The sequence below is a fragment of the Halorubrum sp. B53 genome, from assembly GCF_059752395.1.
This window is the reverse complement of record NZ_MWTH01000014.1, coordinates 57,672-141,764: the sequence shown is the minus strand read 5'-3', so window position 1 is coordinate 141,764 and position 84,093 is coordinate 57,672. Positions and strand designations below refer to the sequence as shown.

At 58.7% G+C, this 84,093-nt stretch carries 78 protein-coding genes and 7 pseudogenes (1 of these 85 cut by a window edge); 25 read left to right on the top strand and 60 right to left on the bottom strand.

Annotated features, from left to right (window positions below; all coding sequences use genetic code 11):
• The coding region (locus B4V06_RS12435) for an FAD-dependent oxidoreductase (RefSeq protein WP_498170077.1) at positions 1–780 on the bottom strand (780 nt) is incomplete at its 3' end.
• Between the two features lie 78 nt (positions 781–858).
• On the opposite strand from B4V06_RS12435, the gene B4V06_RS12430 reads away from it, so the two are divergent.
• Positions 859–1,203 carry a winged helix-turn-helix transcriptional regulator gene (locus B4V06_RS12430; RefSeq protein WP_498170075.1) on the top strand — a complete coding sequence of 115 codons (345 nt, stop codon included), beginning with the start codon at positions 859–861 and terminating at the stop codon, positions 1,201–1,203.
• 18 nt (positions 1,204–1,221) lie between these two features.
• Here the strand turns inward: B4V06_RS12430 and B4V06_RS12425 are convergent, their stop codons facing one another.
• The 6 genes from B4V06_RS12425 to B4V06_RS12400 all read right to left on the bottom strand — a co-directional run bounded on the left by B4V06_RS12425 (position 1,222) and on the right by B4V06_RS12400 (position 4,980).
• Positions 1,222–2,382 (bottom strand): hypothetical protein, encoded by a 1,161-nt coding sequence (locus tag B4V06_RS12425; protein ID WP_498170073.1) that lies wholly within the window; start codon positions 2,380–2,382, stop codon positions 1,222–1,224.
• Between the two features lie 166 nt (positions 2,383–2,548).
• A complete protein-coding gene (locus B4V06_RS12420; RefSeq protein WP_498166401.1) occupies positions 2,549–3,091 on the bottom strand; it encodes a hypothetical protein in 543 nt (180 codons plus the stop codon).
• Complete coding sequence (locus B4V06_RS12415) at positions 3,088–3,753, bottom strand: hypothetical protein (RefSeq protein ID WP_498166403.1); 666 nt, start codon at positions 3,751–3,753, stop codon at positions 3,088–3,090. Before B4V06_RS12415 ends, B4V06_RS12420 begins: the two co-directional genes overlap by 4 nt.
• On the bottom strand, positions 3,750–3,881 hold the full coding sequence (locus tag B4V06_RS12410; protein ID WP_498166406.1) for a hypothetical protein: 132 nt from the start codon (positions 3,879–3,881) through the stop codon (positions 3,750–3,752). The genes B4V06_RS12415 and B4V06_RS12410 overlap by 4 nt, the downstream gene beginning before the upstream one ends.
• Positions 3,881–4,498: a DUF6166 domain-containing protein gene (locus B4V06_RS12405; RefSeq protein ID WP_498166409.1), complete on the bottom strand. Its 618-nt coding sequence runs from the start codon at positions 4,496–4,498 to the stop codon at positions 3,881–3,883. The genes B4V06_RS12410 and B4V06_RS12405 overlap by 1 nt, the downstream gene beginning before the upstream one ends.
• Entirely contained in the window at positions 4,495–4,980 is a 486-nt protein-coding gene (locus tag B4V06_RS12400; RefSeq protein WP_142980876.1) for an HNH endonuclease signature motif containing protein, read from the bottom strand. Before B4V06_RS12400 ends, B4V06_RS12405 begins: the two co-directional genes overlap by 4 nt.
• Positions 4,981–5,267: 287 nt before the next feature.
• Here B4V06_RS12400 and B4V06_RS12395 point away from each other — a divergent pair, with 287 nt between their 5' ends.
• The gene (locus tag B4V06_RS12395) at positions 5,268–5,744 is read left to right on the top strand and encodes a hypothetical protein (protein WP_142980877.1); all 477 of its coding nucleotides are present in this window, start codon (positions 5,268–5,270) and stop codon (positions 5,742–5,744) included.
• 232 nt (positions 5,745–5,976) lie between these two features.
• On the opposite strand, the pseudogene B4V06_RS12390 reads toward B4V06_RS12395, so the two are convergent.
• From B4V06_RS12390 to B4V06_RS12380, 3 genes and pseudogenes are all read right to left on the bottom strand, one after another.
• Positions 5,977–6,165, bottom strand: a pseudogene (locus tag B4V06_RS12390) (DUF6166 domain-containing protein); the annotation flags it as partial.
• A 78-nt stretch (positions 6,166–6,243) separates the two neighbouring features.
• Positions 6,244–6,762 (bottom strand): DUF6166 domain-containing protein, encoded by a 519-nt coding sequence (locus B4V06_RS12385; RefSeq protein WP_498166413.1) that lies wholly within the window; start codon positions 6,760–6,762, stop codon positions 6,244–6,246.
• A 32-nt stretch (positions 6,763–6,794) separates the two neighbouring features.
• On the bottom strand, positions 6,795–7,241 hold the full coding sequence (locus B4V06_RS12380; RefSeq protein WP_498166415.1) for a hypothetical protein: 447 nt from the start codon (positions 7,239–7,241) through the stop codon (positions 6,795–6,797).
• Between the two features lie 137 nt (positions 7,242–7,378).
• Between B4V06_RS12380 and B4V06_RS12375 the strand changes: the two genes are divergently transcribed.
• Positions 7,379–8,743 carry a restriction endonuclease gene (locus B4V06_RS12375; RefSeq protein WP_498166418.1) on the top strand — a complete coding sequence of 455 codons (1,365 nt, stop codon included), beginning with the start codon at positions 7,379–7,381 and terminating at the stop codon, positions 8,741–8,743.
• A gap of 36 nt (positions 8,744–8,779) precedes the next feature.
• Here B4V06_RS12375 and B4V06_RS12370 read toward each other — a convergent pair whose 3' ends face one another.
• The 15 genes and pseudogenes from B4V06_RS12370 to B4V06_RS12300 form a co-directional block, all read right to left on the bottom strand.
• Positions 8,780–9,730, bottom strand: coding sequence for a MarR family transcriptional regulator (locus B4V06_RS12370; RefSeq protein WP_142980773.1), 951 nt, complete (start codon positions 9,728–9,730; stop codon positions 8,780–8,782).
• Between the two features lie 44 nt (positions 9,731–9,774).
• Positions 9,775–10,359: a hypothetical protein gene (locus B4V06_RS12365; protein ID WP_142980774.1), complete on the bottom strand. Its 585-nt coding sequence runs from the start codon at positions 10,357–10,359 to the stop codon at positions 9,775–9,777.
• Positions 10,360–10,441: 82 nt separating this feature from the next.
• A pseudogene (locus B4V06_RS12360) lies at positions 10,442–10,836 on the bottom strand (DUF7567 family protein).
• A 72-nt stretch (positions 10,837–10,908) separates the two neighbouring features.
• Positions 10,909–11,274, bottom strand: a complete 366-nt coding sequence (locus B4V06_RS12355) for a DUF7568 family protein (RefSeq protein WP_142980775.1) — start codon at positions 11,272–11,274, stop codon at positions 10,909–10,911.
• A 6-nt stretch (positions 11,275–11,280) separates the two neighbouring features.
• Complete coding sequence (locus B4V06_RS12350; RefSeq protein ID WP_498166615.1) at positions 11,281–11,781, bottom strand: DUF7995 family protein; 501 nt, start codon at positions 11,779–11,781, stop codon at positions 11,281–11,283.
• Positions 11,782–11,967: 186 nt separating this feature from the next.
• Positions 11,968–13,617 carry an ATP-binding protein gene (locus B4V06_RS12345; protein WP_498166423.1) on the bottom strand — a complete coding sequence of 550 codons (1,650 nt, stop codon included), beginning with the start codon at positions 13,615–13,617 and terminating at the stop codon, positions 11,968–11,970.
• A gap of 193 nt (positions 13,618–13,810) precedes the next feature.
• Entirely contained in the window at positions 13,811–15,364 is a 1,554-nt protein-coding gene (locus B4V06_RS12340) for an ATP-binding protein (protein WP_498166425.1), read from the bottom strand.
• A gap of 359 nt (positions 15,365–15,723) precedes the next feature.
• Complete coding sequence (locus B4V06_RS12335) at positions 15,724–16,986, bottom strand: RNA-guided endonuclease InsQ/TnpB family protein (protein WP_498166427.1); 1,263 nt, start codon at positions 16,984–16,986, stop codon at positions 15,724–15,726.
• Positions 16,983–17,180, bottom strand: coding sequence for a hypothetical protein (locus B4V06_RS12330; protein WP_498166429.1), 198 nt, complete (start codon positions 17,178–17,180; stop codon positions 16,983–16,985). Before B4V06_RS12330 ends, B4V06_RS12335 begins: the two co-directional genes overlap by 4 nt.
• A 79-nt stretch (positions 17,181–17,259) precedes the next feature.
• A pseudogene (locus B4V06_RS12325) lies at positions 17,260–17,379 on the bottom strand (DUF7995 family protein); the annotation flags it as partial.
• A 103-nt stretch (positions 17,380–17,482) separates the two neighbouring features.
• Complete coding sequence (locus tag B4V06_RS12320; RefSeq protein ID WP_498166431.1) at positions 17,483–17,905, bottom strand: DUF8025 family protein; 423 nt, start codon at positions 17,903–17,905, stop codon at positions 17,483–17,485.
• Positions 17,906–17,979: 74 nt separating this feature from the next.
• On the bottom strand, positions 17,980–18,642 hold the full coding sequence (locus tag B4V06_RS12315) for a DUF6735 family protein (RefSeq protein WP_498166433.1): 663 nt from the start codon (positions 18,640–18,642) through the stop codon (positions 17,980–17,982).
• Between the two features lie 69 nt (positions 18,643–18,711).
• Entirely contained in the window at positions 18,712–19,092 is a 381-nt protein-coding gene (locus tag B4V06_RS12310) for a hypothetical protein (RefSeq protein WP_092663175.1), read from the bottom strand.
• An 87-nt stretch (positions 19,093–19,179) separates the two neighbouring features.
• Positions 19,180–19,368, bottom strand: a complete 189-nt coding sequence (locus B4V06_RS12305) for a DUF8012 family protein (RefSeq protein ID WP_430639634.1) — start codon at positions 19,366–19,368, stop codon at positions 19,180–19,182.
• Positions 19,369–19,418: 50 nt separating this feature from the next.
• Positions 19,419–19,569 (bottom strand): annotated as a pseudogene (locus tag B4V06_RS12300) (biosurfactant protein 1); the annotation flags it as partial.
• Positions 19,570–19,705: 136 nt separating this feature from the next.
• On the opposite strand from B4V06_RS12300, the gene B4V06_RS12295 reads away from it, so the two are divergent.
• From B4V06_RS12295 to B4V06_RS12285, 3 genes are all read left to right on the top strand, one after another.
• Entirely contained in the window at positions 19,706–20,257 is a 552-nt protein-coding gene (locus B4V06_RS12295; protein ID WP_142980664.1) for a DUF7342 family protein, read from the top strand.
• A gap of 17 nt (positions 20,258–20,274) precedes the next feature.
• A complete protein-coding gene (locus tag B4V06_RS12290) occupies positions 20,275–20,763 on the top strand; it encodes a hypothetical protein (RefSeq protein WP_092663182.1) in 489 nt (162 codons plus the stop codon).
• Positions 20,764–21,344: 581 nt separating this feature from the next.
• Positions 21,345–22,622 (top strand): RNA-guided endonuclease InsQ/TnpB family protein, encoded by a 1,278-nt coding sequence (locus B4V06_RS12285; protein WP_142980666.1) that lies wholly within the window; start codon positions 21,345–21,347, stop codon positions 22,620–22,622.
• A gap of 66 nt (positions 22,623–22,688) precedes the next feature.
• Here B4V06_RS12285 and B4V06_RS12280 read toward each other — a convergent pair.
• The 18 genes and pseudogenes from B4V06_RS12280 to B4V06_RS12195 all read right to left on the bottom strand — a co-directional run.
• Positions 22,689–23,156, bottom strand: a pseudogene (locus tag B4V06_RS12280) (transcription initiation factor IIB); the annotation flags it as partial.
• Between the two features lie 340 nt (positions 23,157–23,496).
• Positions 23,497–26,847: a KAP family P-loop NTPase fold protein gene (locus B4V06_RS12275; protein WP_498166438.1), complete on the bottom strand. Its 3,351-nt coding sequence runs from the start codon at positions 26,845–26,847 to the stop codon at positions 23,497–23,499.
• Between the two features lie 354 nt (positions 26,848–27,201).
• Positions 27,202–28,557 (bottom strand): AlbA family DNA-binding domain-containing protein, encoded by a 1,356-nt coding sequence (locus tag B4V06_RS12270; RefSeq protein WP_142980668.1) that lies wholly within the window; start codon positions 28,555–28,557, stop codon positions 27,202–27,204.
• A gap of 481 nt (positions 28,558–29,038) precedes the next feature.
• Entirely contained in the window at positions 29,039–30,172 is a 1,134-nt protein-coding gene (locus B4V06_RS12265; RefSeq protein ID WP_142980670.1) for a homing endonuclease associated repeat-containing protein, read from the bottom strand.
• 220 nt (positions 30,173–30,392) lie between these two features.
• The gene (locus B4V06_RS12260; protein WP_498166441.1) at positions 30,393–31,253 is read right to left on the bottom strand and encodes a DNA-binding protein; all 861 of its coding nucleotides are present in this window, start codon (positions 31,251–31,253) and stop codon (positions 30,393–30,395) included.
• 583 nt (positions 31,254–31,836) lie between these two features.
• The gene (locus tag B4V06_RS12255) at positions 31,837–32,097 is read right to left on the bottom strand and encodes a HalOD1 output domain-containing protein (protein WP_498166443.1); all 261 of its coding nucleotides are present in this window, start codon (positions 32,095–32,097) and stop codon (positions 31,837–31,839) included.
• Positions 32,098–32,181: 84 nt separating this feature from the next.
• Positions 32,182–32,511, bottom strand: a complete 330-nt coding sequence (locus B4V06_RS12250; RefSeq protein ID WP_498166446.1) for a DUF8158 family protein — start codon at positions 32,509–32,511, stop codon at positions 32,182–32,184.
• A gap of 6 nt (positions 32,512–32,517) precedes the next feature.
• Entirely contained in the window at positions 32,518–32,868 is a 351-nt protein-coding gene (locus B4V06_RS12245) for a DUF8105 family protein (protein ID WP_498166618.1), read from the bottom strand.
• A 155-nt stretch (positions 32,869–33,023) separates the two neighbouring features.
• On the bottom strand, positions 33,024–33,350 hold the full coding sequence (locus B4V06_RS12240; RefSeq protein WP_498166448.1) for a DUF7558 family protein: 327 nt from the start codon (positions 33,348–33,350) through the stop codon (positions 33,024–33,026).
• Entirely contained in the window at positions 33,350–33,640 is a 291-nt protein-coding gene (locus tag B4V06_RS12235; RefSeq protein ID WP_498166451.1) for a DUF8069 family protein, read from the bottom strand. Before B4V06_RS12235 ends, B4V06_RS12240 begins: the two co-directional genes overlap by 1 nt.
• Before the next feature lie 469 nt (positions 33,641–34,109).
• Positions 34,110–36,143 (bottom strand): hypothetical protein, encoded by a 2,034-nt coding sequence (locus B4V06_RS12230; RefSeq protein ID WP_498166454.1) that lies wholly within the window; start codon positions 36,141–36,143, stop codon positions 34,110–34,112.
• Between the two features lie 39 nt (positions 36,144–36,182).
• Positions 36,183–40,547, bottom strand: coding sequence for a primase-like DNA-binding domain-containing protein (locus tag B4V06_RS12225; RefSeq protein ID WP_498166457.1), 4,365 nt, complete (start codon positions 40,545–40,547; stop codon positions 36,183–36,185).
• Positions 40,540–42,624: a VirB4 family type IV secretion system protein gene (locus B4V06_RS12220; protein ID WP_498166460.1), complete on the bottom strand. Its 2,085-nt coding sequence runs from the start codon at positions 42,622–42,624 to the stop codon at positions 40,540–40,542. The genes B4V06_RS12225 and B4V06_RS12220 overlap by 8 nt, the downstream gene beginning before the upstream one ends.
• Positions 42,621–43,634 (bottom strand): TraC-like domain-containing protein, encoded by a 1,014-nt coding sequence (locus B4V06_RS12215; protein WP_498166463.1) that lies wholly within the window; start codon positions 43,632–43,634, stop codon positions 42,621–42,623. Before B4V06_RS12215 ends, B4V06_RS12220 begins: the two co-directional genes overlap by 4 nt.
• Positions 43,635–43,640: 6 nt before the next feature.
• The gene (locus tag B4V06_RS12210; RefSeq protein WP_498166466.1) at positions 43,641–45,014 is read right to left on the bottom strand and encodes a TrbL/VirB6 family protein; all 1,374 of its coding nucleotides are present in this window, start codon (positions 45,012–45,014) and stop codon (positions 43,641–43,643) included.
• A complete protein-coding gene (locus B4V06_RS12205; protein WP_498166468.1) occupies positions 45,007–45,909 on the bottom strand; it encodes a hypothetical protein in 903 nt (300 codons plus the stop codon). The genes B4V06_RS12210 and B4V06_RS12205 overlap by 8 nt, the downstream gene beginning before the upstream one ends.
• Positions 45,909–47,564: a DUF8186 domain-containing protein gene (locus tag B4V06_RS12200; protein WP_498166470.1), complete on the bottom strand. Its 1,656-nt coding sequence runs from the start codon at positions 47,562–47,564 to the stop codon at positions 45,909–45,911. Before B4V06_RS12200 ends, B4V06_RS12205 begins: the two co-directional genes overlap by 1 nt.
• A 25-nt stretch (positions 47,565–47,589) precedes the next feature.
• The gene (locus B4V06_RS12195) at positions 47,590–48,012 is read right to left on the bottom strand and encodes a hypothetical protein (RefSeq protein WP_004594540.1); all 423 of its coding nucleotides are present in this window, start codon (positions 48,010–48,012) and stop codon (positions 47,590–47,592) included.
• 139 nt (positions 48,013–48,151) lie between these two features.
• On the opposite strand from B4V06_RS12195, the gene B4V06_RS12190 reads away from it, so the two are divergent.
• The gene (locus B4V06_RS12190; protein WP_498166473.1) at positions 48,152–48,355 is read left to right on the top strand and encodes a hypothetical protein; all 204 of its coding nucleotides are present in this window, start codon (positions 48,152–48,154) and stop codon (positions 48,353–48,355) included.
• A 20-nt stretch (positions 48,356–48,375) separates the two neighbouring features.
• Here B4V06_RS12190 and B4V06_RS12185 read toward each other — a convergent pair whose 3' ends face one another.
• From B4V06_RS12185 to B4V06_RS12165, 5 genes are all read right to left on the bottom strand, one after another.
• Positions 48,376–48,600: a hypothetical protein gene (locus B4V06_RS12185; protein WP_498166475.1), complete on the bottom strand. Its 225-nt coding sequence runs from the start codon at positions 48,598–48,600 to the stop codon at positions 48,376–48,378.
• Between the two features lie 183 nt (positions 48,601–48,783).
• A complete protein-coding gene (locus B4V06_RS12180) occupies positions 48,784–49,158 on the bottom strand; it encodes a hypothetical protein (RefSeq protein ID WP_498166478.1) in 375 nt (124 codons plus the stop codon).
• 147 nt (positions 49,159–49,305) lie between these two features.
• The gene (gene xseB / locus B4V06_RS12175) at positions 49,306–49,488 is read right to left on the bottom strand and encodes an exodeoxyribonuclease VII small subunit (protein ID WP_498166481.1); all 183 of its coding nucleotides are present in this window, start codon (positions 49,486–49,488) and stop codon (positions 49,306–49,308) included.
• A 3-nt stretch (positions 49,489–49,491) separates the two neighbouring features.
• Positions 49,492–50,544: an exodeoxyribonuclease VII large subunit gene (xseA, locus tag B4V06_RS12170; protein ID WP_498166484.1), complete on the bottom strand. Its 1,053-nt coding sequence runs from the start codon at positions 50,542–50,544 to the stop codon at positions 49,492–49,494.
• 75 nt (positions 50,545–50,619) lie between these two features.
• Complete coding sequence (locus tag B4V06_RS12165) at positions 50,620–50,787, bottom strand: DUF1931 domain-containing protein (RefSeq protein ID WP_498166487.1); 168 nt, start codon at positions 50,785–50,787, stop codon at positions 50,620–50,622.
• Between the two features lie 218 nt (positions 50,788–51,005).
• Between B4V06_RS12165 and B4V06_RS12160 the strand changes: the two genes are divergently transcribed.
• The 7 genes from B4V06_RS12160 to B4V06_RS12130 all read left to right on the top strand — a co-directional run bounded on the left by B4V06_RS12160 (position 51,006) and on the right by B4V06_RS12130 (position 58,893).
• Positions 51,006–51,683: a metal-dependent transcriptional regulator gene (locus B4V06_RS12160; RefSeq protein WP_498166490.1), complete on the top strand. Its 678-nt coding sequence runs from the start codon at positions 51,006–51,008 to the stop codon at positions 51,681–51,683.
• 128 nt (positions 51,684–51,811) lie between these two features.
• Positions 51,812–53,071 (top strand): multicopper oxidase domain-containing protein, encoded by a 1,260-nt coding sequence (locus tag B4V06_RS12155; RefSeq protein ID WP_498166492.1) that lies wholly within the window; start codon positions 51,812–51,814, stop codon positions 53,069–53,071.
• 1 nt (position 53,072) lies between these two features.
• The gene (locus B4V06_RS12150) at positions 53,073–54,329 is read left to right on the top strand and encodes a ZIP family metal transporter (protein ID WP_498166495.1); all 1,257 of its coding nucleotides are present in this window, start codon (positions 53,073–53,075) and stop codon (positions 54,327–54,329) included.
• Between the two features lie 141 nt (positions 54,330–54,470).
• Entirely contained in the window at positions 54,471–54,776 is a 306-nt protein-coding gene (locus B4V06_RS12145; protein ID WP_321166838.1) for a cupredoxin domain-containing protein, read from the top strand.
• Positions 54,777–54,885: 109 nt separating this feature from the next.
• Complete coding sequence (locus B4V06_RS12140; protein ID WP_498166499.1) at positions 54,886–57,534, top strand: heavy metal translocating P-type ATPase; 2,649 nt, start codon at positions 54,886–54,888, stop codon at positions 57,532–57,534.
• A 22-nt stretch (positions 57,535–57,556) separates the two neighbouring features.
• On the top strand, positions 57,557–58,483 hold the full coding sequence (locus B4V06_RS12135; protein ID WP_498166502.1) for a cation diffusion facilitator family transporter: 927 nt from the start codon (positions 57,557–57,559) through the stop codon (positions 58,481–58,483).
• 26 nt (positions 58,484–58,509) lie between these two features.
• The gene (locus B4V06_RS12130) at positions 58,510–58,893 is read left to right on the top strand and encodes a SpoIIAA family protein (RefSeq protein WP_142987657.1); all 384 of its coding nucleotides are present in this window, start codon (positions 58,510–58,512) and stop codon (positions 58,891–58,893) included.
• 144 nt (positions 58,894–59,037) lie between these two features.
• On the opposite strand, the gene B4V06_RS12125 is transcribed toward B4V06_RS12130, so the two are convergent.
• From B4V06_RS12125 to B4V06_RS12110, 4 genes and pseudogenes are all read right to left on the bottom strand, one after another.
• On the bottom strand, positions 59,038–59,778 hold the full coding sequence (locus B4V06_RS12125; protein WP_498166505.1) for a TMEM165/GDT1 family protein: 741 nt from the start codon (positions 59,776–59,778) through the stop codon (positions 59,038–59,040).
• Positions 59,775–60,479, bottom strand: coding sequence for a metal-dependent transcriptional regulator (locus B4V06_RS12120; protein WP_498166508.1), 705 nt, complete (start codon positions 60,477–60,479; stop codon positions 59,775–59,777). Before B4V06_RS12120 ends, B4V06_RS12125 begins: the two co-directional genes overlap by 4 nt.
• A 178-nt stretch (positions 60,480–60,657) precedes the next feature.
• Positions 60,658–61,647 (bottom strand): annotated as a pseudogene (locus B4V06_RS12115) (IS630 family transposase); the annotation flags it as partial.
• A gap of 59 nt (positions 61,648–61,706) precedes the next feature.
• Positions 61,707–62,492, bottom strand: coding sequence for a sulfite exporter TauE/SafE family protein (locus B4V06_RS12110; protein WP_123115102.1), 786 nt, complete (start codon positions 62,490–62,492; stop codon positions 61,707–61,709).
• 144 nt (positions 62,493–62,636) lie between these two features.
• Here B4V06_RS12110 and B4V06_RS12105 point away from each other — a divergent pair, with 144 nt between their 5' ends.
• From B4V06_RS12105 to B4V06_RS12075, 7 genes are all read left to right on the top strand, one after another.
• A complete protein-coding gene (locus B4V06_RS12105; protein WP_123115103.1) occupies positions 62,637–63,947 on the top strand; it encodes a DUF7405 family protein in 1,311 nt (436 codons plus the stop codon).
• Entirely contained in the window at positions 63,934–64,995 is a 1,062-nt protein-coding gene (locus tag B4V06_RS12100) for a DUF7350 domain-containing protein (protein WP_123115104.1), read from the top strand. The genes B4V06_RS12105 and B4V06_RS12100 overlap by 14 nt, the downstream gene beginning before the upstream one ends.
• Before the next feature lie 250 nt (positions 64,996–65,245).
• Complete coding sequence (locus tag B4V06_RS12095) at positions 65,246–67,909, top strand: heavy metal translocating P-type ATPase (protein ID WP_498166512.1); 2,664 nt, start codon at positions 65,246–65,248, stop codon at positions 67,907–67,909.
• A 128-nt stretch (positions 67,910–68,037) separates the two neighbouring features.
• Positions 68,038–68,961, top strand: coding sequence for a cation diffusion facilitator family transporter (locus B4V06_RS12090; RefSeq protein ID WP_123115106.1), 924 nt, complete (start codon positions 68,038–68,040; stop codon positions 68,959–68,961).
• Between the two features lie 264 nt (positions 68,962–69,225).
• On the top strand, positions 69,226–69,951 hold the full coding sequence (locus B4V06_RS12085; protein WP_080505347.1) for a CPBP family intramembrane glutamic endopeptidase: 726 nt from the start codon (positions 69,226–69,228) through the stop codon (positions 69,949–69,951).
• Positions 69,952–70,115: 164 nt separating this feature from the next.
• Positions 70,116–71,273, top strand: a complete 1,158-nt coding sequence (locus B4V06_RS12080) for a multicopper oxidase domain-containing protein (RefSeq protein ID WP_123115107.1) — start codon at positions 70,116–70,118, stop codon at positions 71,271–71,273.
• A gap of 225 nt (positions 71,274–71,498) precedes the next feature.
• Positions 71,499–72,623, top strand: a complete 1,125-nt coding sequence (locus B4V06_RS12075; RefSeq protein WP_498166516.1) for a hypothetical protein — start codon at positions 71,499–71,501, stop codon at positions 72,621–72,623.
• Positions 72,624–72,770: 147 nt separating this feature from the next.
• Here the strand turns inward: B4V06_RS12075 and B4V06_RS12070 are convergent, their stop codons facing one another.
• From B4V06_RS12070 to B4V06_RS12060, 3 genes and pseudogenes are all read right to left on the bottom strand, one after another.
• On the bottom strand, positions 72,771–72,956 hold the full coding sequence (locus B4V06_RS12070) for a DUF7333 family protein (RefSeq protein WP_123115109.1): 186 nt from the start codon (positions 72,954–72,956) through the stop codon (positions 72,771–72,773).
• A gap of 165 nt (positions 72,957–73,121) precedes the next feature.
• Positions 73,122–75,623: a heavy metal translocating P-type ATPase gene (locus tag B4V06_RS12065; protein ID WP_176329437.1), complete on the bottom strand. Its 2,502-nt coding sequence runs from the start codon at positions 75,621–75,623 to the stop codon at positions 73,122–73,124.
• Positions 75,624–75,877: 254 nt separating this feature from the next.
• Positions 75,878–76,097 (bottom strand): annotated as a pseudogene (locus B4V06_RS12060) (cytochrome ubiquinol oxidase subunit I); the annotation flags it as partial.
• Positions 76,098–76,216: 119 nt separating this feature from the next.
• Here B4V06_RS12060 and B4V06_RS12055 point away from each other — a divergent pair.
• Positions 76,217–76,801 (top strand): plastocyanin/azurin family copper-binding protein, encoded by a 585-nt coding sequence (locus tag B4V06_RS12055; protein WP_123115110.1) that lies wholly within the window; start codon positions 76,217–76,219, stop codon positions 76,799–76,801.
• A 475-nt stretch (positions 76,802–77,276) separates the two neighbouring features.
• Here B4V06_RS12055 and B4V06_RS12050 read toward each other — a convergent pair whose 3' ends face one another.
• From B4V06_RS12050 to B4V06_RS12040, 3 genes are all read right to left on the bottom strand, one after another.
• Positions 77,277–77,720: a disulfide bond formation protein B gene (locus B4V06_RS12050; RefSeq protein ID WP_498166519.1), complete on the bottom strand. Its 444-nt coding sequence runs from the start codon at positions 77,718–77,720 to the stop codon at positions 77,277–77,279.
• A complete protein-coding gene (locus B4V06_RS12045; RefSeq protein ID WP_123115112.1) occupies positions 77,701–78,687 on the bottom strand; it encodes a thioredoxin domain-containing protein in 987 nt (328 codons plus the stop codon). Before B4V06_RS12045 ends, B4V06_RS12050 begins: the two co-directional genes overlap by 20 nt.
• Positions 78,688–78,790: 103 nt before the next feature.
• Complete coding sequence (locus B4V06_RS12040; protein ID WP_123115113.1) at positions 78,791–79,306, bottom strand: COX15/CtaA family protein; 516 nt, start codon at positions 79,304–79,306, stop codon at positions 78,791–78,793.
• Between the two features lie 173 nt (positions 79,307–79,479).
• Between B4V06_RS12040 and B4V06_RS12035 the strand changes: the two genes are divergently transcribed.
• The 3 genes from B4V06_RS12035 (at position 79,480) to B4V06_RS12025 (ending at position 81,271) form a co-directional block, all read left to right on the top strand.
• Positions 79,480–80,439 carry a transcription initiation factor IIB gene (locus tag B4V06_RS12035; RefSeq protein WP_123115114.1) on the top strand — a complete coding sequence of 320 codons (960 nt, stop codon included), beginning with the start codon at positions 79,480–79,482 and terminating at the stop codon, positions 80,437–80,439.
• A gap of 179 nt (positions 80,440–80,618) precedes the next feature.
• Positions 80,619–80,996, top strand: a complete 378-nt coding sequence (locus tag B4V06_RS12030; protein ID WP_080505342.1) for a winged helix-turn-helix domain-containing protein — start codon at positions 80,619–80,621, stop codon at positions 80,994–80,996.
• On the top strand, positions 80,993–81,271 hold the full coding sequence (locus B4V06_RS12025) for a DUF7521 family protein (RefSeq protein ID WP_080505341.1): 279 nt from the start codon (positions 80,993–80,995) through the stop codon (positions 81,269–81,271). The genes B4V06_RS12030 and B4V06_RS12025 overlap by 4 nt, the downstream gene beginning before the upstream one ends.
• Positions 81,272–81,583: 312 nt before the next feature.
• Here B4V06_RS12025 and B4V06_RS12020 read toward each other — a convergent pair whose 3' ends face one another.
• Entirely contained in the window at positions 81,584–84,082 is a 2,499-nt protein-coding gene (locus B4V06_RS12020) for a cbb3-type cytochrome c oxidase subunit I (RefSeq protein WP_066419144.1), read from the bottom strand.
• Positions 84,079–84,093, bottom strand: partial view of a cytochrome c oxidase subunit II gene (coxB, locus tag B4V06_RS12015; RefSeq protein ID WP_123115115.1) — the end only. Its footprint extends 762 nt past the window's final position; 15 of the gene's 777 nt are visible here — the last part of the coding sequence; its start codon lies beyond the right edge, outside the window; the stop codon is at positions 84,079–84,081. Before coxB ends, B4V06_RS12020 begins: the two co-directional genes overlap by 4 nt.

The following is an 84,093-nucleotide window of genomic DNA, read 5'->3' as shown; positions in this document are numbered from 1 at the left end:
GCCCTTCTGACCAGGGTCAGCACCACTGTCGGTAGCCACATCCTGAACCTGCTGGAAGTCGTTACTGGTCACGACGTCGATTCCCTCCTCATTGAAGGCTCGTTGCATCTCCCGGCCGAGCTGACCTTCCATATCTGAGAGCACGTGACCGGAGCGCTGAAGGATGATCACGTCGACGCCGACACGGTGGAGGATTTGGCCCCACTCCAGCGCGATGTATCCGCCACCAAGCATCACGATGCTCTCTGGGAGGTCGAGCTCCTCGAGGATGGTCTCGCTCGTGTAGTAGTCGACGCCGTCGAGGCCGTCGATGGGCGGCGCCCACGGTGAACTGCCGGTCGCGACGAGCGCTTTCTCCCCAGTGATGCGCGCGCCCTCGTCGGCGCCGTCGACGACCTCGATAGTCGTGTCGCCGACCAGCTGGCCGTAGCCCTCGTAAATGTCGGTCTCGAAGTGTTCTGCGACGTCGGCGTAGTTCTCCTGCCGGAACCGTTCGACGAGACCGTTGGTCCCGTCGAGTGCGTCGGCCCAGTCGACAGTCGGTTCCTCAGGGTATCGAACGGCGTCGAAGGGATTCTCCGACGCTGCAGCGCCGCTCTCGGCGACGGCGAGCAGATGCTTACTCGGGACACAGCCGACGTTCACGCACGTCCCGCCGATGGGCAGGCCGGTGTTCACCATCGCCGTCGAGAGGCCCCGCCGGCTTGCTTCAGTGATCGCGGCGAAAGCTGCGGCGCCACCGCCGAGAATCACGAGATCATAGTCGGAGGTGTGGGTCATCAGTTCCTATACTTTACGACGGGAAGTTCTTATACTCCAGAGTCCGAAGCTACAGAGTAGGTTGGAGGCTACGAAGCTATGGCAGATACTACTTCACCGGCGCCAACGTGCGATGTTGAGGGGACGTGCTACTGTCCGCTCACAGGCGTTATCGACACGTTGAGCCGAAAATACGCGATGCAACTCGTTAGCATCATCGGCGCACACGACTCACTGCGGTTCGCGGAGATCGAAGAGCACCTCCCGACAGCGAGCACGTCGACAATCTCGAAACGGCTGAACGAATTCCAGGAGGCAGGGCTCGTCTCACGGACGCAGTATAATGAAATCCCGCCGCGTGTCGAATATGCGTTAACTGATGATGGCGACGAGGTTCGAACACGACTGGAGCCGTTGCTCGAGTGGGCAACTGAAAACAGTTGAGCTGCGACAATTCGAGGTTCAGCTCATCGCGTCCTGGAATCGCTCACGGAGCGCGTCCTCACGCTCCTCGAACTGGTCGACTTTCTCCTGCAGGTCGTCGCTGACGCGCTCGATGCTCGCGAGTGCCCGCTCGCCGGCGAGCGACGCCTGCGACCCGTCGTCGCCGTCCGCCTCTAGCTCCTCCTCGTAGGCTCGCTCGACGCGCTCGATGGTACCCTCCGGGTTGAACAGGATGTCGTTGGCCGTGCGAACGTAGCCGTCCAGCGACGCACCCTCCTTGCCCTGGAAGAAGTGAGTGAGCGCGTACGTCGCCCCAGAATGCAGCGTCCACATATCGATCTCGACGGGGGAGGTCGCATTGGCCTCCGCATCGCTCGCGGCACGCTCGGCCAGATAGTCCGGGAAGCCGAGCAGGCTGTAGAACTCCGTGACGGTGAACGGGAGCTCCGAGAAGTCAAGGTCGATGTCCTGGGCGCCACGGATGAACTCGAAGAGGTCGTCGGCGACGAGTTCGACCTGTGCGAGGATCTCCTCCCACCAGGTCCGGAAGTTCCGCACGTCGCCGACGTGCTTGATGACCTCCTTGTCGGTGAGCGAGCGCATTGTATTCGAACAGTACCCGTCCTGGGCGAATCCCTCCACGTAGACGGCGTGCTCGCCGAAGAAGTCGTAGCCCGACGTGACGCCCATCGTGATCGGGTCCGACCGGCCGGGGAGGCGCACCTCGAGGCCGTCGAACATGATGTCCATATGGACCTCGCCGCCGCCCCGGTAGCGACGAATCTCGCCGAACATCACGTCACCCAGCGGCGTTCCGTCGATAGTCTCCTCCCGAAGGACCTCCTCCAGAGGGCCGTAGACGTCGACCGGGTTGATGATCGAGTACGAGTCGGTCGGAATATGGAACAAGGAATCCGTTTCGGCGTCCTCCTCACGGGCCTGCTCTCGAGCGCGACTTGGCTCGACGAGCGCGTTGAATCGCTCCGTCTCCACCCACTCGTCGGTGTAGGGGTTCTTGTAGGCCACGGTCGACTCGACGGCCTGCGGGAGGTCGCGGATCGCCTCAGCGAAGCTCACGGTGTCTTTGCCGCCGTGACGCTGACGATACCACTCGGGTAGTTCGGTGTCGGTACGTCCATCGACGCCAGCGAAGATGGTTCTCGACTCTGGGTCTTTCATCGTAGTCACCTCGACGCAGGAACGCTCATCGACGGCTGCCTGCATCGTCTCGCGCCCTGCGCCCCTCTGCCGGGCGCAACAACAACACCACGTTAACCAACACTGACCTAGGAAGGGGCTGGCTGTTGGTTAATCGAACCACCGTCGGGAAACTGCCGCACTGTCGTTACTCGGTGCTGGAGCGGCGTAGCCGAACCTGCTCCGGGTTCGGAACCCAGGGATGGTCCTCCCAGCAGTGAAGGGCCTGAGCACGGGGCGACTCGAACTCGGCTCCGCAGGATCCACACTCGTAGACATCGTCGGGCCAGGGCTCACTGACGTACATCGCTGTCACCGTCGTCCCAACCGGCTCGGGAGCTCCGCTTCGCTGGACGTACCGGTAGCCGCGAACCGTCCGTTGACGGATCGCTGTCCGGGCGATCTCGGCGGGTTTGCCGTCGGGGAGATACACCCAGCGAACGAAGCCGTCGACCGACTCCTTGGCCGAGGGCTGGAGGATGAACCACCGCTCATGGGCATCCCGGAACAGGTAACGTTCAGTTCCCCTGTTTTGGAGGTACACCGGGTCACCACGGCCGGGGATAACTCGCAGCCCCATGGCCGGTGATATCGGGTCCAACAGTCGCTCAATTACTGAGCGCTCGCGCTCCGGCTGGTTGTCCGAATCCTCCTCTGCTCCGAACTCATCGAGACGAGCGTTTGTGGTCACTGGGTCCACCGTCCGAGTGAGGTCTGTTCCCGCTCGGACTCGGCAGGAACCTCACAGAGAAACCGCCACTTCGGCCGCTCTCGGATTTGCTTGTCGGGCCGGTTACCTGCCTGTCCGGGCTCCGTTTTCCCCGCGCAGTGCCAGCCCTTGTCTCTGAGCGCTTTGATCATCGAGCCGTCGAAGTCAGCTCGCACGAACGTCAGCAGAAGGCGAACGCCTCGCCGCCGGCCGTGCCGACGCACGAACCGTTCCATCGACCGGGCGAGGGCGGCGGAGGCGAGATTCGGGAAGTCGACGCCGATGCAGATCCGTGCTGCCTCAACGATCTCGTCACCCTCGTATCGCGTCCCGTCGTACTCCAGCGAGCGAATCAGCGGATAGCGCCACGTAATCGCACCCAGTAGCTGGTCCTGGTAACAGAGCCCGTGATGGACGAGGTTCGTCCGCGGGACACTGTCCATATAGGAGTGATGGGCTTCGTAGATCGCGCCGGCGACGTGCCGCGGGATCGATTCGATATGGACGCGCTTTGCGAACCGCAACCCGAGCGGCGCCGTGACCGGCTGGTCGTTGCGATGAATGGGACACGAGCACCCCTCGGGAGTGCGCGTGTATTGGAAGCCGGTACTCCGCCGCTGGCCGGGAGAATGTGTCTGTGTCACGAGTCGGTGCCGTCAGTCTGCTCTTGCCGGTCGTTGTAGCGCTCCAGTTCGCGACCGATTTTCTCGAGTGCCTCGACCCCGCGTTCGATCAGCTGGTGGGTGGTTCGCGAGAGTCGAAGCCTCTCCATCAGCACTCCCCCTCCGGTGGCTCGATGAGGTCGTTGCTCTCGTCGGCGGGGGCGCGGATAGCCCGCTCGACATCGGCGTCGTCCGAAACCGTCCGGCTCGCCAGGGGCGCCGGATAGGCGCGATCGCCCTGACTGCAGAGGACGGCTAGCCAGCCGTCGGTCCCCTCGCCGAGCACGATGTAGTGGTCGCGATCAGCCCGCTGGAAGACTCGCCGGTCGGGGCGTGTGACCGTTCGCCAGTTCTCGGGGAGCGTCGGTGACGGCCCCCCGCCGTCGGGAAGGGCGACGACGTCGTCGGTGATCGTCGCCATCGCCGCGTCGATCTCTTCGCCGGTGAGGTGCCAGCACGCCGCCGGACCATCACACTCGAGCTGGCTGATCACACGATTCCGGAACGCGATGTAGTGTTCTCGGGCGACCTGAGCGTCGTTGTAGTAGTCGAGGAGGAGCCCACAGGCGAGCTGTGCGGGCCCGCTGCCTCGGTACCCGACGTCGAACCCGCTCGGACTGTGGGTGACCAGACCGAGACTACGGTCAGGGGTCAGTTCCGTGTATTCCGGGAGTCGCGTCACGACGAGGTCGCCCTGTCGCCGGCGGCCAAGGTAGGCTGTCGTCATTTGAACCGCCCCCGATCGTCACGGTCGCGGTCCGATCTGTCCCACTCGTCGTCCGATGGCCGAATTTCGGTCCCGAAGTCGTGCCGGTCGGCGTGTTCGGCGCGACTGAGGAGTTCGAGGTTCTCGGGTCGGTTGTCCCACCTGACGCCGTTTTTGTGGTGCACGTGTTTATCGGCGACGGCGTCGAACCCGCGTTCTGCCACCATTACGAGTCGATGGATTCCGACGGAGTCGGTCGTCCCGCGGTAGTTCGAGGCACAGATGACGTAGCCACGGTCAGTGAAGACAGCAGGATGCCGTCGCCGGTTCGGGGCTGCCTCGCGTGGGTCTCGACGTGGAATGTCGAGCCGCTGCATCCACTTTGAGACTGTCTGTTGCGTACAACCCAGTTTGTCAGCGATCTCGGTTGTGCTCAACTCCTGTTCCCAGTAGAGGTCGCGAAGGAGCGATTCGTCTCGCCAGGGGTACTCTGATTCGGTCATGGCTCGGTGACGGAGAGTGAATCCCCCCGCACCCCTCTCGGGGGCAATAAACACTATCGGCCCGAAATCGTACTTGAATTTCAGCCCGATAGATAGCCTACAGGAAGCTGGAAGCAGTCCAATAGCCCTACCAATGTACCACGGCCGTTTCTATCAGGTCGTAGTATTGTTCCGCGAGTCGTGCTGAATAGAGCGCGCGAGTCGGTCACGAGTGGGCGGTGTCGGTCGAGACGGTCGGGCGTCGAAGGTTTATACTCGAGTGACCACAAACGTTCGTCGATTGGAAAATGAATGGCTATCTCGGTCTGTCCCGACGAGATGTTGGAGCGGGGCTCGCTACTGCCGGGGCGGCGTACGTCGCTGCCGCGCTATTTGCCATCTTCAATCTCCTGTCGGGCTCCGGGTCCCGGGCAGGTCCCGTTCCCACCCTCGGGATGATCGTCACGCCCGTCGTCGCGCTGATCGTCGCGACTGTTGTCTGGCGTGTGACGATGCCGGACGAACCGAACCCACGCTACGGTGCCATCGCCGGCGCCGTCTCGGGGGCCGTCTCCGTATTCGTATTCACGACGCTGATAGCCATCACAGCCGCCGTCATCGGGTCTCCCCCTGGCCCGCCCCCGGACAGGACGGTTTCCGAAGCCATCGAGCTGGTCGCCTTCATCGTTGGATTCGGGCTGCTCTTCACGCTCCCGATCATCGCTCCGATAGCGGCGTCCGTGGGGTACGGATACGAACGGAACCTGGCCAGCGGACAGAACTGACCCTCCGTCGACGAGTCCTGTTCGTTCCGTCTCCCTGGGAGCGTCCGTAGCCGAACGACCCGGGCACGTCGTCGAGTGCTGAACACACACTCTATATTCAGCAGCCACCTTCTGACAGATACTGAGCAAATCACGTTCTGGACTGTCCCAGCGGACTTCTATACTGACCGATTCACCTGCTCCAGCGTGAGAACTATTTTAGAGTCCCGTCTCACGTCAGTCGTTTTGTCCGGCCTCTCAGACTGTGGTTGACCAGATCGAGACTTCGATCAGGAGTGAGACGCTGGTGTTCGGAGAGATTCAGAACGACGGCGTGGCCGTCGACGCGAAAGCCGACGTATTCGACGGGGCCGTCGCGACGGTGAGCGAGCGCTTCTGTCTCGATTCCGCTTGACGTGGGACGTCGTGCGTTCCCGTTCATTGGTACGTTGCGGGAGTGGTGACCCCCGCACCCCTCTCGGGGGTTCTACAAACAGAGCCGGAAACGCCCTCACCGTCCCTACTGGCTAGCTGCGGGGAACTCGAAGCCGCCGGTGTCGGGCTGTGACTCCTCCGAGTCGGTAGTTTCTGATTGGACTGCCTGGAGGGAATCTTCTAGTGCCTCGCGGCGGTCGTCGACGCTCTGGTGGATGCTAATGTCGTGCTGCTCGCAGAGCGCTCGCTCGACCGCGAAGGTCATCTCGTCGAAATCGACTGCTGTGATGTCGACGTCTTCCGGTGAGGGCGTCTCATCAGCGACGTCGATGTCTCGCGACCAGGTATCGGCCGAAATGTCGCTGGTCGGGAGCCGCCACTCGTCACTCTCGAGCTCTTCACGCAGGTACTGCGCGAACTCCTTGTAGTGGTCGAGCGCGATGTTCTTCGTCGCTGAATCGGCCAGCAGCGCGATCGCGAGTTGATCGATGCGGGCCTCGTCAGCCTGTGGTCCCCAGTCGAACCCGCCAGGGGCGCGGCGTAGGACGTGGAGGTGCTTGTCCAGCACGTCGCCATCGGGCGTGTACACCAGCTGTCCACCCATACAGCGTTTACCGCGGTACGCTCGGCCGCCGGTCATCGGAACCCACCCTCCCAGTGGCCCATACCTCGTGGTCGTTCCGGGCGCTGGCGGGGGAAGGAATCCGACGGCCGACGGGCGGTATCTGGACCGCGTCCGGCTCCCTGATTGCTCCCACTCGCGGCCTCGGTTGGTCGGGGCCCGACGTACATCGGTTTTCGCGCTTGACTTCGCTCCGTGACGACCTCCCGATGGAGCATCGTACAGAGCTCCATGACGCTCTTGGCGAGGTCGAACGCCGCTGCTCGCGACCGGAGGTCGTGCTGACTGAAGAGGATCGTCCCATCGGCTCGATCGATCCGGACCAGCCAGTCCGAGGGTTGCTGGACGTGGCAGAGGACGGATTTCGAGAACTCGTAGGCGAACACGAAATGGTCGTCGTCTGTTCGGCGTTGCAACCACCAGTTGTCGGGAGCGATCTCGCTGTTGCTCTCAGAACTCATCGGTAATCCGGGACGAATGTGTCGTCCCGCACCCCTTGCGGGACGAACAACAACACCAGCGCTCACGTCGTCGGGACTTCGTCGCCACCGTCGGCAACGTATTTAGTTATAGCAAGATACTGTCCAATTACATTCGGATGGCTGTACTGGACGACCTCTCGGGATTCGAGTTCGAGGACTTGATGGAGGACGTCTTCCGCAACCTCGGCTACGAAAACGTCCGCCAGGCAGAGCGGACGGCCGACGAGGGGCGGGACGTCATTATGGAGGAGGTCGTCGACGGCACGCGACGGGCGATAATCGTCGAGTGTAAGCACACCGGGACGGTCGGCCGGCCGGTCGTCCAGAAGCTGCACTCGGCCATCGCGACGTTCGACTTCGACGGTCCAAAGCGTGGGATGGTCGCCACCACTGGTCGATTTACGAACCCTGCCGAGGAGTACGCTGACCGGCTCCAGCGGAACGACGATCCCTATCCCATCGAGCTGATCGACGGCGAGGACCTCCGGGAGATCGCCGACGAGATCGGTCTCGATCTCTACAACGGGCGCATCGAGATCCTCTGTGACGAGACGCTCCGACCGTACGATCCAGCGGCGGATGTCGACGCACCTGTCCAGGAGGCGTTCCGCGACATCGAGAACATCGACGCCGCGGATCTGCCGGTGCCGCACTCGCAAGTGACGTTCCGACCAGTGGTTGCGATCACCGCCGACACGAACGCTGTCTTCGAGACCTCAGTCGGTGTCATCCACCGGGTCAACGACCGCACACAGTTCGTTGTCCACGCTGAGCGCGGCCATCCGAAGGTGGCCGACGACGAAGTCGCGACGCTGGTCACCGAGAACTTCCACGCGACGGTCCCCCTCGATACCGGGCAGTTTACCGAGGTATTCGACGACGTCGACGAACGACGGTTCGGCCAGACCCAAACGAAGTACAAGGAGTGGGCTGTTGACCGCCTCCAGGATTACCACACGACGACGGTGACCTACACCGGCGACAATAACGTCACGTACAACAAGACGTGTGAGCCGAATCTCTCGGACATCTCAGTGCAATCGATTGAGCCGGTGTATCTACCTGAGGTTCGGCAGACGACAGAGATACTGGAGTACTCGTATCCGTACGAATACTATGCTGCTGGCCCCTCACGGGTCACTCTGGAGGACGGGATTCATCGCTGCGTCCACTGCGAAACGAGCGGCGTCGACGAGACGTACACCTACTGTCCGAACTGCGGGGCGATCGCCTGCGACACCCACATCAAGACCGAACGGCTCGAAGGGGAGCCGGTCTGTACCGGCTGTGCGGTGACCGAACGGTTCGCGCTGAAGAGGAAGTACTTCTACGACGAGGAGAACCTCGGCGCGTTCCGCAAGGAGTACGCCGAGATGCCCCTCCACGAGAAGGCGATGGAGAACAAGCTGCTGGCTGGCGGGAGCGTGGTTGCGACGCTGCTGCTCGTCGTCGGACTACTCGTGATCGGCGGCATCATCTAACCCGTCGCAATTTTCCGCCAGACTGCGGGGTTGGTGTTACGAGACACCGTACTGCTCTTTGAGTGCCATATATTCGACCTTCTTTGGGAGGATGACTGGCAGATCATCTGTTCTGTCGAAGTCGCCCTGAAGTGGCCGATACAACGCCTTCACAGTGGCTTCCAGGTCGTACCACTGTGCGGTCTCGACGAGTGTCTCCTGATCGATATCCTCCGCCTCGATCAGCAGCATCGAATAGCTAACCCGCCGAGATCCGCTATCCAGAAGGAGCGTATGGCATACGACTTCAGCAGCCGTTAGCTCCTCACCTGGAGCATACCAGAACGGAGGCTCGCCGGCGAGGAAAAACTGTAGACCATACGCTGCAAACCGACCCAGTCCGGTCATCTCCCAGTCCGGAGCTGCTTGGAGTGCGTCCGTATCCTCGTCGGTCTGCAGGCGGACGAGTGCTCGCTTCGGATCGCACCACGCGATCGTGGCGCTGGGGGCGATTTCCCGGACTCGGGCTCGATGTTCGTGCTCTACAGTAGCCCGGGCGAACGCCAACAGCGGCGAGACTTCGTCATGAAGGGCGTACTTCGAATCGGATCGGGAGAGTAGTGCTCGGTGCTTGAGCGGCGATAACGCGCTGTGGACACCTTGTCGAGTGATTCCGAGCCGGTCTGCGATATCAGCGATGTGTCGTGGTCTATCGAGATACCAACACACGCGGAGTGTGGCTGGGGAGAGCAGTTCCGTCCAGTCCACGTGGCTGAACTCCGACTGCAGCGTTCGATACGCTTCGGTAACTGGATGTTCCGCGATACGGACACGACGCTGATTGCTGGACCCACGGGTTTCTGTGAGCAATCCCGCTGCGAGCAATTCGTCGAGTACGTCGTACAGATGGTCTCGTGAATATCCGGTTTCGGCCGCGAGTTCCACCGGTGTTGCTTCACGGCCGGTACTCAGCGCGTCAAGCACGGCGAGTCCGGCCTTCGAAATCATCTGGGTCTTTCTAAACCCTAACTGTATAAATACGATTTGGTATTTTACTTGACGACTACTTCGTCCCGGACCAGTTCTGTGAGCGCGTCCTCGAGCGACCCGTGGAACTGCCAGCTCGCCTGCTCGAAGGCCTCGTCGGTCGGGCCGTCCCAGCGGGGGAACGCGGAGTGACCGCTCACTTTGACTGTCCACTCGGTCGGCTCGTCGAACGGGTTCTCCGTCGGGAGTTCCACGACGTAGAGGTATTCCTCGTCGCCGTGGATGCCATCGACCGGATTCTCGACGCCGTGGCCCAGCAGGAACAGCGGCTGGTCGAGATGCTCCATATTGGACGGCTCGAGGAGATCCGCTGGCTGAGCTGCGTCGATCGTTCGCTCTGGGTCGCCATCCAGATAGAGGTCGACCGTCGAGAGCTTGTCGAGGAACACGAAGGTCGCCGCCGTATAGCCCGGTCCCCGCTCTGCGCGGGTCGCATCGAGCAGCTCTTTCAGCTGTGCGAGATCCCGGAGGACGCTCCCGGGGTACCCGTCCGAATGCCGGTACACCTGCGCGACGCGGTCGGCGCTGCCATCTGTCTCATCGGTCTGTTCGACTCGTTGGACGAATCGGAGTTGGCTCCGTGTCGACATCGGTACTCGCCGGCGCGTGTGCGCCGGCACCCATCGCCGGCGCTGAAACAACACCACACAGTCGTAGCGGGATTGCAATCCGCTACGCGAGATGTGACACCTCGTCTGGTTCCTCCACGTCGTCGAATTCACCACGCTCGACCGGCTCCCAATCCTCCCCAGGTGCTGGACTCCACCAGTCGATCTCATAGGCACCCGGTGCACCGAGGATTTTTGCCCGTGCCGAGCCGTCAGGCAGGTCGCGACGGAGCTTCTCGTCGACGTGAAGGTTCCACGTCGAGTCGGTGTCGAAGCACGCGAGCACACCTCCTCGTAGCCACGGTTTTCTCGGGACTCTCGGAGGACGACCTGCGTGTTACAGTTCTTGCAGAACACTCCCTCGAAGGGAATGTGGGTGAACACTTCCTGCCCACAGACGGGGCACCAGAGGAACTCGAACAGTGCCTCGCTGTGTCGGTCGAGTACTTCGAGACTCATTGTTGGACCGACCCGGTTCGACCGGGTCACTCTCTCCGCCCCGGCCGAAAAACACCCTGCGTGTGTACGTTCTCAGCGTTCAGGGCCGTAGACGATGCGCGAGGGGGCTTCGTACCCACAGTCCGGACAGTCGTACCAGCGCTGTACCTTCGCTCCATCAGCTGTCTTCTCACCGACGAAGACGTCGTCGTTTGGACACTCCGGACAGTTCAGTTCGGGCGCTGGCCGCTCCCGAAGCGCATCCCGGAACGTTGTCGCCTCCTTCGTCTCGAAGCCTCGCGACCAGATCGGGTAGCCGTCGACGAGGATCGCCCCGCGCCACTTGTACCGGTATGAATCCGGAGCCCGGTGTAGAACAGCTCGCGCTCCAGTCTCGGTGTTTCGATACGCGAGTGTTGGTGTACGACTCTCCCGGGACCAGTTTGTGATTCTGGGCATTGTCAATCAGAAGTGGACGTCTGCGGGGACAATCCAGAGTGTCTGGCTGTCTTCCTCTTCCTCGAGGACACGATCGAGCTGATCGCGGTGGCGAATCCCCATCGCGTGCTGGTCGTACATCGGGATTGATGGCCCCTCGTAGGCGCCGACCTGATGGAACGCGTGTCGGGCGAGATCCTCGTCGCGCATGATCGCCTCGTCGCTGAGCTCGTCGAGCGACTCTTTCACGCGGTCGAGATTCCGCTGGAACTCTTCCTTTGTGGCGTTCCAGGCTCGGTCAAGCAGTTCACCGCCCTCCTCTGAATTGATGGGTGCTGCCGTCGGTAGGTCTCCCCAGCGATCCTTCCCGGCGACCGTCGTGTCGTCTTCGTCGAAGGTCACAAAATAGTCGAATACTGCGCAGGAATGCGGCTCAGCGCCAACCAATCGATTGAACACCGTTTTCCCCGCAGCCAGTGCTTCGTTTTCTGTCGATGCCTCGACGAGCGCGTAGATGACCATATGCATCTGAACCACTCCGACGCCCGCCGGTACGGTCACCGACGCGCGCCACTCTCTCGCTGGCGCGAATAAACAGCTACCAGAGGAGAGGATGGTTCAGGAGACCCTACGAAACCGGTGTCACTCAGTAGATAGATTCGTTCAGTACAGCGGACACATTTTGCAGAACAGTCAGAGCCTGTCAGTACAGAATCACGCTACGGTTTCAACGCCGAGGATCTCGAAGCGAGCTCCACCGGTCTCACTCTCAGTCACCTGTATCTTCCACCCATGTGCAGCAACTGTCTCGGCGACGATAGCGAGTCCAAACCCGGTCCCTTCCTCGCGGGTCGTATACCCCGGGTCGAACACGGACTCACGGTCACTCTCAGGGATACCGGGCCCATCATCAGCCACGTAAAATCCCGGCCGGTCAGGAAGCACTCCGACGGAGACCGTCACGTCCGGGCCGCCGTGATCGATTGAATTCCGAAACAGGTTCTCGAACAGTCGTTGGAGCCGTGTCGGGTCCGCTTTGAACGTCAGGTCGTCCTCGACGCGTAACTCGGCAGCGTTTGTCTCAACCATCTCCCAACTGTTCTGTGCGACCGACGAGAGCAACACTGCATCCCACTGCTCGACTGGTTGGCCATCACGGGCGAGCGAGAGAATTTGCCTAATTAGGTCCTCCATCCGAGTTAGCGCCCGTTCGATGGCTGCTGCGTGTTCATTCTCTGCAACCTCCTGGACATCCTCGCGGAGTAATTCGAACCGCCCTGTGGCCACGTTGAGAGGATTACGGAGGTCGTGACTCACTAAACTGGCAAACTGTTCGAGACGTTCGTTCTGTCGCACTAATTCCTCACGGTACCGCTCACGGTCAGTCACGTCGGTCAGAAGGATGGTTCGGCCGAGCCCAGCTTTTGCTGTCCCATACGGTGTCTCTGTAACATGGTAATACCGGGGGCGGTCCTCTTGTTGGAGTTTCAAAATAGCGTCGTCGCTGTCAAGACAGTCAGCTACTCGTGGAAGTGTCGTCTTCAGAGGGGTGCCCTCGGCACCGTCAAGGTCAGGGAAGAGGGTCTGCGCAGCGTGGTTCATGTCTCGAATGTGGTTGCTCGCGTCAAGCGCAATAATTGGCTCGTCCCGTTCGCCGGCCAATTGGATGGCATCGAACTGGTCGATATAGACGAACGCGACACCAACGGCGAAGACGGCGACCCCGAGCGGCTCGTAGGTAATATCGATGAGGTAGGGCGTGGTGTACCCGATGATATCGAACACGACAGGCAGGCCGGTGATTCCAACGAGAGCGAGGAGCGCTCGTGTGTCGAGATCGATCTCGGTGAACAGTTCCAACAGCATGAAATAGCCGACAAAGGCGAGTGCATACGAGAGCCCCATTGTAGTCCAATGTAGCGGCCCTGTGTACACGGACAGATGAGGGAACGGGGTGGCGACGGCTGTCGTCGTGAAGTATCCTTGGTGGAGAGGATTGGTGACCTTCACCGCGACAAGTACGATGTAGACGGCGATAGCAAGGCGACGGTATGTCGGATTTCGATGGTAGGTCCGACCAGTATACGCTGAACAGAAGTAGAGCCATGCGCCGACAGCTGCGAGTCCCAGCACGAGCCCGAACGTATACCACGCGAGTTTGAGTGATATCGTTGGAGAGACGAGAAATCCGGCGTGAGCGGTCGCCCACCCGCCGCTCGTCAGGAGGAGTGCCCACAATCCCCGTCGCGTATCAGCATTTGTGATACGTTGAAGGCGTGTGAGACTTATAAAACAGGCCAATGCAGCCACGACGAAGAGACCAACATAGAGCAGAAAGAGAGGAGATGTCGTCGAGACAGCCATATTGGACCGTCCCGGGGGCCAGGGTAATACTTTATGAATCTGTAAGGTGACGATGTCTTGATAGCGCGTGATAGACGCGCAGCTCTCATCGATCGGCTGTTTCAGGTGAGAATTTGTCTGAAGAATAGGATTTCAACAGAGCCAAATTGCTCAATAACGATCTTAAAAATTGTCCAAGCTGTTCTTGTTCTCTCTACTCCCGTGATGGTGTCGGCAGATGAACCTCGATTGTTGTCCCTCGATCGAATTCTGTGACTTCGATCTTCCCATCTAACGTCGTGATGATCCAATAACACAGCCACAGTCCAAGCCCCTGTCCGTGGACGAGTGGTGTCTCTTCGCCTGTCTCTAAGACACCCCGTTCTGTATTCGGAAGTCCCGGTCCGTCATCGCGTATTTGACAGATTACCTGCATATCGGACACATGCACATCGATATCGATAGATACAGGACTCCCCCCATGCTTCGCGGCGTTCTCTACAAGTTCAAACAACGCCACTTCGATGCGTGGAAGCGTCTCCGCTATCGCTTTGTCCGGCGCGTCAACAGTTATTGAGACATCCGAATACCGTGTTTCACACTCAGTGACAATCCGATCGACCAGCGGCATGATGTCCATCGGTTCCAACTCGGGCGAAATATCGCGGTTTTCCTCTATTTGCTGTGCGGATTCTGTCAGGTCAAGCAACCGCGTCGCAGCTGCCCTGATAACCGTCGCTTTGGAAGCCTGCTCGCCGTCCATCTCTTCGGCAAGCATATCGGCCCACCCTCGGATCACAGTCATCTCGTTTCGTACGTTGTGCCGGAGTACTCGGTTGATCACGCTGATGAGTCCTTCGCGCTGACGACGTTCCGTTGCATCACGGATCAGTAGCTGTATCCCGACGATGTCGTCCTCTGAGCGTTCCGACTCGGGCACGCCCCCGTCATAGACAGGGACACCGCGAATATCCGTGTAGACGATGTCACCCGATTTCGTTTGTAGTGGCAGATCTCGGGCTTCGGTCGGCTCCCCGCTCAGTATCTGTGAGCGACCTTTCAGCGCCCGATCGCTGGTCTGTGCGTCCGGATGGGTGATCGTTACCGGTTGACCGATCAGTTCTGCCGGCGAATAGCCCAACAGGTCCTGGACGCCTTCAGAGGCATACGTGAACCTTCCGTCGGTATCGAAGCGAAAGACGGAGTCGAAACTGGCGTCGATGACGGCTCGGTATATCTCTCGCTGTTCGTTCAACCGTTCTTCGCGCTGTGTGAGTTCTCGTTCGTATCGTCGTCGTTCGATGGCTTGCCCACCGAGTCGCGCGACCAGTTCAACGAAGAACCGCTCTGCGTCAACGAAGGGATCGTCGCGTGGCTCCGTATCGGCAAAGCACGCCGTCCCATACACCTCACCATCGACGATGACTTTTGCGCCGATGTACGCGCCTAAATCAAACGTCTCAACAGCGGTGTCGGAGATCTCTGGGGACGCATGAGCGTCTTCGATGGCGAGTTGGCTATCGATTTCGATGGTTCGACGACAGTACGCTTCGTTGAGCGGACAGCTCTCGCCGGGCTGGATCAACGGGTGATCTCCGGTCGCGTGAAGGATTTTCTGCGTACCGTCAATAATACGCGTAAAAAAGCCCACAGAGAGGTCGAGAAATTCAGTACCCGTCGTGAGTGCCTGCTTAATTTGAGTCTCAAATTCGGCGTTCGGATCGGCAAATATCTCGTAGATTTGGTCTCGATACGCAACGGACTCCATATCGGAATGCACCTCGTCAACTCGTATGAAAGTTGTGTGGCCCAATCAGCTCGCACTATCTCCTCGTAAATTCGGGTATACATCACCGAAAGGAGTTCAGGTGCAAGATACCTGCATCTTGCACGGCTATCAGAACATCTCTCTGAGGTGGTAGAAATGTCAACAGCTAATTCGCAAGTACACTGTGTGGCCAGTTCAGCAAAAAACACCTAAATACAACACCGAGTGCCCTCTCTTAATCAAATAGAGCCAATCTCCCTGAATGAGTCGATTTTCTCGTCCTCGTCAAACGTACAATATTGACGTCCACCTCGAATTGAGGCTCCTCCACGCTGGACGCGAAGGTCCACGAGAGTGACTTACGGGTTTGTGCGCTGTTCGTTGGGATTTGGCCCGAGTTCGGGGGCGTCTGTGGTCGAACGCCATTCGTGATTATCCCACTGGAACCGCACGGGCCGCGCCATCGGCCTCACTTGCTGCTCGGTGTTCTGCCGGAGGAACGTCTCTGCGGCTGTGAGATCAGCGTGTCCCTCGAACCCACATGGACAGGTCAGCGTCTCCTGGTGTCGAACTGTTTCAGCTTGCTCCCCGCACTCCGGACACGTCTGGCTCGTCCATGCCTCGCTCTTCTCCGCCACCTCTATCCCATACTCCTCACAGACGGACCGCAGCTGATCGACGAACTGCTTGAACGCCCAGAAGTTCTCTAGCTTCTCGTTGATTTCAGGGGACAGCTGGGTTTCGATGACACCGGTGAGATCACCGATGTACACCGTTGCGATCCCCTTGTCGTGCAACCGTTCGACGAGTTCACGGATCAGGGCCTTCTGGGCGTGGCTCCGCCGGCGGGAGCGTTTGCGGTAGAGCCGGCGGATTCGCCGGCTTGTGTCCTGCTCCGGCGGCAACTTCGATGACAGGCGACCGATCTCTTCGGTCGTCGCTCGGAACTGCTCGAACAGGTCTTCGCCGTCGTAGAGGTACTGCTGTCCGGTGGTGGTCGTACACGCGACGAGGTTGTTGACACCGAGATCGAGGGCGGCTTCCTCCGAAGCCAGCGGTGAATCCAGTTCCGATTCGTCGATCGTCACTGGTTGATATGCCCGATAGGTGTCTTCGACCTCGTCGTACTGAATCTCCAGCTCACCCTGCTCGCCGGACCACTTCGGATCGCCACGGACCTCCAATCGAAGCCGCTCGAAGTACCCCATATCGTACTCGTCTTTGAGGTCCTGGCCGACGGGGACTTCGACCCGCGAACAGTCGCCCCACTGGATTTCGTACGAGTCGTTCCGGACGAACAACCGGAGGTCGCGCCCGTCCTCTGCGTTCCCCCAGTAGCCGGGCGGGGACGCGTCCTCACCGCGTTCCAACAGCGCGAAAAACGACTTCCAAGCGGCGTTATTCTTCCGTGTCACCGTCTGGACCCCGACCGCGCCGAGCTGGCCTTTGTACTGCCCGCGAAACTCATCCGTCTTCCAGATGCTCTCGTCGTCGAAGAACCGCTGCCGGCGGGCATAGGTCAGCTCGTTCCAGAAACTTGCCGTCGCGTCCATGACCTCCCGCAGGAGGGCCTCATCCGACTCCGAGCGGGGACGCACTTCGAAGGTGTTGGTCCGCTTCATCGTTGGCTCGCCTCCTGCTGGTCGGGCTGACCCCACCGACGCGGGATGTAGCCCAGACGCTCGATTGCGGCGGCCTGTTCTCGGAGAAGCCCGACGAGGACTTGCTCCGGGACGCCTGCCTGCGCCTGTTCGGCCAACAGCCTCTGGAGTGTTGCACGAGCGTTCTCGATGGCCACGGGATCGCTATCGTCCATCGATGCGCTCCCGGGTATCCCCGGTTTGGTATTTGAATGTTGGCGGGGTGGCCCCTCTCCGAGAATTACGCTGCTTTTGTTCAAACACGGCGCAGCCGTGGGGATTCGCCCCGACGAGACGGTCGAAGACTGCTTTCCCTTCGACCAGGGCGTCGTGCCGTGTCGGTGCCTCGACTAACGCGTAGATGACCATATGCATCTTTGATCACCTCGGAGCGCCGACTCACCGGGCTCGACTCTGTCTGCTCGGTGCGCCGGCACCCATCGCCGGCGCTCGAAAAACTTGCTTCGCGAGATCGCGTTCAGGAGTCGCGTGTCCGCTCGACAGTGATCGTCAGATTGCCCGACTCGTAGTCGGCCTCGAAATCGACGTTGAACGCGTCGGAGTCGTAGGCGGCGTGGTAGGCACGGTGCAGTTCGAGCGACCCGGTCGCCTTGAAGTGGAAGAACGCAGCCGAGGTGTAGGGTTTGCTCTGGGTTTCGACCTGCGTCTCGACAGAGGCCGGGAGCGCGATTTGTGGTGTGTCCGTGTCGATACTCGCAGTGAACGCCTTCGCTTCCTCGACAGTCGCCTGCGAATGTGCGGGCGTCTCACCGGTTAGCACGTTCACCGGTGTCTCGGTATCGTCGGTGAACAGGACATCGTGGAAGGTGCGGGTCCCGAGGACTGCGTCGGGACCTAACTCGCAATCGTTGAATGGGTCGTTGTCTGGTTTCTTGGGCATCCAATCACGAGCCTATGGTGGGGCTCAGTCCTTTCTGCCCCAGAAAAACCACCATCGCGTCGACGCAGATCGGCCTACGAGCGGCCGAGTGTCGCGTCCGGGGACGGTACTTCACCGCTCGGGATGCGCAACTCCTGCCGCTTCCCGACCCACTCGCCGAGTTTTTGCTTGAGGTACTGGCGAGCAGTCGACTGGGTGAACACACCCTTGTCGACCATATCGCCGACGACGTCCTTCAGCGCCCGGAACTGCCCCTTCAGATGGCCGTCGCCGACCGGCTCGCCGTCGTGCCACCGAACGGTCGCGAGCGCCCCGTTCCCGACCGTCTCACCGTGGTCGATTGTCTCCGAGTCGTACTGCAGCCCGAACCACAGCGTCCGGTAGGCAGTCACCTCGAACGACGTCGACACCACGAAGAACGCCTCGTGGTGGAGATAGTCGAGATGGTCAGCGACGATCTCCTCGAGGGTGAGCCCGGTGGCGCGGGGCTTCGGTTCGACGACCGTCGACGGGCGGTCTTCGCCGGCGAGGTAGCCGTCGACGGCTTCTGCCTCGAGGCCATCGGCCAGTTCCGCCAGTAGCTGTTTCGCCCACTTGGAGTCGGTGTCGTCGCCACCGAACGGCGACTCAGCCGAAATCCGGTGTTTGAGCTTCAGGTTCGCAGCGCCCCAATGAGAGTAGTGAAGCGTATACTGTCCGTCTGTGCGTTCGTACGCAACGAGTGCGCGGTGACCCATTTGAATAATCACCTCGCAGGGCGTCCCACGACTGGATCGCCCCGCACCCCTCCCGGGGGGCGAACAACTCTACTCGTCGATCGGTTCGGGGGAATTGAGGTCTGCGTGGAGGACTTCGCAGTCGCGAACGACGTACCGCTTCGCCAGCACTGGGAAGCGACACTTCGTGAACCCCGCTGTCTGGATGTCGAGTTCCTCGTCGGCTTCGAGGTGGTCGGCGAGTTCTCGCAAGAATTCGTGGGTCACGATGCCGCCCTCGTAGTCCGGGAGGCCGTTCTCCCGCGCCTCGTACACTTCGAAGTCATCGTACCCCCAGATGGTGAGTTCGCCCTTGTCGGTGACCTCCCAGTCGAGCGTCCCGAAGCAGTAGCTCTCACAGAGCTCGCGGACTGCCTGTGGATCCGATACGATTGCGCCGGTTGACGTCGTCGCAGCTTGTAGTGTCGCCATGTCTGGACTCACGGGGAAGTCCCGCACCCCTCTTGGGGGGCGATAAACCGACACTGGAAGTGCCCCTGGCGTCGACGGCGATGGCGATCAGTCATCTGTTGGGGCGTCTGGTCCGCTCCCGTCCTCTGGTCGAGTGAGTAGACTCACTTCTTCCAGGAGGTCTCTTGCAGTCTCGACTCGCTCTCGATCCGCGTCGTCCAACTGGTCGACGTCGAGCCGACTGAGATTGCTGAGCACACGGTGCATCCGGTAGCCCTGTTCGACTTGCTGATTCATCGGAAGCGCCTCACCACTCGCCGGCGCAGAAAGACTCCTTACGAGACTGTCGTCGGCGCATCAGCGTCGCCACCAGTGCTCGTCGCACCGCGTTGGCGCCAGGAGGTCACTCTCACACCCGTCGTCCAGCATCGTGTCCGGGATGTGGGATGTCTCGCCGGTCGGCCGTAGTTCTGCAAAGTCAGAATATCGGTCGTACATCGGTTGGTGCATAACTTCTGTCGGTATCGCATTTCAACGTCCGGACGCCTTCGCTCGCATCCCACTCTTGATTATGCGAGACAGTACAAACATATATGAGAGCAGGGCGCGAACACTGTCCCAAGAGGTGCCAACCATGACCGAATCCTCGCGAGATGGGGTCCAATCGTGGACTGAGTCGATGAGCGCCCGCGACCGCATTCGGGCGGTCGCCGAGTCACTTCGCGAACCCCGCTCAGTTAACTGGATCAGCGAGCAGGCCGACGCCGCTTGGAGTACGACCAACGAGGAACTTCAGGATCTCGTCGACCAGGGCCAGTTGCGTCGCGTCGAGGCCGGCGAGACCACGCGCTACCAGCCGGACTACACGCGCCTGCTCTTCGAGGAGATCCGCACGCTCATCGAGGAAAATACCCGCGAGGAGCTGCGGAGTGAATTGGCCGCGATTACCGAGGAGATCGAGGAGTGGCAGGCGACCTACGACGTCGAGACGTGGGAGGAGCTCGAACAGTCGCTCGCCGACGGCGACCTCGCAAGTGCGGAGCTCCGGGACCGCCGCGACGTCATCGCGTTCTGGCGCGAGAACGAGGAGGATCGCCGCCTCATCAAGCACGCACTGGAACTCTACTCTGACGTTGAAGCCGCCCGCGAGCAGATGACCGACGTGGCTGACCGCGCCACGAGCTAATCCTTCTCTCTCACAGAATGATCTTTCTTGCCGGTCGCGACCGCTATACACAGCGGACCCTCCTCCGCGACGTTCACGACCGATTGACGAATCAAGCTGGGTGTGTGGAGGTACGCTATCGTCCGTCTCGACGTCGACCCCGGTACGTCATCGCGGATGTCGATCCGACAACCTTCCTGAGTGACTCCTACGATGTCGCGACTGCACGACTGGAGATTCGCTTCTGGTACCCCGCTGGCGTCGACCACGAATACTACCGCATCAACTGGGTCGAACCGGACCGGAACCTGATGCTCGGCTTCCACCAGGACGCCGATCATCCGGACCTCGGGCCCTGTCACATCCAACTCAATCACGAAGACACGCCGGTTGATCGCCACGAGGCGACGTTTCTCGATGCGCATCCACTTGCCGTCCTCGATGACCGACTACAGCAATTCCCGCCCGCGCTAGATGCGATTCACTGGAAGAATGGAGCGCCCTCGCTCCCGACCTGGCCCGTCTAGACAGCGAGTTCATCGAGCGTCTGGTGATGCGTCCGTGCCGTGGTCGGCGTGACTTTCCGGACTCGTCGATGTCACGGTGCGTTACCCACTACCCCTGTTCCCGCCGCGATTTGTGGAGGCAAGCCGCTGCGAACTCTGCCTGATGAACGCCCGCGGTGACTGCCGTCGGACTTGAGGGTACTCACCGTATTAACCAACAGAAGCCATCTCTATCGGCGACTGTTGGTTAATCGGCGAGATTCCTCCTGCCCTATTCGGGAGCAGGCCCGTAGCGACCTGTGCCACACACCTGGCACTCCCAGATTGGTTGGCCCGTCCAGGTCTCGTCAGAGAGCGACTCGCGTGTCCTGAACCGATGTTCTGTTTCTCTCGTACAGTGCTGGCACTCGAGGCCTGTCACGGTCGGAATTTCGGCTCCGGCACTGGTGGATTCCGTTTCGTGGGGTACTGTTTCAATTTTGTCGAGTGGAGTCTTTCTCCCCAATGAGCAACGCAACGAGCGGATCGAGTGAGTAGCGCAGTAGGGCGGGGAGGAAACGACAACCCGCTTATTAAGTAACTTTAGTACAACATTGAAGATAGTGTCGGACAACGACTATCACCGTCGAACCGCCATCACACGGCTGGCTGTCTCCCCCACCGACGAGTCACTCCTCCGAGAGACCATTGAGGCGTGGAAACGGGGATGCCAAGTTGCCGTAGACAAGGCGTGGGAGCGGTGTCACTCAAAGTCCGACGTACAACAACTCGCCTACGACGACGTGCGCGAGAACACGCATCTCGGCAGCCAGCACGCCATTCTCGCGTGTCACCAAGCCGCCGAGAACATCAAATCCTGCATCTCCCGTCGCCAAGACGGGAAGAAAGCCAGCAAGCCCACGTACACCAGTCCGACCGTCACCTACGACAGTCGGACGATGACCATCTTCCCCGAGAAAGAGCAGGTTTCCCTTACTATCCACGGCGACCACGCTCGGGTTCGAGCAGACCTCGTGCTTCCCGACGACGAGGACGGCTATCAACACCAGTATCTCGACCGCGACGAGTGGGAACCGACCGAATCCACGCTACACTATCGAGACGGGGAGTGGTACTTGCACCTTGGCTTTCGCAAACCGAAGCCTGACGACGAGGAAGCGACCGAGAACGGAACGGTTCTCGGCGTTGACCTCGGCGTGACCGAGATCGCGGTCACCAGCACGGCCCGCTTCTTTTCTGCTGGTGAGCTCAACCACAAGCGACGAGAGTTCGAGCGGGTGCGTGGGGACCTCCAAGAATGTGGCACGCGGAGCGCCCACCGCACGCTGGAGACCGTGAGCGGACGCGAAGACGAGTACGTGAAACACGTCCTCCACAGCGTTGCGAACGGCATCGTCGAGGAAGCTCTCCGCTACGCCTGTGACGGGATCGTGTTCGAGGAGTTAGCTGGTATCCGTGAGCGACTGCCCGACGCAGCGTGGCACTCCGAGTGGGCGTTTAACCGCTTGTTCGAGTACGTCGAGTACAAGGCCGAAGCCGAAGGGCTGTTCGTGGACACGACGAATCCGAAGAATACCAGCAAGCGGTGCGCTGAGTGTGGGTTCATCCACGATGACAATCGCCCGTCACGCGATACGTTCGAGTGCCAGCAGTGCGGAACTCGGAATCACGCCGACTACAACGCTGCCAAGAACGTGGCAGACGTGTATCTCCGACGCGAGCAACAGTCCTCGCGTGGGAGGGGCATCAGTCAATATGCCCTAAAGTCCGGGACGGTGACGCCGAATCGGGGATACACCCCGTACTCTCACGAGTCAGAGGTAGAGTCCACGGACAAGCCCCATCTTCAACGAGCGAACCCGTCAGGGTCAGCGAAGTAGGGTGGGGTAGTTGACCAGCGATTGCTGGGACGATCCACAGCTGGTCGCCGTCGTCGAGCATGTGCTTGAGCTCATCACGAATTGGCACGCCTGGTCACGAATCGACTCAGAGAGTTCGAGGGCACTCGCCAACCGACGCACCTCGCCCAGCCCGTGTGCGAGATTCCGTTCCGCCTTCGACCGCCAGCGCCCACGGGTCTGTTCGCGCCGCATCCGGGCCAGCCGCCGGCGTTTCCGCCCTGAGAGTTCGTTTCCGTGTACATCAGTTCCGCGGCCGATTTCCGTCGAGAGGCCTCGATCGTGGCGGGCCGCAGTCAGCGGTGCGCCTGTTCGCTCGCGCTCGTCTGCATCGTATGCTCGCCACTCCGGCCCGTGATCGATACGTTGCTCTTCGATGACGAGGCCACAGTCCTCACAGACCGTTTCCTTGACGTTCGTAGTGACGTGTCCGTGGCACTCGGGACACTGGTTTGCGCTTGACTCCGTTTGGACGTCTTCGTCGAAGCCGGTTTCGTAGATGTCTCTCGTTGCCATTGTTCTCACCGTATTCAGGAACTCGCCAGTACAGCGAACCCCTCACCCATTGGGGGAAAATAGACGCTATCGAGTACGGAACTCGTTTCAGCTGGATTAGCGCTCAGATGATGGTGCTTGAGTCCTCCTATTATGGCTTAAGAATTCCCGAAAACAACACTCGAGTATATCCTGAGCGGTTGAATCCGTTATATACGTTGTACCAGCAAAACAGGACGGAGGACCGAGCGGTGTACACGACGGCCGACGGGCAGTTCGTCGACTTGCTTCCCCCCATATTGCAAACATTCGGTACGGTTAGGGGTAAGCGGTAGAAGATTGAGCCGCTATGCCCCACTGACTACGTCTTCAGGTGCTGCTCACGGATTTCTTTGATTCGGGCTTTATCCATTCCATCGTGCTGTTCGAGGATATCTAGTTTCTTTTTGGTTGTCTGGTGGAGCTGGTTCTGTGAGTTCTCCTTCAACATCCCTTCAATGCGAGTTAACACAAGTTCTTCCTGGCCAGCAAGATCGGTGAATGCAGCAAGTTGACCTACGATATTCTGTTTCTGTTGCCATCTGCGATTGCCGTCGGTCAGTTTGTCGCTCAATCGTTGGATAAACTCTTCGTGCGCGTTTGCGGCGAGATCATCAGTCACTGATTGGAGAACTTCGACCAAGTCGTCAGTCGGAACCTGTTGATTCTGGTCACTCACTTCGTCTTCTAGAATGGTGAGCACGTTCTGACCCACCTTGCGACGGTGATTAGAGGTGAGATCTGATTTGACTTCATTCCAAACACGCGAGAACGCTTGCTTGTCCTTGTTGTTGCCACCCGCAAGGTCGGTTAGCCGACTGAGGAACCGTTCTTGGTCACTGTCCTCAAGTTCGGTGAACACCTCGGCAACAGCAGTCAGGTAGATCTGTTTACTGTTCGTGTCGTTTGTCCTCTTTGCCTTGTTCAGGCACGTACTGACCACCTCATCCTGAACACTCTTGAATCGCTTCGGTGCGGTGGAAAACATCTCTGCACCGAGCTGTGCTTTGGAGTCCTCGTTGTTCTCCAAGATCTCGATCAACTTCGGCGATGTCACTTCTTCGTCGAATACCTCAGGTATCAGCGATAGGACCGTGTTGGTGAGCAGCCTCGAATTGGTGTTCTGTTCCGGGAACGGGTCGAGTGTCGCCGTCACTGCGTCTTCTGAATCAAGCAGGGGTACATCGTACTGCTGCGCCCATTTGAGGTACTGCTGACCAGTCCCGCCCCAGTTCTGAATCTGCTTCAAACACTCCTGACGGAATCGGTTCTGGTCACTCGATGAGAGAGTGTCATATTGATAGAAGAGCGTCTCAACCAGATTCTTTTCGTTATTACTCGGGGCATTCACCATCCCGTGGAATTCGTTGTAGAGATGACTCGCAGTCTGACGTGGTAGGTCAGATTCGATATTGAGAAGGATATTCGAGATACTGTCGTTGATGTGATTGATATTGTTATCTTCAACTTCGTTCCGGAGTTCAAGCAATTTTTCGACGAACGTACCTCGGGCCTCAGCGGATGCATCCGCGTCGAACTTCTGGTAGTAGTCCTCGTTCTCAAACTGACGTTCGTTGTTACCCAACTCAATCAACTTGATGGCCTCCTTCAGCAGCTTCGTGGTGGCGAACTTTTGACGTGCGGCTGCCGAATTGTGAATTTTGTCGAGCGCCGTTTTGAACGTGTCTTCCTGCTGATTCTCACGTAGTTGGATGAGATTCTCGGTCAGGGGTCGTTTCGCAGAGCTCGGAATTCCTTCAGCGTGTTTGACGAACGCATCGAGGATATTCTCCTGAAGCGTTTCTGAATCAGCGACCAGTTCACCATAAGCCCCAAAGAGCACACGCGAGTCGCGTGGTTGCATTTTGAGTATCATCGGGAACGAGATATTGGGATCTAAATCCTCCAAGAAGTCCCGCCTGTCGACGGAAACCAGGTACTCACTTACTATTCGGGCTACCTGAGTCTGGGCGTCATCATCCAGAGCATCGAATACCTCCATCAACCCCTCGATGATGTTGAAGAGTTCTGAATCGAGATGACTCCACTCGTCAAGCGTATCGTTGATTGCCTCACGGTACGGACCGAAGTCACCACCGTCCTCAAATAGGGTATCCAGTTCGTCGCGAATCTTATCGACCTGCCGAGCACGTAAATCTTCGACGAAGCGGTCGCCGTCTTCGAGTGTGAGCGTGTACGGGGGCTCGCTCAGATAGATGAACCGCCGTGGGTTATCATCGGTGATGTACCGTGTGGAAGACAGGAATTCTCGAAGCCCCTCCACAGACTTCCCGTTCCCGTCCTCTGACGGTTCGAAGTGTGATGCTAGTTCTTCCTCTCGTTCCGGGTCCATCACACGACCGGCAAAGTAGTCATTGAATTCCTCAAGGAGACGCGGATTTGCCTGTAGAGACCGATAAAACTCTGGGAAGTCTTCCTGCAGTATTGATATCTTCGCCAAGAATGGAAGGTTGCCGGTAATCACTCCTTCACGCATTCGCTGAGTGTCCTCTATTTCCTCGGCCAACATTCGTAGCGTCGTCAGACGGTTGAGAGCCTGTTTGATACGTCGAGGATTCCGGACGTATGCTTTCGTGACGACTGAGAGAACCTCCTCACCATAATCGTTCTTGAGTTGGTCGTTCAATTCAGCAGCATAATCAGAGATGGCGTTGCTCGTGAACGGCGGAATACGGACGTGGGCTTGGAAGAGTTTCCGTAGGAACTCCCGCTCATTTTCGTTCTCTTCGAAGTACTCACCTCTGTCGATAGACTGGATATGGCTGAGAAGCGCCTCGTCGTCGCAGGGAATGATATATAAACAACGGTCGTTGCCCATGAATGTTTTGAGGGATACCAACACATCGTAGACAGTATCACTCTCACACCGGTCCAGATTGTCTACAGAGATGATGACCCGGTCGTAATCCGTCTTTTCGACCAACTCATCAAGCATTTCATCGAATAGTTGTTCGTACGCACCGGACCAATCGTTGCGTGGATATCGTTGGCGGAGGGTCGAAGTCGCGTCCTCGACCTGCTTAGCCATGAAGATGAAGAGACTAAGGAATAGAGGTAGGACAGCTAGTTGGAGAATACTGTTTACGGTACCCATTAGACCTTGTCCCGGGGTAAAAATCCCAAGAGCGTTCAGGATATTAATGAGAACCCCTGCTATCAGAATTAGCGAGGTTATCGCAACGATGACTGTGACGAATTTTGAATGTGTGAGGAGCTGTTGAGCATATTCACGAAGAGAAGGGTTGTCGCTATCTTGATCTTCCGTAATGTCATAGAGTTCTTCGGTGATGTAGTCCTCTCCAAGGATACCGTAATCGTCGTCAACCCTCGTGTTCGTCTTCGCTCCAAGTTCGTGGTCGATGCCGAGAAGTAAATCTGTTCGAATCGACTCTTCGGCGTGGGTCCACGCATCGAATTCTACACAAACCGTTTCCCCAAACTCGGGATTGTTGCTCAGCCGATCGAACAGGAGGTTGATTATCGAGCTCTTTCCTGTCCCCCACTTGCCAAAGACACCGATGTTCCATCGTGGCTCTGCGTTCTCCAGTATCTGCTCAAGGGCGTCGACGTACTCCCGATGCTCGAATCGATCTTGATCTGTAGACTCTATCGGCTCGTCAGAGAGAAAGACACGTCCATCCTCACCGGTCATGAGTACAAATCTGCCAGCACACGGATAAAAGATAACCTTCTGCTGAAAATGGAATCTAAAAATCCGATTACTGCATCTTCCAGTTTACCCCCTATATCGTATCTCGTGCTTTGAGGCCGCTTTCCAGCTGCCGTTGACCGGGATGGAAGGACGACCAACTAGTTCATAGCGAGTAGACCGAACTGCTGGCTGCCTCCCCCCTCTAAGCCGAAACTTAGCTGGTATTGATCGAAGTAGCCATCGAATTCATCCTACAGAAATTTGAGGGTGCTGAACAGCGCTGGAATCTTCCTCAACGAACGGTTCATCTGATCAAGATCGTCCGAAGTGTGTGGTCAGTATCAAATCTCAGGTTCACCAGTTTACTTCAAACCGTATCTCTTTCACATTCGCATAGATCCCCTTTGTGAATTCATTCCAGTCCGTAACTAAGAACCGTTTGCCCTCGTACTCGTTGTCCTCATCAACGTAATCCCAGTCGCGCAGGTACGCAAACAGACATTCGTATTTCGTGACGGGGCTAAGCCCCTCAAGTTCCAACTCCTGCTCTAGGAACTCTAGGTTATCGACGAACGGATTCACACAGACAACTCCATCCACCGTTCGATGATCTTCACTCTGTGGCACATCTGTCCGGACCGATTTATTTATCACTTTCACGGGTATCCGGCTCGGTTCTCTGATGCCGTCGGTGGGGATAGCAACATTATGGGCCTGTGAAAGGGACAGACCAGTCCGTTCAGAAAACTCGATCAACGGCCGGACGTCAGCCGGATGTCCGTCAATGAAGAAGTTGACGGCGATATTCCGATACCCTTCGTGCTGTACGAAGGGGCCGGCGTAAATCATGATGGTCGACTCCGGATACACCATATCGAGGTTAGAAATAAAGACCGCCTGCTCATTTCCATAGAGATCGAGATTGTAGTTATACTCCTGCTCTGCCTCGCTGTATCGCTCTTTTTGATCCCGAAGGTTGTGAACGAAATTAGAGAATCCTCTGCCGATCCAGGCCGCGTTTGACTGGTTGATGGTAAAGGATGATTCACCGTTTGAAAGGCTGAACAGGTCTTCTAGAACGGCGAAGATGTGTTCGACCTCAACCTCGTGTAAGCGTCCGGCTCGAACATCAATCCGAACCGGGTTCCCCGGATAGTAGACGTTCGAAAAGATGCAGATATCGGAGATGTGACCATCCGGGGCTCTAAGAAAATAATTCGATGATTCACCGTCCGGGAGCCTCAGATACTCTTCATCAGACTCATCTCCTTCAATACTCGCCTCATAGTGTTGGGCGACTTCGTGGCCGTGCAGATACCCGACTCGAGTGTTTCTCCGGACCGGGAAGACCGGTTCATCAATCTTCGAATTAAGAAAACTGTGGAGCGTATTGGTCTGGTCGACAGTGAAAACTACTAGAGTATCCCCATCAACTCGGAGCGTATCGCTGTTGAAATCCAGGTTTGGCTCTACACGATCGTAGATTACGTTGGTAACTGCCTCCACCCTCTCGTGCGGATTCGACACATTCTGTATTAGATCTGGTTCGCCGTCGTTGTTTTCGCGAACCCCGAGGATTAGGCTCCCCCCTTGGCTGTTGGCCATAGCAGCGAGTTCAAGGGCGATCTTCTGATTGCCCACCTCTTTGCTCTTGTATTCCAGACGACTATCTTCTGGATCACCACAATCTATTCGTTCGCGAATATTCATCTGAGTTGATAGAGTAGTCTTATGCGGCTCAAATCAATGTTAGCCTCAAATGGTTCTCCATAACCAGAAAACCGTGGCTAACGAACCGAAGGTTCGAATGATCGGAAATATGACGTTCAATTCCACGCTTAGAAATTGGGCTCTTTGAGTTCCAAAAGGTCAAAAAATTTGTTTGATTGACAAAAACCAAAGTGCGCTATGTCTTCGACCCACACCTGTGTTGTTGGATTCGTTCAGGCAGCCCGACCTTCCCACAGACGGGACACTCCCGCAGGGGTGTCGGCCGCAGGTCGTTCCAGGCGTCCAGTGCGGCCTCTAACTGTGCTTCCACGATCGGGGAGTCGGTCGTGCGGCGGGCCTCGTGGAGGTGAACACGAAGCCGTTCACGGGCCGTGAGTGTCGTGTCGTCGGTCATAGTGGGACGGGATTGCTGGTGGCCCCGCCACCCATCGCCGGGGGCGAGCAACACCACCTGGTGCGGTTAGCGAATATCGGGCTGAAGCGGGGCGAACTCCTCCCATATCATATGGTGGCGCTGACAGAGTGTGATTAGGTTCTCAAGCCGGTTCGCCCGCTCGTAGTCCAGAACCCCGTCGGCGTCGATGAACGTACCAAGCGGCGTAATGTGGTGGACGTTCAGGTCGCGGTCCCAGCGCTCGCGATGGATTTCACGGTCGATGGGACAGCCCGGCATCTGGCACTCGAAGCCGTCCCGTTCCAACGCCCGTTTGCGCTGCTTGTACCAGTTCGGGCCGTATGAGATGTCTCCGTAACCGCCCTTCCAGAGCGGATGATCGGGACCGCTTGGCTGGCCACGATACTCCATCCCGGCCGCCTTGATAGCCTGTTTCCACGATCCAAACCGGTCGAGGTAGAGGTTCATCGTAAACTGGCCATGTTCGTGCATCTCCGTGGAAGATGGAACATGACCCAATTCGTCACGAAGCCGCCTCAGTTCCGCTATCAGTTCGTCTTCTGGAACATTCTTTTTTGAGAGTGGTTCGAATCCTGCTTCCCGGAGTGCGGCGTTCCAGCTGTCGAAACGCCGCTGAGCGACTTTTGTTGAATACGCTCCGCGCTTTTCCATCTCGGTGGCGGTCGGAGCCCGTCCAAGTTCATCTGCGAGTGAACGAATTGCTTTGACTACCTCTTGGGGCGACGTTTTGGTGGCTTTCGTAGTAGCCAATCCCGCTGCTTCAAGTCCCTCGTTCCACGATCCGAACCGCTTGGAGATTGTGGCGGATGAGACGGTTCCCTCCGCGTCCATTTCCGCAACTGAGGGTGAGTGGCCGAGCTCATCAGCTACACGTCGGAGTTCGTCGATCAGTTCTTGCTCCGAATGGGAATGGGAGAGTGGCTCAAGGCCTGCGGCTTCCAGACCAGCCTTCCAGCTGCCGAAGTGTGACTGGACCGCGCCGTGGGTACAATCTGCTTCCTCGTTGAATTCGGGTTGTGTCGGGGCCCGACCTTTCTGGTCGGCAACGCGGGTAAGTTCAGCGAGGATGTGGTCCGGATCGATTGATGATTGGTGGCTCTGAACGTGGGTGGCAATATCGACGTTTCGTTCGAACGATTCCCCGCAGATGTCACAGGTATAGTCGCCTTCGACGGTCATACGTACTCCCGAGCACTCGTGCGTCCGCACCCCTCGCGGGGCCGGATAAACGGACTCGGGTCGCACACCCATTCCCCCGGTTTCACTGATAAACGTTGGACCCGTACCCGAGGTTGTGGCTGCGCGCGCAGCGACCGCAGGGAGCGAGCACGGAGCGGTGGGCGGGGCGGCGGGGCTTGGGTCGGTCCGGCACTCACCAGAAAAAGAAGGGGCTACGCCCCTATTCTTCCCACCAGCGGTCGTCGCGCTCTGGGAAAACGATCATACTGTCGTAGGTGACTGCGAGGGAACACCGGCCTTGGTACCAGTTCTTCTTGAGCGCGCGCATCCGCACCCGTTCACCCACTCGGACGAATTTTGGCTCTGAAGCCGTCCAGGACGTGAACTTGATTTTCCCGGTGTCGTCTGCGATGAGACCGACTTGGGCTATGGCTGAATCGCTCGGAGGCCAGAGTTTCACGATCTCGCCTTCGATGCTCACCTCGTCGGTCTGCACGTCCGGGACGTCCTCGATCGGGCAGATGGCGCCGGGAGCCGCCTTGAGCGCGTCCATCGTGTCGAACACTGCTTCGGTGATGTCCTGCCCCTTGGCGACCCGCTTTGCGAGCGCCCGCGAAACGGCCGCCCGACTATGACCGGTGCGAAGCCGCTGTGCCATCCGGTCTGCTTCCTGATTCACCTTCGCCAGTTCCATCCGGGAGAGGCGTTCGCGCGGATCCGTCCGCTCGGGGGTGCGTTCCTCCCGCTTGCGCTGCCGCCGTTTGGTGACGACTTCGCGAGTTCGCTTCGCCCGGCCCTCCTGGGTGCCGAGTTCCGCCTGGGCGCTGATGTGGTCCAGTTCGGCTTCCAGGGCACGAATCTTCTCTTCCTGGGCGAGGGGCAGGTGCGAGAAGTCCTGGACGATGCCGTCTGGGTGGTTGGAATCCACCTTCGCCTGCGTTTCCTGCTGGACCGTCGCCCGGAACTCCGGCTGATCGTCGACGACCTCAAAACCGTCCTCGTCGACGCCGGCGTCTTCGGTTCGTTCGAATGCCTGTTCATCCACCGTAACGACCTTGCGACTCGAGTTGTTACTAGACATTGGGTACTCACCGTACCTGTGAAGGCGCTCGCGCGCCGCCACCGCGATGCCCCTAACATCGCGGTTTTCCGACGATGTCGACGTCCGATAGCACCGACTGCGCGCTCTCGCTCGCGCCTTCGCGAGCGCCCTACCGGGCGCGAGCGAGAGCGCGCCCGAGTGCGGCGACCCCAACCAGCTCCGCGCGCCGACCCGCCCGGAGCGAGCGGCCAGCGGAGAAAGCGTGGGGGGTGAGCAGCTACGCCGCGCAGCCCCCCGCGCTTTCCCGCTGGCGCCGAGGGCACATTCATTTTAGCCCGGCAGCCCGCCCGCTACTGCAGGCAGGCAGCCCGGAATGGTCGGTCGCGAGCGACGCGGAGGGCGGCAGCGGCGAGCGGGGCGGGCCGTGACGTACACACCTGTCCAACCGGCCGCGACACTCGGCGACCCAGCTACCGTCCTGGCGGACTCAGAAAGGGCGAGGCCGCCTCGGCCGTCCCCCGACCCCGTAAGCACCGCAGGGACGAGGAGCGCAGCGGTGGTCGCGGGATGCCGAGCGGCCGAGGGCTTTCAGGGAACGTCGCTGTCGCCGAATTCGATCGCGCTATTGGTCAGGTGCCCCGGCTGGCTCGTCGAGAAGGACATCGACGCCGTCGTGGGTGACAGCGAGCTGAATCCCTTCCACAGTGAACCGGACCTCGACGTCGCCGGTTGAGGATGCGAGAAGCTGTTCGAGTGCCTCGACGTCGACGGCATCGTGGAGCTGATACGAATCACTCGCCAACCCGTGGGCTTCCAGTGTCTCGACGATTTCAACGAGTAGATCGGGGGATGTATCTGAGTCTCTTGGGGTGGAGGGAGCCATTGTGGCCTTGACGGGTAGGTAGGGCGAATAGGAGTTAAAAATGGGGATTCGATGGACTGTCGCTGCGGGCTTTCAACCGGTCCCTCAGTGGTCGTCCTGTGCGTTCAGCTCCTCGAGGAACCAGCTGGCGGCGGTCCCGATCCGAACGCCGTCGACGTTGCGCATCTCGAGGCCGTTCGTGGCGGTCCGAAACGGCTCGTCGTCGACGAGGATGCGGTGGATAACTGTCCGGACCGACTCCGTTCCGTACCTGTTGACGAGAGCCGCGACCGCCGGATCGAAATGCGCATCCTCATGCTCGGCTCGCGGGTTCTGCGCTCGCTGGATCACGAGGTCAACCACATCGTCAACCGATGCGTGCTCGGGATTCCCGGTTTGCTCACAGACGTCATAGTTGGCCTCTGTATCAGGCATTGCGAGTCACTCCGTGGCGTCGTCCGTATCGGTCCTCGCCGGGTCGGTTTCTCGTTGCCGGCGGATCGCAGCCAGCGTCTCCTCAAGCGTACCCACACTCTCGATCGACGCGAGCTCGTCGGTAATCTCGTCGATGAGTGCGGCTCGCTTGACGACGGTCTCGTCGCCGGCGGTCGTGTCGATCGATGCGACGCGAAGCGCCCGCGTTTCGTGCCAGCCACAGTTCCAACAGTCTCGGGTCACCTCGATCTGCTCGTCCTCTTCCGCTGCGAGGACGGCGTCGGACACCGACGTCGAAAGCGGCCGGTCCGGTCCGACCTCAAGGGTGACTGGGGACCTGCACGCGGGGCAGTCCATAGTCATCCCGAGGAGCGCCCGTCTGTTGAAGATAGCGGAGCGACGGGACAGTGACACAACCAACGCTGTAGGGGCGTGGGGTGGGACAGCTACGGACAACTGTGACCCTCCCGCCGTGGGCGCCGTGCCACTCCTGGTGACGACCGCTCGGCGGGTCAGTCCGTGACGATGTGCGGCTCGAGGTCGCGCGTCCAGTACGTTGCCGGCCCGCCTGGACTACATCTCCTACAGACCTGTATCGGGCCTTCGAGATGGCCGAGTTCGATCCGAGACCGTGTGAGCGCTGCGAGCGCGTCGACGACGAGGTCACAGCTGTCACAGGCGTAGTGATCACGCTCATCGGGATCCGGCGTCTCCTGGATCGCACAGTCGACGCAAATCGGGTGGCTGACCCGCTCTTCCTTCCCCCACGTGTAGGCGATCCCGGTTTCTGTCCCGGGTGGCGCCTCGCAGAAGGCACAGCCGGCCAGCGTCTGCTGCATCACTCATCACCCTCGCCGGCATCGTGGGCGGCCGTCCAGCCCGTGTGGAAGACGGCGAGCTGCTGCATCGATTCGAACGCTGTGTTGCTGGGTTCGTGAACGAGGAGCCGCTGGTCGACGACCGGTGTGATCGTTCCGGCATCGAGTAGCTCTCGAACCAGTTGGCGGGCCGTCTCGTCGTCGAGATCAGCCGTCGATGGTGACCGGGCATCCCGATCCTGCGCGAGCAATTCCGCTTCGAACTGTTCGTGATCGTCTGCCGTATCGTCGTATCTATCCGGACCAAACATACGAATCAGGGGCAGCGCACGAACCGCCCCACACCCCATTCCGGGGCAGAAAAATCAGTCACCACAGTCATCCTTCTCAGGCACGATGTCGACCTGCTCCCTCACCCTCCACGCCCCACGCCATCGTCCGGGTGGCAGCCTACTCTCGCTTGGCCTGCGGCCTGGCACCTCGGCCCCGTTGGCCGCGAACGCAATTTTGGGCGGCCACCCCCACCATATATCGGTTGATTTTTCGGCTGTCAAGTACCCTCAAATCGCAAGACGGCGCTACCTGACAGCCGATTTCAGGGCCGACCGAAAAACACAGACTCCCGGAACAGCTGTCTAGTGCTCCCGTCTGGCGATTTTCCCATATTGGGAGGGGTGATGCCTGTCGGCTGTCAGGTAGCGTCGCTGGGGGTGTCAGGTGGATCGGGCAGCGTAGCTGAGTCGCTATGATTACTCCGTCCACCTGAATAACAGATACACTCTACTGATCGAAAGAGACGAGCTGTCTCGCTCGATCCAGCGCGGATCGGTCGTCAGCAGGGTCTTCTTCCGTCTGCTGTTCGGAATCCTGAGTCAATACATCGTCTTTGAGAGCGGATTCCAAGTGGTCACGTTCCGATCGAACCGTTTCGAGTTCTCTCTGTAGACGCTCTAGCTCAGCCTCTAGGGTATCGATCCGGTGGGTCTTTTCGTCTAACTCTGCTTCGAGCTGATCCACTTTCGCCGATAAGAGCCGATTCTTCTCGCGAAGATGAGCTTGATCGAGTTGCGAAGCTGGGCTATCTGCCGAGGCCGTATCAATACTCGCGTCCTCTTCGTTCTGGTCCTCGGTATCGGGCCCTTCTTCCGGTGAGATCGGATCGCGTCCGTGTCTTAATCCGGCGTCCTCGATAGCTTCTAGCGTCTCGTTGTAGGTTTCGTAGCCGGGGAATCCCTCGTAGGTTCCATCCTCTCCCTCGCGATCGACGAATGCGTCCTCGGGACAGACCTCAAGCGCGACAGCCGCTTTCCGAACGGCCCAGAAGGGCATCTGGTCATAGGTTCCGCCGTCGACGCGGTCTGACCCGGCCTCTGGAATCCACACTGGAATGTCGTAGCCTGCGCTCCGCAGTTCGTCGACGGCCGCCCAGTAATCCTCCCCGCCGAGGTCCGCATCGGCGTCGGAGATAATCCCCGTCGCGAGCGCCATAAGCTTCGCCGGCCCGCCGCCGGCGTTCACCTTCGAATCGCCGAAGGTGTTGGCCTGCTCGTCGACGAAACAGGACTGCCCGCTTTCACTGTGCCGCCAGCTCGGGTCGAACTGCGGCCGCGGCTGGTTCGGATCCGTGTCGTAGGCATCGCTCGCGTAGTGGCGGGCAATCTCGGTGATGTCGATGTTCTCCACGGCTTCGTAGACATCCTCTTTGAACGGCGTAATGGGACGGCCTTCGAGGGTGCCATCGAGTTCTGCCAGCCGCTCCTTACGTCGCTGGAGCGCCGCCTCACGCTGACGCTGTCGCTCTTGTTCCCGCTCACGCTCCGCTTCGACCCACGCCTCCAGCGTTGCCCGCCACCCGTCGTGGTCCTCGTAGAGATCCGGCCAGAGTGTCGCGACCAACGAATCGACGCAGTCCGTGTGCTCAACCCGTGTGAGGTCGTCGGCCCAGTTGACCGCCTGCTCGATGAGAGCGTTGTCGACGGTCTCGAACGAACGGAGCTCGTAGCGAACGTGGTCGGTCGCAATGGGCGTGACGACGGCATCGTGGTTGGCGTGAACCGACAGCGGCGGCTTGTACTGCCGGTTCTTGTTGTTCACCCAGTCGGGCTTGATGACGTCACCGGCGCCGTCGATGTGTTCGTTCACGCGGGCCTCTGCCTCCTGGAGCCATGCGTTCGAGCGGTCGAGGAACTCGTCGAACACCCGTTCGAGCGCATCCGGATCGTCCCTGAAGTGGTCCGCAATCGGGAGCGTAGCCTCCGGGGCCCCGAAGACGTACGCGCCCCCGACGGAGTCCAGCGCATACACCGCGTCCCGCGTGCCGTAGAGTGTGGCATACTCCTCGATGTAGGCGTCGAGCGTTCGCTCGACGAGCGCCTGCGTCTCGGCATCGAGGTCACCACGCTGCGGCTTGATATCGTCGGCGAGGTCGATGTCGCCCCAAGTCGGAACCGCCCGGAGGTCGGCATACCCGGGGGTCGGGGGCTCATCCTGCCAGACAGTCGTCTCCTCGGACTCGTCGTAGCGACAGGGTTCCCGCTGCTGGAAGGCGGACGGTGTCTTGTAGGTGGTGACGGCATAGAGCGTCCGTTCGAGGCGGTCGTGGATCTCGTCGTAGTCACGATCGAGGCGGGCAACCCGCCCGCGCTGCGGATACCCGGCCTTGATCGCCTCGACGTCGTCGTGGTCGCGTTTGATGTACCATCCGACGAAGTCGTTCAGCCCGATGGTCGGGTAGTCCTTGACGGTCGCCAGTGCCTCGTAGACGGGTTTGGCACGACGGTAGTGCTCGCGGATAGCTGATTCGGAGAGCGTCATCTCGTGTGCTCCTGCACCTCCTGACCGGGAGCGAAACGACTACGCACTGGCATCGCTTGGTCCCTCCTGGTCGCCGGCGTCGGACAACTCGATTCCGACGTAACACCGCCGCGTCTGGCCGTCCAACCACTTCTTGTCACGCTCGAACTGAGCGTGGTCGCGAAGCGTCTGTGTGAATCGGTTTTTCGGCTTCACCTCGTATCCCCCGGCCGCCGCATACTGCTCGTAGGCATCGTAGACCTCAGCGACCGCGACGACCCCGTCGTCGGATTCAGTGAGCCGGTCCTGGACGAATGCCCGAATGCCGTACGGGTCCACCTCGTTGTCTTCTTGCGCGTCGGAATCGGTCGAGTCACTCGGAGGCTCCCCTGCTGGATGGAGCGTCCTGTCCTGGATCGCGTCCACGAGTGCCGGAACGCCGGTGGCCGTCTCCGTGTCTGGCGTGTAGATGTCGAGCGTCTGGTCGCCCTCGGTGGTCGCAATCGCATACGTGCGCTCCGTGTAGTCCGGAACCGGAAGGTCGGTACTGGGCACGAACGGGCGCTTGACAGGCACCCACTCCGCTTCGAATGCCTCGCGGGACTCGTAGGTCTCGGGGAGTTCTCCCGGCCTGAAGACGGTGTATGTCTCGCTCTCGGCGTCGTAGCTGTATGTCGCCGGGAACTGGTCTTTCGACACGGCGTCGAAGGAGTCGATCCGGGCGTGCTGGTCCCCGGCACTATCCTCGAGGACGAACGCACCGTCCCGCTCGAACCAGCGGGTGTGGCGACTGCCGCCAGTGGCCGGCCGGACAGCCGTCACCCCATCCGCGGCTCGCGCACCGCCGTTGAACGTGACGTTGTGGTTCATCGTATACAAGCGCGTCTCACCGGAGGAGAGCTGATTTCGCGGCTCGCTGAGGATTTTCGCGAGCCGGTCGGCGATCTCGGCGGCTGGTTGATCGTCGTGGTCTGCGACGACGAACAACGGGAGTCGCTCCTGTTCCTGGGCTTTCCGGAGGTTCGAGAGGACCTTCGCCGGGCGGACATGGGTGGTGGTTTCGACTTCGACCTGGAGCTCCCAGTCGAGGTCAGAATGGGTTGCGATGGCATCGGGTCGGGACTCCCCGTTCTGATCGAGGACCTCCACAGAGAACCCCGCAGTTGCGAGCGACTGCTCGACCGTTTCAAGAACTGAATCGTGGTGCTCGCCCCCGCCGGTCGGTGACGTCGACGTGTCGGGCGTGGCTGCCTCCTCACCCTCATCTGTGAGCCGACACTGAACCGACGATCCCCCGTCCGGGAGATCGACCTCGATGAGCGAGGACGCCTCCCGTACCTCCGGAAGCGTCTCGTAGCCCTGCGCCTCAATGGTTCCTTCCTCGATTCGCGAGAGCAGTTCCTCGTCGACTTCCTCGACGGAGACCCAGCCGTTCGTCTCGCGGACGTCGTTCGACAGCTGGACAGCGCGAATCGCCCGGGCCATCGCGACCTCCAACGGCAGGTCGTCGGCGTTCTTCAGAGCGACGTCAGTCGCCGCGTCACGGCTTTCCACGGTCGTGCCGCCGGCGACCCCGTACTCCTCGCGGGTATGCTCGTGAACAGCCTCCAGGGCGTCTTGGAACCGCTCTTCCTGCGCCCCAGTCAGAGGCTGCTCGCTATCAAGATGCCCAGACGGAATCGGGAGGGGTTCGATACTGAACGGGTCGGGGCCGGTTTCGCCGAACTCTGGGCTCGGGAGCTGCGCGATCCACTCGCCACGCGGGAGCGAACTGATCCGATTCTTGAACTCGACGGGATCCATCGCCTCGTGTGAGAGTGCCTCGGCGATGTCGGCGTCGACGGCGATCTTCCCGACGAGCGGACTGCCGATGTTGTTCAGAACGTTCAGATAGACCTCGCGGTTGCCAGCCTCCTTCATCTGCTCGGGGAACTGCGTCACGAGTTCGATGGATAGCCGGAACTCCCGCCCCTTTTCGAGCAGCGTCGTCAGCGTATCCGAGACGACGACCGACGACGCTTCGTCGATGAGCAGGTTCGCTACGTAGTCGTCCGGCTTGCGGGCCAGCTCGTCGCCGTCGCGACGCTTGACGGCGTCGTAGAGCTGTGTCAGAATGACGCCGGTCATCACGCGGGCGGCTTCGTCGCGGAGATCGCCGAGGTCGAAGATGACCACCTTGTCCTCGTCGAGGAGGTCGCGGAAGTCGAACTGTGACTGGGTATTGTTGAAGATTCGCCGGAGGTGGGCGTCCTGCGTGATGTAGTCCATCCGGTTGCTGATGCCGCTCACGACGTTCGAGAACGTCGCCGGGTTCGAGCGCAGGTGTCGCTCCAGTTTCTCCGCGACTTGCGGGTCGCTGGCTCGCGGTGCGTCTTCGGGTGTCGAATCTGGTGGCCCGGCGGCGTGGAACTGGGTCACCGCCTGCTCGAACTGGTCGTGGGTGAAGTAGTTCGTATCCTGCCGGAAATGTCCGTTTTCGAGGCCGTACTCCTCGTCGTACATCGCCTTGATGAGGTACTTGATGAGCGTCGGCGAGGCGATGGCGTCCTCGTACCGCTCCGGCCCCATCACGAGTTTGATGAGCTCCTCGTAGTGGTCGGCCTTGTCCTGGATCGCGTCGACGCGACGAACCCCATCTTCCAGCGCCGGCGTAATGTCGAAGAACGCGAAGCCAGGCAGGATGTCAGGCACCGAGAAGTGGAGGACGTTCTCCTCGAGGTCGTCGGTGCCGAAGCGCTTCCCGTGAGCCCGCATATAGTTCTCGGGGAGGTTCCCGCCCTTGGAGTCGATGAGGAACACTGGGCCCGTGGTATGGTCGTACAGGGAGAGCGCGTCGTTGATCAGCGCGACCGATTTGCCGGCGCCGCTCTTCGCGAACCGGCCGACGTGGAACGGAAGTAGATGCGGGGGAATCCGCATCGGCTCCGACGTGGGCGTACCGTCTTCCCCAAGACCGCGGCCGATCGCCATCCCGGCGTCCGTGAACGCATCCATGTGGTCCTGCGCCGGGAGTGGCAGGGGCGTCCGGCTCTCGGGTTCGGCGTCGGACCCCCGCCCGCCCTCGGTCGTGAGGTCAGTCGCTGGCGGAACGACCACGAAGTTCGCTAACTCAGCCGGCCCGAGGACGAGATCGGGGCGGGTCTTCCGCCAGTTGCTCTTGGTAGCCAACGTAGCGTTGAGTACCCGGTCGGCGTGCTTCTTGGTCCGCCGCCCCTTTCGAAGCCCACGGCGGATGCGCTTCGGTCGGAGCCGATAGTGTGGCCCGTTCAGGTGATCGAATACCGACCCGATATCGTCGAGACGATGGTCAACCCGCTCTCGTTGTCGGTCGGAAGTCACGAGCGAAAGCGCCCGCATATTCACCGTGAACGTGTGCTGTGGCTCCTTCTCGTCGATAGCCTCCACTCGCTCCCGCCCACCGATGTCGAGATACCGACGCTGTCGCCCGGTGTTCGACGGACTCTGTGGTTCGTTCTCCGTGTTTCCAAGGAGTTCTCCGAAGAACCAGTCGACGACTCGGTCTTCGCCTTCACGGAGCTTCCGCTGGCGCTCTCGTGCCTCGTGCGTCCAGTCCGATTTCCGCTGAAAGAGTACCTGGAAGGCGATCGGGTGTTCGGCCCGGGTCAGCTGATCGATGAGTGACGCGAGCGGGGCCCGAGCGTGATCGTCATCGTCGTCTTCCGTATTCGTGAATTGGGGTAGTGTCGTCATCCAGTCTTCCCGCCGGGTAGCCTGCCCGTGCCAACTGATTCCGAGTGGGGTCGTCTCGTCAACGGTCGGTTGCGTATGAGCCGGCTGGTGATCGGCATCGAGTTCGGAGTCGGACGGACCAGCCGCTGTGGATTTGTCACTCGAATCGGCCTCGAACAAGACTTCGTCCTCGTCCTGCGACGTAGAGCTCTCCGACAGCACACTTCCGCCGTCACCGACCGGTTCCTCCCCCGATGAATCGAAGAGAGTCACAGGCTCTGAATCCGAACTTGGGTCTCCGGATGATTCCTCAGCTGTCCTAGAGTTTATTCCGTAGCTCTCGTATCCCCCGGCACTGTGGTCCTGCGTCGGGTCTGCCGTCGATGAGAGTAGCTTCGCTTCCAAGTCAAGGGTGACCCGCTCGAACGTGACGGTCGGTGGATACAGCGTCCGGAGGCGTTCCTCGAAGGCATCCAACCGACGGTCGGCCCCGTAATAGAACTCGACCGGCTCGTCTGCCCCCTCACTCACTGCGAGGAACTCGAACAACGGTGGCGGATCGCCGAAGGGACCGATACTTGCGAGAAATCCGTCGTTGCCGGCGTCAAGGCCGTGGAGGCCGGCCAGCTGGCGGACTACGGTCTCCGGCGCGAGGTCGCTTCGGGAGGGAGTGATCCGGATGTACTCGTCAGCGTTAGCCACTGCCGGGAGTTCTGACGGGGGCTGCTCAGTCATCCTCCTGAGAGGTAGTGCTAGTTGGTTCACCGCCGTCGGCACGCGTGCCGGCGGGTCGGCTATCTGGATTCGTCACGCTCGTCGTCGGTTCGGGCTCGAGCTCGGCCACGTCCGCAGCGCCGCCGTCGATGACGTGGGCCTCATAGTCGCTCGCCCGAATTCGGAGTGGGAACCAGCCCTCCTGGTCGATGCCGACCAGCGCTTCCGAGTAGCCGTCCTCGTCCTCCCCGGCCTTCGCGGAGGTGACCCAGTTCACTTGCCGCTCGCTGAGGTCGAACCACTTGGCGATCTTCTCTTTCTCCTCGTTGACGCGGTGGAGGACAGTCAGCGAACAGAGGTTCGCGATAGTGCGTGCCTCCGGCGTCAGCGCGAATTCGCCCCCCGTTTGCGTAATAAATTCGAGGCTCAGATCGAAGTGGCGGCTGTGTCGGACGGCGGTCTCCAGGAAGTCCAGCGAGACGGCGTCGTTCATCAGGTAGTGCGCCTCGTCGATGCAGAAGACGACGCGCTTGTCGGTCTGCTTGACCCGCTCGTAGACGCTGTTGAACAGCACCTGCATCATCAGGCTGGTTTCCGCTCGGCCACGGGTGCCCTCCTCCTGGTGGAGATCGAGGTAGATGACCTTCGAATCGAGGTCGAACTCTGAGGGGCGGGCCAGATTCTCGAGTTCACCGCCTTCGCGGAACGACGGCCGGAGGTCCTTCAGCAGCGACTGGGCATCGGACTGGACGGCTTCCTGCTCCCCATCCGTGACGTACCCGTACTCTTCGGGATCTTCCACCATCTCTTCGAGGACCGTGATGACGTCGTGAATGGTGGGCGAGTTCCGGGTGTGCGTCTCCGGATCGCGGGTGATTCCGCGCTTCTCGTAGGCTTCCTGGACGGCCCGCCGGAGCGTCTGGTTGCGCTCGCCGAGTGGATGGTCTGCGACGTGCTCGAAGAACGTCGCGAAGAAGGTCATCACCCAGTTGATCTGTTCGCCCCACGGGTCGATGTCGTCGACCTCCTGCAGGACGTGGTCGGGCGTCGGTTTGATTTCCAGTGGGTTCAGCCCTCGCCGGCCACCGACCGTGATACGCTCGCCATCGAGTGCCTCGTTGACGCCGGCGAACCCCCGCATCGGGTCGAGCATAATGACGACCGTATCCTCGTCGAACATCGCCCGCCGCACCAGCCGGAGCTTCGTCGCGAAGGATTTGCCCGCACCGAGCCGGCCGATAACCATCATACAGTAGCCGGTTTGCCGCTTGAATCGGTCGAGGATGAGCGGGCTCGAATTCAGCGCGTACGTCCCGTACTCGATGCCGGGTTCCGCAAACGCACCGGAAACGAAGGGGAACATCGCACCGACTGCCCCACCGAGCATCGGCGTCTTGCTGTCGAGCGTCTCGTTGAACTGATCCAGGGCGATCGGGCTCGCTGAGGTGAACGTCTTCAGTTGTGACCACCGGGGCGTCACCGGCGTCAGATTCGCGGGGGCCTGCCGTGCCGTCGTCGACACCGACTCGGTGTCGATGTTCTCGCGATCGTCGCCCCTGACCGTGAGATACATTGAGACGTCGAACGCCTGCATCGACGTGTTCCGAAGGACGTCGTACATCTCCTGGTGGTCCTCGAGGTCTTTCTCGACGCCCCGGGCGCTCGCACGATGCTTCTCGGTCAGGTACTCGTAGTCGGCTTCGAGGTCCTCGATCTTGTTCTCCAGCGAATCCAACGTCTCTCGCGTATCACGAGGATCGATGTGGATGCTGACATCTGTCTGTTGGGTCTCGGCGGCCGCGTACAGTTTTTCGAGGAAGCCATCCATCGGCGCATCGGGATACTCACCGACCCACAGACTCTGCGCCCACTGGGTGTCAGTCCGGAGGGCGCTGGGCGTTCGCTCGATACTCGACGGCGAGACGACGGTCTGATGGATCTCGGGGATGCCGTCGACTGCCTCACCGTCGGCCTCGTAGTCCACGGTAAATTGTGATTCAGCATCTTCCCCCTCTTCGTCGGGGCCCTCGTCTGCCGTGGCCTCGTCGTCGGTTTCCGAACTATCCGAGCTGGTGAACGGAAGCAGGTTTCCAATCATGACTTGTTGATGACGGGGGACGTTCGAAGCACCTGTTCGGGGTCGCCGTACTCGATTTCCGTGCCGGTCCAGTATTCCGCGACGAGGCGGGTGAGTTCGGCTGCATCAACGGGGCGCGTGTCACACCCCTCGATGCCGCGGAGGCCGCGCTCGACCCGCCGGCGCCGCTCGTCCAGTTCCTCGAGCATCGCGGCTCGCTCTTCCTCCTCCGGCGGCGCCGTGACAATCTGGATGAGGATGCCCAGTACAGGAATCCCAGCGAGCTTTTCGAGGAGGCTGGCCCGTTCGTATCGGACCTCCTCAGGTCGCACCGGAATCAGGACGTAGTGGTCGCGAATGGTCATCTGACGCTGCGCCAGCTCCCGGTCGTACCAGTCGACGTAGTGCTCGATGAGCGCCTGGAGTTTCTCGTTCGATTTGACGTCCGGGTCGCTCAACCGGTCTTCGTACCGCCCGACGTACTCGTCGGCGGGGAACGCCTGCGTCGTCGAGTAAATCTGGATCGGGAACTCGACGGTCGTATTGACGAAGTCCTGGAAGGCCTCCGCCTTCTGGGCCCACTCCTCGTCGGTCGCGAGCGCCATCGTCGGTGGCGACACCTGAACGGCTCCGACAAGGGCCCGATCCGTCCGCTCGATGGCGTTGTGTCGCGGGTAGACGCGCTCGACGTGGGTGTACTCCTTCGCTTCCTCGTGGGCGATCTCCGTCTCGCTGCGATGGAAGTTCACGAACAGGCCGAGCCAGTCGAGACTGTTGGTGTAGCCGGGGGTGAGGTAGACGAACAGCCCACCGAAGGCGATCGCAATCGCTGCGAGTGGGATCGTGAGGGCGGACACCGGAATGCCGCGAACGGTGAGTGACGGTGGGATAGCGACCTGCGTCACCAAGACTACCAGTACGCCGGGAAGGCCCGCAACGGCGAGGTCCGTCAGCGAGTACTTCCCGAGGAACTGGGTGTCGGTACCGAGCGACTTCGGAATGCGTTTTGCGGGGTCAGTTGCGGAGCTCATGGGTTGTTAGTGGATGTAGCGTGGCGGGTCATCTGCTGAGTCTCGATTCCGGTTCCGAGTCTGGGGGTCCCGGAACGCATCGTCTCGATCGAACTCCTCGCTTCCATCGTTCCCACTACTATCCTCGCTGGTGGTGGAATCGGCCGTAGAACCATCATTTCCGCCGTCGAGGTCTCCGCCTCCGCTGTTTCCTCCCCCTCCACCACTGCCGTCGGTGAGCGCTTCACGGAGGCGAGAGCCAGTCGTATTGAGTCGTTGGCCGGTAGAGTGGGCTCTCGAATCACCAGAGTTCAAGACGTATTGGCCACCGCTCTTGACTGCGGGCTCATCGCGCACTCCTCGAACGAAGTTTCTCCCACCCTGTTTGGCCGATTGGACTTGTTCACGCCCTCTAGACAACCGACTACGGGCCTTCTCAGCAGACATATGTCTGGCCGCCCTGTCGGCGATGAAGAACAACGCCCCGGCCTGCCAGAACAAAACAAACGGAGAGGCAACGGCGAGAAGCGGGATAACGAGTGCCGTCAACCAAGCCCCGAACTCACCAGCTGAGGGGCCGAAACTCGTTCCCAAGATGTCCCCGAGACGGAACAGGAGAGCAACCGGGACCGTCATAAACAGGAAAGGGACGTAGAACCCGGCCAACTTCTTCATGAATTTCGAGACTAGGGCGAACGGCCCGACGCCAGGGATCCAGAATACGATGAGTAGTGGCATCAGGAACACGAATAGGTAGAGCGCCAGCTGTCTCGCGAGGTAAATCAGGCCGATCAACACGAATAGGAGCAAATTCGTTGAGAGAGCGACGACCGTGCCGAGCACGCCCATCCCAGTGAACGACAGCGTCTGGAATAGCGAGATCTCTGACACCGAGGGGACGAGGAACCCAGCCAATGCATCCATAAACCGCAACGATAGCGCTGAGATCCACCACCACGACAAGATACCGAGCAGTCCGGCGAAGGCGCGTTTCTTGAGCTTCGAGCGATGGTATCCGTTGAACAAGTGGCTCGTCGATTCAAGGAAAATGACGATCCCAAGCGAGAGACCGTACAGCGATAGCGAAAGCGGGATAATTATCTCCCAGTAGTAGTCGTAAATTCCAGGCCACGCTGCGTTCGTCGGCTGATTGAACACCGAATCTGGATGGGGAGTACCCACCACTGTCCGCAAGACTGCATCACCGTGATTTTCGATGACGGTCTCTATGGGGCTGAAGAGTATCTCAAGGAGTTCTTGGATAGCGTTGATGATAATGTCTCCAAGGGCACCGCCATCGCTGCCCCCGTCACTTTGAGCTAAAACCGGAGCAGTGCCCGTACTCAGTAGCCCGAAGAAGACGACGATAGAGCGAATTAGGAATCGAACGGGACTACGCATTGTCTCCACCCCCGTCCAGTAGTTCAATCTGGACGTCTTTACACGGGTGTTGGATCGCGCCTTGGTCGTCGATATGGTATCCACCGGACAGCTCTGCCCGAATCGGTTGCTCAATATCTCCGTGTGGGGTCTGAACAACGACGGTTAATTCTGTAGTATCACTTTGACATGAGACATCGTCGTTGTCATCGATGACGAGAACACCCCGTTGTTTCAGGAATTCCCGTTCAGTACCGGGGCTGAGGAATTCTTCGCTCGCCTCCGGACGCTCGAACGTTGTATCAGCAACGCCGTCTCCTTCGATGACCTCAGGTGCGTTCCGATACGGCGCATTCCGGAAGCCAATATTATACACCCAAGAGGGGCCAGTACCGACGTTCTCGACCGTCACAAAGAGCCGACCGCTACTGTAGCCATCATCTTCATCGAACTCCGGCTCGACATCGACGATCTGGATATCGGGCCGAAGCTCCAGCGACATCGACTCAGATGACTCCCCGGTAACAGCGACTAACTCGTACTCGCCAGCAGAGTACGTCCCACCAGTCTTGAAGACGATCTGTATTTCGACTCTTGTAGCTCCCTGTGCAACGGTTGACTGTTCGAACGTAGTACCATCTGGGCCAATCAGATTGAGTTGGTCGACGTCGTGATCATCAGCCAGCGTCACCACAAGGTGGGATCCCGCGAAGCTGATTTCCTCAAATACCGAATCTGTAGACGGCGACGTTGAGGACGAATCTGTTGGGGATTCAGTCTGGTTGCCGGGACCATCGGTTCCGGAACACCCTGCTACTCCTACAAGCAGGGCTGTTCCAGACGAAGCCAAAAGACGGCGTCGACTAATCCACCGTTCCGAATTCCGGTCATGGGATTCTGAATGTTCTCTGATCATTATAGTGACCTCCACGGGGGCCAGATACGCCACCCTGTAATCCGATCGATGAAGAACACTGCAAGGAGGAACAGCGAGACGGGAACGCCGATCCGGAACAGCGTCGACACCAGCTGGAGCACCGAGCCTTGCAGCAGGACGGTATCCGAGTCGCCGGTATAGCCGGGAGGATTGAGCCACCAGTGGCCGGGTTCGTATCGTGCCGAAACACCGCCAGGGGAACGTTCAATCGTCATCCTGACGGTTCCGTTCCCGGTCGTGTTCACACGCTGCCCGTTGACGACAACGTAGCCGTCTCGTTCGGCGGTGTTGATTGGTGCGTCGGTATTCGCGTTCAGGAGCGTAACCCGGACGGTGACGGTGTCTTCAGTCTGGTTCATCACCTCCAGGGTGAGGTTGCTCTCGTAGATCTGGATTCGAGCGAACTCATCGGCGGGTCGTTCCGCCTCAACCCCTCTGACGAGTCCCCACGCACGGACGGTCTCAGGCTGTTCGTCGGTCGTGGCTCGCGTCGCGATGCCGTAGCTGGCCGTGTACGGCTCCGTGAGAACGTCCAAGTGGACGCTCGACGGGAGCGTCGGCGGCGACGTCGACGTGCCGTACACATCCAGTATCGTCACGTTCCGGCGGGGCGACGGCGTCGGCCCCGTCTCGATGGGGTACGCGTTCACTTGGAGTGGATGGAGCGGTGAGTGAGCGGTCCGCTGTCCATCGTCCGAGCTGTAGACCAGCGTGTCCCAGTCTTTGTCACGGGCCGAGTAGAACCGCCAGACTCCTCGGACGTCACCGTTGGGCAACTGGTAGCCGAGCCACGGCTGGTTCTTGTAAACGACGAGGCCGAGATCACCGTTCGGATACTCCGCGATGAACCCTGATACCGCGAGGTCGTACTTCGTGACCTCGATAGAATCGGTTACCGTGACGGTCTCGGTCGGGTATGAAACGGAACTCTCCCAGTTGGTACAATCGCCTTCGTCGTTGTGAGCGGTACAAACTTCGACCTCCTTCCGAAGTCGGACCGAGATGTTCGCCTGAAGCGTGAGCTGATGGTCCTCGCCGGCGTATCCATCCAAGGAGTACGACAGTGCCGGCGTGTGGGAACCACCAGCCGTCGTCTCTTCGTCGCCATCGACGAGGAGTCTCGTCTCCTCAACCTGATGGCTCTCCAGACTCCAATAGACGCGTCGATCGCTGGAGGTGTCGTCAGGCGGCACCGCCACCCGGTAATCGACGGTGCCGCGGAGCGTCCCGTCTGGAGCGACGTAAAGCGGCTGTCTGGACGACGAGAGGCGCGCTCGGGTGGACGGCTGGACGGCGAACACCTCAGTATAGGCTTCCTTGATGAACTGGTCGCTGGTGAGGTCCGCATCTGGTGGATGGATCGACACGGAGCTGTTGGTCGCCGGGAACTCCTGGTGGTCGCCCCGGTTCCATCGCTCGACTGCCCGCGGGGGCGAATCGAACGGGACATCGGTCCCCTCGCCAAGCTGCTCGACCGCCGACCCGTTACTCAGATTCGCACCGTCGGTCGCACCGTCTTGATCCCCCGACCACAGTTTGTGAAAGGTCTCCTCCGGGACGCCGTGGTCAGTACTATTCGGGGGATGGGCGCCCACTGGAACGGCGGCTGTCGATGCGACGAGGACGGCGGACATGACGAGTGCGAATCCTGTTGCGTAGTTAGAACCCACAACTCGTGCCACCGACCACGATGTTGTTCAGGATGAACTGGACGATCTCCGTCCCGAGGGGGGCGACGATCACGCCCCAGAGCAGGCCCTGATTCCGGACGGATTTCATCTCCTTCTTCCAGTCCGAGCGACGGGTGAACGGGATCGCCACCGTCGCGCCGAGCGCGAGGACGCCGCCGATGAGCGGTCCACCGAACTGGATGATAGTGAAGATGTTCTGGATGGTATCGGCCATGTTCGAGTCGCAGAATGCGCTCCCTGGATCCGACTGTGCGGCCGCCGTCCCCACGAACAGGATCAGCGGGAGGAGCGCCAGCAGAATCGGGCCGATGGACCTGTGGATGATCCGAATGACGGACGTCGATTCCTCAGTACTGGCCGGCGTCTCGCCGGAGGGGACCTTAGCACACATCGTTTGTGGGAAAGGATAGCACGACCAAAAGAGGTCAGAAAATTTGGATGAATTTGGAGATCTTCAAAGTTCTCCAAGTTCTCTAGAGAAGTTCTCATTCCGCGTGGATATATGCGACCGCATAGCTTGGGTCGAACTAATGTCAGACGCAGACACAGCGACCAGCGCCAGTAACTCCAGCTCGGATGTTAGCGACGATGTGGCCCGAATCAATATGCGAATCCCGCAGGACAAATACGAGTGGTTACAGGATGAACTCGATTCATTCACGAGTGATACAGGCCGATTTCAGTACCTCATCCAGTTTTATTCCGACCACAAAGAAGACGACGCCGACTGCTGATCTACGACCCACAGGGCGACTTAGATCTGCAGCGGAGCAACGATGAGAAGCGGACAATCCTCGCCCTCGAAATAGTACTGCTTTACCGTCGTCGCGTCCTCGAACTCGTCTGCATTCTGGGGAAGGGTGATCGTGCGGGCGCTGCTGTGTTCGTGGATCGAGTAGATGCCGAGTTCGGAGAGGTCCTCGCACTCGGCGGGATCCAGTTCTCTACTGACCGCCTCCAACCACGCTTCAATTGACACGGAGGACCGCCCGTCCGTATCAGGTTCACGGTGGGTACTGCGGGGACTGGCTTGTGCCATGATACATTTGCACATACTTGCGTCTTATCTACTAAATACTGACGGCCAATGACTTTCTTAAAATCTGACTATATAACTAATGAAGTGTTTGTCTGACGCCGACCGAATACACGTTAAGAAACGCTATTCTGAGGCGTTGAGACACGCTTGGATATCAGCACCAGTCGGAAAAGTCAAAATCACGAGGGGAACGGCGACAAGCGACCACCCGACTGGATCCAGCTGTGGAACCGGATTCGACGAGAGATAGGCTCCAATTCCGAGTACGACAATAGGGGTATAGAGGAGAGTCGGCGCGATCGAACCGAGTCGGATAGCGACCGTCGGAGTAGACGGGGCGTAAACGGCGTCGACGTATGGGCCACGTCGATTGACACCGAACGAGACTGATTCCGCATAGAAACTGTGGACGGCGTAGTGTGCGGACTCGTGGAGGAGCCACGCTACACCACACGCGAGTAGGTAGACGCCGAATATCAGAACCGTCTCATGGAACATTGGAATTCTCGCCGAACGGTTCGAGATGGGAGCACATCGCAGTTAAGCCTGAAGGGTAGCCGTGGCCAGCGACCTTAACCAACAATCTCGTGATCAACGGCAGGCTGTTGGTTAACGCGGAGAAACAGTCGATACTGTCCCCGTTCCTCATTCGATCTCGATGACCTCGCCCTGGCCTTCGTGGAGTCGCTCGCGGATTTCAGTCAGCGACTCCTGCCCTTCCTCGTACAGCTCACTCCCTTCATCAAGTGAAACCTCATCCGCGTCGAATTGATCGATAATCTCTTCGATGCGGTTCATCCGACTCCTGATATCCGAGTCTTTCGCCATCGCTTAGATCACCCCCAGCCAGAGTGCAGTAATGAGCAGCAACAGCATTAGGAGCACGACAATTGCAACCTTGTAGTAAACCGGCGACAGACCCTCAGGCGCGGTCGCCTCTTCGACTGCCTCGGCCAGTTCCTGTTCGTGTTCGTGCTCCTGTTCAAAGGTCTCGTACGCGGCCTCAAGCTGTTGCTCAAGCGGGTCAATATCGCTAGCCAGGAAGTCATTCCGAGACTTCACGATGTACTCGCCGGCCGCTGTCGGTGTGATTGCAGCCATATCCGCCACCCGGTCCGCGATCAGTCGGTCGTCAGTATGGCCAATTGCCGTGACGATCGGGGTGTTCGCGGTGAAGATCGCTTCCGCGACCCGCTCGGTGTTGAACGCCTGAAGGTTCGAATCGCTCCCACCGCCGCGGCCGACGATAATCGAATCGACGTCCTCGGAGCGGTCCAGATGGTGAATCCCATTCGCGATAGACGTCGGGGCCTCTGACCCTTGGACGGTCGCATCCTTCACCAGGATGTCGACTGTAGGGTCTTGCTCGTGGATCGCGCTCTGGATGTCGTACCGAGCATCCCCTCGGAGTGAGGTCACGACACCGACCCGCTCCGGGAACGCCGGCGGGCGCTGTTTCTGCTCGTCGTCGAACCAGCCACGCTCTTCGAGTTCGCTTCGCAGCCGCTCGACGGCAGCTGCTTGGTCGCCGTCGCCGACGACGATCACTTCCCACGGTTTGAGGTCGATTTTCCCACCTTCGACCCAGTAGTCGATATCGCCCTCGAGGATGACTTCGGTCCCGTCCTCGAGGTCGGTGTCCATCCCCCGGTAACGGTTCGCCCAGATCATACAGGGGAGTTCGGCGTCGCCGTCGGTCAGCGTGAAGTAGAGCGCCGTACTGTTCTCGTGGAGGTCAGTGACCTCCCCGATACAGCGGACGCCGTTGAGGGCAGGCGTGTCCTGGACGACCGACGCGATCCGGTCGTTCAGTTGTGACACGCTAAGGACCTCTCTCGCATCGGGTTCGACCGCCTGCCGTTCGGTATCCGGTGCGTCCGCCATCTCCGTTTCCTAACTTCTGAACAGGAACCTCAAAAAGCTACGTTCGAGTGGCGGGGTCGGCTACGCAAAGTAGGCCTACAGGTCGCGGGGCTGGACCGTCTTCCGGTCGTTAGCCTCGGCACGCTCTGCGGCGTCGTCAATCAGTTCGGCGACCTCTTCGTTGAGGGCGTCGTAGAAATCTGCCGAGACGTTGTGGTCCGAAAGTGCGTCCTTCACGGCTGCTTTGACGATCAGGTCAGACATTCCATCGCCGACTTCTCCCGTCTATATTATAAAGGTTCGAATTCTCGATGCGCCATTCTGAGCATCAGTGAGTGGCACAGCAGGAAGATACGGAAAATCAATACGCAAGTGTTGACCGTGGCGATAACCGGCCCATCTCAGACTTACGCTCACAGCTGTCGACAAGACAAATCATCTCGCGGCAAATTATAAACTTAGCCCAGTCTAATTTCACTCTAATGCTGAGCGCCATCATGGAGGACTATCTCAAAGCGATCTATTACCTCCAGGACGAAACGGATGAACGGGTGCGGACCTCGACGCTCGCTGAGCATATGGACGTAGCACAACCGTCAGTCACCAGTATGGTAAAAAAATTAGCAGAGCGGGATTTTGTCCATTACGAACCCTACAAGGGCGTTGTACTCACAGACACTGGAATTCCTGTTGCGCTCGAGATCATTCGCCATCATCGGCTCTTAGAACGATACCTAACGGAGCGCCTCGAGTACGATTGGGCTGAGGTACACGACGAAGCAGATCGCCTCGAACACCATATCAGCAATCAATTCGCCGACAGAATTGCAGAGCAGTTAGGGAATCCGGCAGTTGACCCGCATGGCGACCCGATTCCCACAGCGGATCTGGACGTTTCACCGCCACAATCCGGTGAAACCCTCGCTGATCAGCAGGTCGGCGACAAGGTTCGAATCGAACGGGTGCCAGACAATGATCCAGATCTACTCCGGTACCTGTCTGAACACGGGATTACCCCAACAACTGTAGTCGAAATTGTTGAGACCACCTCATTTGGGATGGTGACGCTTGATCCAGATGGCACCGACGAACGAGTTGCACTCCCAGAGGAAGTGGCCCGATCCATAACCGCTCAAACGCTCACTGGAGCCTCAAACTAAACTGATGTGTCTCCAGTAGCGAGTCTATTAGTTTAGCCTCAATCTAAGTTTAGATGGGTCTAATTTATATATTGGGTGGTGCAATGGACGTGTATGGGTATGCGAAGGCTTGACCAGCGGAGGAGATCATGCCATCGATAGATTACAATAGCGCAGCAGACGTCACGAAACGGCTTGAGGAGCGACTGGTCGAATCACTCACTGGTGAAACGAGTGTTAGTCGCCGCACGGTCCTTGGCAGTCTCGGTGTTGCAGGCAGTGCAGCAGTTGGACTCGGGAGTTCCCGAGCAGCTGCCTCATCCGAGCACGACGATGAGGATGGACACGGAAACTTCGGTGCGGTAGGTGAATACCAGGATTTGGATTTCGACCCGCACGAGTTCCTCACTGCGTTCAATACCGGAGAGAGCGGACAGGATAACGTTCCCCAACAGGTCTACGAAGAGGACGGCCAAACCGTACGGGAATTCGAGTTCACTGCTGTCGACACGACGATCACGATTGCGCCGGGCGTCGAGTTTCAAGCGTGGGCGTACAACGGCCAGGTACCGGGCCCGACGATCCGCGCCGTCGAGGGTGACCTGATCCGCGTGAAGTTCACGAATCTGGGACGACACGCACACACGATTCATCCACACCTGAAGAACCTCAACCCGCGAATGGACGGGATTCCCCAGAACGGCCCCGGTGTGCTTGATACGGGTGAATCCTTCACCTACGAGTGGATCGCCCAGCCCGCCGGTACGCACTTCTATCACTGCCACTCGCTCCCGCTGAAAGAGCACATCCACCGCGGACTCTACGGCACGATCATCGTCGATCCGGACCCCGAATGCGTCAGGGAGAATCCACGCGACTACGTCAATTACCCCGGACCGATTACCGACGACATGCGGACGCGGTTCGTCGAAGAGGCGAAGAGCCGGAACCACGAGTACGCCGAAAACGACGCCGTCAACGAGATGGTCATGGTGATGAACTCGTTCGACACTAACTTCGACGGCGGGAACGAGGTCTACGCGGCGAACACACGGGCGTTCGCATACGGGGTCGGTAGTACCGACGGCACCGGCAACTGGACGGCGGGCGAGACGAAGCGTCCCATCCAGATCGACAAGAACGAACGGCAACGCGTGTATCTCTCCAATGCGACTGAGTTCGACCTTATCAACTCGTTCCACACGCACTCGCAGTTCTTCGATTACTATGACCACGGGACTACGCTGACACCGACGCGCAAGACCGTAGACACGATCATGCAGACGCAGGCGCAACGCGGTATCATCGAGCTCGACTACTCGGATCACGAACCCGGGCTGTACATGTTCCACGCCCACCAATCCGAGTTCGCCGAACTCGGCTGGATGAGCTTCTTTGAGGTGGTCTAACATGGCAGATGAGACACAAAAACCAACGCCAGACGGTGGTGTATCTACTGAAAACGAGGTCACACAGCCGCTCGGACTACCGCGATGGGTCAGCGCGATACTCCCGATCGTGTTGCTCGTGCTCGTCTTGGGTGTGTTCGCGTTCACGTCACCACTCGCGAGTATTCAGAGCCAGAGTGGTGAACCGCTTCCCGACGTGACGATCACGCACACGACGCTTCCGAGCGACGAAACGGTCGTGTTACACGTAACGAACAACGGGCCCGATTCCGTGACGATAGCACAGGTCCTCGTCGATGAGGCCTACTGGAATTTTCAGGTCGAAGGAGCTGGTGGCGACCAAACGCTCGCTCCGATGGAAAGCGCACAGATCGTGATCCCGTATCACTGGAATCCGGGATGGGATCTCAACGTCGCCCTCGTACTCTCTGACGGGGCAACATTCGAGAATACGATCATCGCTCCGAGTCAGGCACCTGGATTCAGCCTCAGTCTGCTCTGGACGCTTGCAGTCATCGGGCTGTTTGTCGGTGTGATCCCGGTCGCATTAGGGATGTTGTGGTTCCCCTACATCAAGACGATGAGCGATCGGTGGCTACACGCCGTGCTCTTGTTCGCGGCTGGCGTCCTCGGCTTCTTGGCGTTCGACGCCGGATTCGAGGCGTTCGAACTCGCTCAACGGGTTCCGGGCGCGTACGAGGGCGACCTCTTGGTCGTCTTCGGGATCCTCGGCGCACTCACTCTCGTTCAGGCAATCAGCGCGTGGCGCAAGGGCCGTGTCGCCGCCGGTGACAGTCGGGCGAGTAGCGGTCTCTGGATCGCCTATCTGGTCGCGGTCGGGATCGGCCTGCACAACCTCGCGGAAGGGCTGGCGATCGGGAGTTCGTTCGCACTCGGGCGTGTGTCGCTCGGCGCGTTCCTCGTGATCGGGTTCATGCTCCACAACGTGACGGAAGGCCCGGCCGTCGTTGCACCGGTCGCCCGCGGAGAGCGTCCGTCGTTCAAGCACTTCGCCGCGCTCGGCGTCATCGCCGGTGCCCCCGTCATCCTCGGCGGGTGGATCGGTAGTCTCGCGTACTCGCCGACGATCGGAGCCTTCTTCCTCGCGATCGGGGTTGGTGCGATCCTACAGGTCAACTGGGAGATCGCGGGTATGGTTCGGGATGCAGGCGGTCGCGTGGCCAGCGCCACGAACCTGCTTGCGTTCCTGCTCGGCCTCGGAGTGATGTACGTGACCGACCTCTTCGTGGCGCTCTGATAGGCACCACCCATCTCTGTTCCAATGACACTCAAATTCTACAATCGACGGACGGTATTGCGACTCAGTACTGCCGCCTTGGCGACGCTGAGCACCGCTGGATGTTTGAGCGGGCAGGCATCGTCGAGCCTGGCCGTCACGATGCCCGACGATCACACGTTCGAGCCGAAGACTGCGACGATCGAAACCGAAGGGACAGTGACGTGGACGAACGAGAGCGACATCCAGCACACGGTCACAGCGTACGAAGACGAGATTCCTGCCGAGGCCGTGTACTTCGCAAGTGGTGGCTTCGAGTCAGAGCGTGCTGCGAGGAACCGGGTTACTGAGGGACTCATCGCCCCGGGGGAGAACTACGAGCACACGTTCGATCAACCCGGAACGTATGGGTACTGTTGTATTCCGCATGAGAGTTCTGGAATGGTCGGGACAGTTCGAGTGAGATGATCTGACGGGAATATTAATAGCTCAATACATAGTTTTTATTAATAATTAACATAATAGGGAGCATTTATCGCAGTAGATTTAATAAATCTGTAGCGGCAACCGGCGAGTAATGACCCCACCTGACGATAATTCCCACGACAAACGTGGCGAACCGCCGAATCGAACCCACACGCACGAAGAGGGATCTCAGCATAGTCACGAGTCCACTCAGCATACAAGGGATGTCGATGACACCTCCCCACCACACGGACAAGGGAATGTTGCACAGCTCTCGGTTCCGGAGATGGACTGTCCCTCGTGTGCAGGAAAAGTTGAGAACAGCGTCGAAAAACTGGACGGGATCAACAGTCTCGACCCGCAAGTGACGACGGGAACGTTGACAGTCTCATACGACCGCGATCAAACCAGCGCTACCGAGATAGCTGATCGGGTCGAAAAAGCGGGATACACCGTTGAGGACGTCGACGAAATAACGACGAAATTTACGGTGCCCGAGATGGACTGCCCCTCGTGTGCGGGGAAGATCGAAAAGTCACTCGACAAAGCCGGAGTCACAGCATATGAAACTCAGCCAACGACCGGAACCGTCGTTGTCACGTACGATTCTTCGGAGGCCGGAGAAGCCGAGATAATCAGTGCTATCGAACGTGCTGGATACGAGGTTACAGACAGTTCGAGCGACGAGTCCGAAGGTCAGAACGCGACCGAGGAACGCGAGAGCATCTGGGTGAGTCCGCGGGCACTCAAGACGTGGATCAGCGGTGGGTTCGTCGCTCTCGGTCTGCTCCTCGAATTCTTCCTCACTGGGCAGAACGGAGAGATTGCGAGCCTTCTCGGCACGGAGCTGTTCGTTGCCGACGGACTATTCCTCGTCGCCGTCGCCTTCGGCGGCCAGGAAATCCTTCGCAACGGCTACTACTCGGCGCGAAATCTGAACCTCGATATCGACTTCCTGATGTCGGTGGCTATCCTCGGAGCACTCGTTGCAAGCCTCGCCTTCGGGGAGGCACTCTACTTCGAGGCCGCCACCCTCGCGTTCCTGTTCAGCATCGCCGAACTGCTGGAGCGGTACTCGATGGACCGTGCCCGGAACTCGCTCCGCGAGCTAATGGACCTCTCGCCGGATGAAGCGACCGTCAAGCGTGATGGGAGCACGGAGACGATTCCCGTCGACGAGGTCGCTGTTGGTGACATCGTCGTCGTCAAGCCAGGGGAGAAAATCCCGATGGACGGAAGCGTCGTCGACGGTGAAAGCGCCGTCAACCAGGCGCCTATCACGGGCGAAAGCGTGCCCGTCGACAAGACGACTGGCGACGAGGTGTACGCCGGTACGATCAACGAAGAGGGGTATCTCGAGGTGGAGGTTACCTCCGAGGCCGGCGATAACACGCTCTCGCGTATCGTGGAGATGGTCGAAGACGCTCAGTCAAACAAGACCGAGCGCGAGCAGTTCGTCGAGCGCTTCTCAACGTACTACACGCCAGTGGTCGTCGCCTTCGCCATCCTGACGACACTAGCAAGCCCGTATATCCTCGGCACAACCTGGTCCACGGCCGTCGTCTATGGGCTGACCTTACTGGTCCTGGCCTGCCCGTGTGCGTTCGTCATCTCGACGCCCGTCTCGGTGGTGTCGGGAATTACGAGCGCCGCGAAGAACGGCGTCCTGATCAAGGGCGGCAATCACCTCGAAGCGATGGGGGGCGTCGATGTGGTCGCGTTCGACAAGACGGGGACCCTCACCAAAGGTGAGCTCACCGTCACCGACGTCGTACCCTTGAACGGGAACTCGGAGGAGGACGTACTTCGGTGTGCACGCGGGCTCGAGCAACGGAGTGAACACCCCATCGGCGAGGCAATCGTCGCCGAAGCCGGCAGCGCAGGGGTTGCCGAGCGCGAGGTTGATGACTTCGAGAGCATCACCGGAAAGGGTGTTCGCGCCGATCTCGACGGGACTCCTCACTTCGCAGGCAAGCCGGGTCTGTTTGAGGAGTTAGAGTTCGACCTGTCGCACGTTCACGCGACGACCGAGGGTGGCGTCGTGACGCAGACAGCCCGACAGATGTGTGACCGGAACAACTGTCTCGATCTCCTCGAAGAGACCGTTCCCGAACTCCAAGCAGAAGGCAAGACCGTCGTTCTCGTTGGGACCGAAGACGAACTCGAAGGCGTCATCGCGGTTGCCGACGAGATTCGGCCGGAAGCGAAGCGAACGGTGGCGCGACTGAAGCAGCTCGGTGTTGCCCGAACGGTGATGCTGACGGGTGACAACGAGCGGACTGCCCGCGCGATCGCCGAGCAGGTCGGCGTCGACGAGTACCAGGCCGAATTACTCCCCGAGGACAAGGTGACGGCGATCGAGGAGCTCGTCGACGAGTACGACGGCGTTGCGATGGTCGGTGACGGCATCAACGACGCCCCGGCACTCGCGACGGCGACGGTGGGCGTTGCGATGGGCGCGGCCGGGACGGACACCGCGTTAGAGACGGCCGACATCGCCCTGATGGGCGACGACCTCGCGAAGCTCCCGTACCTCTACGAACTCGCGAACGACGCGAACGGCGTCATCCGACAGAACATCTGGGCGAGTCTCGGAGTGAAGGCTGGACTGGCGCTCGCGGTCCCCTTCGGATACGTTCCGATCTGGCTCGCCGTCCTCGCCGGAGACGCCGGCATGACGACCGCGGTGACCGGAAACGCGATGCGACTCTCGCGGATCCGTCCTGCGACTGACGATAGAGACGCGGTGGCCGACAGCTAACCACTCTTCACTGGTCGAGACGATGTCCCTCCATACGCACGAGCACGACGACGAGGACCGGCGTCAGACGACAGAGCAGAGTACTCGACGGTTGGCGTTCGTGGCCGTTATCAACTTCGTCGGCTTCGCCGTCGAGCTGGCTGGTGGACTCCTGTTCGGTTCGGTGGCGCTCATCAGCGACGCACTCCACATGCTGTTCGACATGCTTGCGTACGCGATGGCGTTCGGGGCGAGCTACACCGCCGAACGATTCCAGGGCGGTGAGGCGTGGTCGTACGGTCTCCACCGACTGGAGCCGGTTGCGGCCTTCCTGAACGGGGTCTTGCTCCTTCCAATGGTCGGATACATCGTCTGGGAGTCCTACCAGCGGTTCCTTGAGCCGGTAGCGATCAATCCGGAGTTGACGCTGATCATCGCGACGGGTGGACTGCTGGTAAACATCGGCTCCGTGTACGTGTTACAAGGTGATGAGATGAGCCTCAACGAACGGGGCGCGTTCTACCACCTGCTCGGAGACGCCGGTGGCTCTGTTGCGGTAATCGTCTCGACTGCCGCTGTCGCAGTGTTCGATCTCCCCATCGCAGACCCTATGGCGGCCGTAGTCATCGGGCTGGTGGTACTCGCGTCGGCCGGGAACGTTCTCCGGGAAAGCACCTCGATCCTGTTGGAACGGAGCCCGGTGTCGTCAGAAGAGCTTCAGGATGAATTGACGACACTCGACGGCGTCGACCAAGTTGAGGACCTCCACGTCTGGCAGATGTGTAGTCAACTCACCGTCGCAACCGTCCGGCTCACCGAGACAGCGACCACTCTCGAAGAACAACGAGAGATCCGGGCGCGAGTTCACGATCATCTCACGGATCGAAGAATCGACCACGCAACCGTCGAGCTCGTCGGGAGTGCCGACCCCGATACCGACCCTGTCGGTACGACGAATCACTCCCACTAACGATGGCTCACGCAGCACCCAATCGAATGTTCGAAGTGTTAGACGAGACGAACGGGAACCTCGTTGCGATTCGCGTCGGGCGAGGGACGAGAGCAGGCTATCGAGAGCTGTACTCGCTACTCGTCGAAAAAAGCGACCAGCAGGGACGCATCCACGTGTACGAGGAAGTTCCGAACTGGACGTTCGGGACGTTTCTCACACATCTCCACGGGGTGGTTCCCGATCTCCGGTACGGTCCTGACTTCGATATCGACCGGTACGCCGCAGTCGGCGATTCGAGGTGGGCGAAGCTGCTCTTTGACTGGTGGCGTGTCATCCGGCCGATCTGGCCGGTCGCGCCCGACGAGATGCGATATTTCGACAGTATCGAGCGCGAGAGAGCGCTCGACTGGCTTTCCGAGAAGGGATGAGTGACAGATTGGCTTCGGTTCCCGTACCGCAAACAGCACGTTCTCGCCCCGGGAGATTGGCATCCCAGCGGATGAGATACGTCTCTGCTGTGAGTTTCGATGAAGAATCAACAGTTCCACCGTAGTACGGCAAGCGAGAAGTGGTCACACGACTGCGAGGAGCGCATCCGAAACGGCGCTGACGATCGCCTCCCAGAGGCTGTTGTGACCGAACACCGCTTCCGGGCCGGTCGCTATCCCTAAGATCGTATCCACCCCAAAGAACGCAAATAGTGCCGCCCCGGCGTAGTGGGCCTTCCGGACGTCGAAGCGGTGTGAGAACGTGTGGAAGAAGTACGCGTTCGCAAGGCTCACCGGGATGATGACCAACATTTCACCCGCCCAGATCGCGGCACTAGCCCCGTACTGTGCCGCCAGCCCGATGGTGACAAGCTGGGTCTTATCACCGAACTCTCCAGCAGCCATCATCGCGAAGATGGTGAGAAATTCGCCCAGCTGCCCGCCGATCGTGTAGCCGAACGCTTCGAACTCCGGGTTGATGTCCGTGATTCGTGTCCCGACGACGCCACCATCCGTCTGTGTGCCGCTCTCAACTGGGACGTTGTGCCCACCAGGGGCTGACCGGACGAGTAACACCGCGAACAGCAGGAAGAGCGCCGCCGTAATCCCGTCGAGGACGACGCCCGGGAGCGCCTGCTGGAGCGCCTGACCGAACAGGATCTCGAGGACGGTCCAGCCCGCGAACGCTGTCCCAGCTGCCGCGACGACCAGCAGTGGTTTGAACCGGGTCGAGAGCCCGGCGATGATGAACTGGACCTTCTCGCCCGGCAGGACGGTGAGCTGCGCGATGGCCGCGATTACGACGATCTCCAGAAACGGCGTCATGCATCACCCCGGTGGTCGACGCTCACCGAGTCGTCGACGTCGTTCAGGGAGGTCACGCGGATCGACGTCGCAACCCCTTCGGGAATAGCTTGCTCAGTGTCGTCGACATCCAGAGTAATCATGCCGAACGGGGCGACATCGACAATACGTACAGCTGTGCCCGGCGTGATCCCGACATCGGCCAAGTACGCAAGATCATCCTCGTTGCGATCGCTAACACGAGTGATGACCACTCGATCGCCGACCTCACAGGCTGACAGGGGTCTCATGGGGTCCTGATTCGGTGGCTCTAGATCTTCACCTGGAATCGGATCGCCGTGGGGGTCTCGCCGGGGATTTTCGAGTGTCTCGGCGAGCCGCCGTTCGAACTCCTCGCTGATGTGGTGTTCGAGTCTGTCGGCTTCTTCGTGGACCTGCTCCCAAGGGTAATCGAGGTGGTCGGCCAGATAGGTTTCGAGGAGCCGGTGATGCCGGAGTACTTCGACTGCAACGGTTTCGCCGTCGTCAGTGAGTTCGCTTCCTTGGTACGGTTCGCGTGCGATCAGTCCCTGCGCTTCAAGTCGGTCGAGCGTACTCGTGACCGTCGCCTGTGCCTTGTCGAGACGGTCGGCGATAGCGGATGTCGCAACCGGTGGATCCTCCTCCTGCTGGAGATGGTAGATCGTTTTGAGGGTATCCTCGACAACTGGACTCGGAGACATATAACTACCATTTAGATTCGTCTAATTTAATATTTGGGAACCATCGTGAAGGATCCCGATTCAGTCGAGTTTCACGAAAAGCCATCGGGAGAATTCATTCCATTAGCAGCAGGTGAAGTGCGTACACTGAGGGAAAGTTGATGAAAAGATGTTGACCGTCTTTTGAGACATTAATTAGGAAGCCTACGAACACAGTTGGGATAGAAATTTGGTCAAGAGCAGTATCGATCGCTGTTGTAAGTTCGTTGAGTGAGTCGAAGAACCGGTTGCTGAGAGCTGCTTGGGGCTGTCTCCAACATTCCTCGACAGGGTTCAACTCCGGCGAATATGACGGGAGCGTCACAAAGGCGAGGTCGTCACGGGCCGCGAGGTCCGTGACAGCCGATGTCTGAAAATACGGTGCGCTATCGAGCACGACGATCAGATCCTCTTCAAATTCGTCACATAGTGCTAAAATGAAATGTTTTGCGTGATCAGCGGTGACGTACTCGGGAAGCCGTGAGAAAAAGCGATCGCCGTCCTCGGTGATCGCGCCGAGCAAGCACGTCCACTTCCGTTGACCGGATAATTCGACAGAAGGCCGCGTGCCGCGCGGAAACCACGCGGCTCGACTTGGACGGATTTCTTGGTTTGATCGATACAGACTACTGTGGCGTCTATCTCTCGCCGCTTTTTTTGATCTCGTCGTGAAACGCTTCTTGATCGTCTTCGTCGGATTCAGTGGCTGAACGGCGTGGCTTTTGATAGCTCAATCCTGCCTCTTTCAACAACCGCCGACAACTCGGAAGTGAATACTCGACGCCGTACGTTTCTTCGAGAAATTCTTTGACAAGCACCGGCGTCCACGCCGGCGCGTCAAAACCGATCTCTTTGGGTGATGCGTGGACAGTGTGTCCAAATTCTTGCTTCTGTTTTTCTGATAATTTTCGCTTTCGACCAGATCGATGAGCATCAGTTACAGCCTGTTCAAGTGGCTCGTCAGTATCGAGTCGGTTGAGCCAGCTGTAGATCGTTCGTCGGCCGGTGTCGTGCCACTCGGCAAGTTCAGTCTGTGTGACGCCGTTTTTGTACGCGATCGCAGCTAACAACGTTGCGTCGGCTTGTTTCCGTCGACGTTGTCAAGCGCGTCTTAGAGTTCTTCGACGGAGATCTCGTCGAGATGATCCATTAGATACTGTACAGCACTCCGTGCGGATAGTTCTAATTTCTACTATAATTAAGCCATGGTCACCCCAGCGGTTGATATCGTGGAAGCATCGGCGTTGGAACAGTGATGCCGATTGCCATCAATCCATGTCCCAACAAAACGTATCCCAGCAGAATGAAGGCGATACCGAGGAGACGATGGAGTCGTCGGCGATGAATGGCATCGACGGACTCAATAAGCGTTCCATAAGCGAAAACGGCTGGTATCGTCCCAATACCAAGCGTCGCTAACGCGAGAAAACCGGATACAGCAGATCCCGTCGCGAATGCGAACAGGTACGCGGGATACAGTATCGGACAGGGGAGCAACCCATGAAGCGCACCGAGGCCAACGATTCCAGGAGTATTTACGTATCGGTCAACGCGAACAGCGATCCAATTGGTTACTCTCTGTACTCCAGGAATTCCGAGACCAGCAGCACCTCCGAGAAGATATTTCACACCGGATACGATGATGAATATCCCGATCAAAATACCGACGCCGCCCCGGACGGAATCGGCGATTGCGGTTATTTGGTCCGCTGAAATAAACACGAAACCACCAAGCGCGCCGAACACCCCACCGATGAGCGCGTAGCTGACCGTCCGCCCCAAATTAAATAGAGCGTGTTGACGAACCTCATATGTGGTAAGATGTCCACGTTGACCCGGGGTACCTGACCTCACCGTCCCGGCGTCTCCACGGGGAGCCATCCGCTCGGCATACATGGTCACCAGCGGCCCACACATACCGATACAGTGTGCCCCACCAAGCACACCAATAGTCAAAAAGAGAAGAAGATCAACACGGAGGACTGCGTCAAACATCGTAGGTCGATCAACCCTTTACTACGCTCTCTATTACTAATTCTGGTTCAATTGCCGAACATAGATTCCGTTGTAAAACCGTTGAAGACGGGTTCGAGAATCATACCAGAACGGGCTTGAGCGTGACTTCCCAACTGTCGAGTGATGACTGACGAGAGGGGAATCCCCCGAAGAGAATTTCTCAAGTCGGCCGTCGCTATCGGCGGAGTAGCAGGATTTAGTGCCTGTTTAGGCCGTGAAGAAGTCGATATCCCGACGGCCCCGGATGATCTCTCATCGTATCCACAGCATCAACACGCTTGGAATGAGGTCCTCTCACGAGACGACCACGGAAACGTCATCGCCCCGAGCCATCGGGTGCTTCTCTATCTGAATTACCGACGAGACGGACAACCGAACGAAGACCACCGCGATCGGGTTGAAACAGCTCTCCGTGGCATCGAACACGCCTACGAGCGAAGCGGAGACGGATTATTGTTCACGGTGAGTTATTCTCCGGCATACTTCGACCGGTTCGACGAATCACTTCCTGATGGCGTTGACCTCCCCGATCCGGAAGCACTTGCTCCGTTCGAGGAGCCCGAATTAGATACACCGGATGCGGTCGTCCATCTCGCGAGTAACACGGCGCAGGCGGTGATCGGTGCCGAAGAAGCTCTCAAAGGGAACAAACCGACCCTCAACGATGTCGATCAGCCTAAGGCTACATTGACCGATGTCTTCTCACTCGCCGACCGGCGGACGGGCTTTATCGGGAACGGGTTACCGGCGGAGAATGTAGGTGACGCTGAGGGTGTTCCAGCCGACAAAGTTCCGGAGGACGCACCTCTGTTTATGGGGTTCAAATCAGGGTTCACAAAGAACCAGGCCAGTGAAGATCGTGTGACGATCCAGTCGGGGCCGTTCGCCGGTGGCACGACTCAGCATATCTCCAAGCTCCGGCTCAACCTCAACCAGTGGTACAATCAGGACGACCGCTGGCAGCGCGAGGCGAAGATGTTCTGCCCATATCACGCCGAGAACGATGTCGTCAAGGGTGCCGGAGACAACCTCGGCGACAGCAACGGAGTCGGTGAGTGTGAGCCGACCGATAAAACCGCCCGCGAGATGGGTGTCGTCGGTCACGCGCAGAAGAACGCCCGTGTTCGCGACGATGACGGCTCGCCGCTGCTGCTTCGTCGTGACTTTGATTCGACTGACGGAGGACGAGCGGGCGTACATTTCCTCTCGCTCCAACGGCGGATCAGCGACTTCGTCGACACGAAAGAGGCGATGAACGGAACCGATATTTCCGAGAAGTCGGCCGTCGGGCAGCGAAACAACAACGGTATCCTCCAGTATATCCGGACGGAGCGTCGCGGCAATTACCTCGTGCCCCCGCGGGGTTTGCGCGCGCTTCCGCCTGTATACCCAACCGGCAGCAACGGGGAGGAGGTGACGTATGCGTCGTCGTGATGTGCTCCGGGTCGCCGGGAGCACTTCGATCGTCGGCCTCGCTGGGTGTGCCAGCGTGTTCGAGACACCTTCTGCTTCTGCCCCACCAATGGCCGGGAATCGGCCGGATACAGTCTACCATCCCACCCACTACGAGGGAATGAAAATGGCTGGAATGAAACAGCAGGATGGGTACAAGTGTGCGCTCACGTACTCGTATCCGCATCGCTTCTGGCTGATGAAGCCAAACGGGACCACGAAGGTTGACATCCAGTCGGCGGATTCCGTTCATATAATGCCGGTCGTCTGGGACGCACAGACAGGGATCATTCCGCCCGATATCAATCCGCAGCTCACGATCACACAGAATGGGGAATCGATTGATCAATTCGCGCCGTGGCCGATGCTCTCTCAGCCGATGGGCTTTCACTTCGGCGATAACGCCCAACTTCAGGGCGACGGCACACACACTGTCGAGGTCAGTATCGGCGGGCCGTCGACGCGGCGGACCGGATCGCTGGCCGAGAACCAGGGGAACGCCTCGTTCGAGTTCGAATTCGAGTTCAGCGAATCGACGCTCGATGAGATCTCGTACACAGACATCTCCGACGACAAGGAAGGCACGAGGGGTGCTGTCGACCTAATGGACATGGTGATGATACCAGACTCGCAGGTGCCGACGCCGGACGCGCTCCCTGGTGACGTGCGTGGCTCGGAGATGACCGGAGACGCGAGGTTCGTGGTTACGGTCCTCGAAGACGCGTCGCGTTTCGGTGGTGACGGGGAACAGAAGTACCTCGCTGTGTCTCCGCGCACGCCGTACAATCGGACGATGCTGCCGATGATGTCATTATCTGTAACATTACGGCGCGATGGTGCGTCAGTATTCGACGGAATTCTACAGTCAACCATCAATCCAGAGCTCCGCTATCACTACGGGACAACAGTTTCGGACGTACAGACGGGAGATGAGCTGACGATCACAGTCGATTCGCCCCCACAAACGGCTCGCCATGAGGGATACGAGACAGCCTTCGTTGATATGCCGGAGATACAGATGACATTGTGACTTTTTTGCTCTGTTGAATCCACAGAAGGCGTCGTTGTCGGTTCACGCTGTACTCGACTCAGGAGCGCTGTCGAGAGATCGGATTCCCGTATCGTCATCGGATTCGACCGAGCAGACCGAACTAAAACCCGAAAAGGAACGGATTAACGGATGAATTAATAATTCAATTTTATTTTTTGTTAGAGATTATTATATTAGGGGGGCTGAATGGCAGCTAATTTAATAAGTTTGTAGTCGTTAGCGGCGTGTAATGACCCAACCTGACGAAAGATCCCACGACGAAACTGGTGAACCACGGGGTCAGACCCACGAGGATGGTCATACGCACGACCACGATTATGGAGATCACGAACACGGTCATCACACCGGACAAGATGACGAAGATGTTGTTTCATCGGTAGATAGTGAGGACGTTGCGCAGTTATCGGTCCCGGAGATGGACTGTCCATCCTGTGCCGGAAAGGTCGAAAGCAGCGTCGGAAAGCTGGACGGCATCGACAGCGTCGATCCGCAGGTGACGACGGGGACGCTGACAGTCTCCTACGATCGCGAGCAAACGAGCGCCACCGCGATAACTGAACGCGTTGAGAAAGCGGGATACGCGGTGGAGAACGCTGGCGAACTGACCTCGAAATTCACCGTCCCGGAGATGGATTGCGCATCGTGCGCGGGCAAGATCGAAAACGCCCTCGACAGGGTCGACGGAGTGACAACGTACGAGACACAGCCGACGACCGGAACCGTCGTTGTCACGTACGATTCGTCGAGGGGCGGGGAAGCGGATGTCATCGACGCGATCGAAAGCGCTGGGTATAAGATCACAGACACAGCAGGCGACGGATCGGAACGTCAAAACGCGGCCGGAGATCGTGAGAGCATTTGGACAAGCTCTCGCGCGCTCAAAACGTGGGTCAGCGGTGGGTTCGTCGCGCTTGGACTCTTCTTCGAGTTCTTCCTCACCGGCCAGAACGCTCTCGTAGCCGAGGTCGTCGGTCGCGAGCTGCTCATCGCGGATCTCTTCTTCCTCGTGGCCGTCGGAACCGCCGGGCAGGTCATCTTCCGTAACGGCTACTACTCCGCGCTCAATCGGAACCTCGACATCGACCTGCTGATGAGCATTGCCATCAGCGGTGCCATCGTCGCGAGCCTCGTCTTCGGCGAATCGCTCTACTTCGAGGCCGCCACGCTCGCGTTCCTGTTCAGTATCGCCGAACTCCTCGAACAGTATTCGATGGATCGCGCGCGCAACTCCCTCAGAGAATTAATGGATCTGTCTCCGGACGAAGCGACGGTGAAACGGGACGGCGAGGAGGTGACGCTTCCCGTTGATGACGTGGCGGTCGGCGACACCGTCGTCGTGCGTCCGGGAGAAAAAATTCCGATGGATGGGAACGTGATCGACGGAGAGAGTGCCGTCAATCAGGCCCCCATTACCGGCGAGAGCGTGCCCGTCGACAAGACGCCGGGGGACGAGGTGTACGCGGGGACGATCAACGAGCAGGGGTATCTCGAGGTCGAGGTCACCTCCGAAGCGGGCGATAACACGCTCTCCCGCATCGTCCAGATGGTCGAGGACGCGCAATCGAACAAGACGGAACGCGAGCAGTTCGTCGAGCGGTTCTCCTCGTACTACACGCCGGTCGTCGTCGGCTTCGCGATCGTGGTAGCGGTTATTCCGCCGCTCCTGTTCAGCGCGTCGTGGCCGACGTTCATCGTCTACGGACTCACGCTGCTCGTGCTGGCGTGTCCGTGCGCGTTCGTCATTTCGACGCCCGTCTCGGTCGTCTCGGGGATCACGAGCGCCGCGAAGAACGGCGTTCTCATCAAGGGCGGCAACCACCTCGAAGCGATGGGCGCGGTCGAAGCGATCGCGATGGACAAGACAGGGACGATCACGAAGGGCGAACTCACGGTCACGGACATCGTCCCGCTCAACGGCAACAGCGAGGGAGACGTCCTCCGGTGTGCCAGCGGGCTGGAGTCGCGGTCGGAACATCCTATCGGCGACGCAATCGTCGAATTTGCCGAGGAGAGCGACGTCGATGCCCCTTCGGTCGACGATTTCGGGAGTATCACCGGCAAGGGGGTCGAGGCTGATCTCGACGGCGAGAAACATTACGCAGGCAAGCCTGGTCTCTTCGAGGAACTCGGATTCGACCTCGAGCACGTCCATGCGACGACCGACGGCGGTGTCGTGACAACGAGGAGCCGTCGGATATGCGAGCGCAACGACTGTCTCGACCTGCTTGAGGAGACGGTTCCCGAGCTACAGTCACAGGGAAAGACCGTCGTGCTCGTTGGTACCGAAGACGAACTCGAGGGCGTCATCGCCGTGGCTGACGAGATCCGGCCCGGAGCGAAGCAGGCGATCCAGCGACTCAACGACCTCGGTGTCGAACACATCGTCATGCTCACGGGGGACAACGAACGGACCGCCCGTGCGATTGCGACCGAGGTCGGCGTCGACGAGTTCCGGGCGGAACTCCTGCCTGATGAGAAGGTCGAGGCGATCACGGAACTCGACGAGAAGTACGACGGAGTCGCGATGATCGGCGACGGCGTCAACGACGCGCCGGCACTCGCAACGGCGACTGTGGGCGTCGCGATGGGCGCGGCCGGAACGGATACCGCGCTCGAAACAGCGGATATCGCGCTCATGAGCGACGACCTATCGAAGCTGCCGTACCTCTACGACCTCTCTCACGACGCGAACAGCGTGATTCGGCAGAACATCTGGACGAGTCTCGGTGCCAAGGGCCTGCTCGCACTGGGCGTCCCGTTCGGCTTGGTTCCGATTTGGGCGGCCGTCCTCATCGGTGACGCCGGGATGACGCTCGGGGTCACTGGCAATGCGATGCGTCTCTCTCGAATCACGCCGACAGCAGACGACGAAACCACCGCTTCGGATGGGTAGTTTGAAACCCCAGATCCTTCGCGTGTCCGGCACAGGGCTCGGTGTCGACAGGTGGAGATCGGTCGAGGAGATCCGTCCGCGAAAGTACAGTGGCTTCCGAGTCGAAACAGCAGCGCAAACGTAGAGTGATGACCGTACACGAGCATACACACGGAGAGTCGTCAGAGCGCGACCCTCCGTCTGACACGAGTAATAGTACCCGCCGACTGGCACTCGTCGCCGTCGTCAACTTTGTGGGGTTTGTCGTAGAGCTTGCTGGCGGACTGTTGTTCGGTTCGGTGGCGCTCATCAGCGACGCGATTCACATGTTGTTCGATATGCTCGCGTACGCGGTGGCGTACGGCGCAAGCTACACCGCCGAGCGGTTCGAGGGCGGCGAGGCGTGGTCGTACGGTCTCCACCGACTGGAGCCGGTTGCGGCCTTCCTGAACGGCGTCTTGCTCCTTCCGATGGTCGGATACATCGTCTGGGAGTCCTACCAGCGGTTCCTCGAGCCGGTGGCGATCGACCCGGAGTTAACGCTGATCATCGCCACAGGCGGCTTGCTGGTGAACATCGGCTCGGTGTACGTGTTACAGGGCGGAGAGATGAGCCTCAACGAGCGCGGGGCGTTCTATCACCTGCTCGGTGACGCCGGTGGTTCCATCGCTGTGATCGTGTCCACGGTCGCTGTCGCCGTCTTCGATCTCCCTATCGCGGATCCTGTGGCTGCCGTACTCATCGGACTGCTAGTGCTCGCGTCGGCCGAGAACGTCCTTCGAGAAAGCACAGCCATCCTGCTGGAGCGGAGCCCCGTGTCGCCAGCGGACCTCCGAGATGAATTGACGACACTCGACGGCGTCGACGGGGTCGAGGACCTCCACGTCTGGCAGGTCTGTAGTCAACTCACCGTCGCGACCGTCCGCCTCACCGATACGGCGACCACGATCGAGGAGCAACAGACGGTCCGGTCGCGGGTCCACGACCATCTCACGGACCAGGGCATCGACCACGCAACCGTCGAGTTCGGCGAGCGGAACGACCAGATCGATACCACGAATCACACCCACTAATGATGGCTACGACCGCATTCAGTCGAATGTTCGAGATACCAGACGAAACTGGCGAGAACCATGTAGTGATTCGCGTCGGTCGAGAGACGCGAAAGAAGACCGGGAGCTATACTCGTTCCTCGTTGAGAGGACCGACCAGCACGGGCGTACCCACCAGGTCAGTCGTAACAAATCACAACTATGAGACGTATGGGGACGGACCGCATCGAAATCGACCAACCAAAGCCGACTTGTGGGATAGAACCCTACGATAACATCTGAATAATGTCATCGATATCTCGTTTCCGATCCGTCGCCTCGGCGATCAGTCTCACGTATGGATCGTACGTCGCGGGGACAGTCATAGTTCTGGCCGTCGTGACAGTCGTCAGGCTGTTCGGAGTCGACCTCGCGTCACGTCCAGCACTCAGGCTGGTTGTGAGTACACTCTTCCTTCAAGGGGTGACGTTCGGGGGCATCACCGTCCTCTATCTCAAAGGCCGTGACCTCGGGTTCGGATTCGTGCCAGTCCGTCTGCCTGACAAACGTGACGGGGCGGTTATCGTCGGGGGGAGTATCGTAATCCTGGGGTTGCTCTTTGCTGCGTCCTCCGTGATCGCGGCCCTCGGTCTGAGCACAGCCCAAAACCAAATCGTCGAGGTCGGGCAACAGAACCCCAGCGTATTCCTCCTACTTATTCCGCTCCAATTCCTGTTGGTCGGCCCAGGGGAAGAACTACTCTTCCGAGGACTCGTACAAGGGACTCTCCGTGAAACTCTCCATCCGGCCCGTGCAATCGTCCTCGCAAGCGCCCTCTTCGCGTCGATCCATCTCTTTTCGTTGTCAGGAGAAGGCAAACTGGTGTACATCGGTATCGCGTTCCTTCTGGCCCTCGTACTCGGAGCAGCGTACGAGTACACGGACAACCTCGCGGTTCCAGCCGTGATACACGGTGCGTACAATGCGATACAGTTCGCAAGCGCATATCTGACCGCCACGGGCGGAATGTAACTGTTCCCCAGACCGTTTACTCCGAATGCCGATTTTCGTGGCGGAAAATACCGGTCTGCTTGTAAGACCTGTTCGGCTAATACCGAACATGTTTGCTCGCTTTTTCAGGTACAGGGATTTCGCGGTCCTCTTTTAGCCGTACAACAGAGTGTTCCAACTGTACTATGACTCGATCCTTCGGTGCTCCTGGAACCGGACTGTCTCGACGAGAATTCCTCACCGCGACCGGCGCGACAGGCCTTTCGGCGTTGGCAGGTTGTTCATCGAAAACGATTAACGCGCCGACGGCGGCCACGAACTCCCCGAACGAGGCACAGACATCGTCGTCAGATCTCCCCTACACCAGCCCTCCGACAGTCGTCAACGTCGACGAGCAGGGCGGGTCGGTGACGATGGGGACGCAGCCGGCGCGACACGCCGTTCACCCGCTCGATTCGATGGGCGGCCCGGTCGAGTTCCCGCGCGTCTGGGCCTGGCAGGCCGACGACCACGACCCGAGCGTCCCGGGTCCGATCCTCCGGACGACCGAGGGGAACGACATGGAAGTGACGCTCGACAACACGAACGGACGCCGGCCGCACACGATCCACTTCCACGGCGTCACCAAGACGTGGAAGAACGACGGCGTCCCGACATCGACCGGAGTACAGGTCCCGGCGGGCGAGAAGCACACCTACGAGATTCCGGCGAACGTTCCGGGGACGCACCTGTACCACTGTCACTTCCAGACACACCGGCATATCGACATGGGGATGTACGGAATCTTCCGAGTCGATCCCGAGGGCTACGAGCCGGCGGACCGGGAGTACTTCATGACGATCAAAGACTGGGACTCGCGGATCCCGAAGACATGGGCCGGCGAGGGGAACTTCACGTACGATACGACCTCGCGGACGCCGGACGTCTTCACCGTCAACGGGAAGAGCGCGCCCCGGACGCTCCATCCCGAACAGGGGTCGCCGATCATCGTCGATCAGGGCGACCAGGTGCGCATTCACCTCGTCAACGGCGGATACATGTCCCACCCGATGCACATCCACAACCACCGATTCCAGCGCGTCGAAAAGGACGGTGGAGTCGTCCCGGAGGCGGCCCGACACGACATGGACGTCACGAACATCGCCCCCGCGGAACGGCACACGATCGAGTTCACGGCCGACGCGGACCCCGGGATCTACCTCATGCACTGCCACAAGGTCAACCACGTGATGAACGGGTCGTTCTACCCCGGCGGCATGCTTACGGGGGTAGTGTACCGCTCCGTCATGGACTCGGACATCTTCAGTCAGCTCATGGAGTACGCCGGCTACGAACCGAACTGACGTGATCTGATACGCATTTTTGAACCGTCCCGAAGGACTCTACAGGACGGTTCCACGCGTATGTAGACCCTCGGGCCGGTCACGAGGTGCATCTCGAGGGGAAACGAGAGAGACAGATAATTGTGTGTGAGTCACTAACCCCTCGCAATGACTCAGAAAGGCCGAAGCGAGAACGCTGATGCCGACAGACCGAAACCTCAACAGAGGTCGATCCGCCTACTCGTCTTGGTTGCTGTCGGGATCAGTCTCCTTTCTCTGGTCCCGACAGTTTCGGCCCACGGTAGTGCTGAGTCGTCGGGACTCTCACAGTCGCACGGGTTGGCGATCGCTGGTATCGGTGCCCTCGTAGTCAGTGCGCTCGTCCTCCTCAAGCGAAGGGAGCGGATCTCGCCGAGAACCGCTCTGTACGGGATTGCGGTCGGTATCGGTATTGCTATCACCGGCGCGATCCTCTTCGAGGGTCTGGCTCCGGATCCGACGTATCAGGCGGGCTCGATGCCGTTCCCGCGGTCGTGGTATCAGCCGCTCGCGATCGGAACCGGCCTGTTGGTCGTGGTCGCGAGTTTCATTACCGGACTCGTTCGATGGACGACACGTCCCCGGTACATGGCTCTCGGCATGCTGCTTGGTGGCTGGATACTGTACCCGTATCTGCTGCCCGGATTCAGCGGCTACACCAACCCGATCGGGTACGGAATTGTCCTCGCGACACCGCTGCTCGTCGGCTACATCCTCTGGAAAGACGTTGGCACGGCACTGTCGACGATCCTTCGGGATCCGGTGGCGCGTCGGTTCGGATTCAGCGTCGGAGCTATGGTAAGCCTCTTTTTTATGGCGACATCGGGATACCTATCTTTCTTTAGTGAGGAGGGCGCTCCGCAAGAGACGACCGTGGCGGTCCTGAACGTACTGTATCAGATCGTGCGGTGGCCCACCCTCGAGGTCCTGCTCCCCGACGTTCCGTTTTTCATCGCGATCTCTCCCGGTGTGGTAATCGTGCTCGGACTCCTCGGCGCCCTCGTGGGGTTGAACGCGGCCGCCGTCGCTCACTCGTGGCGTCTCGATCAGCAGGCGGGAGCGACACAGAGTACGGCCGGGACGGCGACGGTCGTCGGTGCGTGTACGTGCGGGTGTTGTGGCCCCCTCGTCTCCCAAGTCGCTGTCATCGCGGCCGGCCCGACGATCGCGGCGCCGATATACTGGATCTTCGTCGATTCGGCGTCGCCACTCAGTTCGATATTCCTGTTAGGGAGCATCGCACTGTTCACCGGCACGCTCGTGTATTCGATCGACTCCCCGACACCCGTCCGGCAAGATGCGTCTGAGATCAGTGCGGGGGTCACAGAATAGAGGTACCGGCCATGTCGATTCTCGGTTGCTGATCGCTCATGGAGCCTTATTGAACACGAAATACGGACCACTGGACGTAGTAACCCGAATGAGGACGCTTCAGACGGAGTGACACTGTGATTTTGGGGGCGGTGCCGGACAGGGGCGCTACGGACTAGCGCGGAATTCGCCGTGTTTCATCCCGAGGAAGTACGCGACCACCGAGAACGCGATCATCGAGGGGAGAACCATCATGAAGACGGTCGAAGGTGCCATCACGGCGGTTAGCCCGACCGTTGCGACGGCGACGATCACGGCGAGCGGAACCACCGAGCGCACGAAGTCGAACTCCATGGTTGTAGTAGTGTCTAGACAAGGATAGTCCTTTAGAAACAGAAGCGATTCGGATCTTTGGTGACGGCCGTACCGATCGGATCAACGATGCTCGAATGATAGATAGCCACTCTTCTATGTCAGTAGTACAACTCGGCTCCGAGTTCTGTCGGCGGCCGAGCCTCGCTACCCGAGGAGTTTTCGTCGAGTGTTTACCGCGATCAACCCACCGCCAGCGATGACCGCGGCCGCTGCCGTCAGCGGATTGAAGAACCCGACGGCCAACGCCGCGAGGGCGATACCGTTGTAGGAGAACGCGAGGAGGTTGTTCTGTTTCACACGACGGCGAGCCGCTCCCGCGAGGTCGAACGCGGTTTCGACGGAGCGGATGTCGTTATCGACAATCGCAATGTCGGCGGCGTCGGCGGCCAACGCCGTCCCCCCGCCCAGCGAGATGCCAAGATCGGCGGCGGCGAGCGCCGGGGCGTCGTTCGTGCCGTCACCGACCATCGCGACCTGCCCGTCGGATTTGAGTCGCCGGATCGTCGCCGTCTTCCCCTCCGGCGGAACCGTCGCAAAGACGTGCGTCACGGCGTCGTGTCGCTTGAAGAAGTCCGTCGCTTCCTCGTCGTCGCCGGTCAGGACGACGACCTCCGTGCCTCGTTCTCCGAGCCGAGAGACGGTGTCATCCCAGCCGTCCCGCGGCTCGTCGCCGACAACTATCAGCCCCTCTGCTGCCCCGTCACGACCGATCACGACCGGCAGCTGACCGAATCCCTGAGCGTCGGTGACCCGCGACCGGATATCGTCGTCGACGGTCCACCCCTGTTCCGCGAACAGCTCAAGGTTCCCGACGAGATACGACGTGTCGCCGATCACGCCTTCGATACCGGACCGGTGGTTCGTGAACTCCCGTATCCGATTGTCGCCTTCCGTTCCGACCGCATCGTCTGCCGAGTCCGACTGATCCTCCGTGTCGTCGCCTCCATCTCTGCCGGCGAACGCCGTCACAATCGCGTTCGCGGCGGGGTGTGACGCTCGTTGTTCGAGCGCGGCAACAGCGTCGAGCAACTCGGGGGGCGCGTCCGCTTCGATCACCTCCATCTCTCCGGTCGTGAGCGTCCCCGTCTTATCGAAAACGACGATGTCGACGTCGCGGAGCCGTTCGAAGACCGTTTCGTCGAAGATGATGATCCCGCGGCGGAGCGCACTGGAGAGGCTCTTCGCGACCGACAACGGCGTCGCGAGTCCGAGCGCCCACGGCGAGCCGGCGAGGAGGACCAACAGCGCGAGGAGGGCAGCGTCCGGTGGGGCCATCCCGAATGCGAGCGCCCCGACGCTGCCGACCGTGACGGCGGCTCCGACGACGAGGAACACGGCGTACGACGCGAGTTGATCGGCGTGCCGCTGGACCCCGTGCGTCGCGCTCTGTAAGTCCCAGACGGCGGTCGTTATCCGGTCGATGCTACTCGTCACGTCCGGGCCGACACGGACCAACGCGGCGCCGTCCGTGACGATCGACCCCCCGATCACGTCGTCGCCGGCGCGTTTCACCACCGGAAGCGACTCACCGGTCACGATCGCTTCGTCGACGGTACAGCTGTCTTCAACGAGTTCGCCGTCGACCGGCACACGTTCCCCCTGTCGAACAAGGACGACATCACCCGCCTCGAGGTCCTCGACGCGAACGTCCTGAGTGGTTCCGTCTGCGTCGTACGTCCGCGCCTGCTCGACCTGCGATATCGTGAGCTCGGTGAGCCGGTTGAGTGCGCGCTGTTTGATCGACGACTCGTAGAACACCATCGCGGTGACCGCAGCCGTCACGACGATCGCGAGGTCGTAGAAGATATCGTTCTGCCCGAGGATGACGGCGGCCGTACTGTACAGATACGCGCTTACCGCGGTGATCGCGACCAATAGGTCGGTGTTCGGCCGACGCATTTTCAGACTGATGTACGCACCCCGCAACACCGGAAGCCCGGTGAAGACGAGGATGATCCCGGTCATCACGAAGTAGAGTCGGAGGAACACGAACGCGCCCTGACTGTCCAGCCGGAACGCGCCCTCGAATATCGCGAGCGCTTGCCAGTCGAATATTGACGCGAGCTGCGCGGGATACAGAATCGCGACGTACGGGACCAACAGAAACGCACCAAAGAGGAAGCCAACGGAGTACCGCATCCCCAAGAGTTGGTCGTCTCGCCGCTTTCGAATGCCACCCATCTCCCGCGACCGGCGCGTCGTTCCGCCGGCTGTATCCGCCTCTGTCGAGGCGTCGTCACGGAGGTATGCTGTGTACCCGAGCGTACTCAACGCGTCACGCAGTGTATCCTTCGATACGGTTTCTAGGTCGTGGTCGATGCGGATCGTCTCTGTAACGTAGCTCGCTTCAGCGGCGGTCACTCCCGCCTGGCTCTCAGCGACCGATTCGAGATATGCCTCACATGTCGCAGAGTACATCCCATCGATCCGTAGAAACGTCCGAGAACCGTCTCGTTCGGGCGGATCTGCGTCTCCTGTCTGTGTACTTTCGCCCCCAGGTGGGGATTGGGTGTCGTCGAGGGAACCGACAGCTCCGAGTGTCGTGTACACATCGTAGCAGCCACTCGAACAGAACCCGCGGTCACCGGGAGCCTCGAATGTGGAAGGTTGAATCGGTCGGCCGCACAGGGAACACTTTTCAGTCATACTGTGATGGGAATGATACGTTCTATTATTTTGACAGCACTCCATCTCAATTGGGTATTACTATACATATTTCTATGAAACGAGTATCATAATAAGGAGCCAATCAATTGTGTAGCATTACGAAGGTTATGTTTATGTGGCTGTCGCTATCTATTGTATAGAATTTCTCTTTGAGATCAATGTAGAGTCAATCAGGTTCTCAGTACAGTCGCAGTTAAAAATGAAGGCCCAACGCAACATCGTTTCAATTAGACAGGCCAGCATCTCTTCGAGGAAAAACGAGCCGCTGAATAGCTCCTTAGCGGTCATTGAGAACGCAGCGAAGTGTGTTCCGAATTCGAACTCAAAGACTAATTTGGTCGCTGTTCCAACGCCAAAGCTGACCGCAAAGATGTGGGTCCAGAATTAACGTAACTGTTCGTTCACTGGCTGTTCAATACGAATGTCTTTCCACGTGAAACAAATGAGAAACGGTAGGTATCATACTTATCCTGAGAAATAATTTTATGACTTCGACAGGTCAAACGAGGGCGGCGTCCTATGTATTGGGAATCCACCTTTGCCACTTATATTGGGGTGTTTAATCGCTAAGTATGGAGCGGAGACAGATTCTCAAGACCGCTGGGATTCTCGCTACAGGTAGTGTAACTAGTCTTGCCGGATGCAGTGGTTCAGGGAACGGAAACGGTGAGAGTGAGGCGACGACGACAGAGGATACAAATGGAGATTCAGGAGGAGAAACGAATGCTGGATCGGGTGGCTCAAACACGGTAATGATGGTCACCGAAGGGAGCGAGTATTATTTCGATCCCATCGGGTTGTTCATCGAACCCGGGGAAACCGTGACATTCAAAAACCAGAGTGGGAGTCACTCGGCAACTGTCTACAAACAAGGAACGAGTTCAGCAGAGGTGACACGGATTCCCGAGGGAGCAGAAGCGTTCAATAGCGAAATCCTGAGTGAACAGGGGGCAACGTTTGAGCATACGTTCGAGACCACGGGCACGTACGATTATTTTTGTATCCCGCACAAATCCTTGGGAATGGTTGGGCGGATTGTCGTTGGCGAACCCGGCGGTCCCGCGGAGGGGGGTATGCCGCCGGACGGAAATGTTCCCGAAAGCCAGACCATCGTCGATCAAGACAGCGTTTCGTACAATTCATTTCTGAGTAAATAATTGGTCTTAAGTATAGTTGGTGTATTTATACGAGCCGTCACACCAGACAACGAACCATCTTCAAACGACTTTCCAGAGTTCCCACGGTGAGGGTTAATTAACGGGCAACTGTACCGAAGAGTAGGACTCGGTCAGAACATAGCGAATTCCCAGCCAGTTTTCAGAGGAGGTCTGTCCGCCCACAAAACAAAGCAATATCCGAAAACGAAATCGGTGAGCGCAACATCTTCGAAGAGTATGCCCGAATACCGACTACTCAAAGCATACAATAAAATACTTCCGATTCTGCTGGCGCCTGCCGTACACCGCCGTGACAAAAGCAACGCAGGGATACTGTACACAGTCCAGAATAGGGACGGCGGCTTGGCACCACCAGCAATCCACTAGTCCGATGCTGTGGGACTACCTATGGCTGGACTACAAACTTGGGACTCTCACCACTCGGGATTTCTTCGCGTTTACGCGGAAGAGGAGATCAATAATTACGCACAGGTTCGGCGAGATTCGATCCGGCGAAGACTGTAATCGTCACGAGCACGAACGCGATCAGTGAGAGATTCGGAATCGTGAGTCCGAGCATCGGAGCCTGCCACTGGACGACTGCACAGGGGCCAGCAAGGGTACATGAAGCCGTCGTTGCTTGGAGCACGGAGTGATATCCCGCGATTAAAGCACCCACCAAGGATAGTGGCACAACTGTTCGCCAGACCGTGTTGTGACTCTCGAGGGCGGCAACACCGAGAACGACGACGAGCGGATACATGAGGATACGTTGGTACCAGCAGAGGGTACACGGAATGAGATCGAGGCCGAGACTGAACCAGAGGCTTCCCAAGGTCGCAACCGCCGCGACGACTGTCCCACCTGCAAGCCAGAATCGTCCCTCGGACATCCATGATTCAGTTTGATTCAGTTGCATCTTCGATCAACTGTCTTGTTCGCTCTTCGTTCCCGAGTGGATTGACCGTCGTGCCATCGATGAGGAGCGTGGGTGTGGCGTCGACACCGGCATCGCTTGCAGCACTGTCAGTCGCCCGAAGCGCGTCGTCGTACTGATTTTCTTGGATCGCCGTGCGGATCGACGCTGTCTCGGAGACGCCTGCGGCCTGAGCAAACTCGACCAATCTCTCGGTGGTCGCCCACTGGTCGCTCTCGGGTGGCTGATTCCGGAACACGTATTCGTGAAACGCCCAGTACGAAGCTGGGTCGGTGTTCCAGACGGCTAATCCGGCCTGCCCGGCTGCCGGTGCATCGGGGCCCAAAAATGGGTCGCCACCGAAATATGCGAGATTGCGGAACTCGAGCGCGATCGTTCCTGGTTCCACGTAGTCCGTCACGAGTTGTGAGAGCATCCCCGTACTGAACTGGGCGCAGTACGGACACTTCCAGCTCCCGAAGTATGTCACCGTGACATCGGCATCAGCGGATCCCATCGTCGCATACCGGAATTCGCTAGGCGAGTCAGGAATTGGGGCAGTGGCGACGGCACCCGCATCACCTCCAGCATTCGCGCCGCTATTTGGTTCAGTACTCGTATTGTTAGAGAGAGCGGTGGCGCCGATCACGACACCGGCAGTGGCGGCACCACCACCGGCGAGGAGAAGTTGTCGGCGGGTCAATCCTCCGACAGCAGCTCCGACACCTCCCTCGGAGAGCCGCTCTGAGAACGTGAGTGAATCAACGGCTGTATCCGCCCGTTTGTAGTCCACACGTGAGAGGTCATCGGGATGCGCGGCGAGCCAGTGTCTGTAGAGCTGCTCGTCAGTTTCGTCACCGAGTTGTTCACCACAATAATGGCAGGCGCTGTGAGCGTTCCATGTGTGGTCACGCGCTGCTCCAGCTGTTTCGAATTGATCAGTACAGATCGGGCAGGTATGAGCAGTCATTCGTGATCACAGCTCCAGGTGGCAGATTTCATAGGCACCGTGCTGTTCTCTCATAGTGAGCTGAACCGTCGGTATCTGTGGCATTTTTATACGCAAGGTGTCATTAGTGGCGGAGATATGCGACGAGGCAGGTCGTCAGGAGACAGAGGAGAATGAGGATTGCCACGCCCAGGTGGGTCGTCACAATAATCGGTTGGAGATTTTCCGTGACAGTCAATCCTCCGAGGATAACCTGTAACGGAAGGAGGGCGAGAGCGGCCGTGGCCGACCATTTGATAGTCGGGGTATTCCGGTGTTTCACCCACGCTCCAAGGGTCGTGCCGACGATCAGAACTCCGGCCGTCATCGCCAGTCCACGGTGAGCCCACTCTGCGAAGATTTGTAGTGCAGAGTATGGCGAGTTAGCAATGATCTCGGGTTGAAGGAAGGGAACCCACGTCCCGTAGCAGGTTGGCCAATCGGGACAGGAAAGTCCAGCACCGATTGCACTAGTGTAGGCTCCGAGAAGCATCACGATATACGTCACTAGTAGCGTGAAACCGGCGACATGCCTGTACTCGACCGGAATCCTTGAAATCGTGGTTCGGACGTCGTGCCAGCGGAGTCGGACTTGAGACATAATAGTGGGTGGATAGTCTAAATGGCGATATCCCAAGTTGATATCTTGGAAACAAAGTGGTAGGCCGAATTCCTACTGAATGGGACACCGCCCGATGTTCATCCCTGAGTATGTCCATGGAATTATCAAGGAAACTCGCCGTTGTGGGGAAACCCAAATGCGTCAACATTATCATGTCCAAAGAACACACTCGAGAACAGCCGGCAGAAGAAAGTGCCTGTGACGAGACGTCTGTCAACGACAATATCTGTCCCGAATGTCAGGGTCAGATTACCCGGAACGCCGATAGTAGTGAAGCGGCCTGCGAAAGCTGTGGCCTGGTTTTTCAAAGCGATCCAATCGATCACGGCCCAGAATGGCGCACATTCATGTCAGACGATCGGGATGAAAAGGGTCGAGTCGGTGCCCCAATGACGCAACTAATACATGACAAAGGATTAAGTACAAAGATTGGCTGGCAGGATCAAGATTCGTACGGACACGCAGTTCCCGAGCGCAACCGGTTTCAACTACACCGCCTTCGGATGTGGGATGAGCGGTTTCGAGCAAAAAATGCGGATGAGCGGAATCTTAAGCAAGCACTCGGTGAAATTAGCCGAATGGCATCTGCTCTGGGAATTTCAAAACCGATACAGGAAACTGCCAGTATGCTCTATAGGCGTGCTGTAGAAGAGGATCTGCTACCTGGCCGATCAATTGAGGGGATGTCAACTGCATCATTATATGCAGCTACTCGGAAGCATGGAACTCCACGACCACTTGATGAATTTGCTGTGGTGAGCCGTGTTGAAAAGATTCGGATACAGCGAGCGTATCGATACCTGTCACGTGAACTCAATTTGGAGATTGAGCCCGAAAATCCGGCCCAATATATACCTCAATTTGCGTCAGCACTTGACATAAGCGACGAGGCAGAACGCCGCTCTCGTGAACTCCTTGAAGTGGCAACAGAGAAGGGAATTCATAGTGGAAAGAATCCGGCAGGAATGGCTGCTGCTGCTCTGTATGCAGCAACCCACCTAACCAACGAGAAACAGACTCAGGAAACCGTGAGTGAGATCGCCCATGTTAGTCAAGTAACTATTCAAAATCGGTATAAGGAACTTCTAGAGGTGTACTCGGAGCATGACTAATTTGAAGCCTGTAAGAACAACGTGCTCCTACAAGTAGAATTAAAATGGATAGAGTATTAGCTTTAGTAATAAACGATTCTGTACACAAATCAATAACTAGTTCCAAGAGTTCCACGGAATTGCTGGAGAATGACCAATTCTACGAAAGATAAGATTTTTCAGGAGACGGTAATCGAACAATGGAAGACAACTCAGTACCGGCCGAAGATAAGCCGGCACTACAGGATGTGCTCGATGCACTTGATGATCCTGATTGTCGATCCATCCTTCGAGAAATTCATGAACCCATGACAGCAAAAGAATTGAGCGAAATTTGTGACATCCCGAAATCAACGCTGTATCGTAAGTTAGATCTTCTCAGTTCTGCTTGTCTTGTCAAAGAACAAGATACGATCGGAACCGAGGGAGGACGAGTAACCTACTATGAGCGATCATTTAATGATGTGATGATTTCTATTGATGATATGGGTGATTTTTCAGTGAATATCCAACACAGATCACGATCTACCGATAAACATCTTGTAGACATCTGGTCGATGATGGGAGATGAAATATGACTGCCATTGTAACGGCGATCGCAGTCGTCAAGTTCGTCATCCTGATTCTTGGTGGTAGTATTACGTATATTGCATTTAAAGCGTATCGACACACAGGTGAGGAGTCACTACAGATGATGGGCGTTGGTTTCGGGATTCTTACACTAGGAGCCGCTCTGACCGGTATAGCAAATCAGTTATTTTCTGTTGGGTTGGCGCACGTTGTACTCATTAATAGCTTGTTTGTCGCTTCAGGCCTCGCAGTGATCGTATACTCTCTGTATATCCAGAAATAATCGCGATAGCAAACGATTGACCCAGATTAGTCGTTATACTCTGTACTGGCGGTTGAGATAGAACTGCTCAGTGGAATCCGCAGAAGACGTCGAAATTGGGCTACTCTGTGCTCGGCTCAAGAACACTGCGGAGAGAATTCAGAGTTAGTACTTAGCAGAGAGGGAATAGATCGAGACCACTGAGAGGATCTATCCAACTCCTCGACGTCGAATCGCGAAGTAATCGTCTTTTTAGAGATCGTGATCCTTGTGCCGTCATCGGATTCAACAGAGCAGAACAAAGCCGAAAAACAGTGAGTGCGTTTATGACTCTCAGAAGAGGTAGAACAGCGGAAAAATGAACACCCAGACGATGTCCACGAAGTGCCAGTAGAGGCCGAAGTATTCGATCGGCCGCTCGTCGTCGAGGTAGTGACCCTGATACGCCCTGACGAACAGGAAGATAGCGATCAGGAGGCCAATGACGACGTGGACTCCATGGAGCCCCGTTGTGACGTAGTAGATCGACGCCTGAATCGGGTCACCGTGGGCGTTGGCCGAAATCGTCACACCACGTTCAAAGATCTCTTTGTTCCACTCCCATAGTTTGATGCCCAAAAACGCAAATCCAAGTACAATGGTTGTACCGAGGGATGCGAGCAATCCTTTCCGGCTTTCCCGGCGAGCGGCCACCAGCGCCAAAATCACGGTGAACGATGAGGTGAGCAGGACGAACGTGTTGATCAGTCCTGGAAGTGCATCCGTCAGCGGCTCCCAAGTCATCCATCCAGCGTTGTACCGGACGAAGATAGCTGCTGAGAGGAACGCGCCAAAGACGATCACGTCCGACGCGATGAAAAACCACACTCCCAGTTTTACTTTTTCAACGCTTTCAAACGGCCATCGCTCTGCAAACTCGGTCGGTGGAGCGTAAAAGTCTTCGAGCCCCCACTTCACGCCGGTCCATATAACTCCGACTAATCCGATAACTATGAGTATCGGGTATATCGGGTTTGAGATTGTTACGCCCGTCGATGCGAGCGATTCACCCAGCTCGAAGACAACATTATCGCGGAACCCGGTGAGGCCTAGGAATAACACACCAACAGCTAGCGAAAGAGCAAGCGGCCAGATACTTGCGTGGCTCGGATGCTTATCCCAGTATGGGTACTTTTTGATATGCTTTGGATGTGTGTCACCACCGTCAGTAGCCCTGTTCCCATCCGTGTCGGTCTTTACCGCAGGACCACCGTCCGGAACATAGTCTTTTACGAACTCCAGCTTTCCAGAAGCATACGACGGCCGGTTCGGCCAATTCTCTAGCGGCGGCGGCGAGGAGACCGCCCACTCTGCCGTCCGTGAGTAATCCCATGGGTTCGCCCCAGCATCAGGACCGGAAACGTACGACTTCGCAAAATTATAAAACATGATGAAAAAGGAGAACCCGAGGACGAATGCACCGATTGTGCCGAACTGATGGTAAATCTGGAGCTCAGGGTTGTACTCGAAGACGCGGCGAGGGGTTTCCCATCCGAGGAACATTGAGAAGTAGACGGCATTAAATCCGATGAAAAACAACACGAAATGGATCTTCCCAAGAAGTTCATTATACATCTTCCCAGTTATTTTTGGGAACCAGTAGTACGCGGCACCAATTAGTGCCGTGGCACCGCCAAACATAACGTAGTGGAAGTGTGCGACCACCCAGTAGGTGCCACGGAACTCGTAGTCGAGGACGATAGCACCGAGGAACACCCCGGTAATGCCACCGAGAATGAACAACAGTAGCGCCCCGAACGCAAAGAGGAACGGCGTCGTAACCTGAATACGCCCCTTAATCAGTGTATAGATCAGCGAGAACACGATCAGGTCAAAGGGTAACGAGATTCCGATCGTTGTTGCCATCATCAGGGTCTTGATTTCCAAATTGATCGTGGTGAGGAACATGTGGTGCATCCACACGAGGAACGACTGGACCGAAACAAGACAGATAGCAATGATAACCCATTTTCGGCCGACAAGCCGGCGTCCGGAAAACGTCTGGAACAACTCCAACATCGCACCAAGTGCAGGGAAAAAGACGATGTACACTTCTGGATGTCCGAAGAACCAGAACAGATGCCCCCACAAGAGGGACCCACCCTCAGTGGCCGAGAAGTAGACGCTCCCTAGTACACGGTCGGACGCCAAAATAAGTCCCGCGGCAAGCAGCGCAGCGAACGCGAACAGCATCATCCACACCGTCGCAAGGATGGTCCAAGTGAACATCGGCATATCCATGATACCCATCCCTTCGGCTCTGGAGTGATGAATTGACACAAGGAAATTCACTGAAGAGGCGGTGACCCCAATAGTGAACATTGCAAGCGCGAGTATCGCTCCCGTCGAACCGATGCTCGGCGTGTACGCGGGTATGTTGAGCGGTGCGTATATAGTCCATCCAGCGCTCAGTGTGCCGCCCTGAAAGAAGCTGATTGATAACAGCACGCCAGAGAACAGATACATCCAATACGAGAGTGCGTTCAGTCGCGGGAACGCAAGGTCATCGGCGCCTATCTGGAGCGGGACGAAGTAGTTCGCGAACCCGAAGGCAAACGGGGAAAGGAACCAGAACACCATTATCAGCCCGTGGGCTGTGACCGCTTCGTTATACGCGAGCCCAGACAAGATTTGACTCGTCGGCTCCCACAGCTGGATGCGGATCAACAGCGCGAGCACGCCGCCGAACAGCAGGAAGAACAGCGCGGTGATCGTGTATAAGATTCCGATATCCTTGTGATTCGTCGTGATGAGCCAGCGTTTCACCGAGCTCGTGGGTGGAAGATCACTCATACAGGGACACC

What these genes read in the sequence shown, in the direction of transcription:
- B4V06_RS12430 (WP_498170075.1), top strand. Translation starts at nt 859, where the DNA reads ATGGCAGATACTACTTCACCGGCGCCAACGTGCGATGTTGAGGGGACG.
- B4V06_RS12425 (WP_498170073.1), bottom strand. Translation starts at nt 2,382, where the DNA reads ATGAAAGACCCAGAGTCGAGAACCATCTTCGCTGGCGTCGATGGACGT.
- B4V06_RS12410 (WP_498166406.1), bottom strand. Translation starts at nt 3,881, where the DNA reads ATGGAGAGGCTTCGACTCTCGCGAACCACCCACCAGCTGATCGAACGC.
- B4V06_RS12405 (WP_498166409.1), bottom strand. Translation starts at nt 4,498, where the DNA reads ATGACGACAGCCTACCTTGGCCGCCGGCGACAGGGCGACCTCGTCGTG.
- B4V06_RS12400 (WP_142980876.1), bottom strand. Translation starts at nt 4,980, where the DNA reads ATGACCGAATCAGAGTACCCCTGGCGAGACGAATCGCTCCTTCGCGAC.
- B4V06_RS12395 (WP_142980877.1), top strand. Translation starts at nt 5,268, where the DNA reads ATGAATGGCTATCTCGGTCTGTCCCGACGAGATGTTGGAGCGGGGCTC.
- B4V06_RS12385 (WP_498166413.1), bottom strand. Translation starts at nt 6,762, where the DNA reads ATGGGTGGACAGCTGGTGTACACGCCCGATGGCGACGTGCTGGACAAG.
- B4V06_RS12380 (WP_498166415.1), bottom strand. Translation starts at nt 7,241, where the DNA reads ATGAGTTCTGAGAGCAACAGCGAGATCGCTCCCGACAACTGGTGGTTG.
- B4V06_RS12375 (WP_498166418.1), top strand. Translation starts at nt 7,379, where the DNA reads ATGGCTGTACTGGACGACCTCTCGGGATTCGAGTTCGAGGACTTGATG.
- B4V06_RS12370 (WP_142980773.1), bottom strand. Translation starts at nt 9,730, where the DNA reads ATGATTTCGAAGGCCGGACTCGCCGTGCTTGACGCGCTGAGTACCGGC.
- B4V06_RS12365 (WP_142980774.1), bottom strand. Translation starts at nt 10,359, where the DNA reads ATGTCGACACGGAGCCAACTCCGATTCGTCCAACGAGTCGAACAGACC.
- B4V06_RS12355 (WP_142980775.1), bottom strand. Translation starts at nt 11,274, where the DNA reads ATGCCCAGAATCACAAACTGGTCCCGGGAGAGTCGTACACCAACACTC.
- B4V06_RS12350 (WP_498166615.1), bottom strand. Translation starts at nt 11,781, where the DNA reads ATGCATATGGTCATCTACGCGCTCGTCGAGGCATCGACAGAAAACGAA.
- B4V06_RS12345 (WP_498166423.1), bottom strand. Translation starts at nt 13,617, where the DNA reads ATGGCTGTCTCGACGACATCTCCTCTCTTTCTGCTCTATGTTGGTCTC.
- B4V06_RS12340 (WP_498166425.1), bottom strand. Translation starts at nt 15,364, where the DNA reads ATGGAGTCCGTTGCGTATCGAGACCAAATCTACGAGATATTTGCCGAT.
- B4V06_RS12335 (WP_498166427.1), bottom strand. Translation starts at nt 16,986, where the DNA reads ATGAAGCGGACCAACACCTTCGAAGTGCGTCCCCGCTCGGAGTCGGAT.
- B4V06_RS12330 (WP_498166429.1), bottom strand. Translation starts at nt 17,180, where the DNA reads ATGGACGATAGCGATCCCGTGGCCATCGAGAACGCTCGTGCAACACTC.
- B4V06_RS12320 (WP_498166431.1), bottom strand. Translation starts at nt 17,905, where the DNA reads ATGCCCAAGAAACCAGACAACGACCCATTCAACGATTGCGAGTTAGGT.
- B4V06_RS12315 (WP_498166433.1), bottom strand. Translation starts at nt 18,642, where the DNA reads ATGGGTCACCGCGCACTCGTTGCGTACGAACGCACAGACGGACAGTAT.
- B4V06_RS12310 (WP_092663175.1), bottom strand. Translation starts at nt 19,092, where the DNA reads ATGGCGACACTACAAGCTGCGACGACGTCAACCGGCGCAATCGTATCG.
- B4V06_RS12305 (WP_430639634.1), bottom strand. Translation starts at nt 19,368, where the DNA reads ATGAATCAGCAAGTCGAACAGGGCTACCGGATGCACCGTGTGCTCAGC.
- B4V06_RS12295 (WP_142980664.1), top strand. Translation starts at nt 19,706, where the DNA reads ATGACCGAATCCTCGCGAGATGGGGTCCAATCGTGGACTGAGTCGATG.
- B4V06_RS12290 (WP_092663182.1), top strand. Translation starts at nt 20,275, where the DNA reads ATGATCTTTCTTGCCGGTCGCGACCGCTATACACAGCGGACCCTCCTC.
- B4V06_RS12275 (WP_498166438.1), bottom strand. Translation starts at nt 26,847, where the DNA reads ATGACCGGTGAGGATGGACGTGTCTTTCTCTCTGACGAGCCGATAGAG.
- B4V06_RS12270 (WP_142980668.1), bottom strand. Translation starts at nt 28,557, where the DNA reads ATGAATATTCGCGAACGAATAGATTGTGGTGATCCAGAAGATAGTCGT.
- B4V06_RS12265 (WP_142980670.1), bottom strand. Translation starts at nt 30,172, where the DNA reads ATGACCGTCGAAGGCGACTATACCTGTGACATCTGCGGGGAATCGTTC.
- B4V06_RS12260 (WP_498166441.1), bottom strand. Translation starts at nt 31,253, where the DNA reads ATGTCTAGTAACAACTCGAGTCGCAAGGTCGTTACGGTGGATGAACAG.
- B4V06_RS12255 (WP_498166443.1), bottom strand. Translation starts at nt 32,097, where the DNA reads ATGGCTCCCTCCACCCCAAGAGACTCAGATACATCCCCCGATCTACTC.
- B4V06_RS12250 (WP_498166446.1), bottom strand. Translation starts at nt 32,511, where the DNA reads ATGCCTGATACAGAGGCCAACTATGACGTCTGTGAGCAAACCGGGAAT.
- B4V06_RS12245 (WP_498166618.1), bottom strand. Translation starts at nt 32,868, where the DNA reads ATGGACTGCCCCGCGTGCAGGTCCCCAGTCACCCTTGAGGTCGGACCG.
- B4V06_RS12240 (WP_498166448.1), bottom strand. Translation starts at nt 33,350, where the DNA reads ATGCAGCAGACGCTGGCCGGCTGTGCCTTCTGCGAGGCGCCACCCGGG.
- B4V06_RS12235 (WP_498166451.1), bottom strand. Translation starts at nt 33,640, where the DNA reads ATGTTTGGTCCGGATAGATACGACGATACGGCAGACGATCACGAACAG.
- B4V06_RS12230 (WP_498166454.1), bottom strand. Translation starts at nt 36,143, where the DNA reads ATGACGCTCTCCGAATCAGCTATCCGCGAGCACTACCGTCGTGCCAAA.
- B4V06_RS12225 (WP_498166457.1), bottom strand. Translation starts at nt 40,547, where the DNA reads ATGACTGAGCAGCCCCCGTCAGAACTCCCGGCAGTGGCTAACGCTGAC.
- B4V06_RS12220 (WP_498166460.1), bottom strand. Translation starts at nt 42,624, where the DNA reads ATGATTGGAAACCTGCTTCCGTTCACCAGCTCGGATAGTTCGGAAACC.
- B4V06_RS12215 (WP_498166463.1), bottom strand. Translation starts at nt 43,634, where the DNA reads ATGAGCTCCGCAACTGACCCCGCAAAACGCATTCCGAAGTCGCTCGGT.
- B4V06_RS12210 (WP_498166466.1), bottom strand. Translation starts at nt 45,014, where the DNA reads ATGCGTAGTCCCGTTCGATTCCTAATTCGCTCTATCGTCGTCTTCTTC.
- B4V06_RS12205 (WP_498166468.1), bottom strand. Translation starts at nt 45,909, where the DNA reads ATGATCAGAGAACATTCAGAATCCCATGACCGGAATTCGGAACGGTGG.
- B4V06_RS12200 (WP_498166470.1), bottom strand. Translation starts at nt 47,564, where the DNA reads ATGTCCGCCGTCCTCGTCGCATCGACAGCCGCCGTTCCAGTGGGCGCC.
- B4V06_RS12195 (WP_004594540.1), bottom strand. Translation starts at nt 48,012, where the DNA reads ATGTGTGCTAAGGTCCCCTCCGGCGAGACGCCGGCCAGTACTGAGGAA.
- B4V06_RS12190 (WP_498166473.1), top strand. Translation starts at nt 48,152, where the DNA reads ATGTCAGACGCAGACACAGCGACCAGCGCCAGTAACTCCAGCTCGGAT.
- B4V06_RS12180 (WP_498166478.1), bottom strand. Translation starts at nt 49,158, where the DNA reads ATGTTCCATGAGACGGTTCTGATATTCGGCGTCTACCTACTCGCGTGT.
- xseB (WP_498166481.1), bottom strand. Translation starts at nt 49,488, where the DNA reads ATGGCGAAAGACTCGGATATCAGGAGTCGGATGAACCGCATCGAAGAG.
- xseA (WP_498166484.1), bottom strand. Translation starts at nt 50,544, where the DNA reads ATGGCGGACGCACCGGATACCGAACGGCAGGCGGTCGAACCCGATGCG.
- B4V06_RS12165 (WP_498166487.1), bottom strand. Translation starts at nt 50,787, where the DNA reads ATGTCTGACCTGATCGTCAAAGCAGCCGTGAAGGACGCACTTTCGGAC.
- B4V06_RS12160 (WP_498166490.1), top strand. Translation starts at nt 51,006, where the DNA reads ATGCTGAGCGCCATCATGGAGGACTATCTCAAAGCGATCTATTACCTC.
- B4V06_RS12155 (WP_498166492.1), top strand. Translation starts at nt 51,812, where the DNA reads ATGCCATCGATAGATTACAATAGCGCAGCAGACGTCACGAAACGGCTT.
- B4V06_RS12150 (WP_498166495.1), top strand. Translation starts at nt 53,073, where the DNA reads ATGGCAGATGAGACACAAAAACCAACGCCAGACGGTGGTGTATCTACT.
- B4V06_RS12145 (WP_321166838.1), top strand. Translation starts at nt 54,471, where the DNA reads ATGCCCGACGATCACACGTTCGAGCCGAAGACTGCGACGATCGAAACC.
- B4V06_RS12140 (WP_498166499.1), top strand. Translation starts at nt 54,886, where the DNA reads ATGACCCCACCTGACGATAATTCCCACGACAAACGTGGCGAACCGCCG.
- B4V06_RS12135 (WP_498166502.1), top strand. Translation starts at nt 57,557, where the DNA reads ATGTCCCTCCATACGCACGAGCACGACGACGAGGACCGGCGTCAGACG.
- B4V06_RS12130 (WP_142987657.1), top strand. Translation starts at nt 58,510, where the DNA reads ATGTTCGAAGTGTTAGACGAGACGAACGGGAACCTCGTTGCGATTCGC.
- B4V06_RS12125 (WP_498166505.1), bottom strand. Translation starts at nt 59,778, where the DNA reads ATGACGCCGTTTCTGGAGATCGTCGTAATCGCGGCCATCGCGCAGCTC.
- B4V06_RS12120 (WP_498166508.1), bottom strand. Translation starts at nt 60,479, where the DNA reads ATGTCTCCGAGTCCAGTTGTCGAGGATACCCTCAAAACGATCTACCAT.
- B4V06_RS12110 (WP_123115102.1), bottom strand. Translation starts at nt 62,492, where the DNA reads ATGTTTGACGCAGTCCTCCGTGTTGATCTTCTTCTCTTTTTGACTATT.
- B4V06_RS12105 (WP_123115103.1), top strand. Translation starts at nt 62,637, where the DNA reads ATGACTGACGAGAGGGGAATCCCCCGAAGAGAATTTCTCAAGTCGGCC.
- B4V06_RS12100 (WP_123115104.1), top strand. Translation starts at nt 63,934, where the DNA reads ATGCGTCGTCGTGATGTGCTCCGGGTCGCCGGGAGCACTTCGATCGTC.
- B4V06_RS12095 (WP_498166512.1), top strand. Translation starts at nt 65,246, where the DNA reads ATGACCCAACCTGACGAAAGATCCCACGACGAAACTGGTGAACCACGG.
- B4V06_RS12090 (WP_123115106.1), top strand. Translation starts at nt 68,038, where the DNA reads ATGACCGTACACGAGCATACACACGGAGAGTCGTCAGAGCGCGACCCT.
- B4V06_RS12085 (WP_080505347.1), top strand. Translation starts at nt 69,226, where the DNA reads ATGTCATCGATATCTCGTTTCCGATCCGTCGCCTCGGCGATCAGTCTC.
- B4V06_RS12080 (WP_123115107.1), top strand. Translation starts at nt 70,116, where the DNA reads ATGACTCGATCCTTCGGTGCTCCTGGAACCGGACTGTCTCGACGAGAA.
- B4V06_RS12070 (WP_123115109.1), bottom strand. Translation starts at nt 72,956, where the DNA reads ATGGAGTTCGACTTCGTGCGCTCGGTGGTTCCGCTCGCCGTGATCGTC.
- B4V06_RS12065 (WP_176329437.1), bottom strand. Translation starts at nt 75,623, where the DNA reads ATGACTGAAAAGTGTTCCCTGTGCGGCCGACCGATTCAACCTTCCACA.
- B4V06_RS12055 (WP_123115110.1), top strand. Translation starts at nt 76,217, where the DNA reads ATGGAGCGGAGACAGATTCTCAAGACCGCTGGGATTCTCGCTACAGGT.
- B4V06_RS12050 (WP_498166519.1), bottom strand. Translation starts at nt 77,720, where the DNA reads ATGCAACTGAATCAAACTGAATCATGGATGTCCGAGGGACGATTCTGG.
- B4V06_RS12045 (WP_123115112.1), bottom strand. Translation starts at nt 78,687, where the DNA reads ATGACTGCTCATACCTGCCCGATCTGTACTGATCAATTCGAAACAGCT.
- B4V06_RS12040 (WP_123115113.1), bottom strand. Translation starts at nt 79,306, where the DNA reads ATGTCTCAAGTCCGACTCCGCTGGCACGACGTCCGAACCACGATTTCA.
- B4V06_RS12035 (WP_123115114.1), top strand. Translation starts at nt 79,480, where the DNA reads ATGTCCAAAGAACACACTCGAGAACAGCCGGCAGAAGAAAGTGCCTGT.
- B4V06_RS12030 (WP_080505342.1), top strand. Translation starts at nt 80,619, where the DNA reads ATGGAAGACAACTCAGTACCGGCCGAAGATAAGCCGGCACTACAGGAT.
- B4V06_RS12025 (WP_080505341.1), top strand. Translation starts at nt 80,993, where the DNA reads ATGACTGCCATTGTAACGGCGATCGCAGTCGTCAAGTTCGTCATCCTG.
- B4V06_RS12020 (WP_066419144.1), bottom strand. Translation starts at nt 84,082, where the DNA reads ATGAGTGATCTTCCACCCACGAGCTCGGTGAAACGCTGGCTCATCACG.